Annotated in this window: 103 protein-coding genes and 3 tRNA genes (1 of these 106 running past the window's edge); 47 read left to right on the forward strand and 59 right to left on the reverse strand. The window is 36.0% G+C overall.

What is annotated here, in order from left to right; genetic code table 11:
- Positions 1-51: 51 nt before the first annotated feature.
- Complete coding sequence (locus EK417_RS04865) at positions 52-663, reverse strand: methyltransferase family protein (protein ID WP_136521491.1); 612 nt, start codon at positions 661-663, stop codon at positions 52-54.
- A 249-nt stretch (positions 664-912) separates the two neighbouring features.
- Entirely contained in the window at positions 913-1485 is a 573-nt protein-coding gene (locus tag EK417_RS04870; protein ID WP_136521492.1) for a C40 family peptidase, read from the reverse strand.
- A 153-nt stretch (positions 1486-1638) separates the two neighbouring features.
- Between EK417_RS04870 and EK417_RS04875 the strand changes: the two genes are divergently transcribed.
- Positions 1639-2277 (forward strand): hypothetical protein, encoded by a 639-nt coding sequence (locus EK417_RS04875; RefSeq protein WP_076597321.1) that lies wholly within the window; start codon positions 1639-1641, stop codon positions 2275-2277.
- A 40-nt stretch (positions 2278-2317) separates the two neighbouring features.
- Here the strand turns inward: EK417_RS04875 and EK417_RS04880 are convergent, their stop codons facing one another.
- On the reverse strand, positions 2318-2686 hold the full coding sequence (locus EK417_RS04880; RefSeq protein WP_110366091.1) for a hypothetical protein: 369 nt from the start codon (positions 2684-2686) through the stop codon (positions 2318-2320).
- A gap of 381 nt (positions 2687-3067) precedes the next feature.
- Between EK417_RS04880 and EK417_RS04885 the strand changes: the two genes are divergently transcribed.
- The 3 genes from EK417_RS04885 (at position 3068) to EK417_RS04895 (ending at position 4677) form a co-directional block, all read left to right on the forward strand.
- Positions 3068-3751 (forward strand): hypothetical protein, encoded by a 684-nt coding sequence (locus tag EK417_RS04885; RefSeq protein WP_076597323.1) that lies wholly within the window; start codon positions 3068-3070, stop codon positions 3749-3751.
- A 547-nt stretch (positions 3752-4298) separates the two neighbouring features.
- Positions 4299-4372 (forward strand) — tRNA-Ala (locus EK417_RS04890).
- An 89-nt stretch (positions 4373-4461) separates the two neighbouring features.
- On the forward strand, positions 4462-4677 hold the full coding sequence (locus tag EK417_RS04895) for an NAD(+)--rifampin ADP-ribosyltransferase (RefSeq protein WP_083688907.1): 216 nt from the start codon (positions 4462-4464) through the stop codon (positions 4675-4677).
- A 16-nt stretch (positions 4678-4693) separates the two neighbouring features.
- Here the strand turns inward: EK417_RS04895 and EK417_RS04900 are convergent, their stop codons facing one another.
- The 3 genes from EK417_RS04900 to EK417_RS04910 form a co-directional block, all read right to left on the reverse strand.
- Positions 4694-5725: an acyl-CoA dehydrogenase family protein gene (locus EK417_RS04900; RefSeq protein ID WP_136521493.1), complete on the reverse strand. Its 1032-nt coding sequence runs from the start codon at positions 5723-5725 to the stop codon at positions 4694-4696.
- Positions 5715-6308 (reverse strand): nicotinamide riboside transporter PnuC, encoded by a 594-nt coding sequence (pnuC, locus tag EK417_RS04905; RefSeq protein ID WP_076597327.1) that lies wholly within the window; start codon positions 6306-6308, stop codon positions 5715-5717. The genes EK417_RS04900 and pnuC overlap by 11 nt, the downstream gene beginning before the upstream one ends.
- A gap of 224 nt (positions 6309-6532) precedes the next feature.
- On the reverse strand, positions 6533-7144 hold the full coding sequence (locus tag EK417_RS04910) for an alpha-ketoglutarate-dependent dioxygenase AlkB family protein (RefSeq protein WP_136521494.1): 612 nt from the start codon (positions 7142-7144) through the stop codon (positions 6533-6535).
- 646 nt (positions 7145-7790) lie between these two features.
- On the opposite strand from EK417_RS04910, the gene EK417_RS04915 reads away from it, so the two are divergent.
- Positions 7791-7864 (forward strand) — tRNA-Asp (locus tag EK417_RS04915).
- 25 nt (positions 7865-7889) lie between these two features.
- On the opposite strand, the gene EK417_RS04920 is transcribed toward EK417_RS04915, so the two are convergent.
- The 8 genes from EK417_RS04920 to EK417_RS04950 form a co-directional block, all read right to left on the reverse strand.
- A complete protein-coding gene (locus tag EK417_RS04920; RefSeq protein WP_136521495.1) occupies positions 7890-10091 on the reverse strand; it encodes a peptidase domain-containing ABC transporter in 2202 nt (733 codons plus the stop codon).
- The gene (locus EK417_RS04925; protein WP_136521496.1) at positions 10088-13213 is read right to left on the reverse strand and encodes a lantibiotic dehydratase; all 3126 of its coding nucleotides are present in this window, start codon (positions 13211-13213) and stop codon (positions 10088-10090) included. Before EK417_RS04925 ends, EK417_RS04920 begins: the two co-directional genes overlap by 4 nt.
- Complete coding sequence (locus tag EK417_RS04930; protein WP_136521497.1) at positions 13203-14120, reverse strand: LLM class flavin-dependent oxidoreductase; 918 nt, start codon at positions 14118-14120, stop codon at positions 13203-13205. The genes EK417_RS04925 and EK417_RS04930 overlap by 11 nt, the downstream gene beginning before the upstream one ends.
- An 11-nt stretch (positions 14121-14131) precedes the next feature.
- On the reverse strand, positions 14132-15286 hold the full coding sequence (locus tag EK417_RS04935) for a lanthionine synthetase LanC family protein (protein WP_136521498.1): 1155 nt from the start codon (positions 15284-15286) through the stop codon (positions 14132-14134).
- Between the two features lie 2 nt (positions 15287-15288).
- Positions 15289-16461, reverse strand: a complete 1173-nt coding sequence (locus EK417_RS04940) for a lanthionine synthetase LanC family protein (protein ID WP_136521499.1) — start codon at positions 16459-16461, stop codon at positions 15289-15291.
- A 95-nt stretch (positions 16462-16556) separates the two neighbouring features.
- A complete protein-coding gene (locus EK417_RS04945) occupies positions 16557-16739 on the reverse strand; it encodes a class I lanthipeptide (protein ID WP_136521500.1) in 183 nt (60 codons plus the stop codon).
- 34 nt (positions 16740-16773) lie between these two features.
- Positions 16774-16950, reverse strand: a complete 177-nt coding sequence (locus EK417_RS20975) for a class I lanthipeptide (protein ID WP_168801927.1) — start codon at positions 16948-16950, stop codon at positions 16774-16776.
- 93 nt (positions 16951-17043) lie between these two features.
- Positions 17044-19434 (reverse strand): outer membrane beta-barrel family protein, encoded by a 2391-nt coding sequence (locus tag EK417_RS04950; protein ID WP_136521501.1) that lies wholly within the window; start codon positions 19432-19434, stop codon positions 17044-17046.
- A gap of 683 nt (positions 19435-20117) precedes the next feature.
- On the opposite strand from EK417_RS04950, the gene EK417_RS04955 reads away from it, so the two are divergent.
- The 4 genes from EK417_RS04955 (at position 20118) to EK417_RS04970 (ending at position 22462) form a co-directional block, all read left to right on the forward strand.
- Complete coding sequence (locus EK417_RS04955) at positions 20118-20300, forward strand: hypothetical protein (RefSeq protein ID WP_136521502.1); 183 nt, start codon at positions 20118-20120, stop codon at positions 20298-20300.
- Positions 20301-20333: 33 nt separating this feature from the next.
- Positions 20334-20603, forward strand: coding sequence for a transposase (locus tag EK417_RS04960; RefSeq protein WP_136521503.1), 270 nt, complete (start codon positions 20334-20336; stop codon positions 20601-20603).
- A gap of 35 nt (positions 20604-20638) precedes the next feature.
- Complete coding sequence (locus EK417_RS04965; protein WP_262709812.1) at positions 20639-21493, forward strand: IS3 family transposase; 855 nt, start codon at positions 20639-20641, stop codon at positions 21491-21493.
- A 165-nt stretch (positions 21494-21658) separates the two neighbouring features.
- The gene (locus tag EK417_RS04970; protein WP_369073656.1) at positions 21659-22462 is read left to right on the forward strand and encodes a TonB-dependent receptor; all 804 of its coding nucleotides are present in this window, start codon (positions 21659-21661) and stop codon (positions 22460-22462) included.
- Between the two features lie 61 nt (positions 22463-22523).
- Here EK417_RS04970 and EK417_RS04975 read toward each other — a convergent pair whose 3' ends face one another.
- From EK417_RS04975 to amaB, 13 genes are all read right to left on the reverse strand, one after another.
- Complete coding sequence (locus EK417_RS04975; protein WP_136521505.1) at positions 22524-23408, reverse strand: hypothetical protein; 885 nt, start codon at positions 23406-23408, stop codon at positions 22524-22526.
- A complete protein-coding gene (locus EK417_RS04980) occupies positions 23405-23593 on the reverse strand; it encodes a hypothetical protein (protein ID WP_136521506.1) in 189 nt (62 codons plus the stop codon). Before EK417_RS04980 ends, EK417_RS04975 begins: the two co-directional genes overlap by 4 nt.
- A gap of 30 nt (positions 23594-23623) precedes the next feature.
- Positions 23624-24112, reverse strand: a complete 489-nt coding sequence (locus tag EK417_RS04985) for a hypothetical protein (RefSeq protein WP_110366084.1) — start codon at positions 24110-24112, stop codon at positions 23624-23626.
- Positions 24113-24131: 19 nt separating this feature from the next.
- The gene (locus tag EK417_RS04990; RefSeq protein ID WP_110366083.1) at positions 24132-25610 is read right to left on the reverse strand and encodes a polymorphic toxin-type HINT domain-containing protein; all 1479 of its coding nucleotides are present in this window, start codon (positions 25608-25610) and stop codon (positions 24132-24134) included.
- Between the two features lie 15 nt (positions 25611-25625).
- Positions 25626-27758 (reverse strand): type VI secretion system Vgr family protein, encoded by a 2133-nt coding sequence (locus tag EK417_RS04995; RefSeq protein WP_110366082.1) that lies wholly within the window; start codon positions 27756-27758, stop codon positions 25626-25628.
- Positions 27759-28467: 709 nt separating this feature from the next.
- A complete protein-coding gene (locus EK417_RS05000; RefSeq protein ID WP_110366081.1) occupies positions 28468-29883 on the reverse strand; it encodes an efflux transporter outer membrane subunit in 1416 nt (471 codons plus the stop codon).
- A gap of 91 nt (positions 29884-29974) precedes the next feature.
- Positions 29975-33121 (reverse strand): efflux RND transporter permease subunit, encoded by a 3147-nt coding sequence (locus EK417_RS05005; RefSeq protein WP_076597335.1) that lies wholly within the window; start codon positions 33119-33121, stop codon positions 29975-29977.
- Complete coding sequence (locus EK417_RS05010; RefSeq protein WP_136521507.1) at positions 33121-34308, reverse strand: efflux RND transporter periplasmic adaptor subunit; 1188 nt, start codon at positions 34306-34308, stop codon at positions 33121-33123. The genes EK417_RS05005 and EK417_RS05010 overlap by 1 nt, the downstream gene beginning before the upstream one ends.
- Before the next feature lies 1 nt (position 34309).
- On the reverse strand, positions 34310-34765 hold the full coding sequence (locus EK417_RS05015) for a transcriptional regulator (protein WP_076597337.1): 456 nt from the start codon (positions 34763-34765) through the stop codon (positions 34310-34312).
- 116 nt (positions 34766-34881) lie between these two features.
- Positions 34882-35394, reverse strand: a complete 513-nt coding sequence (locus EK417_RS05020; RefSeq protein ID WP_136521508.1) for a GNAT family N-acetyltransferase — start codon at positions 35392-35394, stop codon at positions 34882-34884.
- A gap of 172 nt (positions 35395-35566) precedes the next feature.
- Positions 35567-35797 (reverse strand): DUF2007 domain-containing protein, encoded by a 231-nt coding sequence (locus tag EK417_RS05025; RefSeq protein WP_076597339.1) that lies wholly within the window; start codon positions 35795-35797, stop codon positions 35567-35569.
- Positions 35798-35858: 61 nt separating this feature from the next.
- Entirely contained in the window at positions 35859-37184 is a 1326-nt protein-coding gene (lat, locus tag EK417_RS05030) for an L-lysine 6-transaminase (RefSeq protein ID WP_136521509.1), read from the reverse strand.
- Between the two features lie 112 nt (positions 37185-37296).
- On the reverse strand, positions 37297-38847 hold the full coding sequence (gene amaB, locus EK417_RS05035; RefSeq protein WP_136521510.1) for an L-piperidine-6-carboxylate dehydrogenase: 1551 nt from the start codon (positions 38845-38847) through the stop codon (positions 37297-37299).
- 135 nt (positions 38848-38982) lie between these two features.
- Between amaB and EK417_RS20980 the strand changes: the two genes are divergently transcribed.
- Positions 38983-39132 carry an FAM210 family protein gene (locus EK417_RS20980; RefSeq protein ID WP_002979804.1) on the forward strand — a complete coding sequence of 50 codons (150 nt, stop codon included), beginning with the start codon at positions 38983-38985 and terminating at the stop codon, positions 39130-39132.
- A gap of 190 nt (positions 39133-39322) precedes the next feature.
- On the opposite strand, the gene EK417_RS05040 is transcribed toward EK417_RS20980, so the two are convergent.
- The 5 genes from EK417_RS05040 to EK417_RS05060 all read right to left on the reverse strand — a co-directional run bounded on the left by EK417_RS05040 (position 39323) and on the right by EK417_RS05060 (position 45854).
- Positions 39323-39511, reverse strand: coding sequence for a type II toxin-antitoxin system antitoxin (locus EK417_RS05040; RefSeq protein ID WP_076597342.1), 189 nt, complete (start codon positions 39509-39511; stop codon positions 39323-39325).
- Positions 39512-39590: 79 nt separating this feature from the next.
- Positions 39591-40457 carry an SPFH domain-containing protein gene (locus EK417_RS05045; RefSeq protein ID WP_110366076.1) on the reverse strand — a complete coding sequence of 289 codons (867 nt, stop codon included), beginning with the start codon at positions 40455-40457 and terminating at the stop codon, positions 39591-39593.
- 390 nt (positions 40458-40847) lie between these two features.
- Positions 40848-44117: a cytochrome c biogenesis protein CcsA gene (locus EK417_RS05050; protein WP_136521511.1), complete on the reverse strand. Its 3270-nt coding sequence runs from the start codon at positions 44115-44117 to the stop codon at positions 40848-40850.
- 277 nt (positions 44118-44394) lie between these two features.
- Positions 44395-44973: a Crp/Fnr family transcriptional regulator gene (locus EK417_RS05055; protein ID WP_076597345.1), complete on the reverse strand. Its 579-nt coding sequence runs from the start codon at positions 44971-44973 to the stop codon at positions 44395-44397.
- Positions 44974-45218: 245 nt separating this feature from the next.
- A complete protein-coding gene (locus EK417_RS05060; protein WP_136521512.1) occupies positions 45219-45854 on the reverse strand; it encodes a cysteine hydrolase family protein in 636 nt (211 codons plus the stop codon).
- Between the two features lie 352 nt (positions 45855-46206).
- Here EK417_RS05060 and EK417_RS05065 point away from each other — a divergent pair, with 352 nt between their 5' ends.
- The 6 genes from EK417_RS05065 (at position 46207) to EK417_RS05090 (ending at position 53175) form a co-directional block, all read left to right on the forward strand.
- Positions 46207-48786, forward strand: a complete 2580-nt coding sequence (locus EK417_RS05065) for an FtsK/SpoIIIE family DNA translocase (protein ID WP_136521513.1) — start codon at positions 46207-46209, stop codon at positions 48784-48786.
- Between the two features lie 87 nt (positions 48787-48873).
- Positions 48874-49335, forward strand: coding sequence for a hypothetical protein (locus EK417_RS05070; protein WP_110366071.1), 462 nt, complete (start codon positions 48874-48876; stop codon positions 49333-49335).
- A 147-nt stretch (positions 49336-49482) separates the two neighbouring features.
- Positions 49483-50130, forward strand: a complete 648-nt coding sequence (gene lolA1 / locus EK417_RS05075) for an outer membrane lipoprotein periplasmic chaperone LolA1 (protein WP_076597348.1) — start codon at positions 49483-49485, stop codon at positions 50128-50130.
- A 110-nt stretch (positions 50131-50240) separates the two neighbouring features.
- Positions 50241-51698: an LptF/LptG family permease gene (locus EK417_RS05080; protein WP_136521514.1), complete on the forward strand. Its 1458-nt coding sequence runs from the start codon at positions 50241-50243 to the stop codon at positions 51696-51698.
- 131 nt (positions 51699-51829) lie between these two features.
- On the forward strand, positions 51830-52621 hold the full coding sequence (locus EK417_RS05085; protein WP_136521515.1) for a hypothetical protein: 792 nt from the start codon (positions 51830-51832) through the stop codon (positions 52619-52621).
- 83 nt (positions 52622-52704) lie between these two features.
- Entirely contained in the window at positions 52705-53175 is a 471-nt protein-coding gene (locus EK417_RS05090) for a hypothetical protein (protein ID WP_136521516.1), read from the forward strand.
- Positions 53176-53409: 234 nt separating this feature from the next.
- On the opposite strand, the gene EK417_RS05095 is transcribed toward EK417_RS05090, so the two are convergent.
- From EK417_RS05095 to pyrH, 3 genes are all read right to left on the reverse strand, one after another.
- Complete coding sequence (locus tag EK417_RS05095) at positions 53410-54471, reverse strand: 3-oxoacyl-ACP synthase III family protein (protein WP_076597352.1); 1062 nt, start codon at positions 54469-54471, stop codon at positions 53410-53412.
- A gap of 197 nt (positions 54472-54668) precedes the next feature.
- Positions 54669-55223 carry a ribosome recycling factor gene (frr, locus tag EK417_RS05100; protein WP_076597353.1) on the reverse strand — a complete coding sequence of 185 codons (555 nt, stop codon included), beginning with the start codon at positions 55221-55223 and terminating at the stop codon, positions 54669-54671.
- Positions 55224-55621: 398 nt separating this feature from the next.
- A complete protein-coding gene (gene pyrH, locus EK417_RS05105; protein WP_076355472.1) occupies positions 55622-56329 on the reverse strand; it encodes a UMP kinase in 708 nt (235 codons plus the stop codon).
- A 167-nt stretch (positions 56330-56496) separates the two neighbouring features.
- Here pyrH and porQ point away from each other — a divergent pair, with 167 nt between their 5' ends.
- From porQ to EK417_RS05130, 5 genes are all read left to right on the forward strand, one after another.
- Positions 56497-57489, forward strand: a complete 993-nt coding sequence (gene porQ, locus EK417_RS05110; protein WP_110366068.1) for a type IX secretion system protein PorQ — start codon at positions 56497-56499, stop codon at positions 57487-57489.
- A gap of 84 nt (positions 57490-57573) precedes the next feature.
- Positions 57574-58248 (forward strand): (d)CMP kinase, encoded by a 675-nt coding sequence (gene cmk, locus EK417_RS05115; RefSeq protein WP_136521517.1) that lies wholly within the window; start codon positions 57574-57576, stop codon positions 58246-58248.
- A 95-nt stretch (positions 58249-58343) separates the two neighbouring features.
- Positions 58344-58694, forward strand: a complete 351-nt coding sequence (locus EK417_RS05120) for a YtxH domain-containing protein (RefSeq protein WP_034694334.1) — start codon at positions 58344-58346, stop codon at positions 58692-58694.
- Positions 58695-58774: 80 nt separating this feature from the next.
- Positions 58775-59083: a phage holin family protein gene (locus tag EK417_RS05125; protein WP_076597356.1), complete on the forward strand. Its 309-nt coding sequence runs from the start codon at positions 58775-58777 to the stop codon at positions 59081-59083.
- A 3-nt stretch (positions 59084-59086) separates the two neighbouring features.
- Positions 59087-59587, forward strand: a complete 501-nt coding sequence (locus tag EK417_RS05130; RefSeq protein ID WP_136521518.1) for a phosphoribosyl-ATP pyrophosphatase — start codon at positions 59087-59089, stop codon at positions 59585-59587.
- A 79-nt stretch (positions 59588-59666) separates the two neighbouring features.
- On the opposite strand, the gene EK417_RS05135 is transcribed toward EK417_RS05130, so the two are convergent.
- A complete protein-coding gene (locus EK417_RS05135; protein WP_076597358.1) occupies positions 59667-60392 on the reverse strand; it encodes a TrmH family RNA methyltransferase in 726 nt (241 codons plus the stop codon).
- Between EK417_RS05135 and tamL the strand changes: the two genes are divergently transcribed.
- Positions 60378-62987, forward strand: coding sequence for a translocation and assembly module lipoprotein TamL (gene tamL / locus EK417_RS05140; protein ID WP_136521519.1), 2610 nt, complete (start codon positions 60378-60380; stop codon positions 62985-62987). The genes EK417_RS05135 and tamL overlap by 15 nt on opposite strands.
- On the opposite strand, the gene EK417_RS05145 is transcribed toward tamL, so the two are convergent.
- Both EK417_RS05145 and EK417_RS05150 read right to left on the reverse strand, forming a co-directional pair.
- Positions 62984-63541: a SanA/YdcF family protein gene (locus EK417_RS05145; protein WP_410493465.1), complete on the reverse strand. Its 558-nt coding sequence runs from the start codon at positions 63539-63541 to the stop codon at positions 62984-62986. The genes tamL and EK417_RS05145 overlap by 4 nt on opposite strands.
- Positions 63542-63597: 56 nt before the next feature.
- Positions 63598-64722: a ferredoxin--NADP reductase gene (locus tag EK417_RS05150; RefSeq protein WP_076597361.1), complete on the reverse strand. Its 1125-nt coding sequence runs from the start codon at positions 64720-64722 to the stop codon at positions 63598-63600.
- Positions 64723-64755: 33 nt separating this feature from the next.
- Here EK417_RS05150 and EK417_RS05155 point away from each other — a divergent pair, with 33 nt between their 5' ends.
- From EK417_RS05155 to EK417_RS05215, 13 genes are all read left to right on the forward strand, one after another.
- On the forward strand, positions 64756-65316 hold the full coding sequence (locus tag EK417_RS05155; RefSeq protein ID WP_136521520.1) for a TlpA family protein disulfide reductase: 561 nt from the start codon (positions 64756-64758) through the stop codon (positions 65314-65316).
- Between the two features lie 24 nt (positions 65317-65340).
- Complete coding sequence (locus EK417_RS05160) at positions 65341-66312, forward strand: FecCD family ABC transporter permease (RefSeq protein ID WP_181446067.1); 972 nt, start codon at positions 65341-65343, stop codon at positions 66310-66312.
- Positions 66313-66557: 245 nt separating this feature from the next.
- Positions 66558-67481, forward strand: coding sequence for an ABC transporter ATP-binding protein (locus EK417_RS05165; protein WP_136521522.1), 924 nt, complete (start codon positions 66558-66560; stop codon positions 67479-67481).
- 165 nt (positions 67482-67646) lie between these two features.
- The gene (locus EK417_RS05170) at positions 67647-68099 is read left to right on the forward strand and encodes a MarR family winged helix-turn-helix transcriptional regulator (protein ID WP_062671553.1); all 453 of its coding nucleotides are present in this window, start codon (positions 67647-67649) and stop codon (positions 68097-68099) included.
- Positions 68100-68152: 53 nt separating this feature from the next.
- Positions 68153-70546 carry a 3-hydroxyacyl-CoA dehydrogenase/enoyl-CoA hydratase family protein gene (locus tag EK417_RS05175; RefSeq protein ID WP_076597366.1) on the forward strand — a complete coding sequence of 798 codons (2394 nt, stop codon included), beginning with the start codon at positions 68153-68155 and terminating at the stop codon, positions 70544-70546.
- Between the two features lie 81 nt (positions 70547-70627).
- On the forward strand, positions 70628-71092 hold the full coding sequence (gene tnpA / locus EK417_RS05180; RefSeq protein WP_136521523.1) for an IS200/IS605 family transposase: 465 nt from the start codon (positions 70628-70630) through the stop codon (positions 71090-71092).
- Positions 71093-71196: 104 nt separating this feature from the next.
- Complete coding sequence (locus tag EK417_RS05185) at positions 71197-72375, forward strand: thiolase family protein (RefSeq protein WP_136521524.1); 1179 nt, start codon at positions 71197-71199, stop codon at positions 72373-72375.
- A gap of 36 nt (positions 72376-72411) precedes the next feature.
- The gene (locus EK417_RS05190) at positions 72412-72768 is read left to right on the forward strand and encodes a four helix bundle protein (protein WP_136521525.1); all 357 of its coding nucleotides are present in this window, start codon (positions 72412-72414) and stop codon (positions 72766-72768) included.
- A 50-nt stretch (positions 72769-72818) separates the two neighbouring features.
- Positions 72819-74597 carry an acyl-CoA dehydrogenase FadE gene (locus EK417_RS05195; protein WP_136521526.1) on the forward strand — a complete coding sequence of 593 codons (1779 nt, stop codon included), beginning with the start codon at positions 72819-72821 and terminating at the stop codon, positions 74595-74597.
- Between the two features lie 148 nt (positions 74598-74745).
- Positions 74746-75060, forward strand: coding sequence for a hypothetical protein (locus EK417_RS05200; protein ID WP_076597371.1), 315 nt, complete (start codon positions 74746-74748; stop codon positions 75058-75060).
- Positions 75061-75087: 27 nt separating this feature from the next.
- Positions 75088-75423, forward strand: coding sequence for a YegP family protein (locus EK417_RS05205; protein WP_136521527.1), 336 nt, complete (start codon positions 75088-75090; stop codon positions 75421-75423).
- A gap of 79 nt (positions 75424-75502) precedes the next feature.
- Complete coding sequence (locus tag EK417_RS05210) at positions 75503-75949, forward strand: phosphohydrolase (RefSeq protein ID WP_034694511.1); 447 nt, start codon at positions 75503-75505, stop codon at positions 75947-75949.
- A 26-nt stretch (positions 75950-75975) separates the two neighbouring features.
- Positions 75976-78024: a M48 family metallopeptidase gene (locus EK417_RS05215; protein WP_136521528.1), complete on the forward strand. Its 2049-nt coding sequence runs from the start codon at positions 75976-75978 to the stop codon at positions 78022-78024.
- Here EK417_RS05215 and EK417_RS05220 read toward each other — a convergent pair.
- Both EK417_RS05220 and EK417_RS05225 read right to left on the reverse strand, forming a co-directional pair.
- On the reverse strand, positions 78021-78737 hold the full coding sequence (locus tag EK417_RS05220) for a DUF2490 domain-containing protein (RefSeq protein WP_076597374.1): 717 nt from the start codon (positions 78735-78737) through the stop codon (positions 78021-78023). The genes EK417_RS05215 and EK417_RS05220 overlap by 4 nt on opposite strands.
- A gap of 71 nt (positions 78738-78808) precedes the next feature.
- Complete coding sequence (locus EK417_RS05225; protein WP_136521529.1) at positions 78809-80620, reverse strand: TonB-dependent receptor plug domain-containing protein; 1812 nt, start codon at positions 80618-80620, stop codon at positions 78809-78811.
- Between the two features lie 633 nt (positions 80621-81253).
- On the opposite strand from EK417_RS05225, the gene uvrA reads away from it, so the two are divergent.
- The 3 genes from uvrA to EK417_RS05240 all read left to right on the forward strand — a co-directional run bounded on the left by uvrA (position 81254) and on the right by EK417_RS05240 (position 85923).
- Positions 81254-84046: an excinuclease ABC subunit UvrA gene (gene uvrA / locus EK417_RS05230; RefSeq protein WP_136521530.1), complete on the forward strand. Its 2793-nt coding sequence runs from the start codon at positions 81254-81256 to the stop codon at positions 84044-84046.
- A gap of 92 nt (positions 84047-84138) precedes the next feature.
- Positions 84139-84906, forward strand: coding sequence for a methyltransferase domain-containing protein (locus tag EK417_RS05235; protein ID WP_136521531.1), 768 nt, complete (start codon positions 84139-84141; stop codon positions 84904-84906).
- 246 nt (positions 84907-85152) lie between these two features.
- On the forward strand, positions 85153-85923 hold the full coding sequence (locus EK417_RS05240; protein ID WP_136521532.1) for an alpha/beta hydrolase: 771 nt from the start codon (positions 85153-85155) through the stop codon (positions 85921-85923).
- 315 nt (positions 85924-86238) lie between these two features.
- Here the strand turns inward: EK417_RS05240 and EK417_RS05245 are convergent, their stop codons facing one another.
- The 17 genes from EK417_RS05245 to EK417_RS05325 all read right to left on the reverse strand — a co-directional run bounded on the left by EK417_RS05245 (position 86239) and on the right by EK417_RS05325 (position 102790).
- Entirely contained in the window at positions 86239-86940 is a 702-nt protein-coding gene (locus EK417_RS05245) for a MarR family winged helix-turn-helix transcriptional regulator (protein ID WP_228457888.1), read from the reverse strand.
- A gap of 419 nt (positions 86941-87359) precedes the next feature.
- Complete coding sequence (locus tag EK417_RS05250; protein ID WP_110366053.1) at positions 87360-87731, reverse strand: response regulator; 372 nt, start codon at positions 87729-87731, stop codon at positions 87360-87362.
- A 19-nt stretch (positions 87732-87750) separates the two neighbouring features.
- Positions 87751-88320, reverse strand: coding sequence for a chemotaxis protein CheB (locus EK417_RS05255; protein ID WP_136521533.1), 570 nt, complete (start codon positions 88318-88320; stop codon positions 87751-87753).
- 11 nt (positions 88321-88331) lie between these two features.
- Complete coding sequence (locus EK417_RS05260; RefSeq protein ID WP_076597381.1) at positions 88332-89162, reverse strand: CheR family methyltransferase; 831 nt, start codon at positions 89160-89162, stop codon at positions 88332-88334.
- Entirely contained in the window at positions 89163-89528 is a 366-nt protein-coding gene (locus EK417_RS05265; protein ID WP_181446068.1) for a response regulator, read from the reverse strand.
- A gap of 15 nt (positions 89529-89543) precedes the next feature.
- Positions 89544-93152: a response regulator gene (locus tag EK417_RS05270; protein WP_136521535.1), complete on the reverse strand. Its 3609-nt coding sequence runs from the start codon at positions 93150-93152 to the stop codon at positions 89544-89546.
- A 5-nt stretch (positions 93153-93157) separates the two neighbouring features.
- Positions 93158-94633, reverse strand: a complete 1476-nt coding sequence (locus EK417_RS05275; RefSeq protein WP_076597384.1) for a hybrid sensor histidine kinase/response regulator — start codon at positions 94631-94633, stop codon at positions 93158-93160.
- A 407-nt stretch (positions 94634-95040) separates the two neighbouring features.
- Entirely contained in the window at positions 95041-95340 is a 300-nt protein-coding gene (locus EK417_RS05280) for a hypothetical protein (RefSeq protein WP_076597689.1), read from the reverse strand.
- Between the two features lie 114 nt (positions 95341-95454).
- Positions 95455-96891 carry an SDR family oxidoreductase gene (locus tag EK417_RS05285; protein ID WP_136521536.1) on the reverse strand — a complete coding sequence of 479 codons (1437 nt, stop codon included), beginning with the start codon at positions 96889-96891 and terminating at the stop codon, positions 95455-95457.
- Between the two features lie 48 nt (positions 96892-96939).
- On the reverse strand, positions 96940-97530 hold the full coding sequence (ribA, locus tag EK417_RS05290) for a GTP cyclohydrolase II (protein ID WP_110366048.1): 591 nt from the start codon (positions 97528-97530) through the stop codon (positions 96940-96942).
- A 26-nt stretch (positions 97531-97556) separates the two neighbouring features.
- On the reverse strand, positions 97557-98105 hold the full coding sequence (locus tag EK417_RS05295) for a lipocalin family protein (protein ID WP_136521537.1): 549 nt from the start codon (positions 98103-98105) through the stop codon (positions 97557-97559).
- Complete coding sequence (locus EK417_RS05300) at positions 98095-98784, reverse strand: lycopene cyclase domain-containing protein (protein ID WP_110366046.1); 690 nt, start codon at positions 98782-98784, stop codon at positions 98095-98097. Before EK417_RS05300 ends, EK417_RS05295 begins: the two co-directional genes overlap by 11 nt.
- Positions 98781-99233 carry a sterol desaturase family protein gene (locus EK417_RS05305; RefSeq protein WP_076597694.1) on the reverse strand — a complete coding sequence of 151 codons (453 nt, stop codon included), beginning with the start codon at positions 99231-99233 and terminating at the stop codon, positions 98781-98783. Before EK417_RS05305 ends, EK417_RS05300 begins: the two co-directional genes overlap by 4 nt.
- A gap of 1 nt (position 99234) precedes the next feature.
- Complete coding sequence (locus EK417_RS05310) at positions 99235-99699, reverse strand: SRPBCC family protein (RefSeq protein WP_136521538.1); 465 nt, start codon at positions 99697-99699, stop codon at positions 99235-99237.
- 56 nt (positions 99700-99755) lie between these two features.
- Positions 99756-100592 carry a phytoene/squalene synthase family protein gene (locus EK417_RS05315; RefSeq protein WP_076597696.1) on the reverse strand — a complete coding sequence of 279 codons (837 nt, stop codon included), beginning with the start codon at positions 100590-100592 and terminating at the stop codon, positions 99756-99758.
- 1 nt (position 100593) lies between these two features.
- Complete coding sequence (gene crtID / locus EK417_RS05320) at positions 100594-102084, reverse strand: bifunctional phytoene desaturase/3,4-desaturase (protein ID WP_136521539.1); 1491 nt, start codon at positions 102082-102084, stop codon at positions 100594-100596.
- 46 nt (positions 102085-102130) lie between these two features.
- On the reverse strand, positions 102131-102790 hold the full coding sequence (locus EK417_RS05325; RefSeq protein WP_076597698.1) for a MarR family winged helix-turn-helix transcriptional regulator: 660 nt from the start codon (positions 102788-102790) through the stop codon (positions 102131-102133).
- Between the two features lie 532 nt (positions 102791-103322).
- Here EK417_RS05325 and EK417_RS05330 point away from each other — a divergent pair.
- The 6 genes from EK417_RS05330 (at position 103323) to EK417_RS05355 (ending at position 110050) form a co-directional block, all read left to right on the forward strand.
- A tRNA-Arg gene (locus tag EK417_RS05330) sits at positions 103323-103394 on the forward strand.
- Between the two features lie 376 nt (positions 103395-103770).
- Entirely contained in the window at positions 103771-104124 is a 354-nt protein-coding gene (locus EK417_RS05335; RefSeq protein ID WP_110366043.1) for a hypothetical protein, read from the forward strand.
- 188 nt (positions 104125-104312) lie between these two features.
- The gene (locus tag EK417_RS05340) at positions 104313-106565 is read left to right on the forward strand and encodes a TonB-dependent siderophore receptor (protein WP_228457889.1); all 2253 of its coding nucleotides are present in this window, start codon (positions 104313-104315) and stop codon (positions 106563-106565) included.
- Between the two features lie 3 nt (positions 106566-106568).
- Positions 106569-108014: an ABC transporter permease gene (locus EK417_RS05345; RefSeq protein WP_076597700.1), complete on the forward strand. Its 1446-nt coding sequence runs from the start codon at positions 106569-106571 to the stop codon at positions 108012-108014.
- Positions 108015-109361 carry a DUF3526 domain-containing protein gene (locus tag EK417_RS05350; RefSeq protein WP_110366041.1) on the forward strand — a complete coding sequence of 449 codons (1347 nt, stop codon included), beginning with the start codon at positions 108015-108017 and terminating at the stop codon, positions 109359-109361.
- The gene (locus tag EK417_RS05355) at positions 109355-110050 is read left to right on the forward strand and encodes an ABC transporter ATP-binding protein (protein WP_136521541.1); all 696 of its coding nucleotides are present in this window, start codon (positions 109355-109357) and stop codon (positions 110048-110050) included. Before EK417_RS05350 ends, EK417_RS05355 begins: the two co-directional genes overlap by 7 nt.
- An 85-nt stretch (positions 110051-110135) precedes the next feature.
- On the opposite strand, the gene EK417_RS05360 is transcribed toward EK417_RS05355, so the two are convergent.
- Positions 110136-111443 (reverse strand): cryptochrome/photolyase family protein, encoded by a 1308-nt coding sequence (locus EK417_RS05360; RefSeq protein WP_136521542.1) that lies wholly within the window; start codon positions 111441-111443, stop codon positions 110136-110138.
- 188 nt (positions 111444-111631) lie between these two features.
- Between EK417_RS05360 and EK417_RS05365 the strand changes: the two genes are divergently transcribed.
- Positions 111632-111874, forward strand: coding sequence for a hypothetical protein (locus EK417_RS05365; RefSeq protein ID WP_136521543.1), 243 nt, complete (start codon positions 111632-111634; stop codon positions 111872-111874).
- A 355-nt stretch (positions 111875-112229) separates the two neighbouring features.
- Here EK417_RS05365 and EK417_RS05370 read toward each other — a convergent pair whose 3' ends face one another.
- Positions 112230-113387 carry an MFS transporter gene (locus EK417_RS05370; RefSeq protein WP_136521544.1) on the reverse strand — a complete coding sequence of 386 codons (1158 nt, stop codon included), beginning with the start codon at positions 113385-113387 and terminating at the stop codon, positions 112230-112232.
- A 191-nt stretch (positions 113388-113578) separates the two neighbouring features.
- Between EK417_RS05370 and EK417_RS05375 the strand changes: the two genes are divergently transcribed.
- Positions 113579-114229 (forward strand): GNAT family N-acetyltransferase, encoded by a 651-nt coding sequence (locus EK417_RS05375; protein ID WP_136521545.1) that lies wholly within the window; start codon positions 113579-113581, stop codon positions 114227-114229.
- 258 nt (positions 114230-114487) lie between these two features.
- Positions 114488-115343, forward strand: the start of a protein-coding gene (locus EK417_RS05380; RefSeq protein ID WP_136521546.1) for a DEAD/DEAH box helicase. Its footprint extends 2486 nt past the window's final position; 856 of the gene's 3342 nt are visible here — the first part of the coding sequence; it begins with the start codon at positions 114488-114490; the stop codon falls past the right edge of the window.

The raw sequence follows: 115343 nt of genomic DNA on the forward strand, positions 1-115343 counted from the left end.
TCATAATATAAGTTGATTAAGTGTCAACTTATTTTAGGACGGGACAGTGTTTTAATAAAAGGTGAACATACGCTTCACGGTCTTTTTATAGGTCTTGTAAATTTCTCCGTGTTCCTTTAGAAGGAACTCTTCTTCAAGCCTGATCTGAATCTGCATTAAAATATTTCCCGTCAGAAGAAAAGCAAAAGCAATTACAGTAGGGAAAGCAAGGAAAAATCCAATAAGACTGATGGTCATTCCCAGGAATATGGGATTTCTTGAAAATCTGAATAATCCGTGAGTTACAAGTTCTGTTTTTGCTGAGTTATCAATTCCAATCCTCCATGAGTTTTTCATTTGTAACTGGGCTATGATCACCCAAGTCAATGCAAAAATCATTGATATAATTCCTGTGTACTGAAAAATATCATATTCCAGCACATTGATTTTAAAAGCAGAGAAAATTTCTTTCGGAAAAAATAAAAGTAGCATTGTATAGATAAACAAAGCAAATAAAATCAGCTTAAAATACAATCCCACAAGTCCGTATGCGGAATCATCTTTAGGAAGAACGTCAGGATTTTTTCCAATTTGTTTAGCCACTTTGTAGCTAATGCCAACAAATGAGACCAAAAAGAAAATGATGAAGTAAAAAGGGATAAAAAATCTGATGAAATCTGCCATATGATAATAGTTTTGGGCAAATTTGCTAAGTTTTGTTATGCAATGCTATTGCAATGATTGGGGATTTTATTGGGATTGATGAAATTTGCAATTGTAAGCTTAGAAATTCCTATCCTCCGGAAGTGATGAAAATTCAAAGAATTTTTGACGGGGTGTTTAAAGAAGATGATGATATAAGTTTTGGCTAAAGCCGGTTGATTTCTTTTTTTCGATTAAACGGGCTAAAGCCCATTTCTATTGATAGAATATTTACAACACTCTTTGAGCATGAAGATAGGCCTTATTCCAGTATTTTTCGTTCAGAGATGAGATGATCACACCTTTTGAGGTAGAAGCATGAATAAATTTCACTTCTCCGTCAGGACCAATATCATGAACAATTCCCACGTGAGATACTCTGCTTCCTCCGGCTGTTGCAAAAAACAACAGATCACCAGGTTTTACGTCTCTTATATCAATATTCTTTCCGGCTTCGGCCTGATCAGAAGATCTTCTGGGAAGATTAAAATCATTTTCTTCAAATACTTTTACCGTAAATCCCGAACAGTCGAATCCTGACGAAGTATTGCCTCCGAATTTATAAGGTGTCCCGATATACTTTTCTGCATCTTTCAGAATATCATTGATTGATCTGGAAACACTACCATTAAATTTGGAATCCAGCTTTCTGAGATTTTCGGTTTTTGCAATGGTTTTCGTATTTGATTTTTTACTTCCTGAAGCACTTTTCGAGGATCCGCAGGATACTATAAAGACTGAAGCTGCTAATACCGCAACAATCTGCTTTATGTTCATTTTTTGTTCAAATAATCCCGTTTCCATACTCTTCTGATTTATAATTAATTAACAAAACATACACAAATATACATTTTATATTTTAATTATAAAATAACTATACTACAACTATATGATAAACATAAGTTAAAATTTTGATTTTCATTATTTATTGGTATATTTGATTTCTATTTTCAAGATATGGCAACCTATGAAAGTGTAATCAAGATCACCGGAGCGGTGGGAGATCTGGTATTTTATACTCTGAATGGCAAAAATGTGGTTCGGAAGAAAAGCGGGTTCAATAAAGCTGCCTTTAAAAAAAATCCTTCGTATGAGAAAGTGAGACAGAACAGTTCTGAATTCGGCCACTGTTCCAGAATGGGGAAAATTATCAGGAAAAGCCTGGAAGTATATATTAAAGAAGCAGGTGATCCCCTCCTCTACCAGAAGTTTGCAAAGGTAATGACGATCATTAAAGATTTAGATACACTTTCTGAAAGAGGAAAAAGAACGGTTGAAAATGGTTTAAAGACTGAAGAAGGAAGAAAAATTCTGAGAGAATTTCAATGGGGTGCAATTAATAATCTTTCTGATGGTGTAACAATGAAAGATCATGTTCTGTATAAAAATGATCATTGTACATCAGACCATGGAGTGATTTTAACTTTAAAACTGGATTCTGAAAATTATAGTATCGAAAGTAGTAAGGAAATAATCCGCTGGAATCAGCAACAAGATAAGTCTTTTAAAAAATACTTTTCCGATAATGATCTTTTGCTCTATTTTGTAACATTAAAGAATGAAAATGACAAGGTTACCCATATAGGATTTGTTTAAATAAAAAAAGTCTGCAGTAGATTCTGCAGACTTTCTTGTTTTATTTCTTTTCTCCTTTCCAGCTTCCTGATATTGCAGGTGTTGGAAGTGAGTTGGACCAATTTCCGTTTCCTTTTTTTTCTTTCGTTAACGTTCCTTTGAAATCTCCTTGTGAAGGAAGCCCTACTCTGGCGTTAAGATCTCCTGTCTCACTTAAATTTCCGGTAATACTGTAGTTTTCATTATTCACATCGGAATGCATTGTCCCTACTACTTTGCCGCTCTCATCTACCACAAAATTCCAAACTCCTTTATCTGCTCCTTCATAAGAACCAGACCATGTTCCTACATAATCATAAATAGTATCATCATCAGAGCTGCACCCGATAAATAAAAACGCTGTTAATAAAAGTAAAAAAAGTTTCTTCATAGTTTCAGTAGTTTTATAACCTAAATCCTGTTATTCTCCTGCGCTTTCTTCCTAAAAATCCAGTTACAGAGAATGTTTCTTAATATTTATTATTTTTTTGTTCCGTGCAAATCTACTAATTTTTTTATTCAGATTATCTGAATTTTAATCAGCATCCAATATGTTTATTAAAAAACAACATATTTTGGCTAAAATACAAATATTTTTCAAACAAATACAAGGTCTATAAATTTGACTTATTCTAAAAATATGGTTAAAAAATAATAGTAATGAGCTCAATATTCGTTTATAATTATATTAATATTTGATTTAAAGCTATTTTTATTTCTATTTTAAAGATATTTCTTAACTTAGTGAAAAAATAAACTTTTAAAAATTTACATGAAAACAAAAACACTATTTTTAGCAGCATTTGTTATTTGTAGCAGCTCAAAAGCGCAAGTTGGGATTAATACATCTACTCCGAGCCATACTTTGGATGTAAATGGCCTGGTAAGAGTAAGAGGACTTTCAAATGCTGAAAAAAAAATTGTTGCAGCAGATGCACAGGGAGTTTTAACTCTTATTTCTCCAGAAGAAATTTTTGCGCCAAAGGCTATACTAAACACATCAACCTCTTCCAATGAACAAAGATCCACTGTATACGAAGGAAAATGCTTTCAACCTGGTGACAATGCTTCTTCCTGTACCGTTTCTGTAAACCATTACTCCTCTTGTGCTGGGTTCACCAGTCCTGTAGATACTCAAATTATTGTGGGACAAGGTATCAATACCGGCAACGGACAGTTTCTAGGCACCTGGACTGCCCGATATGTTGATAATAAAGGTTTTACCGGCACAGCTCCTGTTGCTAACCAAACGGCACCTGACTATCCCAGAATCTCATATCCAAGTACCAATACAGCCAACTACCTAGGAAACGGAAACTTTGCTGGTCAATGTAATACAGATCTGGTAACTACTATTAACCAGAGTACCGGAGATATAAAAGTAGAGTCTGTAAAGCGAAGCATGTACGCACACCTTGTATACCTTATTAATATTGCCCGCTCCAGATCTTTATAATAGTTGATATTTGATTTCAAAAAGACAGCCCCAATATTTTCATTGCGGCTGTTTTTATTTTTTTCAAATCCAGTTTATTCGGTTGGAATTCCTGGAGGAAGTAAAAAGAACTATAAAACTATAAAAGGTTAGCCCTAATTAAGGGGCTATTGTTTAATACTGCTTTTTCTTTTCAGAAAATTAAAATCATAGAAGAAAAAATAAATGCATCAAAAAGATCCAATAGAAAACGTTCAACCGAGAGACTAAAAAAAATTGATAATGTCTCCGTTACTATTTTCCGGGGTTTTATGAAATTTTGAAAATCTTCAGGCGCTGCTCTGTTCTGTAATAGTACTATCCCATAGAAGTAATCTTCCCGTATAGAGTTACATGATTGTAATATAATTTCACACAAGAATAGGATTAATTGAGAAGTTATTCAATTGAAAATGGTTGCTTTTACTGCGCTGAGCGTATTTCCCCTTTAATTCAATTCAATAAAAACTACAAAATATTTGTAAATATCAATTAAATACTTACTTTTGTACCACTTTAAAATAAAGACGGGGGATTGGCGCAGTTGGCTAGCGCGTTTGACTGGCAGTCAAAAGGTCACGGGTTCGAATCCCGTATTCTCCACAAAAGAGCTGTAACACATTGAATTACAGCTCTTTTTTTATGAAAGTTTGTTTTTTTAAATTCTACAATTCCAATAGTATAAAAAAAGCATAGAGTTTATCTCTTTTAATCCTGTGATCAAGCTTTGTCTGCAAGGGATGAACTTTGAAGAGAAAGAAATGTCTGTAAAGCTGCTTATTGCAGAACCAACAGAAAATTTCGAAAATCATCCCAATGTTACAGATAAAAAATTTCCTGGAAACCCAAGACAGTCTTATCGTTCTCAGGTGCCTTTGAAAATGACCAGAGAAATCACCCGACTTTAGCAGAAATATTCACTGCTCAGAAAGAAAAATCAAGAGCATCAGCAGAAGGTCTGAAATTGGAATGCATTGCCGCTGTAAAATAGTCACAGAACACCTGATAAACTGCAGAATAAGGATCTGTAGCACGGATTCCAAGCTGTGTATAAGCAGTAAGGATATGATGGGATAATTTGTGGACCAGCTCTACCCCATATTCATGAATCTCGTTTTGTTTATCCTCAGAAATTTCTTTCTGATCATCAAGTATATTTTCTACTTCTCTGGCAATATATAATACTTTATCCAAATTCTTTTCAACAGATTCTGCAAAATTTTTGAAATTGATCCCAGGACGAATACATTCTGCTTCTTCAATAAAATGAGAAGCCATTCCCAGATAATTGACCAATAGCGTCAGATCCGCAAAAACCCGAAACGGGATACTGTCCAGAATATCATTCGTGAAAAAAGTATCATAAACAAAACTGTAATCTTCGCTTACAATGACATTTTCAATGGTGAACGAATAGGTTCCGCTGGCTTTCATCCCCATAGACTTCCAGTTGGGGATAATCTGAGCCTGCTCCTTTGGAATAATGAATGAGTGAATAATCTCCTTACCGTCTTTATCCATTATAGGTTTCCCGTTTTCCGTAACCTTGGCATTTAATGTAAAATGGGTCAGATGAGGTGCTCCTGTTGCAAAATTCCATAAACCGTTTATCAAATAGTTGCCGTTATCTTGTTTTTCTGCAGTTCCGCCAATCATTCCGCTTCCGCCAAAGCAGGTTTCAGAATGGGTAAAGAGTAACTGAGCTACTTCTGGTTTGATATTTCTGGAAAAATAATTCGCTCCTGCACAAAGCGTCAGCATCCAGCCGAAACTTCCATCGGTTTCAGCCCAGCCAAATAATGCTTTAAGTCCTTCTTCAAAACGATAGCCGAGTCCTCCATATTTTTTGGGAACCCAGATTTTAAGTAATCCTTCCTTATGAATATATTGTATTACCTCATCAGAAATTAGAGAAGCTCCATGAAGTTCGTGTCTGATCTCTTTACTACTCAGCATTGGCTTTGGATTTAATAATTTTCTGCCATTCTATATATCCGGAAATTGCTACTAAAAATAAAAACGACGTTAAAACAGCATATAGATATAATTCTTTATGAATCATCAAAGGGATGGAAATGATATTACTGACATTCAGTATCACCCAGTTTTCAATTTTTCTTCTTGCCATGAGCCACATTCCTGCCCAGGCAAAAGCACTCACCAGAGAATCCCAAACAGGAACATCCGAATCGGTAAAATAAGTAAGAAAAGACCAGAATAAGATAAACGTTCCCAGAACAATTCCTCCTGTAATCCATTTTTCTGTGGTGGTGGTAATGGAGATTTCCATTTCGGATTTCTGTTTCCCGAATTTCCAGTACAGCCATCCGTACATACTCATAATCAGATAATAAAGATTTAAGGTAAATTCAGCATAAAGCTTTGAAGTAAGCATCACATACAGCGTAAGCAGAATGCCTGCAATTCCGAAAAGATAATTGTTGACATTGTTTTTACGGGCCAGTAAAACCTGAATGACTGAAAATAAGACTCCAAACCATTCCGGTAAGGTAATTTGTTTTAAAATGTCCTGCATCATATTAATTATTAGAAATCAAATGATGAGATGATAAATAATCAATCCCTACACCGGCATTATCCGGATCAGGTGTGGAAGTATATTCCTGGGTATCATCTCAGCCACTTTTATCTGTAGCACCCCATTGTTGGGGCAAAGGTGCAGTTTTTTTGTGGAAAAAGAAAGGACTTCAGTCTTTTTATTTTGAAATGGAATATCCTAACTCATCCACTACAATAAGTATTTTATTCTTTACAAACTAACCGGAATGTAAGATTAATACGCTCCTTCATAGAGATTACAGACTTAGCAATCCTATGTTCCCAGTTTTCCTGAAGATCTCCTTTCATAATCAATAATGAACCGTGAGGAAGCGGCAGGCTGTATTTACTCTGATGATGGTCTTTTTTCCTGAAATCAAAGTTTCTGGTCTGCCCTAAACTTACTGATGCAATCACAGGACGTTTTCCGTATCTGCTTTCTTTATCTCTGTGCCAGGCAACAGAATCATTATGATCTCTGTAAAGATTCAGCAATACAGAATTGAACTTATAACCGAATGTTTCTTCTATCTTTTCTTTTAAAGAAAAAAGGTCAGGGGTCCAGAGGTTATTGTCTACTTCACCATTTCCTGATGGATAATCCGTTTTAGGATCACCATACCAGGCTGTTAAGCGTGGTGTAAGAACTGTTTTATCATACATTTTCTGAGTACGCTGTTTCCAGGGTACTGTTTCAAGCAGATGGTTTTTAAGATCATCCGCTTCATCCTGATTCAGAAAATGCGCTTTGTATTCCAGAAGCTCTTTCGGAAATTCATATAAATCTTCTGAATGGAACAAACTGAGCTGAGTCATTTTTTATTTATTTAAATAAAAGAAAGGCTTATGTTATTTGAGTAAAAAATTTGATACAAATAATATCTGCAAATATATAAATAATGATACAAAATAAATCAAACCCTAAATGTCATTAGAAAAAAATACTTTCTGGTGGACTTTCAGATGAATTGCATCATTACTTTTATTCGTTAAAAACAATACTCTTTTTTGCATAATTCACTTTTATAACAAATTGTAAACTTTTGTTTGCCATAACTCGCTTTTTTGCGAAGTTATTCTTTAGACATGTTTTTGACTTTTGGGGTGTTCAATTTGACCAGGAATACCCTGGTCAGTTTGGTCAGGATTTGGGTCGTAATTTTGCAGGATTCTACAAGTGATAATCAGTTCTTTTTTATTATCAAGGTTAAAATTTGAAAATTAGCTTGATTTTTTTATTGTAGAATAGGAAAAACTCTATATATCTGCACCAGAGTTTTTCACTCAAACAGATATTTTAAAGATTATTTGCAAGAGTCCAAATATGGAAAATAAAAAATCAGATGTTTCGAGTCCTTTCGGGATAGTAAAATTTATCTAACATTCTGATTTACAACGACAATCGACTCGAGGTTATATCAGCCCAGATCGCAAGAGTTTTATCATTTTACTTTAAAAAAATGATCAGGTAGTTCAGCTGGTTAGAATGCCGTCTTGTCAAGGCGCAGGTCGCGGGTTCAAGTCCCGTCCAGATCTCAGGGAGACTTACAGTTTATCCATATTATTCTCCAAGTTCTAGTTGATTTTTCACTAATTTAAAATAAGTTGCTTTATTTTGAACCAATTGTTGATGGCTGCCTTGTTCTACTACTTCACCATTTTTTAATACAATAATCTGATCTGCATTTTTCACAGTAGATAGACGATGGGCAATAATGACAACAGTTTTTTCTTTAAAGAAATCTTGTAAATTGTCATGTATAGTTCTTTCATTTTCAGAATCCAATGCACTGGTTGCCTCATCAAAAAAAATATAATGAGGATTTTTATAGATTGCCCTTGCAATCAGGATTCTTTGCTTTTGCCCTCCAGAAATACCGTTGCCCGCTGTGCCAATTTTAGTATTTAAATGGAGAGGGAGTTTTTCTATGAAAGATTGGATATTAGAAATAAAAAGTGATTTTTCAAGCTTTTCATAATTAATATTTTCGTCACCAGTTGCAATATTTCTTTCAATGGTATCAGAGAATATAAAACCATCCTGCATTACAACGCCACAATTTTTCCGTAGATTCTCGGGAGAAATATCTTTAATATTCAAGTTATTAAATTCTATATCACCCTGGACGGGTTCATAAAATTTAAGCAACATTTTCATCAGAGTGGTTTTGCCACTACCACTTGCCCCAACAATAGCAGTGACTTTTCCCTCTGGGATAAATACATTGATATCCTTAAGTACAAATGGTGATTTGGGGCCTTCATACTGAAATGATACATTTTTCAAATAAATTCCTTTTTCAATTCCGTTCTGTGTTGTATATTTTTCACTGAGTAATGGAACATGATTTTCTTGTTCTTCTTCAGGATGAATTTGTACTTCATTTAATCGGGTTAAACTTAATTTTGCATCCTGTAATGACCTGAAAAAAGTGATTAGCTGGCTTACCGGAGTATTCATCTGCCCAATAATGTAAGATACGCTCAAAAGGGCTCCCAAAGTCATATTTCCATGTACCACAAATGATGAGGCAAGAAATGTAACCATGATATTTTTTATCTGATTGATAAATTCAAACCCGGAAAGCTGAATCTGATCCAGCTTTAGAATACGGATATTAATTTTAAAAAGTTTCTGTTGGATTTTATTCCACTCGTTTCGTTTAAAATCTTCGAATTGGTTGAGCTTCATTTCTGATACGCCATTGATCATTTCGTAAATTGATTCTTGGTTTTCACTTCTTCGCTGAAATTTAAAATAGTCCAGCATTTTGCGTTTTTTCATCCAATACAAAGACCAGACCACGGAGAACACAGTCAAAGTCATGTAAACCAGCAATATTCTATAATCGTAATACCATAGTACCCCAAAAAAAACAGAAAAAGTAATTATTGAAAATAAAGTGATTAAGCTTTGTGAAGTGAGAAAACTTTCAACTCTTTCATGATCCTGAATCCTTTGGTTAAAATCTCCCATTAGTTTCGTATCAAAGAACCGGATAGGAAGTTTCAATAGTTTTCTGAGGAAATCAGAAATAATTTGTATGTTGATCTTTGTACCTACAACCAGCATAATCCAGTTTCTGAAAATTCCAAAAATAATATTGCCTAAAAAAAATGTCAGTTGGGCTAATAAGATATAAGTAATAATAGACAGATCTTTTTTGGTCACACCGTCATCAATTAATTTCTGAGTCAGGAAGGGAAATATTAGGGTGGTAAGTGTTCCCAGCAGCAGCAACAGAAACATCCAGGATATCTGTTTTTTAAAAGGTTTAAGATAATTAAACATATAGGCTACCGAAAGTTTTTCTTCTTTAGGCGGAGTCTGCTGAAAAAATTCTTCTGTAGGTTCTAAGAATAAAGCAACACCTTCATCTCCTATAGAGATCCATGACTGCTTAAATTTTTCCTCAGATAAAGAAATATAACCATGCCCTGGATCGGCAATTTTGTATATTCTTTTGCCACTAAATATATTTTTTGAAACCTTGTAAAGGACTACAAAATGATTCTGATTCCAGTGAAGAATAAGAGGTAAAAAATTTTGATCAATCTTTTCAGGTTTTAATGTCCCTGCCATCGTTTTGAAGCCAATTTTATGGGCAGCATCACTTATTCCGAGCAAGGAGACTCCTTCCCGGGTAATATAGCTAATATTTCTCAAATACTGTACACTATATTCTTTTCCGTAATGGGCTGCCACCATAGCGAGACAGGCAGGGCCACAATCCATCTGATCATGTTGAGGTAAGAAAATCATACTTTTAAATTTAATTTTCCATTCATTGCTCTGTAATGTTTTTCAAGAACTCCGTAGATCAGGAGTTCATTTTTTCGGGGCTCCACTTTTGCAAATCTATTAATTGTCATATGTATAAAACTGGTAATTATATCTGTTCTTCCCATAAACTTTTTGATGTCCGGGGCAAACATGCTGATAGTATTTTCTATGAACTCATCGTATTCATTTCTATGATGAAGAAATTCTGAAAGATGTTCAAAATCTTGCCTGTAAATAGAATCAATATCTTTTCTAGTCTTTTTACTGGCTTGAAATTCTGTCTGAAATGCGTTGTATAAATTGCCAAATAAATTAATCCTTGTATCTAGGGACAGCTGTAAAAAATTGAGATAATGATTAATGTATTTTATTAAAATGAAATATTTTAATCTTTCATCTCCGGCAGCGTCTGCTTTAATTCTCCTTAGAAGCTCTATAATAATCTCACTATCCATGGTAAAGAAATTTTCAGCATTGATTATTAAATTATAGCCATATCTTTCTACTTCTCTTTCATAGGTTGAAATATCTATTTTTGAGATATAATGGGTATCTGAATAATATTTAAGCTTCTGATTGACAATAAACAGTATATTCGACAGTTTTGTTTTATTGTTGTCATACTGGAATCGAAGCCTGATATGAAAATTCGGGTCATAATATCTGATGAAAAACCATTTTTCTATCAAATTTTTCTTTTTTAACGTTTCAATAAGAGAAGGAATAGCGGTTACCAAGAGCTTATTTGCCGTTTCAATCCCTAAATATATTTTAAAGAATACCCATTCATTCGTAGGGATAAATTTCCTTTTTAAAGATTTTTTAGGAGATACAACTTTCAGACTGCTGTTGCTTTTTTCATTAATTATCGGAAAAATGTATTCGTTATCATGTATTTTTTTATCGTTAAGATTATAAAGAACTTCAATCAGTATCAAGCTTTCTTTTTCATTGATGGCATCATGTAATATCTCCAGTAAAATTTTGTTTTCGGTATCTATCAATAATTGATTATCTCCTGCTTCTTTAAGATAGACATATCGTGGAATATGATAATAGCTTTTTATCTTACTAAAATAAGAAAGGAGGTCTTCCTCATTTTTCTGAGGAAACAGGTACTTTAGCTCAGAGGTTGTAATTCTCCAGGTAGCAGGGGAAAGAATAAGGTTTTTCCAGCTGATTCTGGGAAAATGGTTATTGTATAAAAATATAAGCTGGTCAAAATTTATGTGAAGATATTCAGTAACATTCTGACATTGCAGATCACACAGAAAATGATAAATCGGCATAGAGTTGATATAAAAATTATGAGCATGCGAATTATATAATTTGATCATCGATTTATGCTTGTCACTCCATAATACTATTTTTCCAAATCTCAATCCTACGTAAATATCGTCTAAGTCTATATGAGACACTGTACTGTTCTTAGAAATATATCCTAAAGTATATTCCCGTTTTATATTCCTGACCAAAAGATTACTGCTTCTATTGTCTGGAATATAATCGAATTCTGCTGAAATAACATTCGCATTATTTTGGTTCTCGGCTTTACTGATTTCAGAAGCTAGAGCAGCAGCTTCAGGGTCGAAACATGTAAATCTGCCAATGAGATTTAAAGCACTAACTCCCCCTATCCCTTTAACAAATATTTTGTCATCAACAACAGATATCATGGCATGCAAACTGTCCGGTAAATTAATACTATCTTCTCTTTTTTCTGTCTGAATTAAATTACGGAATTCATCATGACTAAGATCAATTTCAGAGAGTTTGCTATACTTTGCCTTAGCAAGAATATTGTTCCATATTCTTTTTATTTTTGAGTTGTGTTCTATTTGTTGGTCTTCAGAGCCTTCCATATTTACCTGTATTTTCTTTACCAGGTCTGATTGGATGGCATTATTCGAATTGCTTGAGTATCCTATTCCTATTTCATTATCCAAAACAATATTTAAAGGCATCAGATTCTCTCCATACCTTTCAGTGAATTTTTCTTTAAATTCATCCAATTTTTTATGGGACTTTTGTTTTAAAGCGGTTAATAAGGATAATATTTCTATTGCTTCTCTTATATTTTTTTGTGTTTTCTCTGGTATTGCAGGTATGGTATCCGTATTTTTTAAGTTACAGTTGATCACAAATTTCTTATTGTATGTAATGTCTAACTCATCCAATATATGGAAGATTTCTTCATAATATTGAATGTTGTTCCCTATTTCTTTTTTTTCCATTAAGGATAAGCTGTTATTGATTTTTTTTGTTTTTTCGTACAGTACATTGATTTCTGGATCATACAGCAACGATTCTTTTTTTTCAAATAGATCAATTATCTGCTGTAAAGGCGGTTTTTCATGATTTAAATAAAGCTGAAATTCTCCAATGAGCAGTTGAGCATCAATCAACGAAGAAAGGTATTCTTCAGCCTGCTCTGTTTCTATAGCGTCAACACTATCAAGGAGTAATGATACTAAATCGGCAAAGGATTTCGGGATTTTCGTTTCATTGATAATTAAATCAAGGACCTCATTTCTTTCAAAAGAATTTAAAATATAGTCTCTGGAGTCTTCGTTAGAATGGGTTACTTCAACATATCTGTAGTCTTTTCCTATATTGTACAATGTATTATTAATAACATAATCCTGTTGTTTGATTATATCCTGATTGTTATTTATTTTTCTGAGTATTTTAAATACAATGTTGAGATCTATGCTATAGAAAGGAATAAAATTTCCACTACTATTGGTAGTGGGTACTTCTTTTTCCAAATCAATGATGGAATAACTTGAAAATAATCCGAAAGGGGTAGCTCTAGAGCAAATTCTTATATAATATTTTAAAATAGAAATAGCTAATTTTCTGAATTCTTTACTTTTGTCTGTATTAGCATTCGAAATATCCGCTTCGATTGCAGATTTCCATCTGTAAAATAATTCAGGAGAAGCTAAAAATACAGCGTCTTTAAAGATAGAATCATTATAAAGTTGATATATGAATGTATTGAGTTCATTTTTATGACGGGGCAGCTTCAATAAGTCGTTTAAAGTGTATAATGATTTTCTGCAAAAAACGGTATTTAATATTTTTAATTTATTTTTCATCAGAATAGAAAATGGTGTTTAGTTTTTTTAGATTTAATATTTTGGTCTCATTGGTGGCTGAGGTATCATACAGTACAAATTCATCTACTCCATATTCATCATGATATTCTTCAATGATATGCGACAGGTTTTCAATCGTTATGTTTAAAATATTGAAACTTTCACTGGGGTGCTGGTTGGGGTTTTGGTCTTGCAGAGCCTGACTATTGTCTGTGCAAAAGGCAATGGATAGAACAATTTTAACTTCTCTCCCATTTTTTTCAGAAAAAACAGTTTTAAAATCATTCAGCTTATCTTTGGTAGCTGAGAGTTTTTTCCCGGCTCCATGAAAGGTCGAAACACAATAGTTAAGATTTTTGGCAATAGCAAGATCCAGATACTTAAAGTCTGATGAAAGATACCAGATTTCTGGATTTACACCTCCGTAAGGTGGAATGACAAGCTTATTTTCTTTTAAATTATACTCGTCATTATTGAAAAGGCCAAGAATGGCATTAAGCTTCTCCTCAAAAATTTCATTTTGTGGGATAGTCAGCAGCTTATCATTGGTAAGCTCCATCACTTTTACGCTTTCCGGTGCGCCTTTGGCAAGTCCCAGTTCTATTCTTTTGTAGTAAATATTATTTAACAGTCTGAAATTTGTTGCAACAGTATAAGGAGAATGCATAGAGATTAGAGACCCTGCAGATCCTACTAAAATACTTTCAGTCATTCCGGCTACTAAGGAAATTATAATTTCGGGATTGGTATATGAAACATTAGGGATTGGTAAGTGATGCTCTCCAAGCCAAAATCTATTGAATCCAAATTCTTCTGCCTGTGAAGCATACGTAATAATTTGCTCTATGATTTCCAGACTGTTTAAATCGCCCCTTCTCCCAAAATCTAAAACTCCTAATTTTATCATATAGAATAGACTTAAATTAAAAATATTTTACTCCAATCGCTGATTCTCTTGTCTGCTGAATTTATGGTAAGAATCGCAGCCGGATAACCAAATATGAGGCTCATTTTATTTTCCTGAAGAACCAATGTGTCATTCTTCAGAAAGTCTACGGTCTGATCATGCCAATATTGATAAGCTTCTCTGAAATTATTGTTTCCTGTATATTCATATATGTTTTTATACATCATTGCCACTCCTGAAGTTCCGTGACAAAAATGAAAATCCTGTATACCCGTCGTATTAAAAGTTCTTCGTTTGGTAGTTTCGAAAGCTATTTTCTCTGCATCTATCTTCTCAAAATGAGTAACAGGACTAGATCTGTATAAGGTATTCACCACAGATAAATCACTGTTGCACCATCCTAATCTGTTGTTTTTATGGGTTATCATTTCATGATTTTCTAAAAACTTATTGTATGGAAAATATAATTTTGAATCTTCTATCATATACTCTTTACAGTGCTCAGATAAAATCTCTACACATTTACCCCGTATGATCCAAGCCTGTTCATTTTCAGAGTTTATCTTCAGATAGAGATCTATGATATGCAGGATAGCAGATATTCCATGTGCCAGCCCGAAGTTGAGACCTTTATTATACAGGTCATCTGTATTGTTGTAAAAAGCAAGTGTCTGACTATTTATATTATTATAAATTTCACTGATAATAATATCGCATTTTTTCAAATCATTAATTTGAATGAAATAATAAAGAATCCCCATACTTCCGCCTAAATAGTCGAATATGTTATTTTGGACATGAATGATCGCTTTATCCAGAAGATAGTCATTGATATCACTTATTTCATTATCTAGTTCATCTCCCAGCAGTTCGTGCTTTTTCAATTCATGAGCTGTTACCCCAAAACCTGATAGCCCGCTGAGAATGCACGGAGAAACTGAAATAAATTTTTTCTGACTTGAAATATTTTCTAAAACCAGATTAAGGATATCGTATAAGGTTGTGGTATTTTTTTCATCCTCATATATTTTATTGATATAGGTGAGATAATAAACAATTCCTAATTTACCTTCAAACAGGCCGTCATCCTCTAATTCATTATAATTATAATGATGTAAGTAATCGTTAAACTTTTTAGTCGTTTTTTCAATACTATTATTCTTCATATCTATATTAAAAAGTATTTTAAAAAGAAAAGATGTTCATTTTCCATTTGTAAATCAGCCGTCATTAAACTTATTCCAATTCCAACGATTCCCTGTGAAAAAGAGAGATGAAGCTCTTCAAGATCACTGTTAAAATGGGTAGAATAACCAGCCCATGGGGTTTCATTTTGGTTTGAATCTAAGATCTTTTTATACCAAAAATCAGCATTTTCCAAAAACTCAGTTTTTCCGGTGTATTGGTAAAATGTTCTCATTAATGAGCAGAGGCCTGAATAGCCGTACAACAGGCTTGCATCCATTAATTCACTTTCAATAATGGCCTTTTTCGTAATGAAATGGCTTATGATTTCATTAGACAAATCAAGGTAATCACCATTATTTAATATTTGAGAAGCATGAAACAGCACAAATGCAATTCCAAGATCGCCATAGCATATATTTGAATAATTAATATAATTCTGCTGAATCGAATCAAATGGGAATATATTGGTACTCTTATCATTCGTTGTTTTGTTGCTGATGAGATAATGAAGGGCTCCAGTGAGAAGCTCAAGACATTTTTCCTTTTCAAAATCTCTCTTATAGCAATACAGTAAGAACTGGCATGTACCTGCTATTCCATGCATAATACCGAGTTCATTGGATGGTCGTCCCCATAAAAAATTATAATTCCATGTGATGAATAAGCCGTCTTTTATTGCCAGACTGTCAATAGTGTTTATAATAGTTTTGATTTCTTCTTCAAAGTTTTTGTCTTCCATTCTTTGAAAAAGATAATACCCCATTCTAACACACCCATTAACACTATCTATATTTTTTTCTTCAATTTTAGTATGTAAAAACCTGAGAGCCCAATGATCATAACTTTCTAAGTAGTCATTAATATCATCATCAATTATTGCCTTTTTTTTATAATAATACAAGACATGCACGATTTCACACATATCTAATATTAAAGAATCTCCATCATAAGTCTCATTGATACGGGATAAACTAAGATTAAGATAATCTGCAGCCATTTCCAGAAACTCTTCCTTCTCTGTATATAAATGATAATAATAGTAAAATAGAGACGCTCCCAGAATTCCTTTATTTAATCCAACTTCCTTTAAAATGGAAATATTTTTTTCCAGTGCCTCGGCTATTTTTGAGAGCTCATGTTCATTAATTCTCATGGTTTAGATCGTTATAAAATTATTTGCAGTTAAAAAAGCGAGGCAAATAAAATCATTTAGTTACCTCGCTCAGGATACTTGTAAAGACTACATTTTTATGTAGCTTGAATGGTCGTAGTCTGCTTAGGGTTACAGGAATCATGACAGCAAGAGCAGTTATCTCCTCTTGAACTGGCACCAAGGATACCTCCTTTCAGCTGGCTGATCTGATCATCATTTAACTTTGTTACAGCTTCTTTATTGAACTGTAATCCTTTCATTTGAATTTTTGATTTCATAATAATTGGGTTAATGATTAATATTGAAGTTTTTTTACTCGATAGTACCTGAAATCTTGCTATTGCAAGAATCATGGCAGCAAGAGCAGTTATCTCCTTTCGAGCTGGCACCAAGGATACCTCCTTTCAGCTGGCTGATCTGATCGTCGTTTAACTTTGTTACAGCTTCTTTATTGAACTGTAATCCTTTCATTTGAATTTTTGATTTCATAATAATTTAATTTATGAGATTAGTATGAGTATCATATTTTTAAGAGATTAATACTTTTTTCTTTTTCGCTCTTCGGCTTGCAAGCTTTATTTTTTATTGAACACGTTCTTTTTGTTCACTGTTATTAGAATTGATTTGCTTTGTATTAAGTTTATTGTTTCCGAATTTATAAATGAGTGAAATTCGGAACCTTTGGTTATCGAAATATAATTTGTTTTTAAGTTCAATATTATTGGTATACCCCGTATAGGTTGGTCTGTTGCTTCCAAAAATATCTTCGCCCGTTACAGAGAGCTGAAGAATTTTTTTCATAAAAAACATTTTAAAAGCAAGATCCAATCCATTGGTGCTTGAAACTTTAAACAAACCATCTACGGTAGGAAAAGAATAGAAATAAGAAGCTTCTAAAAAAATAGTTGATGAAATCTTAAATGTGTTAGTGGTGTAAAGCTGAAGCGAATTACCATTTAAACTGGCATTTGTTTCCGGGATTGAAGATGTGGAATGAGAATAATTATAATCTAAAGTATTCACAGATTCCCACCATTTAAATTTGTCAAATGTATAAGAAATATTGACTCCATATTTATCTGAAGTGACATAATTGTATGGTTTTTCATAGCGAGAAGTAATGTCGTCTGGCTGAACAAGAGTAACATAATCAAATCCATTCTTTAAATGCGAATAATAAAACTGGGCAGCTACTTTATTTTTGAAATTATAATTCAATTCAATATTATCAGAGAAAGAAGGCTGTAAAAAAGAATTTCCTTCAGAATAAAAATATTGATTATTAAAGCTTCTGAATGGGTTAAACCAAAAGTATCGCGGTCTTGTTATTCTTCTGCCGTAATTTACATTGAATGAATGATTATCATTAGGAGTGTAAGAAAGATAGGCGGTAGGGTATAACTTTAAATAATTGTTGGTATGAATCTGGTCCAATGTCAGTGAATGCCCATTTGTATTCACACTCTCCAGCCGAAGTCCCAGTTTTCCTTCAATCTTTGAATTTATTTTATGAGTTATACTTGCATAAACACTACTGATATATTCTTTATAAATAAATGAATTGGTGTTATTTATATCTAATATAGGAGTTCCGCTTCCCAGGTTATAAAAATAATTATCACTGTCTGATTTTGATAGAGAAAGTTTAGCTCCATAGTTCAATGTAAAAGATTTGATGGGGTGGTCCATATCAAAGGTGAAATTATAATTATCAACATTAATTCCTCCCATGCTGTTGAAAATAAAATCGGAACCCGGAATAGGAGATGAATCTGGGAAAAAATTCTGTCCATAAATTAATTGATTAGACTTATTCTGATAAGAAAAATAATCAAAATCAAAAGATAGTTTCCTGCCTAAAGAATCAATCTCATAATTGAGGTGGTAATTGAATGACAGAAACTTGTATTTGTTCTTCAGCTCTTTGTTGGAATTAGCTAAAGAATCAATCTTATTAGTTGTCTTATCAGAAATTACAACCCTGTCTTTTTCGGTCGGGTTGGTGTCGGAGTAGCTGTAGTACAAACTTACTCCCGTCATCACTTTGGGCGTTAATTTGTAATCGAAGCCTAATTTAGTAGTAAAGGGGTAAAACAAACTCTTTTTTACCTTTGCTTCTTCCCATAAGGTAGCACGGTAATTGTTGACGAAGTTTTCATCTATTTTCCTTTTATTTCTATCATAGTTTACTGAAAAATTAAAATAGCTTTTATTCTTTTGATAATCAAAACTGGCGCCCATTCCACCAGAAGTATAATTTCCTTGTATATATCTTGAACTTATTAATGATTTCCAGCTGTTGGGAGCAATTTTTTTTCTCTTAATATTAACAATCCCACTATTTCCCTCAGCATCATATTTAGCAGGAGGATTGGTGATGACTTCAATACTTTTGATCTCATCAGACCTTATAGTTTTCAGAAAATTAATTAAATCATCCCCCGAAAGCTGAATAAGCCGGTCATCAATCATCACAGATATACCATTTTTGCCTACCATAGAGATCTTTTCGTTTTGAACCTTTAATCCCGGAGTTACTTTCAATGCATCCAAAGCATCTCCGCCGGTTGCTGATATTGAATTCTCAACATTGAAAATAAGCCGATCTATCTTTCTTTCAATTAACTTCTTTCTCCCTTCTAATACGATTTCTTTGATATTTTTAGCTTTTTCGATCTTTATTTTTCCTAAGTCAATATTGTTATGTAAGCTGATTGTTTTAGTATAGCCGATGTCATTGAAATATTTTATTTTGATAATATACTCGCCAGAATCTAATAGAATGGAAAATACACCCGTTTCATTACTCAGTTCACTTTTAATAGGGATAGAATCTGTTTTCAGAATTAAAACCTCACTATATTCCAGAGGAGCATCATTTTCATCAACAATTTTTCCCTGTAATTGGAATTGTTGTGAGAATAAGACACAGCAAAAAAATAGAAACTGGATAATATAAATTCTTCTTATCATCTGGAAATTAGTTTTTTATGATCGTTATCAAACATACAAAAAAACCAAAATCAAAATATTTTTGTAATGATTATTTCTATTAATTTAGAATTATTTTAAATCACCTAATTTTAATTTTCTGATGTTTTATTAATAATTAATTACTTTATTCTTTTTCTGATTTTTGACTGCTTTATAAACTTGTTTTTTTTATATTCTATAGTTTCTTTTTTCACTATAAAATAATAATTTTGGTGTTTTTTGATAAATATGATGTTTTTGGACATAGAATTTTCACCTATAAATGATCTTTATATGGCATGGAATTCAAAATGGTGTAATTTAAATGCTTGAATTTTTATTTTTTTTATTAAAGCCGTAAATAAAGGAAGGAAAAGATGCATAAATATTGTATAGTGTTTCTCGTTTACTTTGCAAATTCACACGATTGCCAAAAGTTTATCAAAAACATTATAATAGGATTGTATTTCTGTTTTTCCTTAAAGGGAAGTCAGATCATACGACATAGTACGCCCCTTCATGCCCACTCTGATTAAATTTCATTTTTCTATGTCCTTGTTCAGTTCTGCCTATTGTCGAATTCATTCCTTTTATTCTACTTCCATCCGTTTGAAATATTCCATAACCATTCTCTAGTTTTGTTCTTCCCTGTTGGATAGATTCCCATTGAGATAATTATCCGGATGACTGCAGCGCAGTATCAAAAACCTACTTCAGATGTTATCGATACAAAAGCATATAATGAAAGCGTAACATATGATCCTAACGGAAATATTCTCTCTCTTTTAAGATTTGGAGGAACTGATACTAATTTAGCCTTAAAGATTTGTAAGTCTCCCCAAAAACTGGACAAATTATACCCCTAAAATTAACGATAAAAAAACAATTAATTTTAGGATATGAGAACAAGCAAATTTACAGACAGCCAAATTTTGGCAATTTTAAAAGAGTATGAGTCTGGACAAACTGCAAAAGAATTGTCTCGGAAATATGGATTCCATTATCAGACTTTGCACGATTGGAAAAAGAAATTCAGCGGGATATCTTCAACAAAAGAACTACAGAAAATCAAGGAATTGGAATCTGAGAACAATCGTTTAAAGAAGATGTTTACCAATTTGAGTCTGGAACATGAAGCATTGAAAGATGTACTTTCAAAAAAGTGGTAAAGCCTGCTACCAAGCGAGAAGTTGTGAATTACCTTGTGTCAGAATATGCGATAAACATCCGGCAGGCGTGTAAATCTCTGAATTTGGAAAGAAGCAGTTACTATTATCATTCCCAAAGAAAGGAAGATACAGAACTAATTGTTTGTCTGAATGAACTTTCGGAGAAACATCCAAGCTATGGATTTAAGAAAATGTTTCATAGTCTGAGAAATCAAGGTTTCCCCTGGAATCATAAGAAGGTGTATCGTGTTTACAAGAAGCTTGGATTGAACATTTTAAGAAAACGCAGAAGAAGATTAGCTTCAAGAGAGAGGCAAAATCTGGAAGTTCCGAGCAACTACAACGAAGTTTGGAGTATGGATTTTATGAGTGATTCCTTATTCAATTCGAGAAGATTCCGAACATTTAATATCATTGATGATTACAACCGGGAAGCAATTTGGATAGAGATAGGACTTTCCATCGGAGCAATGCACATGACTGATTTATTGGAATGGATCGTGAAAGAAAGGGGAAAACCCAAAGCCATCAGAACAGATAATGGTCCTGAATTTACAAGTTCTGTATTTACCAATTGGTGTCACAAACACCGAATTGAAATTCGATATATTCAACCTGGAAAACCAACACAAAATGCTTTTATTGAGAGATTCAATCGTAGCTACCGTACCGAAGTTTTGGATGCAAGAATTTTCAATAACCTCATTGAAGTTCGAGAAATTACTGCAGAATGGATGGAACATTACAACAGCGGCAGACCTCACGAAAGTTTACAAAACATTTCTCCAATGCAGTATTTGTGGAAAAAGAAAAACTCACCAGCGCAGGATACCATAACCGAGTTTTCTCCTTTTCAACAAACCTTTCCAACAACGACAACACTGAAATGAAATATTTTATAATTTTACAAAAAGTGAGGGTTTAATTATGTCCAACGAATAGGGAGACTTACATTTTTCAATACAGGGGTAATTTCAAGACAGCCGTTATTCAATGCTTTATTCCCTTCAAACCAGAATATTTATAACGATGCAAAGAATGAAAGAATCTTCTCTGTGGAATTAGGATATGGTTTCAAATCGCGTTATATCGATGTGAATATCAACGCTTACAGAACACAGTGGGACGACCGGTTTATTTCCAGAACGTTCAATGCTACGGCAGCAGATGTTGCTAAATTCTCCCAGCTAAGTCTTGGAAATGCTTATTTCTACAATGCACTGAATGTAGGCCAGCTCCACCAGGGAATCGAGCTGGAAGCAAAGGCAAGACCTTTGGCTAACCTTAGACTGAGAGGAATGGTATCATTGGGTAACTGGAAGTATAAAGGAAATGCCAACTTCAACATCCTTGATGTTCAGAACAACCAGGAAATCACAGGAGCTACAGGAACAATCAATATCAAAGACCTGAAGGTTGGAGATGCAGCCCAGACAACAGCAAGCATCGGAGCGGATTACAATATCACCAAAGCTTTCAGCATTGATGCCAACTGGGAATATTATGACAAGCTTTATGCTCAGTTCAACCCGATCAACTTCCTTACTGAAGCCGCAAGAGAAAAAGGAATTGTAAAATTGCCAAGCTACCATTTATTTGATGTAGGAGCTTCTTACAAATTCACACTTGATGCTAAAAAATCTTTAACATTAAGAGCGAATGTATACAACTTATTCAACAAATATTATATTTCTGAATTGAGCTCCAATATTTTTGCAGGTGATAAAATTGCCAATGGTCCGGATGCTGGAAAAACTTACCAGGAAGCTGGCAGAGTATATCAGGGCGTTGCAGACGGCAATACAGGATTCCTTGGTTTTGGAAGAACCTGGTCTGTTGCAGCCACTTTGAGGTTCTAAGCAGCCTTATCTGAATAAAACAAAGAGTTGTAATTGTAATGATTACAACTCTTTTTTATTGTTAAACTTCAGCGGGTTTACTGCTCAACTCCATGTCTATCCGATAAGCCAGATGCTCATGCATTTTTTCTACAAAATGGAGTTCAGCGCTCAGGATCTTAGCTGTTGATTTTTCAAAATTGTATTTGATTTTGATGCTGAATTCAAACTGATCAATAGAAAAATATTTCTCCTTTTCATAAAGCTTTTTGATATGGTCTTTCATAAGTTCGTCCTGATTGTTCAGTACGGAATGAAACTCTACAAAAAGGTTGTTGTTTTCTTCTTCAAGCTTTACCAGTTTCAGCTGATAGTTATATTCTACCCCATCAATCAGCCTTGAGTGAATAGCTGACGGACTGAATAGAAAACTGTAATATTCATTAGGAGGAAATATAAGGTTATAAACTTCCGGCAGTAAAAGAATGTATTGCAGATTCTTCTTCAATTCGACATCAAAGTTTTTCAATCCCTTTTCATAATTTGTAATCAACTTATTCTTATCCTTTTCCTCCGGGAAAGTATTGGCCAGCTTACTCTCTTTCCATTCTTCCCAATTTTTCCAAAGATCAGCTTTATTTTCAACGGAAAGGATTTTGCCACTGGTATCCCTTTTCAGCTGAATAGTACGGGAAATATCTGCAAGGGCAATACTTTGCAGCAGAAAAGGTTTTATCACATGATCTTCAGTATCCCCTGTGATTTCCTGTAGTTTTATGGTCGTATTTATATCATGATCTCTTTTTTCCTGTTCAATAATAATATCTGATGAGGTTTTTAAAGAAATTGCAGGGTTTTCTTTACCCATCAGAAATGTATTCTCAACATTCAGAATATACTCCTGTGAAAATTTTTCAAGCCGAAGAAGAGGAATATTTTCCCCGAATAAAAAATTTGAAATACTCATTTCATTAAAATTGTGTCACTGAATGGTTTTTCATCGTTAAAGATCATAATATGATATTCTTTATTATGTTCAAAGGCATATTTTGCCCAACTTTCAACATCTTTTGCCGCCTCTTTTTCTTTTTTTGATGATTTTTTTTCTATTATTAAATCATTAATATTATTCTCTTCATCATAAGCCCACACCTGATCTCCAATTCTGATGTCTTCGATATTTTATTTATTTTTTTTACTTTCCGCTATCATCTGATCTAATAAATCATCAAACTCATTTCTTTCCGGATTGACATCCATATAATTGAGTGTAAAATTTTTTTTCAGATAATCAAGAAGTTCTTCACCAACTAATAGCGACTTTTCTGGTCCAATAATGATATCGTCAAAATCCTGCTTTCCAATAATCTTCATCCAGTAAAATTCAGGTAATGATTTATTCAATTGGTAGTTATCGTTGAAGTACTCATCTTTAGTTACGATCATTTCTGAAAACTCAAATCCTGTGAATTTTGTTGTCTGTAATCCGGTTTTGAGCTTTTCAGTAACAATATAACAAGGATGGCATTCCATTAGGTCATCACCTAACCAGTCTTCAAGTTGGATATGTAATTTTATGACTGTTAAAAATGGAGCTTCTTTCTCCAGAAATTCAGTTTTTTCGCCTAGCCCAACAATAACTTCTGGCTGGATTGTTTGATATGTTTTCATATAATTGATATTTCTTATTTTAAATTGGCGGATCAAAAAGGTGTCCGAATTTTTTGTCTATTGCATTTGCATAATTTAATACTTGTTCTTTTGTTGGTATTATACCTGCATCATCAAATTTTTTATAAAATTTATTCCATTCTTTTCTAATAGTACTTAAATGTAGTGTATTATTTACGCTTTTGGGAATACCTCGTAAATTGTCTAAGGAATGCATAAATTCCTTATCAAATAGTCCTGGCCATTTTTTTAACACTTGTTGCTCTACGGCATGGTGTACAACTACTTTTCCTTTTAATAATGGATTTGCCTTAAAGAAAGTCGTATGATAACAAGCATTTAGAACTAATAAGCCTTCTGTGCCAACAAAATAGCAATGATCATCCTCTACTTCAAAGTTATAAACTTTAGCAATATCAGGAATATAATTTAGTGAAATTACTTTGGCTATTGTTTGATTGTATGTAAATAATGTTTCGCCTGCTTCTATCTGTTCTGCGTCTTTAAATTGCCCATTTATAAAGAAAGGATGAGTACGTGTTGTTTTAATTATCTCCTTTTCGGTTTCAAGTTCAAGTGTTTCTGTAACATTTTCTTCATGTAAATGGATGACTCGTTTAATTGTTATTATTTTTTTTTGTAGATCATAGCTAAAAACCTCATCATTTATTTTAATGTCTTTTATTTGTCTTAAACCATTAGGAGTATGAATTAAAGTATCTCCTGTAAAACAAGCTTTTACAAAAAAACAACCTATTTTTCCAGCTAAATTTTGCATACTTTTTTCTAAAGCTTCTTTGCTCAGCTTTTTCAGTGCAGCTTTTCCCATCTGCTGTAAGGCTTCTTTAGAGATGGCTTTTGCCCCGGCTTTAATAGCGCCTTTCACTCCGGCTTTTGCACCCTGCATCGCTACCGTTCCGGTTCCAAAAGAGACTACTCCTACAGCAATAGAAGCTACATCCCAGATTAAAAATCCTGCATTCATAAGGCTGCCGCCTACATCTCCGGTTTGTATATCGTTGATAAGGTCACGGCCGCTTCCCCAGACCGGGATCATCCCTTCCACAAAACCAGCTTCGCCCACACTGTCTCCATGCCCGCTGTCATCAAGCTCGCGCTGTGCCTGATCCTGCATATCTTTTACTTCCTGTGCAGCATCGTCCGGAAGAGGGACCTGGCCGCTGGTCATAAATTCTATCTTCCCACCCACAGGGCATTGACAGGTACTTTTTCCTATCAAAGATCTGATTCCGTTAATTTTTACCTGCCAGGTATCCTGCCAGGTCATAGGAACGGTGGTGGGGGTACACGGACCACCACTGATTTTGCATACCTTAAAGGAAGGAATATTAATCAGAGGAGTGGCATCCTGATTGGTTGCTACCAGACAGCCATGAATTTTCACCTTCGTATTGAACGTAGGCTTAAAGAAATCCGGAGCGGCACCCTGGTCGCACATCATCAGGGCATTGAGGGTTATGTATTCTAACTCATCCATGATTCCTGTTTTGAATTACATAATATTGGTATCTCCTGAAGACATCACAGCACTTGGGCCTCCGGTAATGGTGAGTGGTGAGTCTGTACTGATATCCATTGGGCCTCCTTTGCTTGAAAGTCCTAAAGCTCCCGTAAGTGCGGTAATATCAATCATTCCTTTTCCTGCTGATGCCATAATACCTGCTTCGGATATGGTAATAGAATTATCACCTACCTGCAGGGTTATGCTTGTCTTTCCGTCAAGCGTAATATTTCCGCCGGCATCCATTTTTAACAGTGATTGCGGTGGAGCATCTTTTTTGCCGCCCACATTGATGACGTTGGTACTGCCTGCATTCACGGTATGATTGCTATTGGCGTTGGTGGTTGCATTCCCTGTTCCGTCAAAATTCATATTGGCCCCCCCTTGATCTTTAAGATTAACAGATCCGGCGCCGTTGTCATACTTGAGTTCTGCACCGCTCCGGCCGCTGAAACTCATGATATTATTTCCAGCGCCGCCACCGGCTCCGATTCCGCCATGATACATTCCTCCCATCACAAAAGGGCGGTCCGGGTGAAGGTGTACAAAATTGACAATTATCTGGTCTCCTACTTCGGGAACAGACATAAAGCCACGGTTTTTGCCTACTTTTTCACTGCTTCCGGCATCCGGAGACATCACGCGGATAAATTCTGTAGTATCCTGCCCGCTCTGCCAGTCGAGCTGAACCTGTACACGGCCCTGGTTTTCAGGGTCCGTATTGGAAACCACCTTTCCAAACTGGGGTTCTGCTGTGGGAACTGTAAATTCCGGTCTTGGTATAAATCCGGTATCAGAAGCTATTGCCCGGAAAGAGCCGTCGTAATATCCGCGGGCATCCACTTCATGGGTTACTTCTATAAGCATGAGCCTGGTAAAATAACCGGTATCATTGGTATCCGTTTTACGCATCTCTATATCTGCAATACATCCAGGATAAAGAAAGGGTACGGTTGTATTGCCGGAGGTTACAAAAACTTCTGAAGCCTTGCTTCCGGCTGCCCCTTTCTGTGAAGCATCAATATCCATAAAAGAGGATGCTTTAATGGGAGCTACTCTCAGAGACGGGGTCTGAAAAGTTTTCTCCGAAATTTCATAAGCTCTCTTCGCAATATCTGAGGTATGGGTTATTTTTGAACTTCCGCCCTTAAATTTTTCATTTTTGCTGCTGTTATATCCGTAAAATGATGGATTTACATGCTGGGCTTTCATTCTAATTTTAACATCGGTAAGATTACTGCCATAAGTCAATAATACTGGTTTTTCCTGTGGAGGCAGCTGTCCGAAATGTAAAACTTCCCCATCATAGAAAAATTGTTCTCCATACGCTTCGGCCATTCTGGCCAGATAATTATAATGGGTTTCTTCATACTGACAGCTGTAAGATACATTGCCATGACGCGCATCCACCCTGAAATCAAATTTCCCCTGTCCCAATCCCTGTTTAATCACTTCATTGGCAATACTGTTCAAACTTACCGGTTGCGCGCCTCCAAAACTTTGAATATGAGGGGCAGCATCCAGCAAGATTGTTGGACTGAAACCGGACAAAACAAGATTTCCCAGACTTCCTTTTTCCTGGCTGAACCCGACTTCAGTGATAACACCTATAAAATTCCGTTCAGCACCACCTTCCACATCTTTATATTTGAAAACAACGGTAATTCTTTTTCCGAGAAAATTCTGTGCTTTTTCAAGATTATGATTTTCTGTATCTCCTAAAGCATCATGGGCAAGAATGAGTTCAAATTCATGATGCTTGGTTGTACTTTGTGTCAGTTTAAAATGTTTGAAATATTGTACAGGTTTACCTTCCACATGAATATCAAGCTTTACTACCCGATTAATCCCTGCTATAGCGCTCTCCGGAATACTGTCGGCATTGAATATTCCGGAAGTAGGCTGTTTAGCCCAAAGTTTCTCTTTTATGATGGCTGGTTCATTGGGTAATAAGGGCTGGTTCAGAAACTGTTTCCCTGTATTTACCACCTGGGCTGCATTAGTAGCTTTTGAAGCCGCTTTCTTTACTTCTTTGATTTTTTTATTTTCTTTGATTTTTTTTACAAAATCTTTCTTTTCTGAACCTATTTCCGGTTTGGGAAAATTATTCTGTTCCTGAAACATGATATCATAATTTTTATCGGTTCTATTGATAAACGGAGATTTTCACCTAAAAGGCGGGACCATTCTGCTCGGAAAGACAATCAGTAATATGTGATGGTCTCAATACAAAATTACTGTCAGACTGTCTTGAGAATTATATCAGAAAGAGTATGAATAAAGATCAATACTCAAAAGCTAATTAAAAGCAGCCATTTTTCAGGCGCATGAATGTTCTTTTTCATAAGTTTTTTTATTGATTTGGTTCTGCCAATTTATCATCTTAAATATTCACTTCAAAATGAATTAGCTATTATTTTAAAAATTGTAGTAGTTCTACTACAGTGAATGAAAAAATTCCATGCTAAACCCTTATAAAGTAAAGGCGTAATATTTTTATGATTCTCGTCCATTTTCCAGACAAGCAACAATATAAGTTGTAAAGAATTATTCATATTATTTTAGAAAGAATCAATGGAATAAAATTGTTTAAAGAATGAGTTGCCAGACTTGTTCCAAACTCTATTCTTATTCTTAAATAATACAGGATAAATCCAAAAAAAATCTGAGGAGCGAATGTTACAAAAGAATACATAAGTAAATTAGTAGTTGTATTGTATTATCCTAACGAAACATTGGCTGCCCTCTGGTGTTTTATAAATTCTTTAAGCACACAAAAAACGTATGCCATTGCTGACATACGTTTTTTATGATATTATATTGAAGAATACGGTTATTTCCAGCCTCCGCCTAAAGCCTGATAAAGCTCTACGGCTGCTTTCATTTTACTGTATCTTGCATTGGAGATGTTAAGCTCTGCATTCAATGAATTCACACTGGCGTTCAACACTTCAAGATAGTTGGCCATCCCATAGTTTACCAATTCCTGAGAATAGTCTACCGATTTTTTGTAGGCATCCAGCTCTTTTTGTTTCAAATCAATAAATGAATCCTGAACCGAGAAAACCCTGATGGCATCTGAGACTTCTTTTCCGGCAGTCAGAACTGTTTTTCTGAAATTAAGATAAGCCGTTTCCTTATTGGCAAGACTTACGTCATAGTTGGTCTGTATCTGTCTCTTATTCAAAATCGGCTGAGCCAGTCCCGCGACTACATTTGCAAACAATGAATTTACACTGAATAAATGGTCAATATCCACAGACTGCAGTCCGCCGCTTCCTGTTAATTTTAAAGTTGGATAAAACTGAGCTTTGGCTGCGTTGGTTAACTCAAAAGCATTCATTAAATTAAATTCTGCTCTCATGACATCCGGGCGATTGGCCAGAAGTTGAGTGGGGTAGCCCAGTTTCAAATCGATTGGAAGCTTCTGCCCTTCTAATGTAGATCTTTCGATAGAATGGGAAGGTTCTCCCATCAAAAGACTCATGGTATTTTCAAGCAGCTGGATCTGTGTATCAATATCAATCAGTAATGATTTGGCATTGAAAACAAGTGCTTCACTTTGCTGTACTGCTACTTCAGTAACTGTTCCGGCAGTTTTTAAAGCCTTGGTAGCTTCAAGGTTTTTCTCTCTTACCGCAATGGTTTCCGTAATAATTCTCTTCTGTGCATCAAATGTCAGTAATTGATAATATGCAGAGGCAATGGAAGATACCAAACTGCTTTTAACAGCTTTATGAGCTGCAACAGTTCCCAAATAAGTCGCAAGCTGTGCTTTCTCCTGAGCTTTTAATTTACCCCAGATATCAGCTTCCCATCCGATGCTCGCTGTAATGTCAAACTGATTTACATATCGCCTTTCTCCAATGATCTGTCCAAACTGGGTATTGATAGACTGCGTCTGAAATGTATAGTTGGGTCCGATAGCAAGGGTTGGCTGATAGGCTGCTTTACTCTGTTTAAGATAAGCTTCCGCAGAATTAATACTTTCCAAAGCAATTCTGATATCAAGATTGTTTTCCAGTGCCTTAGAAATATGCCCCTGCAATATCGGATCAGTGAATATCTCTTTCCAGGAAATATCCGCAATATTGGTACTGTCCGAAGGAAGCATGTCTGTACGAAAAAGCTTTTCGTCCACAACGTTCTTCGGTCTTTCATATTCTTTTCTTGCCATACAGGATGAGATGGCTCCGAGTATGAAAACTGAAAAGGTGATTCCTTTTATGATGTTTAATAAACTCTTCATTATTTTTAATTAGAAGTTAGAAGTTAGAGTTTAGAAGTTAGTTTTTAGACTTATCTTTAATTTCTAATTTCTAACTTCTTAAATCTTAATTTTATTCTGCTAAATTGATATCTTCTTTTTTGATAGGTTTAATTTTTTCCTGCAGTGTTTCAAAAATCACATACAGAACCGGAATTACGAATAATCCCAAAACAGTTCCTATCAACAGTCCGATGGCCGCACCCGTAGCGATAGACCTGTTCCCTACTGCTCCGATTCCACTTGCCAGCACCAACGGCAATAAACCGAAAATAAAGGCGAATGAGGTCATTAGAATAGGTCTTACCCTGGCTTTCGCTGCATTGATGGCTGACATCACAATGGTTTCACCATGATGCCTTCTCTGAACAGCGAATTCAACAATAAGAATTGCATTTTTCGCCAATAGTCCCACGAGCATGATCAGAGCAATCTGGAAATAAATATTATTTTCCAGTCCCATAATCTTCTGGCCGAAGTAAGCTCCCATTACCCCAAGAGGAAGAGAAATAATAACGATCAGCGGAAGGATATAACTTTCATACTGTGCGGAAAGGATAAAGTAAACGAAGACCAAACTCAACCCGAAAATCAGAAGGGTCTGAGATCCTGAATTTAATTCTTCTCTCGTTAACCCTGTAAATTCTACGGCATAGTTTTGATTCAGGGTTTCATCCGCTACCTGCTGTACCGCAGCAATAGCATCCCCGGAACTGTATCCGTCAGAGTTTGCTCCTGTAACCTTCACGGAAGTAAACAGGTTATAACGGCTTACAGATTGTGGTCCGTAGGCTTTTTTCAAGGTTACAAACTGTGAGATCGGAGTCATGATACCTGATCCTGTTCTCACATAAAGCTGATTCAGGTTTTCAATATTCTTTCTGTTCTCAGGAAGCGCCTGAACCATAACCCTGAATTGCTTTCCATACTTGGTAAAGTCGGCTGTATAAATACCACCAATATACCCCTGCATGGTAGACAGGATGTCGTTTACAGAAACTCCAAGCTGTTTGCTAAGAGGAACATTAATTTCCATCTGATACTGAGGATATTTCGTATTGAATGAAGTCTGTGCAAACTGAATTTCCGGTCTCTGCATCAGTTTACCGATGAATTCATTGGTTTTAGCATCCAGATCAGCATATTCTCCACCTGATTTATCAAGCAACACCATTTCAAAACCAGCACTGCTACCAAATCCCGGTACACTTGGCGGCTGGAAGAATACCACTTTGGCATCAGGAACAGATCCTACAATTCCGAATAATTTTTTGGTGATGTCTTCAGAAGTCTGTCCGTCTTTTTTTCTTTCTTCGAATGGTTTCAGTTTCACAAAGGCAAGACCGTTGTTACTTCCGTTTCCGGATAAGAATCCTCTACCTGTTGAAATGGTTACGTTCTGTACGCCCGGAACTTTCAGTGCTTTTGCCTGAAGCGTTTTCAAAGTGTTGTAAGTTCTTTCCATAGAAGCTCCCGGAGGAAGCTGAACATCTGTAAAGATAATTCCCCTGTCTTCTGTAGGTACAAATCCCTTCTTCATACTGCTGCTTGCCCAGAATAAGATCCCTCCGGTAACAGCAAAAATAATCAGGGTTACCCATTTATGTCTTAACAGGAATACAAATCCTCTTCCGTAACGTTCAGTAGTTGTTTTAAAAGCAATATTAAACTTATAGAAAAACTTCTGTAGTAAGTTTAAGTTCTTATACTCTGCATGATGTGCTTCATGAGGTTTCAGGAATAATGAACATAAAACGGGACTCAGCGTTAATGCATTAATTGCAGAAATGATGATGGCTATAATCAGTGTAATACCAAACTGCTGGTAGAATACCCCTGTAGGCCCTGTAATGAAAGTTACCGGGATAAATACGGCTGCCATTACCAACGTAATAGAGATAATAGCCCCTGTAATCTCATCCATTGCTTCTACTGTTGCCTTTTTAGCATCTGAAATACCATGTTCCATCTTAGCATGAACGGCCTCGACGACGACGATGGCGTCATCCACTACAATACCAATTGCCAGTACCAATGCAAATAAGGTTAAGAGGTTTAATGAATACCCAAAAAGGTTCAGGAAGAAGAACGCTCCTACAATAGATACCGGAACCGCAATGGCCGGGATCAGCGTAGATCTGAAATCCTGAAGGAAAATATATACTACAATAAATACCAGAATAAAGGCCTCAATCAGGGTATGTACTACCTTTTCAATGGAAGCTTCCAGGAATTCGTTGGTATCAAAGTTAAAAGTATACTTTACGCCCTTTGGAAAAGTTCCCTCGGCTGATTTAAGATAGGCTTTGATATTTTTAATAATCTCCTGTGCATTGGATCCCGGGGTCTGGAAGATCCCCATACTGATGGAAGGATTGTTTCCGTTCTCCCCTATTCCTGTATAAGACTGTCCTGCCAGTTCTACTTTAGCAACGTCTTTCAGCATCAGGTTTTGTCCGTTTCCAAGAGATTTAATGATGATATTGTCGTATTGTTCTTTATCGTTGAATTTACCTACATATTTGATGATGTATTCAAAAGAACTTCCGCTGTTCTGTCCGATAGAACCCGCAGCTGCTTCTCTACTCTGCTCGTTGATGGCATTGGTAACATCAGTAGGCGTTACACTGTAGGCAGCCATTTTTGCAGGATCAAGCCAGATTCTCATTGAGTAGTTTTTACCACCAAAAACGTTGGCATCTCCAACACCATTTACCCTTTTCAGATTGGGAATAATATTGATATTCAAAAAGTTCTGAAGGTACACATCATCAAGATCCTTATTTTCAGAATAAAAAGACATATACATCAGGGCACTGGTCTGCTGCTTCTGGGTTACAACCCCTGAACGTGTTACTTCAGATGGTAAAAGAGGTGTTGCTCTGGCCACACGGTTCTGTACGTTTACCGCTGCGATATCCGGATCTATTCCCTGTTTGAAAAAAACCTGGATCTGAGCAGAACCGTCATTCCCGGCACTGGAAGTGATATAATCCATACCTTCCACCCCATTGATCTGTTCTTCCAAAGGTACTACTACACTTTTCATTACCGTCTCGGCATTGGCTCCCGTATAATTGGCAGAAACGCTTACCGTAGGCGGTGCAATATCCGGATACTGTGTAACCGGTAACGAGATCAGTCCCAGCACACCGAGAATCACAATCAAGATTGAGATTACGGTGGATAAAACCGGTCTGTTAATAAAGTTCTTTATCATTAGAATTTCGGTTTTATAGATTGAACAAGACTATCCATTTTGATTGGCTTCGGCTTCACTGCTGTTCCCGGTTTCAACCCTCCGATACCAGCTGCAATAATTTTTTCTCCTTTATTAACTCCTGATTTGATAAGAGCCATATTGTCGATTCTGTCAATAACATTCACAACGACGTTTCTGGCAGTATCTCCTTTTTCTACTTTGTATACGTAAACGATACCCTGTTGTTCGTAAGTAGCACTTTCAGGTACCACAAGAACATTATCGTAATGCTGAGGGAATCTGATGGTTCCGCTGTTACCATTACTTAATAATTTCTGAGCGTTCGAGAAAGCAACTCTGAACTGAATAGTCCCGGTTGTAGGATCAATCTGCCCTGTAATGGCTTCAATTCTCCCCTTTTCAGGATAAAGACTTCCATTGGCCAGCTGAAGCTCAACCATGGGTAAGTTTTTGATTTTCTCAGGCATAGAAGCTCCCGGAGATTTTTCAAGAAAATCAAAATATTCTTTTTCATTCATCGCGAAGTAAGCGTAGATCTCAGAAGTATCAGAAATCGTTGTCAGAGGCGTCTGATCAGACGGCCCTACCAAACTTCCTACTTTCAATGGCAGTCTTCCGATTACCCCTGAAATAGGTGCACGGATAATAGAATATTCGATATTGGCTTCTACGCCTTTGTAATTAGCTTCAGCCTGTTTTTTGGCTGCATTCGCCTGTTGCAGCTGAGCCTGAGCCTGAGCCAGCTGAGCCTGAGCGGTCTGTAACTGCACGTTACTGATGATATTTTTCTGAACCAGAGGTTTTAGTTTATTGACTTCTACCTGAGCTGCATTTACAGAAGCCTGAGCTGCGGCAACACTAGATGCTGCAGCACTGATTCCTGCTTTGGAAGCGGCTGCATTTTCGGTCAGAATATTGGTTTCCAGACGGAACAATGGCTGTCCTTTTGTTACATATTGTCCTTCATCTACCAATACCTGGGTAATATATCCCTGTATCTTTGCACGTACATCATTGTTTACCCTACCCTGGATGGTAGCCGGAAACGTCTGATAACCCACTATATTTTTTGACTCCACGGAAATGACAGGATACGGCTTGGCACCATCCTGTTTCGGAGCTTCTTTTTTGCAGGCCGTCAGTGAAAACGCTGCAATGGAAAGTATAACTAGCTTATTATTCATTTTATAGTTTATTAAGAGATTCCTGAATATTTTCTATATTTTTATTTAAGAGTGCTTTGTAAACTTCTATTCTTTCATTGTATCCATCGTCTTTACTTTTTTTAAAATTGTTTAAATCATCTAATAGTCTTAATTCGTCCTGCATTTTCTGGACAATTTTCTCGAATCGTATTTTTTTGTATTCATCATTGATGAAAAAATACCGTTTCCGCTCATCCATTTTGTTATGGTCTACGATAAGCTGAGCATTAAGCAGTAATGAAATACTGGTGGAAACAGAACTTTTGCTCGCGGAGAGCACTTCAACAAACTCGTCAAAAGTAATTCCTACTTTCTCATAGTCAAAAAGAAGGTAGGAATAAATTTTTGAGGCTAAAGGAGGTAAGCTAAACACAGTGCCATAGAATTTTACGGCATCCTGAAAAATTTTTTCATCAACTTCTATACTTTGGTGCATAATATAAAAATTTGAACAAAAGTAGAAATTAGTTCAGAACCAAACGAACAAACCTGATAGAGTTTATAAATACAGAGCGTTTTAAAAATTCAATGAAAGTTGATTTAACTTTTGGGCTAAATTATAATCTTCTCAAAAGCTTTCCTCAATCCGTCTTTCAAAAGAACCTCACCGCAATAAGAATAACCTTTGCCTTCAAGGATTTTCAACATAGCCATATTATCATGGTTGGTATCTACTTTAACACTCTGAATTCCATGGGATTTAGTAAACTCCTCAATCTGATCAAAAAGTTTTTTTACCATACCCTGCCCTGCAAATTTTTCATTTACAGCTACTCTGTGAACCACAACAAATTCACCGTCACTTAACCATGCTCCTTCAATGGTGCTGTAAGCCGGTTCATCATTCAAGATCAGGGCTGCATATACTGCAATCTCTCCATCTACAGTCAATACATGCCCGAATCCTTTCGCAATATCACTTTCCACTGTCCCGAGATCAGGGTATCCGTTCTGCCACTGGGTGCTTCCATCCTGTCTTCTTCTTTCGATGGATTGCTGAATGATTTCCCAAATAATGTTTCTGTCTTCAATTTCCGCTTGTCTTAGTTTAATCTCTGGATTCATGTTATAAAATTTGATTAAAAGATTGAATGATTTAAGAATTTAAAATCAGGTTTACTGCTTTTCGTTTAATCCTTGAAATACTTATTCTTTGATGATTTGCAATTAAAAAACCGAAAATTAATTTAAATTAATTTTCGGTTTGAAGTAGTAAAATTTAAAATTATGAAATTGTTTATTGATTTTCACTTTGTTGAAGATAAGCATCAATAATTTCAAATGCTCTTTTTTCTTCTTCCAGATCTACCATAAGCTTCAGCGAAGTTGCCGTTGGCGTAGTGGTAAACGTAAGATAGTTATTTTCAACGGTATTTGCAATTTGTGCGTCATCCAATTTAGACTTAACCAACTGAATTTCTGAAGGGTTATCACTTACATAAACTGATACTCTCGTACTTCTTTCCATATCCTAAATGTTTGAGTATCTAAATATACGATGTTTTTTTTAAAATTACAAATACCGGATTTTAAATTTTATTAATATTGTTTTCAATTTTGTCTAAAGCAAGCTGGATCTCTTCTTTAGTAACATTTAAATGAGGTCTGAAACGAAGAGACTGATCTCCACAAGGAAGAATGATTAAGCCGTCGTTGAAAAGCTCACTCATCAGGTGATTTCTCTGCTCTGCAGTGGGAAGATCAATAGCACACATTAAGCCTCTTCCTCTTGCGTTGGATATTTTTTCAGGATATTTTGCAGCAAGGGCTTTTAAGCTTTCCAGTAAGAAATCTCCCACTACTCTTGCGTTCTCAACAAGATTTTCTTTTTCGATCACTTCCATTACCAATTGGAAACGAAGCATATCAATAAAGTTTCCTCCAAAGGTAGAGTTGATTCTTGAACTTTCTCTGAAAACATTGTTCGGAACCTGGTCAAACTTTTCTCTATTGGCCAGTACGCCGCAAACCTGAGCTTTTTTACCGAAAGAAATAATATCAGGTTTTGCTGTAAAATGCTGGAATGCCCACATTTTTCCTGTAATGGCAATCCCTGTCTGAACTTCATCAAAAATAAGTAAGATTTCATTCTGATCACAGATTCTTCTTAATCCTAATAAGAATTCGTCTCTGAAATGATTGTCACCTCCTTCAGCCTGAATAGGCTCAATGATGATACAAGCCACTTTATCAGGATTCATCAAAATAGCTTCTTCAATCTGAACTAAAGCAAGGTTTTCGTTTTTAATGGTTTCTTCAAGGTTCTCTTCAGTAATCGGGAACTTTAATTTGGGGTTTAAAATTCTCGGCCAGTTGAACATCGGGAAATACTGGTACTTTCTTGGATCAGACGTATTGGTTAAGCTTAAAGTATAACCACTTCTTCCATGGAAAGCCTGTTTGAAATGAATACAGATTCCTGCTTCTGTGTTTAAGCCTTTTGCAAAGTTTTTGCGGGTTTTCCAGTCGAAGCATGCCTTCATTGCGTTTTCAACCCCCATTGTTCCTCCTTCAATAAAGAAAGCATATTGTAATTCTTCGGGAATAACTACTCTTTCAAAAACTTCAAGGAAGTGAGCGTATTCTTCTGAGTAAACGTCAGCTAAAGTAGGTTTGTTCACAGCCATTCTTCCTAACCATTCTGATCTTTCTACAAGATAAGGGTGATTGTACCCGATAGATGCTGACGCAAACATAGAGAACATATCCAGGTATTCTCTGTCTGTCAGTTTATCATAAAGCCATGAGCCGTGTGATCTTTCAATATCCATCACAAAATCGAAACCGTCTGCCAACACATGTCTTCCTACTGTTTCTTTTACTTTATTTGCTTTTATATCTAATGTGTGTTCCATAATAAATTTGTAGTGTGATTTAATAAGTGAGTGATGAAATAATCCAATGAATTGAGTATTTAATCATTCAGGTTATTAATTTTTTTGTTTTTAAGTACTTTAAGCAAAACTTTTATAAATCAAATTTAATACCTTGTGCTAAAGGAAGTTGCGCTGTATAATTTATAGTATTGGTTTGTCTTCTCATATAGTATTTCCAGGCGTCAGATCCTGACTCTCTTCCTCCTCCGGTTTCTTTTTCACCACCAAAAGCTCCCCCAATTTCAGCACCGGAAGTTCCGATATTGACGTTGGCAATACCACAGTCTGAACCGGCATGAGAAAGAAACAGCTCTGCTTCTCTTAAATTCTGGGTCATGATCGCAGAGGATAATCCCTGAGGAACATCATTCTGGATAGCGATAGCTTCCTCTAATGTTTTGTATTTGATTAAATATAGGATTGGTGCGAAAGTTTCGTGCTGAACAATTTCATAAGAGTTTTTCACTTCTGCAACGCAGGGCTTCACATAGCATCCGGATTCGTAGTCTTTTCCGGTTAGAACTCCGCCTTCAACAACGAATTTTCCACCTTCTTTTTTACATTTCTTGATAGCTTCTTCGTATTGATTTACAGCATCAGTATCAATAAGCGGTCCAACATGGTTTTTCTCATCCAATGGATTTCCGATTTTCAACTGTCCGTAAGCCTTTGCCAATCTTGTTTTCACTTCGTCGTATACACTTTCGTGGATAATCAGTCTTCTTGTTGAAGTACATCTCTGGCCAGCAGTTCCTACAGCTCCGAAAACAGCTCCGATGATCGACATGTCGATATCAGCTTCTTTTGTAATGATGATGGCATTGTTTCCACCTAATTCAAGGATAGACTTCCCGAATCTTTCTGCTACTTTAGAAGAAACCATTCTTCCTACTCTGGTAGATCCTGTGAAAGAAACAAGAGCAACTCTTTTATCGTCTACCAGTTTCTGCCCGATTTCATGGTCTGATACCAATACACTTGAAACGCCTTCAGGAAGGTTATTTTCCTTCAGAACTTCCATCATGATATTCTGGCATGCAATAGCGCAAAGCGGTGTTTTTTCAGATGGCTTCCAGATGGTAACGTTACCACAGATCCATGCTAAAGCTGTATTCCAGGACCATACTGCTACCGGAAAGTTGAATGCGGTGATAATCCCGACAACTCCCAGCGGATGGTACTGCTCATACATTCTGTGTCCAGGCCTTTCAGAGTGCATGGTGTACCCCTGAAGCTGTCTTGAAAGTCCTACTGCAAAGTCACAGATATCAATCATCTCCTGAACTTCTCCAAGACCTTCCTGTAAAGATTTACCCATTTCATAAGAAACAAGTTTACCCAGATCGTCTTTATATTCTCTTAATTTTAAGCCCAGCTGTCTTACCATCTCTCCTCTTTTAGGAGCCGGGATCAGCCTGAATTCCTGAAATGCTTTTTGAGCAGTTTCAATTACTTTGTCATAATCACTTTCTCCGGAAGTTTTTACTTTAGCGATCAACTTTCCGTCCACAGGAGAAATGCTCTCTATCACCTTTCCTGAAGCGAAATATTTTCCGCCCACTGAAGTCCCTTTGTTTTCTTCTTTAATCCCAAGATTTCTGAGTGTTTTTTCGATTCCGAAATCCTTTACTTTTTTTGACATAAAATCTTACTTTTCGTTCTCTCTAAAGATAAAAATATTATGCGAACCTCAAAACTTTAATTTTTAATACGTTTTTTATTTGGACTAATTATAAACATGTTTATCTTTGCAGGGTAATCTTTTTGATAATCACCAATGGAAAATTCACAAGAAAACAACTCAAAGCTTAAAAAGTGGTTCAAGCGTGTGGGATGGGCAGGATTAGCTTTCTTTACCATAAAAGGCTTGATTTGGCTCGTCATATTCTACGTTGGAGCAGACAGTCTCCAAAGCTGTATACAATAAAAAAGCAGAGAAAATTTCTCTGCTTTCTTTTTGGGTAGAAGATTAATTGAATTATTATTTCTTTATTGAAAAGCTAAAAAACAAGGTCTTTTTTATATTTTCTGCAATTAAAAAAAGGAAAAAAATAATTGATTTCTATACGATTAATCCCGAAAAAGATTATTTTACTTCTTCTATTTGTCTTTTTAAACTACTCGTTCTTTTTTCTCCCTGCGTTCACCAGGCTCTGATGCAGCAGATATTCTATCTGTCCGTTCACACTTCTGAATTCATCATTGGCCCATTTTTCAAGGAGTTTATAAGTAGACTCGTCTATTCTTATCACAAAGGATTTTTTCCCTTTGCTTTCTGAAGAGTTCTGAGCTTTTTCTGATTTCATTTTCTAAATTCTCTTACATTATTTCTGATTACTTTAGTGTAAAACTCTATACACTAAAATCCAACTGTTTTTTCACTTCTTAATTGTAAAGTGTTCCAGCATTTAATATAGGTGTTGCTGCTTTTTCACCGCAAAGAACTACCATTAAATTGCTTACCATTGCCGCTTTTCTTTCATCATCCAATTCAACAATATTATCTTCTGAAAGTTTTTTCAATGCAAGGTCTACCATTCCTACAGCCCCTTCCACAATCTTGGTTCTTGCTGCAACAATAGCTGTAGCCTGCTGTCTCTGAAGCATTGCTCCGGCAATTTCTGAAGCATAAGCCAGGTGTGAAATTCTTGCCTCCTGAATCACAATTCCAGCTTTTGAAAGGCGGTCTGTAAGCTCCTGTTCCAAAATAGAATTGATTTTATCTCCTCCTTCTCTTAAGGTAATCGGAGCATGATCATCTTCTAAATTATCATAAGGAAAGCTCATCGCCAAATGTCTTACGGCTGCCTCACTCTGCATTTTTACAAAGTCAGAATAACGCTCTACATCAAAGGCCGCTTTATAAGTATCTCCCACTTTCCATACAATTACAACTGCAATTTCAATAGGGTTACCCATTTTATCATTTACCTTCAAAGTCTGACCCTGCAGATTTTCGGAACGTAAAGAAATTTTTTGTGATGAATATAAAGGATTGATGAAGAATAATCCGTTCTCTTTTACACTTCCCACATATTTTCCAAAGAAGTTTAAAACTCTCGAATGGTTCGGCTGAATAATCATTAACCCTTTTAAGAAAAAGCACGAAAGAAGAAAGCACAGCATAGAGATAACCACATAGGCTATACTTTGATCTACTCCACTCACAAAGAAGTATACTGCTGCAACAAACAAGGCCAGACAAATGACCAATGTAAGATAACCCGACATAGGTTTTAATGTTTTTTCCATAATTGAATTTTATTTTGATATTATTTTGATATCATAAAGATAGTAATCAATTTTGAATTACAAATGATAAATTTTGTTTTTTTTTGAATGAGCTGCGGGTTTCGGGTTTCGAGATGTGGGTATTTTTAACTAACGCAAAGTTCGCGAGGTTAATGCATTAGGATGCATTATATTTTTATTCGCAAAGCCACTTCGCTTAGCGAAGACCAATACTCTCTTTGCTGAGTGAAATGGTTTTGTGAACAATATTTTATCATCAGTAAAATTATTGCGAACCTTAGCGTTTGGAAAAACACCAGCTACCTTATATTTTACAAAGCATCAGAAATAATATAGACAAAAAAATCCCGGAAAGTGAATTCCGGGATTTGAATTTGTATTTTGAGATATTTATTTCTTTGTTAAAGTTTTAAACTTCCAATAAGAAACAGCGGCTAAAATAATCATTGTTGAGATTCCGATGTATACCCAGGCTGGTACCGGTACCGGATCTCCTGCTGCGTATGAGTGAAGTCCGCTCAGGTAATAGTTTACTCCAAAATACGTCATTACCATTGAGCAGAATGCAAACATTGTTGCTACGTGGAATGCCCATCTGCTTCTCAATCCAGGTACTAATCTCATATGTAATACAAATGCGTATACCATGATAGAGATGAAAGCCCATGTTTCTTTCGGGTCCCAGCTCCAGTATCTTCCCCATGATTCATTGGCCCAGATTCCTCCTAAGAAGTTTCCTACTGTTAATGCAAACAATCCGATGGTTAATGACATTTCAGAAACGATAACCAATTCCTTCAATGTAGTATCATGGTGAATTTTATAGGTTTCTTTATTGGAAATGATATAAAATACCAGGGAAATTACCGCAATGATCATCGACAAGGCGAAAAATCCATAACTGGATGTAATAATAGCCACGTGAACAATTAACCAGTAAGATTTCAATACAGGAACAAGCGGTGTAATCTGCGGATCAAGTGCAGAACCTCCGTGCGCAAATCCCATCATGATTACAGCTACCATGAATCCTGCCGCAGGAATCAATGCGTTGGCATTTCTGTACAGGATTAAACCTGCCGTAATACCTACCCATGAGATAAAGATAATGGCTTCATATCCGTTACTCCAGGGAGCGTGTCCTGAGATGTACCATCTTGCCACAAGTCCTAAGAAATGACACAGATAACCAATTAAACCAATCGCAATGATTACTTTAATTATTTTGTTTAATTTTTGATTTGATTTGAATAACTCAACAAAACCTAATATAAGAAGAAGACCTCCGATAAGGGTGTAGAAGATTAACAATTTGAAGTTAATATCTACTTTATTCATGAATACTTCCAGATCCACTTTGGATTTAGCAGGAACAACTGCTTTTCCCCATTTCTGCTGATAGTCTGAAAGCTTTGCCAATTCAGCATCTGCTTTGCTCCAGTCACCGGTTTTTTGTGCGGTAAGCGCTTCTGCAAAGTAAGGTCCCATTACCTGCTGAGATTCCATATCCGGTTCGAATTTTTGGTCTAACCATGAATGCCATGTATGGTTGGCATCATTTTTCACAGGAACAATTCTCATGAACTGACCGCTGAAGAACTCATTAAAGATCTGTACTCTTTCGTTGACAGCAATTACTTCTTTATCATAATTCGTTTGTTCAGCAGGCTTCTTACGGAATGCAGTATTGTAATCATGTTCCAAGATATACGTAAGATTACCATTTGCATCTGCAGGGAAAAGGTTCATCAAAGAAGTATAGCCATCTTCATCTGCTTTTGTCTTATTCTTCAGCTCATCTCCTCCTTTAGTTCCCACTTTAATAATCGGAACCATTGTCCAGCTTGGAGTATCTGTATTGATAGAAAGGAACCATTGGTTGGCTGTAAGAGATTTTCCGTCTGTTCCTTTAAATTCGTCTTTCTTGTATAGTTTTCTTAAAATATCGATTGCCTCTGTATTGATAGGAACAATTCTTCCTTCAAAGTTCTGAACCAAAAGATATCCGAATTTATCCGCATGTTCTTTGCTGATTTTGTTTCTTGCAATGATTTCGTCCGGAGAAATAGATCTCATTTTCCCCATTGGAGTTGCCAGAGAGTTCTGCTTAGGAGCAGCACCATCAAGTGGCTGGGCAGACGGAACCGGAGCGTGAGAATGATTGTCTCCTTCTACATGAATGTGTTCTCTGCTTCCATCTGTTGTTCCGTGCGTTTCTATTTTCTGTGCATTTAAACCTAAACTTAAGAACAATAAAAGTATACCTGCTGCTTTCTTTTTATTAACGTCAGCCAGCATTTTATTCAATTTCCAGAAATGAGTTCCTTTCCAGAAGAAGATTACAAACATTCCCAGGAATAAAAGTCCGTATCCGATATAAGAAATCAAAGTTCCCCAGTAATCGTGGTTTACGGAAAGAACGGTTCCCATTCTGTCCGGATCAAAACTCGACTGGAAGAAACGGTATCCTTTATGGTTAAGAACGTGGTTCATATAGATTTTATAAGGAGTTTCTTTGCCTTCATCAATGATTTTTACGTGGCTTTCATAAGCACTCGGAGATGAACTTCCCGGATACGTTTCCATTACGAAGTCATCCAGTTTCAATGCAAAAGGTGTGTTATATACTTTAGGTCCGAAACCAACCATGATGTTCAATCCGTCCATAGTAACCTGCTTGTAAGCGTTTGGATTTCCTTTTTCAACAGAAAGATCTACAATTTGTTTTGTTTTTGGTCCCTGAAGCTCAATCTGAAGCATATCGGGTACGTTAGCATCTTTTTTTCTGTCACCTTCAATCGCCATCAGCCTTCCTTTTTTAAGACCTTCAGGTACTACCAGTTTCAGCTCATTGATGGTATATAAACTTCTTAATGCCAAAGGCTGGAACTGATCTTTCACTGTACTTCCTGTTGCCTGCGTAGCCATGGTCATATAGCTTGCATCTACAGGAGTTTTGATGAATAATTTTCCGCCTTCATTTTTAAATTCAACAGCTCCTTCAATGGCTCTGTTGAATGTCACCAAAGTACCGTTGATAGATTTTGTTTCTCCCGGTTTGATGTAAATATTTTGTCTTCCGGTGCTTCCGGTAGAAACCAAATGAAGATACTCTGCCCCGTTGGGTTCAGCTACAAGGCTGTCTTTTTTTCTCTGGATGTATTCCTTGGCAAACACTTTCACTTCTTTTCCGTGGAAGTCATAGGTTGCTTTGAAATCTTTGTGTAACGGAGACATCAGATAAGGAACATCCTGATAATTCAGTACATCACCCTTTTCTTCGATCTGAATTTTAAAGAAATTTTTATCGGTTACAATTTCGTTGGACGTTTCACCTTCTCTGATGTGCATTGTTCCTTCAAAACTAATGTATCTGGTGATAGCACCACCGATAAAAATAAAAACAAAGGCAAGGTGGAAAACAAGAACCGGCCACTTATCTTTCTTCCACAGTCTGTATCTTCCGATATTTCCTATAAAATTGAGAATAAGCAGGACCATGATCAGTTCGAACCATTTAGCCTCATAAATTAATGCTTTTGCTGTAGGAGTTCCGTAGTCGTTTTCTAAGAACGTTGCATAGGCCATTGCGAATGCGTACACCAGCAACAATACAGCCATTGTCCTGGTTGAGATAAGAATATCTTGGAGCTTCTTCATGATTTATTGTACTTGACATGCAAAAATAAGCATGATAAACCACAAAGAGCTTAAAAAAAGCTGTTTTTTATCACTTTGGCCTCGGTTTTGCTTATTTTGAAACATTCTTAATAAGCCCGGAAACATTAGGAAAAATTCAATTTTTAAAACCGAAAAAATATAGATTCATATTACCTATAACCATGATTGAGGACTTCTATTCCCATCCTCATTTATTTATTAAAAGAAACGTCTAAAATGGTTAGGAATCTGATAATTTCCAGGACTTTTTTCATCATTATTTTTCAAATATTTTCCTCCTGATTTTACTTAAAAATTCATGAGTAATTCCCAGGTAGAATGCTACCTGCTGCTGGGTAATTCTTTGCTCCAATCCCGGATACTTTTCAAGGAATTCAAGATAGCGTTTGTCGGCTGTTTTGCCTGTTAAGGAAAGAATTCTCCTCTGCAGTGCTACCGAAGATCTCTGGTTCATGATTCTGAAAAGCTTTTCTATCTGTGGCATGGTTTCATACAAATGTTCTTTATCTTTTTTGGAAATCATCAACACTTCGCTGTCTTCAAGGGCTTCAATATTGAGAATACTGGGAACATTATTGATAAGACTGTCAATATCTGTAATCCACCAGCCTTCAACTGCAAAATATAAGGTTTGTTCAAATCCGTTTTCATTGAGATAACAGATTTTAAAACATCCCTTTAGAACGAATCCTTCAAAGAGGCAGTAATCTCCTTCTTTGAGAACCAGCTCTTTCTTTTTAAAAGTTTTGAGCTCAAAAGGTTTTACAAACTGTTGAAAATCCTCTTCTGAAAGATTGATATACTGACTGATATTTCTAAAAAGTAAATCGGACATGGGATTATTTAAGCTAAATAAAGGTATCAAAATTATTGACACCTTTATAAAATTACGTTAAGTTAAGTTATTTTGTATTTAAACAATAGAACTCTGGTCTTTTGTTGGGCAAACGCAAAAGCGCTAATAATTTTTGAAATATCAGATGTTTTTAAGATCGCAAAGATTTTATCTCCGATAAAATTTAAAACATCTCAGTTTGCTGAAAACCTCCGCTACTACACCTTTCCATGTCCAAAATAGCCTTATTGTAAAAATTCATTGGTGTTTATTACACTTGCATAGAGATTTCCAAGAGCAGAAATCCCTGCCAAAAAGGACTTTTGCACGTCTGCTGCTTTTATAACTTCCCCATTCAGTTCACGATCTCTCGTTGCTGTAGCATCACCGATAACTGTATTGATAAACCCGAAATCAAAAGCGGCTCTGGTGGTAGACTCCACACAAACATCTGTCATCATTCCCGTAATAACCAGATTTTTAATGTTCTTTGACTGAAGATAGTTCAGAAGATCAGTATCCCTGAAACTGTTGGGAAAATGCTTAACAATAACTTTTTCATCCTCCATTGGTAAAACCAGATCGTTGATTTTAGCGCCATCTGTATCCGGAAGGAAAAACGTTGCACCATCATTGGTAGAAATATGCCGGATATGAATGACAGGAAAATTATTTTTCCTGAAATAATCTAAAATACTTCGGATATTTTCAGCAGCCTGTACAGCTTTTTCAAGTATCATCTTTCCTCCAGGGAAATAATCATTTTGTACATCGATAATGATTAATGCAGTGTGTTCCGTTTTTTGTTTTTGTGCGTTCATTGTAATCAGTGAAATTAATATCAGACCTAAGGTCAGAATAGTTTTGAATGTGTTTTTCATATATGAAATTTTATAGGTCAAAATTAAATAGGTTTCAGATCCTGACCTTTGAACTAGTTCAAAAAAAACACTATCGAGACACAATATTGTTATTTTTTTCAATTAAGACTGTTTAAATAGAAAATTTTATTATCTTTTTAAAGAAAAATAAATAATAATCAGTTAATATAACGTAACGGTATCAGATTTGGATAAGCAAAAAATAACCTTATTTTATTCTGTCATACAAGAAAATATTTTTAAAGTAAAAATTTTAAATAACCATTATAAAAGCGGGATTCCCAAAATGTTTTTTGGGTAAAAAAGATTCATTTAGTGTTGAATAAAACATTAAATTTGCGACATTGATATTATGGATAAAAAGACACAAAAAAAACCGACTGAATCGCCTGAAAAAGGCAGAATCTTATCTAAGCCACGTATTTTTTTCGGGCTTAATTTTATACTTTTATCGGCTGTTCTCGCATTCTCATTCGTCTCTTATCTGATGAACTGGAAAGCAGATCAAAGCCAGGCAGGAACCATGCTGGACAAAAGCATAAAATCTTCCAATATCTTTGGTAAGGTGGGTGACTGGCTTGGGAATATTTTCATTTTTGAAAGTATTGGTATTGCCTCCTTTATCATCGCATTTTTACTGCTTGTAGTAGGTACTCTGATTCTTAAGAAGAAAATCTTCAAACCCTGGAAAACTATTGGTCACTCTTTATTTTTTATCTGCTGGCTTCCTATTTTCATGGGGGCACTTACGAAAGGTCAGGGTGTTTTAGGAGGTGTTTATGGATATCAGATCATGGACTATCTTAACTCCATCATCGGAGCAGTAGGTCTGTGGACCGTATTAGCAGCAAGCATTCTTCTTTATTTTATTCTTGAATTCAATCTTCGTCCAAGTTCTATCAAAGCGAAACTGGATAAGATCAATGAAAATACAATTGGAAAAGTAAAATCTATGATGCCGGACTCCAATGATGATTTCGAAGCTGATGAGGAGTTGAGAGAAGAAGCAGAGGAAGCGAAAGAAGAAACTGCACCCAGAGTTACCGTAAGTGATGCTACCAATCATACTGTCAATAGTCTAATTAATATCAAGAAAGAACCAGAACCGGTAAGTGCACCGAAAGGATTCCCTGAAGTTCCGGTTTCCAACGAGATAGAGACCATTACCACGCCCAACCATACTTCTTTTGATGCAGAACCTAAAGAAGTTTCTCAACCTGTAAGTTTAAATCTTTCTACCAAACCAGTTGTTCCGGTTTCCAGCCCTGAGGAAGCATTTGACATCAGGCCTTCTACTCCGTCTCCGGCAGTAACCACTGCTCCGGCACAGGATAATATTAAATTCAATGTAGAAGTAGCTCCGGTAATTGATATTCTGGATGATTCTGATAAAAAGTCTCAGGAACTGGTAGAAAAGCACGGATTGTATGATCATAAGCTTGATCTGGCTAACTTCCAGATGCCGCCCGTAGAATTACTGAAAGATTATGGAAATGAAGAAATTTCTATCAATAAAGAAGAACTGGAAGAAAATAAAAATAAGATTGTTGGACTTCTGAAGAATTTCAATGTTGGTATCGCAGAGATTAAAGCTACAATCGGGCCTACCGTTACGTTATATGAAATTGTTCCTGAAGCAGGTATCAGAGTGGCAGCGATTAAAAAACTGCAGGATGATATTGCACTGAACCTTTCTGCATTAGGAATCAGAATTATTGCGCCAATGCCAGGGAAAGGAACTATTGGTATTGAAGTGCCAAGAAAGAATCCTACCATGGTTTCTATGCGTTCTGTCATTGCTTCTCAGAAATTCCAGAATACGGACATGGACCTTCCGGTAGTTTTCGGAAAGACTATTTCCAACGAAATCTTTATGGCCGATCTTTCAAAAATGCCTCACTTATTGATGGCGGGAGCAACAGGTCAGGGTAAATCTGTAGGGATCAATGCTATCCTTACTTCCCTTCTTTATAAAAAACACCCAAGCGAACTGAAGTTCGTCATGGTAGACCCTAAAAAAGTGGAACTTTCATTATATTCAAAAATTGAAAGACATTATCTGGCAAAATTACCGGATGCAGAAGAAGCTATCATTACAGACACCAATAAAGTAATCAATACCCTGAACTCTCTTTGTATTGAAATGGATACCCGATATGACCTTCTTAAAAATGCTTTTTGTAAAAACTTAAAAGAATATAATAAGAAGTTTACGGAAAGAAAATTAAATCCCGAAAACGGACACCGTTATTTACCTTATATTGTATTGGTAGTGGACGAGTTTGCGGATTTGATCATGACAGCAGGTAAAGAAGTTGAGTTACCGATTGCCAGACTTGCACAGCTTGCAAGAGCCGTAGGAATCCACCTTATAGTGGCTACACAGAGACCATCCGTAAACGTAATTACAGGGATGATCAAAGCCAACTTCCCTGCAAGAGCTGCCTTCAGAGTAATTTCCAGTGTAGACTCCAGAACCATCCTGGACTCTCCGGGCGCAGATCAGCTGATTGGTAAAGGAGATATGCTTTATTTCAATGGAAACGAAATTTTAAGACTTCAGTGTGCTTTCGTAGATACTCCGGAAGTAGAAAGACTGGCAGAGTTCATCGGAGAACAAAAAGGATATGCTTCAGCATTGCTGCTTCCTGAATATGTTTCTGAAGACTCAACAAGTTCAGTAGGTACTTTTGATCCGAACGAAAAAGATGCTTTATTTGAAGAAGCAGCAAGAATCATTGTTTCTACCCAGCAGGGATCTACTTCAATGCTTCAGAGACAATTGAAACTGGGATATAACAGAGCCGGCAGAATTATGGATCAGCTTGAAGCAAGCGGTATTGTAGGAGGATTCAATGGAGCTAAGGCAAGAGAAGTTCTGATCAGTGATCTTCATTCTCTGGAACAGTTCCTTGAAGATTTAAGAAACTAATTATTATAAAAATCATCAATACAAAAATTAATCCCGGATATTCCTGATCGGGAACCGGGATATAAAAAATTCAACAAAACTATTACTATGAAAATCACAACAAAACAAACTATTAGATGGGGACTTTTTGCATGTATACTTACCTTATCTTCATGTGCATTAAGAACTGTACCCAGTGATTATGCTTCTGTGAAACTGGATGTTATTGATTATAATACTCTGGGAAATGGCAAAGTCCTTATTTATAATGGTGCAGGAGTTCTCCATAAAATGGATAACACGGCAAGACTTAATATTGGCCTTGACGGTAAATCATTAGGGCAAATCAGACCCAAAGAATATGTTATTGTTGACTTAGAAAAGGGAAAGCATGAGTTCACAGCTCTTCATATAGATATGGTGAATATGAGAAGTAAGCATCCGGTTGAGATCAATGAAAATACCAAAGTGATTAAAATTGAACCCACCATTACTTCTAATAAATTAACAGTGACCAATATTCTCCCTGAAAAATTTGATCAGTACATTGAAAGACCGGAAACAAGGTAATTTGTAAAACAATATCTGGTATAAAGTATCCGGCGTTAAAAGGTGGATTTTTGGAACAGTTTTTGGAAGATCTGCGTAGTTAAAGGAAAAACAACAAGTTTTAACCTTAAGAATTAAAGAAAATCTAACGATTATTAAATTAAGAAAATGAAAAATATTATTTCAAAAGTTATATTAGGAAGTTTTGTTGTAGGTGCAGTAGGTATGGCCAACGCTCAAAAGATTGATGCGAAAGCTAAAAAGATATTGGATGATATTACAGCCAACTACAATTCTAAAAAGAATTCTTACTTCAAATTTTCTTTTGGAAGCGGTCTTAACGGACAGGTGACAAAAACAGAACCTGGTATTTATTATGTTGCCGGAGAGAAATACAAACTGAAGATCATGGATACGGAACAGATCTTCGATGGTAATAAAATTTACAACATCAATGCCGATGATATGGAAGTAACCATTGCCAAACCTAACGGAAGCAGCACCATGTTCTCCCCTATCAACTATCTTACGACGTATAGAAATGATTATAATGTAACCTACAACGGTAAGAAAATGATCAATGGTGTAAATGCGGACTTTATTAAACTGACTCCGGTGAAAGCAAACGGAATAAAATATGTATATCTTTTTGTAGATTCAGCAAAAAAGCAAATGGTAAAACTGGAACAGCACGGAAACAACAAAGATGTTGCTGTAATTGCCATTAAAGAATACAAAGAAAACCAGGAGCTGGATCCTAATATGTTTGTTTTTGACAAAAATAAGTTTAAAAACTACATCGTTACAGAACTTTAAAAAGCTGAAAGTGAATTCGCAACTAAGTAAATTGACTTTTAAAGTTAAAAAAATAACAAAATATAAAAAGCCACAAGTAAACTTTGTGGCTTTTTGATTAATTTTGGCGCATGTTAAAAATACTAGACCGATATATCATAAAAACCTTCTTTGGACCGTTTTTCTTTATATTCAGCGTATTGTTTTTCATTTTTATTGTAAACATTATCTGGGTACAGTTGGGGCAGTTTATGGGAAAAGGATTAAGCTACTGGCAGATCCTCAAACTTCTTTTTTACCTTGGGGTAAACGTAATCAGTATGGTTCTTCCCCTTACGATCCTTCTGGCGAGCATTATGTCATTCGGTGAATTTGGAGAACGTTACGAGCTTGCAGCCATGAAAGCAGCAGGAATTCCTTTGACCCGGGTAATGACTCCCCTTCTTGGAATTTCAACAATACTTGCAATTATGCTGTATTTTTTCTCAAGCAATATCATTCCTGATTTTCAGAAAAAGGCTAAAAACATGCTTTTCAACATTGCGCAAACTAAGCCTGCTCTTAATTTCACACCAGGACAGTTCATAGATCAGATTCCCGGCTATATGGTAAAATTTGATAAGATACATGGTGAAAGCGGAGAAAATATTGATGGCGTTTTTGTGCATAAAAAAGCCAATGCTTATGAAAACCAACAGTCTATTGTAGCTGAAAAAGGAAAGTTTGTTCCCGCAGCTAATAAAAATTTCCTAAAACTTGTATTATATAACGGATATGTATTCGAAGATGCTTTCGCAGGGAAAGGTGATAATGTAAGATTGAAACAACCTGACCAGGCTATTAAATTTGATACATTGGTATCTCACTTTGACATTAGTGAAATCATCAATAAAGCCATCGAAAAAGAGCAGATTACGGATGATTACCGTTTTGAGAGTTATCCTCAATTGAACAAAACTATTGTCAAAACCAAGAAAGACAACCAACAGTTCTTTGATAACATTGGCTCAGAGGTTCTTAATCAGGCCAATTCCGTTGTCACCTACATGGACAAGGGTAATAAGCATAAAGTAGCCCCAAAAACCCAGATAAAACTGGATACTGTAAAAGGGGAAAAAAAACTGGAAATTATTTACAACTCCTATAACAGATTAGACAACCTGAAATCTACTTTAGAGTCTAAAAAGAATGAATACAGTTCTAATGTAAAATATTTCAGCAAGGTTGTTATTTACCAACAGAGAATGGTAGCTTATTCGGTGACGTGTATCATCTTCTTCCTGATCGGAGCCAGTTTAGGATCTATCATCAGAAAAGGGGGAATGGGACTTCCTGTCATCATCGCTATTGTTATTTTCATTATCTTTTATGTAATGAATGTTGGGGTAGAAAACATGTCATGGAGCGGAAAAATGAATCCTTATCTTGCAGCATGGCTTCCCAATCTGATTCTTCTTCCTTTTGGAGTTTGGATGACCTATAAAGCACTTACAGATTCACAGCTGTTTGATGCGGAAAAATACAAAGTACTGTTCAAACCAATCACCAAAAGGTTTACGAAAAGTAAAGAACATCAGAGATATCAATAATTCTGATTTTAAAACAGAACTAAAGCTTCGGAGAAATTCCGGAGCTTTTTTATTGATTACTAATTAAAATATTTAGTGGATAACGATTTTAAATTTAAAAATTTATATTTGTGAGAATTTAAAACAAAACCATGAAGAAATTACTACTTATTGGCCTGTTCGGTCTTGCATCACTGAACGCCTCTGCTCAGGAGCAGAATGAAACCGGGACATACAACGGTGAAAAATACGGTTACATTATTGACAAATCCGGAAAGAAAACTGAAGGTGTTGTACAATTGCACGGCGGTTATTCAAGCCCGTGGCAAAATCAGTTAAAAGTAAAGTTTGCAGCCATTGCTGATATTGATAAAGTAAAGAACAGAATAAAATTTAAAACGTACGACACAGACGATATCAAAGAATATATGCTGTATGAAGGTGACACTCCGAGAGTTTTCAAATCGGTAAAATACTCAAACATGAGAGAGGCTTTAAATAGCTCAGAAAGTTCAACAGGATTATCGGCAGGCTTTAAGGCAATCAATAACCTTTCAAGAACGGAGCAGTTTGCAGAAGTAGTAACGGAGGGCAAAATTACAGTTTATAAGCTTTATGGCTACCCTACCGCTCTTTCTGCAAACAGCACACAGGCCATTACGCAGAGTGAAACAGACCGGTTAAAAGAGAATCCCAATTATATCTTTTCGAAGAAAGGAGGAAAAGCTGAAGAATTAACTCCCTCAAAAGCCAAAATCATACTGGCAGACTGTCCTTACGTAAAAGCAAAAATAGCAAAGGGTGAATATGGTTCCCTGAAAAATGAGGAGAAAAAAAGAACAGGTCTTGGAAAATTCATCCGGGATGAAATCAGCAATTCAACAGTGGATAAACTTTCAATCATCAATGAAGTGATCTACGATTATAATGAAAACTGCAAATAAAACAATATAAGGCTTTCTGTTGGAAGCTTTTTTTATGTCATTAAATCTTTTGTATTCTTATACACCACCAAACACTTAATTCTATGAAAATTCTAGTTCTGACAGCCGGCCTGCTTCTTTTTGTTTCCTGTAAAAATGAAAAAGATAAAACCAGTCCCAAAGAATCCGCTTCCATAGATAATTCTGTTGTAAAAAAGGATTCTGTAAAAGCAGACATAACAGAAAACCCCATTGATCAGATCAAAAAAGAATATGCTGTGCTTCAGGCTCAGCTGGAAGCTGAGAAGCTAAGTTCTTCAAAATTCAGTTATGACTGCAATGATGAACCTTCAGGAGAAGTTATTTTTCATTCTGACAAGGATGGGATTAAAGTAATAGAGCATTTTTATGCAGAACACAGTCATTTTTCGGCATCTGAAAAGTATTTTATCAAAGAGGGAAAGCCTTTCTTTATTTTCAGACAGGAAACCGTATGGAATTTTGATGGCGGCACTCCCGAAAAACCGGTTACCAAAGATGAAATTACAGAAACCCGTATGGTATCTTCAAAATAATCAGCTACTCAAATGTCTTGAAAAGAAATACAGTATAAAATCCCATCAGAAAGAAAAAACAGCTCCGGATACAATTCCTGGTAAAGAAATTATTTGTAACATGGAGGAAATCGTTAAGAGCTACCAATCTCTATTAAAACATAAAGACCAGAAAGGCTCCATACAATGTTTGTAAAAACAAAAGAGATTGCCCAAAAGTCAATCTCTTTTTTATATTTTGGGAGAGCCTGTATTTTAAAACTGATAAACAAAAGCATTAATATTCATTCCTGCGCCTACGGATGCAAATAAGACTACATCATTTTTTTTGATTTTATGATGTTCCAGTTCATCCTTTAAAATCATCGTCAGCAAAGAAGGAATAGTTGCAACGCTGCTGTTTCCTAATTTATGAATAACCATAGGCATAATATTTTCCGGAACTGGCTTTCCATACAATTGATAAAACCTGCTAACGATGGCTTCATCCATTTTTTCGTTTGCCTGATGAATGATAATTTTATCTAACTGATCAATGGAATACCCACTGTTGTCAAGACATTTTTTCATCGCATCCGGAACATTGATGAGGGCAAATTCATATATTTTTCTGCCATCCATCTTGATGTATCGGGTATCCGGACAGCTTTCGTTGTTGTAAGACTTTCCAAAATACAAATAGTCTTTTTCTTCAAGTGTATAAGAAGCTGATAAATGAGACCTGATCCCGGAATCATCATTTTCATTCACTTCCAGAACAGCCGCTCCTGCTCCATCTGCATAGATCATACTGTCTCTGTCGTGGATGTCCACTACACGGGAAAGTGTTTCTGCACCAATAACCAGGCATCGTTTGGCTATACCAGACTTGATCAATGCATGAGCCTGTATGACTCCTTCAATCCATCCCGGGCATCCAAAAAGAACATCATAGGCTACGCAGAAATTATTTCTGATTCCCAATAAATGTTTCACCCTTGCAGCAAGACTGGGCACGGTATCAGACTGAACCGTTCCAAAACGAACATCCCCAAAATTATGGGCAAATATAATATAATCTAATGTTTCAGGATCGATTCCTGCATTTTCTATGGCTGAACGCGCTGCAATAAGTCCCAGATCTGAAGTAACCTGTGTACTGTGCGCATATCTTCTTTCTTCAATACCTGTAATCTTCTTTAGCTTGTCCGTAATGGAAGCATTATTCTCTTTTAATAAAATCCCTTCTTCATTAAGAAAAACATGTTTATCAAAAAATAAATTGGTTATTGTTTCTGATGGGATATAATTTCCTACCCCGATTATTTTTGTCATCATTTTAGTATTTGGCTCCTGTTTTTTAATTAGACCTCAGGAATGATTTATTAAATATAATGAATGAACGTAAATACTTCTCAATATAGTATAGAACAAGAATGCATTGCATTATAAAAAATTAAATGTGATAGCAGAAAAATAATAAAAAAAGAGGTGTCCCATCGGAAACCTCTTCTTTATTTTCAACAGCTTTAGAATTATACTTTCATAATTTCAGCCTCTTTTGTCTTAAGATGCTCATCACAAAGCTTAACGTATTTATCAGTATAAGTCTGGATTTCTTCTTCCACTCCTTTTACTACATCTTCAGAAACTCCTTCCAGCTTTTTAAGTTCTTTTAAACCATCCTGTCTTGCGTTTCTTACCGTCACTTTAGTGTTCTCAGTTTCTGCTTTAGCCTGCTTTGCAAGTTCCTTTCTTCTTTCCTCAGTTAAAGGCGGAACATTCAGGATAATGTTTTCTCCGTTGTTAGAAGGGGCAAAACCTAAGTTTGAGTTGATGATTGCTTTTTCAATCGCGTTGATTGCTGTTCTGTCCCAAGGTTGAATAGAGATTGTCATTGCATCCGGAACAGAAACATTCGCAACCTGGTTGATAGGAGTCATTGCTCCGTAATATTCTACCATTACATCCTGAACCATTGATGTAGAAGCACGTCCTGCTCTAATTCTTTGAAATGCGTGATCCAGGTGCTTTACCGCTGCATCCATGTCTTGTTTTACAGATTCTAATATAAGATCTAATTCTTCCATTATTATATTAAAGTTTGATAAATTACACATCTATTAATCCATCTGAATATCAGTTAATTAAAACTAAAAAACGCTGTAAACATCAGTGTTTTCTTATTGTTTTAAATTATTTTTTTACTATTCAGTGCTGCAAAAATAGTGATTATTTCCATATTTTGGTAAGACTGCATTCTGTATTTTAAGAAAACTATAATATTTTAAAATGTGATTACTTTAACATATACATTTTGTGTGTTTAATGTTTTGGAAATAGTTGACGATTAGATTAATTAGTTTATTCTATAAATCCTTTTACAATAATAAAAGTTCGCTGTTTAGATCAGGCTTATTAAAATAAAAAAAAACACCTGTCACAGTACTGCAACAGGTGTTTTTATATTTTTTAGTAGTTAAATTAATTATAAATCAACCAAAGTCCCTACATTTTCTCCGTCTACGATTTTTTCTAAATTTCCATCTTTATTCATATCGAATACAATGATTGGCAATTTGTTTTCGTGGCTCAAAGTAAAGGCTGTCATATCCATTACTTTAAGGTTTTTCTCAAATACTTCATCAAAAGATAATGAATTGTATTTTACAGCATCTGCATTCTTTTCAGGATCACTGTCGTAGATTCCGTCTACTCTTGTTCCTTTTAAGATCACATCAGCACCGATTTCGATGGCTCTTAAGGTAGCCGCTGTATCAGTAGTAAAATAAGGGTTTCCTGTTCCCGCACCGAAGATCACTACTCTTCCTTTTTCAAGGTGTCTTACCGCTCTTCTTTTGATGAAAGGTTCAGCTACTTTATCCATTTCGATGGCAGACTGAAGTCTTGTTTTGATTCCTGCATCTTCCAATGCTCCCTGTAAAGCCATTCCATTGATTACAGTGGCCAGCATTCCCATATAATCTCCCTGCACTCTGTCCATTCCTTTGGCAGCTCCTGCTACACCACGGAAAATGTTTCCTCCTCCAATTACAATCGCAACTTCACAGCCTTTTTCAACTACTTTTTTGATCTCAGCTGCATATTCCTGCAGTCTTTCATTGTCAATACCGTATTGTCTGTTTCCCATTAAGGCCTCACCGCTTAGTTTCAGAAGGATTCTTTTATATTTCATCTTTTATTTTTAATAACTTTTTATTAGTATGGGTTTCCCCTGAATTTGATTTTGCAAATATAATCATTAAAGATATTGATGAAAGAAAAATATTTAAATAGAAATAATGTCAGAAATATTTTGAAAAGTACGAAAAAGGATTATTTTTGCATTAATTATAAATTGAGTTGAAGAAAATTATCATTTTTTCATTATTTCTATCAGGAATTGTTTCTTATGCACAAACAGGAACAAATGTTTATCCGTTCTTAAATGTACCTGTATCTGCAAGACAGGCTGCTTTGGGCGGAGATGCAATTTCAGTAAGAGATTATGATGTTTCCTTTGCTATTGCAAACCCTGCCCTGTTAAATAAAGATTCTGACAAACAGCTTTCTGTAAACGCAACGGCTTATCTTGCCGACTCGAAATACGGAACTATTGCTTATGCCAAAGACTTTGAAAATGGCCACATGGCTACCATCAATGCAAGGTATATGAGCTACGGAAGTATTCCAAGGACGGATGAAAGCGGTTTTGAAAACGGAGAATTCAAAGCTTCAGATGTCGCTATTGGTGCGGGCTATGCTTACCAGTTTGAAGAAGACTGGACGATTGGTGGAGGACTTAATTTTATTACCTCAAAAATCGACAACTATACTTCTTCCGCGATCTCAGGAACAGCGGGAATTACCTATCATAATAAAAAAAGTAAAGAAGTAGTTTCATTGGTCATGAGAAACTTTGGGTTTCAGCTGAAATCTTTTAACGGAACAAGAGAAAATCTTCCTTTCAGAATAGATCTGGGCTATACCAAGACCATCAAGAACTTCCCTCTTGCCATCACCATTACCGCACATGATCTTCAGAAGTTTGATATTTCTTCAGAAGAGAATCTGGATGGGCAGAAAGTGGGTGCCGGCAGAAAAATTGCCGATCACTTTTCGTTGGGGGCAGAATTGTTTCCGGAAAAGAATTTCAATATCAGGCTGGGCTATAATGTAAAAAGAGGAAATGAGCTGGCAGTTGCGGACCAAAGAAACTTCTCAGGACTTTCTGCAGGATTTGGAGTCAAAGTTTCCAGATTCCGTATTGATTATGCCCACGTGAGATACCACAACTCTTCGAACGTCAACCAGATAGGAATTTCTATGGACCTTTCCAGCCATAGAGGAGAATAATCTTCCTGACCGGAAATTTCTTAATTATTCCGAAAATTTCCTACTTATTCTTGATTTTCTAAAAAAAATCTTGAAATTTGCAGTATGAAAAAACCTGTAATTGCTATCGATGGGTACTCGTCTACCGGAAAAAGTTCTATCTCAAAAATCATTGCTGATCAGCTGGGACTTATTCATATGGATACAGGAGCGCTTTACAGAGGAGTTACCTGGTATGCTTTGCAGCATTGTCTGAATGAAAACGGTGAGATTGATCTGAATACGCTGTTCTCTTCTTTTAATCAGATCAGACTTGAATTTAAAAACAACGAAGGAACACTTATTTTATTCCTTAATGACGCCGATATATCTAAAGAAATCCGTACAAATACAGTATCGGACAATGTAAGCCTTGTTGCCAAACAGAAAGAAGTAAGAGACTTCCTGCTGCAGTCGCAGCGCAGTTTGGCAGAAAAAGGAGGCGTTATTATGGACGGACGTGACATTGGGACAGTAGTTCTGCCAAATGCGGACTATAAATTCTTCCTTACTGCCAGTATTGACGAAAGAACCAACAGAAGATTTCTGGAACTGAAAGGCCTGGGAATACAAGCAGATAAAGAACAGGTAAAACAAAATCTTATAGAACGTGACAAGATCGACAGCGAACGTGAAATAGCCCCATTGAAGCAGGCTGAAGATGCAATCGTTATTGATAATTCTGAACTTACAAAAGAGGAAACCATACAGCTTATTTTATCTCACATCAAAAAGATTTAACAATTTTTAATAGGCTTCAGGCCTCCTTTGGTATACAAATTGTAAGTTTTATTACTGTAAAAACTAATCTATTATTAATTATTAAAAAACTTAAAATGTCTAGAAAAGGAAATAATACAGCAGGTATATTGGCAGGACTTCTTGCAGGTGCTGCAGCAGGTGTAATCTTAGGAATGTTATACGCACCTGAAGAAGGTAAAGAAACAAGAAAAAAAATCAAAACTAAAGCAAACGATCTTAAAGATCAGGCTAAAAATAAATACGGAGAGGTTTCAGAAAAAGTAAAAGACCAATATGGTAATATTTCTTCTACTTTCAAAGAAACAGCAAGCAGCGTAGCACATACTGTGAAAGACGGATATGATAAATACAAAGATCAGATTGTTTCTAAAACTGCAGATTTGGCCAAAGATGTAGAAGCGGAACTGAATGATCTGAAAAAATAAGTAATTTATCTTTTTTAAGTAAATTACAGAAAGGAACTTTTGTGTGAAAGTTCCTTTTTTTGTAACTTTAAAAAAAAACAATGATAGAAACTATTAAAGAATACGCCTCCAAGAGAATAGATCTTCTGAAAATTGAAGCGACTGAAAAGTCTTCACTTTCTGCCGGGCTCATTACTTACTTTGTAGTACTGCTTGTTGCTTTTGCTTTTTTTATTATCCTTTTCAATTTTGGAATTGCTTTCCTTATCGGAAAAGCACTGGATAATTACTCATATGGATTCTTAATTGTTGCTGCATTTTATGCGCTGATAATGGCCTTTGTTGTAGCCTTCAAGAATAAGATTGTCAATACCGTTGCTGATCAGGTTATTAAATTTTTAAATCATTAAACTATGGGCATAAAATACGAGAGCATTGAAGAATTAAGAAGAAAGAAAAAACTGCTTAAGGGGGAAATAAATGATCTGGAAAATCTTCTGACCTTCAAAAATACAAAAGAAAGCCTAAGTGCATTTACCAATGGTTTAAGTGATCAGTATCTTCAGGAAAAAATTGATGAAGACGGTGATGAAAAAGTAGTTTTAAGAAAAGATGTCATTGCCAAACAGATTACTTCCGAGGTGAAAGATCTTCTGATCAGCAAAAATACCGCCGTAGGAATTGCAAATTCCGCATTCAAGGGAGGAAATATTACAGACGGTCTTGTTAAACTGGGTGTTACTGCCATCGTAGGAAACTACGCCAAAAAGAATATGAAAAGTTCAAACTGGAAGAAAAAACTGATTGGTGCCGCATTGATTTATCTTGCTCCTATAGCACTGAAATATGTCAGAAAAAAGATGGAGGTATATCAGAAAAACAAAAGTGTTTCAAGTTTGGAACAATTGATATAAAATCAGATATTGGAAACCAGATGCTGGATTATATTCAGTAATATTTTACAATAATTTCTAACCTCTGGTTTCTGATTTTCTATTTTGAGAATAACTGCCCTAAAATAATCCCGGCCGCCATTGATACATTCAGGCTTTCTGTAGACTGGGATTTTCCAAACCGCGGAATACTGATACTTTTTTGTAAAAGCTTTTCTGTTTCCGGTCTCATTCCGTTTCCTTCATTTCCTAAAATCAGATTTAGCTTTTCAGGTTTCTGAAAAGTATAGATATTTTCTCCTTCCATATCGGTTCCGATATTTACATTCTCTGTTGTAGAAAGATATTCCACCAGATCAGTATAAACAATATTGACTCTGGTAAAAGATCCCATCGTTGCCTGAATCACTTTCGGATTGTACACATCTACAGTATCTTCACTACAGATGATCTGTTCAATACCAAACCAGTCTGCCAGTCGTATAATAGTACCTAGATTTCCCGGATCCTGTATCCCATCCAACACCAATTGTATATTCTTATCCTCCCATTTTTCCTCCCCGGCAAGATAACATACCGCAACAGAATCTTTCGGAGTTTTAAGAAAACTTATTTTTTTTAATTCATTTTCAGAGATATGGGTAACAGGGATATCAGTACGGTCCAATTTTTGTGGATCGGTTGACAATATTTCTTTAACTTTAAAGTTAGAATTAGAAAGTTCACAAATGATTTTATTACCTTCAACCAAAAACAAATTGTATTTTTGTCTGAACTTCTTTTTATCTAAAGATTGTAAAACTTTTATTGTATGAGCTGTAAGCATTATAAGAATTCTCCTCAAAAATATTATAAAATTATCTCATTTGCAACATTTGTTGGTCTCCTTTATGCTTGTAGTACAACAAAAAAAGTTCCTGATGGCGAATATCTGCTCACCAAAAACAGTTTAGAGTTCGAGGATAAGAGAGAATTTTTCGACGAAGAGCTGAAAGATTACATCCAGCAGAAACCTAATAAAAAGCAGTTTCTTTTCATGCCATTGAGTTTACTGCTCTACAATATGGCAGATCCGAAATACGATACCATACTTAATGAATACATGACCTATCCCGGTGAAATGAGAAATCAGAAACTGAGAGACTCTTTATTCCTTAAATATAATATGAAAAGCAGCGTCGGAAAAAGTCTGCTTTTTGACCGTCTACTGCACAATTGGGGAACACCTCCGGTAATTCTTGATCAGACAAGAAGCGAAAAAAGCGCTGAATCTATCAAGAAAAGACTTACCTACAGAGGATATTGGGATGCTGATGTAAATTTTAAACACACATTGGATTCAGCTTCAAAAAAAGCATCTGTTAATTATTCTATCAAGCATAACGATCCTACCCGCATTAAAGATTATTATTATAATATTCCGGACCAGGGTATCAAAGGGTATTACAACTATAATCTGAACAGAAGTCTTGTGAGATCAGGACAGATTCTTGACCAAACCGTTCTTGAAAGAGAGGTTACCAGAATTACGGATCTGATGAGGGAGTTTGGTTTCTACAGGTTCAATGCTTCCAATGATGAAGTTTATTTCGTTGCGGATTCTCTTAAAAGCAGAAAACAGATTCCTTTAACCCTGGAAATTCATAAAGATTCTCTGGATACTCCCTATAAAATAGCCACTTTTGGAAATATTGACGTTGCCATTGTAGATGAACCCGGAGACTATCCTAAAAATACCAGGAAAGACAGCTTAAGGAGAATAAGATTTCATACGATGAATGATAAATACAAACTTTCATCTGTATGGAGAGCGATTATTCCGGACAGTAAAAAGGTTTTTGACCAAACGAAGCTGGATGTAACCAAGAGAAACATTTTATCGATGAATAACTTTAGCATCGTTAAAGCAAGAGACTCTCTGAGACAAGGCGGAATGACCTCTCCTAACGACAGTATTGTAGATGTTTTGTATGTACTGAAACCACTTCCGAAGTATGAACTTAAAGTGGGAACAGATATCAATTATTCTCAGGTTTTAAATCTGGGAATCTCCCCTTCTGTGGACCTTACCACCCGAAATGTTTTCAGAGGAGCAGAAAACCTTTCTACCAGTCTTTCAGGGACATTTGGTTCTATCAGAAGTACAAAAGATATCAGTAAAAGAGTTGCAGCCTACGAAATATCAGCTCAGGCATCCCTGAATTTCCCAAGGCTTTTATTGCCTTTTAATTATTATAAATTCATTCCTAAACGATATACCCCTACATCATCTATTTTGCTGGGGGCATCAATACAGAACAACATCGGTTTGGGTAGGTTAATTTTTAATACGGGATTAAACTATCAGGCAAGTGTGAATGATCAGGTTTATCATAAGCTTACATTATTCAATACTCAGGTCAGTCTGACGAAAAATAAAGATGCCTACTATGACTACTTTGTGAATGACGGAAGGGTAAAAGATGAGGTATTCGGGAATTATTTTATGTTTAACCCAGAAACTGCGCAAACCGGACAAGATTACAAAGATGGAAAACTTAGTGTGGATGAGGTTTCCAAAAAGATTATTGAGAATGATGCTTACCGTGGAAGTCTCAATCAGCAGGGAATAGATCTTTTAACGGCATTTACCGGAACACTGGTTAACAAAGACAGACAAACCCAGGATGTCCTTATTTCTTCAATGATCTACAATTTTGTTTATAGCGAAATTGGAAAAAAAGAATATCCAAATGCTTTTTATTTTAATGGAAAAGTAGAACTTGCGGGTAATATCTTAAGCTTATTTAATAAAAAAGATAATGGCGGAGGTATTGTTACCGGTCCACAAGGAACTATTTTTGGGCTGCCATACGCACAGTTTGTGAAGTTTGATATTGATACAAGAAAATATTTCAAATTTAATGGTAACCAGACATTGGTGCTGCGCCAGTTTATCGGAGTTGGAATTCCGTATGGAAATTCTGAAGATATGCCTATTATCAAATCTTACTTCAATGGAGGTTCTAACGATATCAGAGCATGGGTAGCCTTTGGAGGATTAGGTCCTGCTGATTCTCAGGTTGATGAGAGAGTTCGTACTTATATGACTGATAATTTAAAGCTTACTACCAATATTGAATATAGAATTCCTTTCAATAAAACCTATGAAGGAGCTTTATTTACGGATATCGGAAATACGTGGAGTCTTCGTAACTATAACGACGGATATGGAGATGAATTTAAATTCGGTAAGTTCTGGAAACAAGTAGGTATCGGAAGTGGATTCGGATTAAGATTAAATATTGCCTACGTAACAGCGAGAATTGACCTTGCGTATAAGATCTATGACCCAAATAAACCTGAAGGCGACCGATGGAGATTCAAATTCATCCAGCCTTTCAAACCTACAGTTAATATAGCGTTCGGGTATCCTTTCTAATCCGGAGAAACGCCTAGAATAAAATATACTACAGCAATCACACGGGCGAGGATTTCCCTCGTCTGGTTTCTGTAGAAACTTTCAGGTCTTGTGACATCCTGCGCATCAAATCCCAAAGCATTCATATCATTATTTCTTGCAAAAAACAATGCTCTCAGGTTGTGATATCCCTGAGATACGATAATGACATTTTTCTTCTTATAAACATCCTTACAGCGGAGAATGCTTTTATAGGTGTTAAAGCCCTTCGGATCTTCCACAATAATATCTTCAGGCACTCCTTCCTGATTGATCAGATAGTTTTTCATTGCACCCGGTTCATTATACCCCTTACTCTTCTCCCCGCTCACTATAATTTTCCTGATTTTTCCATGATGGTAAAGAAGTGCTGCAGCATCCATCCTTTTGGTGAAATAAGGATTGGATTTTCCGGATCTCATTTTCGGAGATGTTCCCAGAACTAATGCAATTTCCCTTGGCGGAATTTTTGAAATTTTGGTATACGTTCTCCCGTTGGTAAGTCCGAAAACCCACACATTACAGAAGCATATCATCAGAATTCCCAATTCCAGTGATATAAACCCAAGGTTAAATATGTTCCTAATAATTCTCAACTAAGATCAAAGTTAAGCTTTATTTTTTTACTTTTCACAATAGACATACAAGCTAAAATATGTCCCTGCTCTTCCTCTTTTTCCGTAAGATACTCATTTTCCAGCAATTCCACCTCTCCTTCTTCTAAAGAACATTCACAACTTCCACAGATTCCGGACTTGCAGGAATAAGGAACAGGGAATTTCTGCATCAGAAGCTGCTGAAGGATTTTATCCTTATTATCAGGGAGCTGAGTTGTATATTTTTTCCCCAGCATGGTAAATTCTACCTCAATATTTTCAATCAGAGGGAATTCTTTTTCTACAGGATAAATATCATCATTAAATTCTTCAAAAAGCTCAAAATGAATATTCTTTTTCGGAATTCCGTGGTGATAACATGCATTGGCCAATGTCTTGATCATTTCACCTTTACCGCATATCAATACTTCATCTACCGCATCCCAGATGGTAGATTCTTCATCTGTATCGTCTAAATGAAGGATCTGATTGATGATAAGATTCAGTTTCTTTTCATCCAGCCTGCCATAGAAAAACTGGTCTGCTGTTTTTTCCTGTGAGAAAAAGTAAAATATCTGAAGCCTGTCTCCACATGTTCTGGCAAGATTATCCAGCTGCTCGCGATAGACTAAATCTTCTGAACTTTTATTTCCAAAAAATAAAAACAGACGTGTTCTGGGTTCGTTGTAAAGAATATTTTTAAAATGACTCAAAATGGGGGTGATCCCAATACCCGCAGCAAAAGCAACAATAGTCCTGAATTCGCTGGGTTTGGATACGATTGTGAATCTCCCTGCAGGTTCACTCACCCATAGCTCATCACCAGCGTTATAATTTTGAAATAGCTGCGAAGTAGCTCCTTCATTGGAATTGATCTTTATTCCCAAAGATATTTTACCTTCATAAGGTGCTGAAGTCATTGAATAATCATTAATAACCTCTTTCCCATGTGAATGAAACCGTATACTGACGAACTGGCCTGCTTCAAATCTGAAATTTTCCTTTAAATTCTCAGGAATATCAAACTCCAGAGAAAAAGTATTTTTGGTCAGCTCTTCCTTTTTCGCTATTTTTAACGGATGAAACTGTATCAGTTTCCCTTTATAGATTTGTTGTTCCATAACTTCAATTCAAAAATAGATAAAAAATAATTTATGAAGAAGATAATTTTTTCCATGTTACTTCTTACTGCACTGTACAGCTGTAAAAAAGAAGGTCAGAAAACTGAAAACACTGCAGCTGCAGACTCCCTTTCGGCATCTCAAACTACAGAAAATGAAGAAAGTAGCGTTCTTCCCAAAGAACTTTCTCCAGAAAATGTAAGCCAGCATTTAGCAAAAAATAATGATACATTATATGTCACCAATTTTTTTGCAACATGGTGCGGCCCTTGCATGAGAGAGATTCCAAGTTTTAAAAATAAAATGGAGGAGCTGAAGGGAAAACCTGTAAAATTCACTTTTGTAAACCTTGACGAGAAGGCAGAATGGGCTGGTGCTGTTAAGAATTTTGCCACAGAAAATAAACTGGGAGGAAATATTATCTTACTGGACGGACAAAAACTGGATCAAAACTTTTTCCATAACAATTTCAAACAGTGGGACGGAGGTTCTATTCCTTTTACTTTCATGAGAAAAGGTGATAAAACCGATGAATATCTGGGAATGATGACGGAAGATGTATTGAATTCAAAAATTGATTCTTTCTTAAAATAAAATAGGCCGAACTCTTTCTGAATCATGTCAAAAAAGTTTAAAATCCTGTGTTTATTATTTGTGATTGCTATTATTATAAGTGCTGTCATTAATCTGAACACAGGATTTTTAAGTTTAAGCCTCCAGGATTTTTTTCAGGACTCTGCTCATAGTCAAATCGCCGAGATCCGTATCAACCGTGTTCTGGTGATGATGCTGGCTGGAATTTCAATTCCCACTTCTGGTTTCCTGATGCAGGAATATTTCCAAAACCCGCTGGCAGGCCCTGATATACTGGGAATAACGTCGGTTGCCAGTTTGTCAGTTGCCTTTTACATCTTCTTTTCTCATGATATTTTCCTTCCTGAATTTTTACAGAATAGTTTCCTCAGCTTAGCAGCTATTGGAGGAAGTTTACTGTTAATGTTGATACTGCTCTCCATGTCCAATAGGTTTCAGGATAAGTCCTATCTTATTATTTTCGGATTTCTGATATCTGCTTTTGCTGGTGCCATTGTATCACTGCTTCAGTTTTATGCAGAGAACCAAAGTCTGAAAAACTATATTTTATGGTCTTTCGGAGCTAATAATATGGTAACGAGAAACCAGATTTATGTCCTTTTTATTTTAGTTTCAATCGGTATGTTGATCTGTTTCAGAGCGATAAAGCCACTCATTGGTAATTCACTTGGTAATTCCTATGCACAAAGTTTGGGAGTAAATTTGAAACAGTTGAAACTTTTAATAATAGCAGCATCGTCTATCCTATCCGCTTCTGTTACGTCATTTTTAGGCCCCATTCTCTTTATCGGAATTATTGTTCCTCACTTCTGCAGACTCGTTTATAATCCATCAAAATTATGGCAGCAATGGGTTCTTAATATGTTTCTGGGAATGCTGATCATGCTATTCTTCTCAGTTATTGCAGAAAAAACGCAGATCCCTTTGAATGTGATAAGTTCTGTATTCGGTATTCCTGTCATTCTGATGATGCTGTTGAAGCAGAATAAAGTGTGATCGTGATATACACAAACCGGACAACCAGTTTCAAAATTAATACGGGGTCAGGAAAATAACCCATAGAATTTTGAGAATAATTTTATAACTTACTTCAGTGGATAAAAAAGGAAATCAATCATACTGTGTCATTCCGAAGGAATCTAAATTACTTTGTCGAGATGCTTTCAGCATGAAAAAACAAAACTGAAGCAGAGAGATAACAAATCATAAAATCCACAGAAATCAATAAAGAAGAATCAAACATGTATCTACAGATCAAACAATCAGATATCGGCTACAAAACAACTTTAATTTCCAATGCTAATGCAGATTTAAAGCTTGGTGATGTGTGCCTGCTGGTTGGTAATAACGGTGTAGGAAAAACAACATTAATCAAATCTATTCTGCATCAAATGCCTTTACTGAATGGAGAGATTGCTATTAATGGAAAAAATATAAAAAATCTTTCTGTAAAAGAAATTGCAGAGAATGTTGCTATTGTCTTTTCCAAATCTGTTATTCCACAGCATTATACAGTTGAGGATCTTATTTCTCTGGGAAAATACATCTACTACCCTTTCTATTTTGAACTGAAAAAAGAAGACCGCGAAGAGGTGGCTCATATTATTGAAGAACTGAATTTGAATCAGTACAGATATACTCTTTTGAAAAACCTCTCTGACGGAAATCTTCAAAAAGCATTTATCGGACGGGCTATCACCCAGAATTCCCCTATTATTATTCTGGATGAACCGACTACCCATCTGGATGAAAAAAATAAAATTATTATTCTTAAAACTTTAAGAAAGCTTGCTAAGGAACAGAACAAACTTATTCTGTTTTCTTCCCACGACTGGAGACTCGCCAAAGAATTCGCAGACAAAATATGGTATGTAAAAGAAAATCATCTGTATTCAGGGATTGTGGAGGACATTTTGCTGCAGCACGATGAACTTACTAATGCTTCGTTATTTCAAATCAATGAGACTTTTATTCCACCTTTAATCTCAGCACCGCAGTTTCACAAGGAAATGCTGTATTCTCTGCTTCAAAAAAACTTCCCAAAAGATCTGTCTGACCTCAATTTCGAATTTCAGCACCCATTTTGGGTAATTGCTAAGGATTCTATGACTTACCAATGTGAATCTTTTGAAGAAATTATCAATTTAGTCAAAAACATTCATTAATACTTGATTTTCTTTGATTTATCTACATACTATGCATGCATAGTATTATGCTAATCATACAATTTAATTCGCTTATTTACAGTCTATTAACAAAATTTAACGTTAATAAATATTATGCATGCATAATATTTATTAAATTTGGGTAAAACCATTGGCGCAAAAATGATGGATCATAATAAGGAAAAAATAGAAAACGTAGATTTAATTTTAAAGCAGACCTGGCTGGCTGTTTCTAAAATGTACACAGAATTAGCTCAGGAACATGATTCCACGGCGGTACAGGCACTCACTCTTCTTAAAATAGATCCCAAAGAAGGAACGCGAAGTACCAATCTTGGACCGAAGATGGCTATTGAACCCACTTCATTAACGAGAATCATTAAACTTCTTGAGGATAACGGATACATCTATAAGGAAAAGACCACCACTGATAAAAGAGAGGTTATCATCAAACTTACAGACAAAGGATTAAACTCCAGAAATATGTCTAAAGAGGTGGTGGTGAATTTCAACAAGAAGGTTATGGAAAAAATTTCTCCGGAAAAACTGGAGGCTTTCAAGGATGTAATGGGGGAAATCATGAAAATAGCCAACGAATTATTAAATAACAGAAAATAAATTTTGATGAAGCCTTCGGGTTCATATCATCTTATACAAATAAAAATTTACATATGAAAAGAAGAATCAAACATGTAACGGTTCTTGGTTCAGGAATTATGGGAAGCGGTATCGCTGCTCACTTCGCCAATATCGGCGTTGAAGTATCACTTTTGGATATTGTTCCTTTTGAACTTACTGAAGCTGAACAGAAAAAAGGTTTGACCAAAGATGACAAGGGAGTAAGAAACAGAATTGCTTCCGAAAACTTTGAAAAACTGAAAAAAGCAAGTCCTGCACTTCTTTATTCACCTAAGTTTGCAGACAGAATTACAATCGGAAACTTCGATGATGATTTGCCGAAAATAAAAAACACAGACTGGATCATTGAAGTAGTCGTGGAAAGACTTGATATCAAGAAGTCTGTATACGAAAAGATTGAACAGTTCAGAAAACCTGGAACATTAATTTCTTCCAATACATCCGGTATTCCTATTCATTTCCTTACAGAAGGAAGAAGCGAAGATTTCAAAAAATACTTTGCCGGAACGCACTTCTTCAACCCTGTAAGATACCTTCCTCTTTTAGAGATTATCCCAACTAATGATACAGATCCTGAGATCATTGATTTCTATATGAATTACGGAGCGAAATTCTTAGGCAAAACTACTGTTTTAGCTAAAGACACTCCAGCTTTCATCGCCAACAGAATCGGTGTATTCTCCATGATGGATCTTCTTCATAATGTACAAAAATTAGGACTTACCGTTTCTGATGTTGATAAATTAACAGGTCCTGTCATCGGACGTCCGAAATCGGCTACGTTCAGAACAGCGGATGTTGTGGGTCTTGATACTTTGGTAATGGTAGCCAACGGCGTTCGCCAGAGCGGTGCGGAAGCCAATGATTTCAATGATGTATTTGCCCTTCCTCCTTATATCCAGAAAATGATGGATAATAAATGGTTAGGTTCAAAAACAGAACAAGGTTTCTATAAAAAAGTGAAAAATGCAGAAGGAAAATCTGAAATTCATGGATTAAACCTTGACACTTTAGAGTATGAACTTCAAGGAAAATCGTCATTCCCGACATTAGAATTAACCAAATCCATTGATAAGCCAATCGACAGATTCAAAGTATTAATCGGAGGTAAAGACAAAGCAGGTGAATTGTACAGAAAGTCTTTAGGAGCATTATTCGCTTACGTTTCACACAAAGTCCCTGAAATCTCTGACGAAGTTTATAAAATTGACGATGCCATGAGAGCCGGTTTCGGATGGGAAAACGGTCCATTTGAAATCTGGGATGCTGTAGGTGTTCAGAAAGGTATTGAACTGGCAAAAGATGCAGGATACGAAGTTTCTGAATGGGTGAAAAATGTAGAAACTTTCTATAAAGTGAATGACGAAGGACAAAGCATTTACGTTGATAAAAATTCAGGAGAATACAACAAAATTCCTGGTCAGGATGCATTTATCATCTTAGATAATATCAGAAAAAATAAAACACTTTGGAGCAATTCAGGTGCTGCAATTGAAGATTTGGGAGATGGTATCATCAACTTTGAGATCCGTTCAAAAATGAACTCTCTTGGAGGCGAAGTTCTTGACGGATTAAACAGAGCCATTGATTTAGCTGAAAAAGAATATGACGGATTGGTTGTAGGAAACCAGGGAACTAATTTCTCTGTAGGTGCAAACCTTGCTATGATCCTTATGATGGCTATCGAGCAGGATTGGGATGATCTGAATATGGCGATCGCTTACTTCCAGAAATCAATGATGAGAGTACGCTACTCTTCTATTCCTGTAGTAGTTGCTCCTCACGGAATGACTTTAGGTGGAGGATGCGAAATGACAATGCATGCAGACCGGGTGGTTGCAGCCGCAGAAACGTATATCGGACTTGTAGAAACCGGAGTGGGAGTAATTCCTGGTGGTGGTGGTACTAAAGAATTGACTTTGAGAACTTCCAGAGAATTCCACAACGATGACGTGAAGAATAACAGACTTCGTGATGCCTTCATGAACATCGCCATGGGTAAAGTAGCTACTTCCGCTTATGAAGCTTACGATATGGGAATCCTTGAAAAAGGGAAAGACATCGTTTCTGTAAGCAAAAACAGACAGATTGCTGAAGCTAAAAAAGTAGCAAAATTATTAGCTGAGCAAGGTTATACCCAACCTATAGAGCAAAAAGTAAAAGTTCTTGGTAAAGATGCATTAGGAATGTTCTACGTAGGAACAGACCAGATGCTAACCGGAAACTTCATCTCTGCACACGATAAGAAAATTGCGGATAAACTGGCCAACGTAATGGTAGGCGGAAACCTTTCCGAGCCAACTGTGGTAACAGAACAATATCTGTTGAACCTTGAAAGAGAAACTTTCCTTCAGCTTTGTGGGGAAAGAAAAACTTTAGAGAGAATTCAGTATATGTTGCAAAATGGGAAACCTTTGAGAAACTAACGGGAAGCTCCGTAGGAGCGAACTGTTAATAGCATGAATAATTTAAAATTGGAAAGCCTCGTAGAGGCGACCTGTTAATGTATGGCAAACACCTACACTCAGATTTATATTCAAATTGTTTTCGCTGTAAAAGGAAGACAAAATCTGATTTCAAAAGAAAACAGAGAAGAATTACATCAGTTTATTACAGGTATTATTTCCAATAGAAATCAAAAATTATTCGCAGTTTTTGCAATGCCTGACCATGTCCATATTCTTGTAAGTATGAATCCGACATTTTCAGTTTCAGATTTAGTAAGAGATATTAAAGCGGGTTCTTCAAAATTCATCAATGAAAAAGGATGGATGAATGAAAAATTCAATTGGCAGGAAGGGTACGGAGCTTTTTCTTATTCTAAAAGCAGTGTTGATTCTGTTGTAAAATATATTTTAGATCAGGAAGAACATCATAAAAAGAAAACTTTTAGAGAAGAATATCTGGATTTTATGTCAAAATTTGAGATAGAATATGATCCAAAATATTTATTCGAATGGATTAATGATTAACAGGTCGCTCCTACGGAGCTCCGCAAAAAGCAAAAACAAAAATCTATGAACAGTTTACCTCTACGAGGCAAAAAAGTCTTAAAACAATTTAATTAAACAAAAAAATGAAAACAGCATACATAGTAAAAGGTTTCAGAACTGCCGTTGGAAAGGCTCCAAAAGGAAGTTTAAGATTTACAAGACCTGATGTCATGGCGGCTACCGTTATTGAAAAATTAATGGCTGAGCTTCCACAATTGGATAAAAACAGAATTGACGACCTTATCGTAGGAAATGCAATGCCGGAAGCTGAACAAGGGCTGAACGTTGCACGTCTGATCTCTTTGATGGGATTAAATACAGATAAAGTTCCGGGAGTAACCGTGAACAGATACTGTGCATCAGGAAGTGAGGCAATTGCCATTGCTTCTGCAAAAATTCAGGCTGGTATGGCAGACTGTATCATCGCAGGTGGTACAGAATCAATGTCATATATTCCGATGGGAGGTTATAAGCCGGTTCCGGAAACGGATATTGCAAAAACAAACCCGGATTATTACTGGGGAATGGGTTACACAGCCGAAGAAGTGGCAAAACAATATAATATTACAAGAGAAGAACAGGATCAGTTTGCTTTTGAATCTCATATGAAGGCTTTAAAAGCCAATCAGGAAGGAAAATTTGCCAACCAGATTGTTCCGGTTCCTGTAGAATATAATTTCCTTGACGAAAATCAGAAACTGCAGACTAAAAAATTCGATTTTTCTGTAGATGAAGGTCCGAGAGCTGATACTTCTTTAGCTGGTTTAGCAAAACTAAGACCTGTATTTGCCAACGGAGGAAGCGTAACTGCCGGAAACTCTTCACAGATGAGTGATGGAGCTGCTTTTGTGATGGTAATGAGTGAAGAAATGGTAAAAGAATTAGGTCTTGAACCGGAAGCAAGATTAGTAGCCTATGCTGCTGCAGGATTAGAACCAAGAATTATGGGAATGGGACCTGTTTATGCTATTCCAAAAGCATTGAAACAGGCAGGTCTGGAATTAAAAGATATCGATTTGATCGAGCTTAACGAAGCATTCGCTTCTCAATCGGTTGCAATCAAAAAAGAATTAGGTTTAAATCCAGACATTCTAAACGTAAACGGAGGGGCAATTGCTCTTGGACACCCGCTTGGATGTACAGGAACAAAGCTAACCGTTCAGCTTATTGATGAAATGAGAAGACGCGGTAACAAGTACGGAATGGTTTCTATGTGCGTTGGAACAGGACAGGGAGCGGCCTCTATTTTTGAACTACTTTAATTAATTATAGATTTTAAATTATAAATTTTAGATGCAATGGGTTTCAAAGAAGATAATTTGATCCAAATAAAAACTTTTGATTTCGCTTTAAGAATAATTCAATTTTATACTGAATGTAAATCTCAAAACGAGTTTATTTTATCAAAACAGATTCTTCGTTCAGGAACCTCAATTGGAGCAAATGTAGAAGAAGCTATAGCCGCTCAATCTAAAAAGGATTTTATTTCAAAGCTTTCAATTGCAAATAAAGAGGCAAGAGAAACAAGATATTGGTTAAAACTTTATCATTCTTCAAATCTTGTTCAAATTGAGATCAATTCATATTTAAAAGACATTGAAATGATCATTAATATTTTGACTAAAATCATTAAAACATCATCTGAAAATTTATAACAACAAAATCTAATTTAAAATTTATAATCTAAAATTTAAAATAATAACAAATGAGCAATATACTTAAAGGCGGGGAATTCCTGATCAAACAAATTCCTGCAAACGAAATTTTCAGTATTGAAGAACTGAATGAAGAACAAAAGATGCTTCGTGATTCTGCGAAGGAATTTATCGATAGAGAAGTTGTTCCTCAAAGAGAGCGTTTTGAGAAGAAAGATTATGCATTTACAGAAGAAACAATGCGTAAACTGGGCGAAATGGGAATGTTGGGAATCGCTGTTCCCGAAGAATACGGAGGTCTTGGAATGGGCTTTGTCACTACAATGCTTGCCTGCGACTATCTTTCCGGAACTACAGGTTCATTGGCTACAGCGTATGGAGCACACACAGGAATCGGAACGTTACCAATTGTTCTTTACGGAACTGAAGAGCAAAAGAAAAAATACCTTCCGGATTTAGCAACAGGAACAAAATTCGGGGCTTACTGTCTGACAGAGCCGGATGCCGGTTCTGATGCGAATTCAGGGAAAACAAAAGCAAAACTTTCCGAAGACGGAAAACATTATATCATCAACGGCCAGAAAATGTGGATCTCTAATGCAGGATTTGCTGATACATTCACATTATTCGCTAAAATTGATGATGATAAAAATATCACAGGATTTGTCATCAACAGATCTGAACTTGAAAATCCTGAAAGCTTAACTTTCGGAGAGGAAGAGCACAAATTAGGTATCCGCGCATCTTCTACCCGTCAGGTTTTCTTCAATGATATGAAAATCCCTGTGGAAAATCTTTTAGGAGAAAGAAACAACGGTTTCAAAATCGCTTTAAATGCACTGAACGTAGGCCGTATCAAACTGGCAGCAGCTTGTCTTGATGCACAGAGAAGAATCTTAAACCACTCTATCCAGTACTCTAATGAAAGAAAGCAGTTTGGTGTTTCCATTGCTACTTTCGGAGCCATCAGAAAAAAACTGGCAGAAATGGCAACCGGAGTTTTCGTAAGTGAAGCAGGTTCTTACAGAGCTGCTAAAAACGTTCAGGATAAAATTGATGAGCTTGTTGAAGCAGGATTAAGCCATCAGGAAGCAGAATTAAAAGGTGTTGAGGAATTCGCGGTAGAATGTTCAATCCTTAAAGTATTTGTTTCTGACCTTGCCCAGCATACAGCAGATGAAGGAATTCAGGTGTACGGAGGTATGGGATTCTCTGAAGACACTCCTATGGAAGCTGCCTGGAGAGATTCAAGAATCTCGAGAATCTATGAAGGTACCAACGAAATCAACAGATTATTAGCTGTAGGAATGCTTATCAAGAGAGCCATGAAAGGTGAACTTGATCTTTTATCTCCTGCAATGGCCATCAGCAAAGAATTGATGGGTATCCCTTCATTTGAAGTTCCTGATTATTCAGAATTCATGAGTGAAGAAAAAGCAATTATCGCTAACCTTAAGAAAGTATTCTTAATGGTTTCCGGAGCAGCTCTTCAGAAATACATGATGGATATTGAAAAACAACAGCACTTATTATTAAATGCTTCTGAAATCCTTAACCAGATCTACATGGCAGAATCTGCAGTATTAAGAGCAGAGAAACATTTCTCTCCAGAATCTGTAGAAGCAGCTATGGCTCAGCTGAACCTTTACAAAGCTGTAGAGAAAATCATCACGGCAGCTAAAGAAGGAATTGTTTCTTTCGCTGAAGGAGATGAGCAGAGAATGATGCTTTCAGGATTAAGAAGATTTACTAAATATACCAACCATCCGAATGTAGTAGCACTTACTGAAAAAGTGGCAGCTCACTATATTGAGAAAGGAGCTTATTAGTCTTTAATACCATAAATTTGATTCAGCGTCCCAATTTTGGGGCGCTTTTATTTTTAGCCCACATTTCTTATGGTTATCATTGGATTTATTGGCAGCCAATAAGTATATTCAAAAAAAATCATTATTTTTATTCTAAATTAAATAACACATGAAGAAATTATTATTTCCCCTAGTCTTCATTTCGGCCATGTTTACGGCACAAAAAAAAGAAAATGTAATCCCTGTTCCCAAGGTTGATACAACAAAAATAGTTTCTAAAGGAAAATTCCCGGGATATTTTGCTCTGAAACCTGAGCATGCTCAGAAAGAACTTTACAAAATACTGACAGTTAAGCCTAAAGATACTGCCCTATATCTTGCTTTAAAAGAACCATCAAAGGATGAGTCACAATATAAAATTTTAAATTCAATTACTTCTGATAAGCTTCAGCCAAGCAGGAAAAAGATAATACCATCCAAATAAACACAATACAAAATAAAAATTATTACCATGGGAAAGTTTATTATCTCTCAAAGAACAAACGGAGACTTCCAGTTTAATCTTAAAGCAGGAAACGGACAGATCATTTTAACCAGTCAGGGATACAGTACCAAACCATCCTGTGAAAACGGAATCGGATCCGTAAAAATCAATGCACAGGAAGATGCAAAATTTGAAAGAAATACAGTGAATGACGGCAGGTGTTACTTTAATTTAAAAGCAGGAAACGGACAGATCATTGGAACCAGCCAGATGTATGAATCTGACAATGGTATGGAAAACGGGATAGAATCTGTAAAAAACAATGCTCCGCATGCTCCTGTAGAGGACGAAACAAACTTGTAAAATCATCTGAAATATTCTTCATAAAAAGGCCTTAGTTTTTAAGGCATTTTTTATTTTTGTAATCTATTTTTCGTAAAAAATGACAAAAGAAGAATTACTGAATAAAGCAATCAAAATTGCCGATAAGGCTCATAAAGGACAAACCGATAAATACCATGCTCCCTACATTGCCCACGTAATGCGTGTAATGAATTATGGTAAAACACTGGATGAAAAGATTGTTGGCGTTCTGCACGATGTGGTAGAGGATCACCCACTGGAATTCAGCCTGGATTATTTAAGATCGGAAGGGTTTCCTGAATATATTATTTTTGCCATCAGCTGTCTTACAAAGCTTGATCCTGAAGAAGATTATGATGAATTCATCAAAAGAACAGAACGATCTCTCCTTTCCGTTGCTGTAAAACTGAATGACCTTCGTGACAATATGGATCTCAGAAGAGTAAACAGAGAGCTTACTCCTAAAGACATCAAAAGATTCAACAAATATCTGAAAGCTTATCGTTACCTGATAGAGAAATATTAATCAAGAAAAATTTAATAAAAACACACATGACTAATAACCTACCTAAAATTTCATCGGCTTATCAATCTAAGCTGGTTTCTGCTATTGTATCCATCTCAGTTTTTTTTCTGATCTATCTGATACTTATTCTCGCGTCTCTGCTCATGATATTCTTATTAGGATATGGTGCCATAAAAATGCTGAGTGTTTCTCTCAATTACTTTACCGTTTTTGGTGCGGCAGGATTATTAAGTGTAGGGATTTTTGTTTTTATTTTCCTTGTCAAATTTATTTTCAGAAAAAACCATTACAGTACACGTCACCTGCTGGAAATTAACAGATCTCACCAGCCTCAGCTTTTTGCAATTATTGATGAAATTGTGGCTGAAACAGGAGTGAAAGCCCCTCAAAAAGTTTTTCTTTCTCCGGATGTAAATGCCAGTGTAAGCTATAACTCTGTTTTCTGGAGCATGTTTTTGCCGGTGAAGAAAAATCTGACGATTGGCGTTGGGTTGATCAACACTACAAGTGTAGGAGAATTGCGCACAATTCTGGCTCACGAATTTGGACATTTCTCTCAAAAAAGCATGAAAATAGGCGGCTATGTAAGCCAGGCAGAAAAGATTATTTTTGAAACCGTTTACAATAATAAAGACTATGAAAACTTTATCATGGAGTTTTCTGGAGGGAATGCTATTTTTAAAATTTTCGGTCTGATTTCAGTTAGTTTCATTAATGCATTTCAATCTGTTCTTAAAAGTATGTCCAGCTTTCTTTTCAAAAATCATGCTTCCCTGCAAAGAGAAATGGAATACCATGCAGATGCTATTTCAACCTATATAACCAATCCTGATGAGCAGACTTCATCTTTATTAAGACTGGAATTGAGTGATGTTGCTTTTAATACTTCCTTTAATTTTTACATTGAAAGTAATCAGAAATATCTTCCAAAAGACCTGTACAAGAATCAGGTCTCTTTAATGAAAATTCTATCTGAAAGGAATAACCATCCTTATATCAACGGATTTCCAAAAATTGATGCTGAAGATCTTACCCACTATAACAAATCCAGAATAGAAATTGAAGACCAGTGGACTTCACATCCTGATATTTTAAAAAGAATTGAAAGAATTAGAACAAACGAAACCAGAAGTACAGCCGCAGACCACAGATTTGCAAAAGAAATTATCAGCGGGTTTGATAAGATTTGTGAAATTATGACGTCAAAATACCTCACTTTACACATGGCGAAAAACGTGGGTGAAGTGATAGAGGATGAAACTTTCATCAAGCTTTATCTGGATCATAATATCTATCAGTCTTTCAGTTCCAATTTTAACGGATATTACGAAAGGCACAATCCTGTTATAGAAAACATTGAATCATGTATTCCTGATGCTGCGGCTCATGATGATGGAGATCTTTTCAGTGACAAAAAGGTATCTTTAGTCTATGAAAAATCAGGAATAGAGGGTGATATACAGATCCTGCAATACCTGGCTTCCCATCCGAAAGAAATAAAAACATTCAGATTTGACGGCACTTTATACAAAGCAAAAGATGCAGCAGGCCTTATCCCTCAACTGGAAAATGAACTGAAAAGAGTAAAAGACGAACTTTTGGAAAATGACAAGGCTGTTTTTCAATACTACTATCATATTTCCGATGAAGATATTAAAAAAGACCTTCTTAAAAAGTACAAAAATTTTGCAGTAATCGATAAAGAATTTGATGATTTTCAGAAAAGTCTTAATGATTTTACACCATACCTCCAGTTTATGGCTGCCACTTTACCTTTTGAAGAAATCCGTAAACACAGGGCTAAACTATTGAAAGCAGAAGAACCTTTTAAACTGAAGACGCAACAACTGATTGAAAACTCGGCTTACAAAGAAGCTTTAAAGCCTGATGATAAAAATATTTTACAGGAATTTGTAAAATCTGAATACATCTACTTCAATAAAGACAAATACCTTGAACATGAAGTAAGTGCCATATCGTTAGTGATTGAAAAATATCAGACATTACTGAATGATCATTATCTTAATTCTAAACTGGAGCTTTTAAACTTTCAGGCCGGTTTGAATAATAATTAATCCGCCCCCGGGAAATCGTAAGTCTTCGTGTGATGATCTGTTCCGTCGATATTGATGTTTAGCGCAAGGTAAACGAAATGTAAATTTTTGTTTCCTTTTGCTTCAAATTCACGCTGCCACAGATATCCGCTCACGATGCCAAAATAATCATCAATCTGATAGCCGAAACCGCCATAGACTCTGTTTCTGGCAAAAGTAGGCTTCATCGGAGAGACAAAGAATACTTCGTCATAAGCATTGGCAAAAACAGTTCCTTTCTTAATGGTTTTGGCGTTTAAAGGGACACTTACGTTCAGACGATATCTGTAACGCATTCTCTGTGAAGTCTGATCTGTTTTCGGCTCATAGAACCAGCTCTTTTCAGCACGGAAACGATTTTCAAACTTTACGATACCTTTCTTGATATCTATAATGTCCTGAAGCCAAACTCTGAACTCCTCTCTGCTCAGACTGTGTTCTTTATAGTTAACATATCTTCCAAGTCCTACAAAAGGTTTGTGGTTTTTGGTAAGATTATACCCTAATCCTCCTTTTATTTCATAATAATCGGGATAAGTATAATCTTCGTTACCACGCAGCTGACCTTCTGCATAAAGGAAAAATTTCGGATGAAACTTATAGGTCAGAGTTACTGCATTGAAGCTGGAAATGTGTTCCTGTGCTTTAAAAAAAGAAATTCCAAGTAGTAAACCTAGGCCTATAAGACGTTTCATAAAAAATTTTTGCAAATGTATATTTTTTAACAATTTGTTAATATTAACTTTCATTAATATTAAATTAACAGCTACTTAATATTAATAGTATAAGAAAACCCAATGTGGAACCATCTTTGCGGCATTCCTACTCCAAATGCTTCCGTATATTTTGTATTCGTTACGTTGTTAATCAATACATAAACCGAATAATCTTTCTTAGCAAAGCTCAACTTCTCATCTACAAGATTATAGGTTCCCAGATTGACTCTTTCATTGTAACGGTAAACAAGCTCATTGGTAAAGTTTTTCAGGAATTTTACTTCTAATTTGGAAACAAACTGATGTTTCAGATTATCCAGAATATATCGAGAAACCAGACCCGCTTTTTCTTCATATCTGCTGTCAATATAAGTATATCCAACGGTATATTTTAACCAGTCTGCAGGTCTATGGCTCCACTCTGCTTCTATTCCTTTCGTTTTAATATTTCCCACATTCTGAGCAAACCATACTTTATCACTCAGGTCTTTTTTAACCCAGTCAATAGAATTGCTGGAATTTCTTAAAAACCCGCTTACTTTGGCTAAAATTTTATTATCCTGATATTGGTAGCCAACCTCGGATGAAACTGCATTTTCAGGAAGCAAATCAGGATTTCCATGTTCCGTGGGACTTAAATAATACAGTTCGGTAAATGTTGGTATACGGTGTACTTTTGCAATATTTCCGTAGATTTTATTATTAGAATTAAAGTTATACCCTACATCAAGCCCCGGATAGAAAAAATTTCCTTCTTTAGAATAATTAGCCCAAGAAATTCCCGGACTGATATTCAGTTTTTTATCCAGCAATGAAAAATGATGTTCAAAGAAAACCTGAGAAACAAAACGATTTCTGTCTCCCAAATTACTACTTACCAAAACCTCTTTTCTAAGCTCAACTCCAATTCCGGTTGTTCCCAATCCCCACTGGTAACTGGAATTCACTTCTCCACCCACATTATTTCCAATATGCATATTTCGGTAAAAAATAGGATTCCATCGGTCATAAAGGTAAATATCCTGTCCTCTTCTCCAGTATACATTAGAATTAAGTTTCAGTTTTCCAAAAGTCTGCTGATGAGCCACACTTACGATAGAAGCTTGTGTTTCCTCATATTGTTTTGTAGCAGCACTGGAAGCATAAAAACCATTGGCTCCGAATTTCTTTTCCGAAAAGCCAGCCTGTACTCTTACATCTCCGTTTTTGATGTTCAGTTTTCCCTGATAAAATACATTTCTGATTTCATAATCTGTATTGAACATATAGCCTTCTGAAGAGGCAGAATTTGCCTGAAGAGAGTTCGTGAACTTCTCATTTCCAATCTGCGCATTAAATCCAAGACCATACGTGCTGTAATCTCCACCCTCTGCACTGATTTTCACTTTCTTGCCTGGTGTAGTTCTGGTAATAATATTAATAACACCGGCATAAGCATTCTGTCCGAAACGTCTTGCTGCCGGGCCTTTTATGATCTCTATCTTTTCTACGTCATCAAGATCTACCGGAATATTCATACTATTATGTCCGGTCTGGGAATCATTCATCCTGATTCCGTTCAACAACAGCAGAACCTGCTCAAAAGAACTTCCACGAAAACCGATATCACTCTGCACTCCATTAGCTCCTCTCCTTCTGATATCCATCCCTGGCACCTGCTGAAGAATTTCATCGATACTTTTAGCCGGAGAATTTACAATGTCTTCTCTGGTGATAACGCTGATGTTCTGATTAGCGCTTTTATAAGGTGTAGAGATAAATTTTCCCTGAAATTCAATGCTTTCAATATCTGTTGTCTTTTCCTGTGCATTTACCCAAAGTAAAGTTCCCAGAAAAAAAGCACTTCCTATCTTTTTGATCATAACCGTTTTCGTAGTTTTTTTAACAGAGTCCAAAAGTAAGGGAGTTCACCAAGACAGGCAAATGATAGTTGTCATAAAAAAAGATGCAGCGTAATGCTGCATCTGTGTGAGGGAGTAATTCTATCTTTTTTTCATTAAATGTGTAACTAGATCTCTGAATAATTTTCTCATTTCTATATTACATATTTACAATTACAATTTTAAATAATTTTACAACATAAAACAATAGTTACATAAAAAAACACAACACATTTTAAAAATATACATAAAACACTGTAAAACAAATAATAAAACAAAATTAAGTCCACAAAAAACATTTATTTCTATCATTTATCTACAGGTCTTTTTCTTTTTTTGAATTCTTATTTCATGTTGATAATAACAATTTTTAACAATAAGATAAGCGTAAATTTTTCGCTAAAATTTCGTAATTTTGTGGGTCTTAATTTTACGATGAAAGTATTCTGTTTCAACAGTAATTTTTGTCCGCATTTATAAAAATGCAGCAACAGGTTTCGGATGAATTCAGAATAGAGGTAAAAGTTCAATTGATACCGGCTGCAGAATATTTGTAGCCAAACACCATTACTGACAGCCTTAATGCTGTACAGTCTTTTTATGAATAAACAAAATATGGCTAACACAACAGAAATAGATATAAAAAAACAGATTTTCGTTAAGAATGCCCATCTTAACAATCTGAAACATATAGACGTCCTGATTCCGAAGAATAAGCTTATTGTTATCACAGGAGTTTCAGGAAGCGGAAAATCCTCTTTAGCCTTTGATACTATTTATGCGGAAGGACAGAGAAGATATGTTGAAAGCTTAAGTTCTTATGCCCGTCAGTTTTTGGGAAAATTAGAAAAACCAAAAGTAGATGATATCAAAGGACTTGCCCCTTCCATTGCCATTCAGCAGAAAGTAATTTCTTCCAATCCTCGTTCTACAGTGGGAACTTCTACAGAGATCTACGATTATATGAAACTCCTGTTTGCAAGGATTGGGAAAACCTTTTCACCGGTTTCGGGAGAAGAAGTGAAAAAAGATTCGGTTTCTGATGTAATTGACTTCATCAAGGCTTCAAAAAAAGATACTTCATTTCTATTGACCGCTCCTTTGGAATATGACATTAATAATTTTAAAGAAACATTAAATGTTTTAAAACTGGCCGGTTTCACGAGACTTGAAATCAATGGAAATGTAGCCGGAATTGAAGATCTGGAAAGTTTTGGTTTTGCTCCGGAAAAAGGAATGACGATCAACCTTGTAATAGACCGTTTCTCGTACGAAGAAGACGAAAGCTTTTTACAAAGACTTGCAGACTCTATTCAAATGGCATTCTATGAAGGACGCGGATATTGTTCATTAAAAAACACCGATACCGAAAAAGTAAAAGAATTCTCTAATAAATTCGAACTGGACGGTATGGAATTCCTTGAACCCAACGTTCATTTTTTCAGCTTCAATAACCCATACGGAGCATGCCCGGCATGTGAAGGATACGGAAAAGTAATCGGGATTGATGAAGATCTTGTAGTTCCCAATAAAACGCTTTCTATCTATGAAGATGCTGTTGTCTGCTGGAGAGGAGAAACGATGAGTGAATGGAAAAAAGATTTCATCAAAAAAGCAGGTGACTTCCCTATCCACAAACCTTATCATCAATTAACAAAAGAACAGAAAAACTTCCTTTGGAAAGGTGACGGAAAGAGTAACTTCCCATGCATCAATAATTTCTTCAAAATGCTTGAAGAAAACCTTTATAAAATCCAGTACAGAGTAATGCTTTCCCGCTACAGAGGAAAAACACTTTGCCCTACATGTGAAGGATTGAGACTTCGTGAAGAAACAAGCTGGGTAAAAGTAGACGGACATAATATTCAGTCGATGATCGAACTGCCTTTGGATGAACTCGCTCCGGTAATTAACGGATTAAAGCTTTCCGATCACGACAAAGAAGTGGCCAAAAGACTGATCTATGAAATCACTACCCGTCTGGAATTTTTATTAAAAGTAGGATTAGGATATTTAACATTAAACAGAACATCGAATACCCTGTCGGGAGGAGAAAGTCAGAGAATTAATCTGGCAACCAGTTTAGGAAGTTCTTTGGTAGGGTCTATTTACATCCTGGATGAGCCTTCTATCGGGTTGCACTCTAAAGATACGGAAAACCTCATCGAAGTATTGAAAAATCTTCGTGACCTTGGAAACACCGTCATTGTAGTGGAACACGATGAGGATGTGATGAGAGCGGCAGACTATATTATTGATATTGGCCCGGAAGCGGGTTATCTTGGCGGCGAACTGGTATTTGCCGGAGATTATAAGGATCTGAAAAAAGCAAACACGCTTACTTCAGAATATCTTACCGGAAGACTTGAAATAGAAGTTCCGAAGAAAAGAAGAAAAGGAAAAGAATGGATTCACATTAAAGGAGCCCGTCAGAATAACCTTAAAAATATAGATGTAGACGTTCCTTTGGAAAGTCTGGTAGTCATTTCCGGAGTTTCAGGAAGTGGAAAATCTACTTTGATGAAAGAAATCCTTACCAATGACATCCAGATCCAGCTTGGAATGGGCGGTAAAAAAGGAGATTATGACTCTGTAGAATTCCCGAAGAAACTGATCAAAAATATTGAACTGATTGATCAGAACCCGATTGGAAAATCTTCCCGTTCAAACCCTGTAACTTACTTAAAAGCTTACGATGACATCCGTGATCTTTTTGCCAAGCAGAAAGTCGCTAAAATGATGGGTTACAAGCCTAAACATTTCTCTTTCAACGTAGATGGCGGAAGATGTGATGAATGTAAAGGAGAAGGTGTAATCAACGTTTCCATGCAGTTTATGGCAGACATTGAACTTGAATGTGAAGTTTGTAAAGGCACACGATTCAAAAATGAGATCCTTGAAGTAAGATTTGATGAGAAAAACATCTCTGATATTCTTCATATGACCGTAGATGAAGCGTTGGAGTTCTTTAAAGAGAATAATGAAGAGAAAATCGTAACGAAGTTGAGACCTTTACAGGAAGTAGGTTTAGGCTACTTACAACTGGGACAAAGCTCTTCTACCCTTTCCGGTGGTGAGGCGCAGCGTGTGAAGCTGGCTTCATTCCTTGTAAAGGGGGTTACAACAGATAAAACGTTATTCATCTTTGATGAGCCTTCCACAGGGCTTCACTTCCATGATATTCAGAAATTACTGAAATCATTACAGGCATTGATTGATCTTGGACATTCGGTGATTGTTATTGAACATCAGCCAGATATCATCAAATGTGCAGATTATATTATCGATATTGGCCCGGAAGCTGGAAAACACGGTGGAGAAGTTGTATTTGCAGGAACACCTGAAGATCTGACTAAAAACAAAAAGTCCTATACGGCAAAATACATCAAAGAAAAACTGGAACAATAAATACATACAATCGGCTGTTTTGAAACAGCCGATTTTTTATTGAGATTTTCTATATTTATTCAACGTATTAAACCATTACAAAATTATTCTTTATGCCCTGGAATCCCGAATTATACGATCAGTACAAAGATGTACGCTACAAGCCTTTTTATGATCTAGCAGCATTGATTAAGCCCGGAAACAATATAAAAGCTATTGACTTAGGCTGTGGAACCGGAGAACAAACCTCTATCCTTACGGAAAAACTGACAGGTTCCACATTCTTAGGAGTTGATTCATCAGCAGAAATGCTTGAAAAATCGAAGAAGTATGAAAATAAAAACCTTCATTTTAAGCTTCAGTCTATTGAAGAAACAGCACAGTCTGACCAGAAATGGGATCTTGTGTTCAGTAATGCCGCTTTACAATGGGCTGATGATCACCAAGCCTTATTTCCTAAAATTATTGGATTGCTTTCACAAAAAGGACAATTAGCCATACAAATGCCTGTTCAGAAAGAAAATATTCTCAATCAGATTCTTACAGAAATGGCAGATGAAGCCCCCTACGTATCCCAGTTAAATCATTTCAACCGTGATTCTCCGGTGCTTTCAATGGATGATTATGCCCAGATATTATTTGATAACGGAATTCAGGATATTGAAATATTTCAGAAGGTATACCCTATTATTGCAGATGATTCTGAGGCATTATACACCTTTATTTCCGGAACAGCATTGTTACCCTATTTAGAACATCTGGAAGGAGAACATAAAGAAAATTTCATTTCAGAATTTAAATCACGCATCGCAAAAAGATTTACAAAATATCCGGCCATCTATGCATTTAAGCGCATCCTGATGTATGGCTGTAAGAAATAAGTTTTTCATCTGAGAAACCAGAAACGCTGCCGGATCCGCAGCACAGACATCTTCACCTTTGCAGTCTGTAAGACTTATTTCTGTTGGAAAAAGTTTCCCTGTAAGATGAATCAGCGGTAATAATTTTGATGGCAGCCTTAAACAGAACCTGTATTAAAAAGCTAAATAAAGGAAGATGATTTTCCTCACCGGAACTACCTCCTATATTGGCAGATGAACTAAATTCCGGATTATAAAAAACAAATCATGAAATACTCTCAAGTCATTATTTTCGCCATTCCTCTCTTCATATTCAACTGTTCCGTACAAAAGAAAAATACTGGAAATAATGATTATGAAGTAAAGCTGGATACATTAACCTTATTTGACCAGAGCAGAAACCGAAAGATTCCTGTTGCTTTTTACCATCCTAAAACTGTTAAAAAAATCCTACATCAGCCAGTCGTTATCTTTAGTCATGGATATGGAGCCAACAAAGGTGGAGATTATTTTGTATATTCTTATTTAACGAAAAAACTGGCTTCAAAAGGCTATTTTACAGTAAGCATTCAACATGAACTTACGACAGACAGTCTTTTACCAACCGAAGGAAATTTGCAGATTGTAAGAAGACCTTTCTGGCAAAGTGGTTCTGATAATATTCTGTTTGTACTGAATGAACTCAAAAAGACTCACCCGGAGCTGGATTATCCGCATCTGACTCTTATAGGCCATTCTAATGGAGGGGATATGGCAGCATTATTCACCAATCAGCATCCTAACCTGGTATATAAACTGATTACAATGGATAACCGCAGAATGTTCCTGCCGAGAACTTCCCTTCCCAGGATTTACACATTACGCTCCAATGATTACCCTGCTGATGAAGGCGTTCTGCCTGATGAAGAGAACCGGAATAAGTACCATATCACCGTACAGCCTACGCAGATCAATCATGGACATATGGACGATAAAGGAACTGATGAAGAGAAAAAAACCTTGAATGATTTTGTTTTACAATACCTTTCTGAACCATGATTTCAGAAAACCCAATAAGTTATCCACATTTTTTTGTGGATAACTTGTGAATTTTAACATTAAATTCATATTCCGTATTAAAATTATTACTACATTTACTATGTAATAAACATCGAAGTGGAAACTTTATTTGCTTTTCTTACTACTCTTGAAATTGCAATTAAATTTGAAATAAAAATTTAAGCACAGCATTGTCGGCTGTGCTTTTTATTGTTGTCTAATTAAAAAAATGAGATGTATTATCTACTGGATCTGCCCCTAAAGGGCAGATTCTTTTATTTAGGTAGTTTTGCAAATAGTACTTGTAAGAATTTACTATGAATTTTCAAATGCATATTCGTCATAAACAGTGTTAATAAGCTGATCTGAGTTGATGTTTCGCGAAAAAATAGGATAATGAAAACGATCCAGTTTATTGAGAATACGAATCAGATCCATCTTCTCTTTATGGTTAAGATTTCCTGCCACAATGTTGGTAGCCTGCCGGATCTTCTCCATTTGTTTTTCAAGGGTCAACAACCCTCTTTCAGAAATACGGATTAATTTGCTTCGCTTATCCAGATCAGAATCTGTTTGCTCAACAAGCCCCTGACGCAATAGTCTTGTAATGATAAGCATGCCTACCGGTTTATCATGAATATTCTTTTTGATAAGGGCCATTTTGGTCATTTCACCAAATGCCTTCAAATTGATTAAATAAATAAAATCTTCCTGGGTAGAAAATTCAGAATCTGATATCGCAGATTTTGAGTAAGTTTTTGCATATCGGTTAAGATGAACAAGTAATGTATTGATTGCACTTTCCGGTGTTCTTCCATTTTCTTTACCTTCCCAATAAGGCTCATCAAAAGTATCAGCCTGTTGGGTAGTCTCCTGATCAGAAATCCAGGTCTTAAAGCCTTCTATTGTAGCAGGATAGACATCGGGATATATATTAGCTTCTGATTCAAATTGCTCGAGGAGCGTCATAAAATCTTTAATAAGGGCAAAATTCATGTTGATTAAAATAGTATACAAATATACCTTATTTTATTATAATGTTAAGTATTTTCCCCTTATACGGTATAAGATTTGTACTTTAAAGTATAATTATCAATAGTATGGATGAAACAAAAATAGAATTATTGGATCTGATTAATGATAAGCATTTAATAGATGAATATTTTAATTTCAAAATAAAGAGGGAATTGAATATCGACATTGATCTTAGTTCTGAATATATTACTGCACATAATATAGTTTCAAAAAAATTAATTCTTGTGCAGACATTCTCAAATACGATAATGGACAACCCGCAGTTATATCTTTTATTACGCTCTTTAATTAATAATATCAACAGCTATTATCTGACAAAAAATGAAATAATTTCTACTCTGAAAAATCAATAATCCCTCAAAATTTGAGAGATTATTGATGCCTGGAAAAGTATATGGTATTTATACCTGTTCTTTTAGATGTTTTGCCACCATTTCTTCAAGGTCATCCAGATTGAAAGGTTTTGATACATAATCATCTGCCTGTGCTTCGGAAGCTAAAGCCGCGATATCATTATTTGCAGTAACATAGATGACAGGAATATGATTAAATTCTTCACTGCTTTTAAGAAGTTTTGTAGCTTCTACTCCTCCTATTTTCGGAATCCAGTTATCCATCAGAATAACATCAGGATGATATTCTGCTACTTTCTCCAGAATGTCATGTGAAGTTTCTGAAATCTTAACTTCGTAGCCATTCTCTTCAAATATGATGGTAATTACTTCCAAAATAGCAGCATCATCATCAAAAATTAAAATTTTCTTTTTGTTCATATTATTTAGGTTATTCTTATTACAATTGATTGATATAATCTGCCAAATTATCCGGTCTGATAATGAGATCATAATTAATTTCTTCTACGGCATGTTTGGGCATATATTCTACTTCTGCCGTGGCCGGATCCTGAATCCACACCTGTCCGTTATTTTTTTTTATGTAGCACAAACCTTCTACTCCATCAGCATTGGCACCTGATAAAAGCATTCCAATCATATGCTCTCCAAAAATTTCCGCTGCAGATCTGAAGGTAACGTCTATTGAAGGGCGGGAATAATTCATTTTTTCTGAGCTGTCCAATGACATATTTTTCTTATTCTCAAACAGTAAATGATAATCAGCAGGAACAATATATATGGCGTTATCATTTAATTCAGTTTTATCTTCTGCTTCTATCACCGGTATTTTAGTAAACTGCTGTAGTAAAGTCCGCAAAATATCTCCGGATTGGGCTTTACGGTGAAGCACAACAACTATTGGGATTTTCAAAGTATCATCAAGATTTTTGATCATTTCAATAATGACCTGCAGACTTCCTGCCGATCCTCCTATAACAATCAGTTCAATGTTCGTCTGTGATTTCATAGCAGTATTTATTAATGGTGATCAAGCTTTTTCCAGATTTTCTGGTCTTCCACCTGGTGATAATTCTTTTCAATGGTAGAAAACCTAAGTGTTTCTTTAGCTCCAAGAGCCAGAAAGCCTAAATTTTCCAGACTGTTGTCAAAAAGGCTGAATACCCTTTCCTGCAAGTCTCTATCGAAATAAATCAAAACATTTCTGCATATAATCAGCTGAAAACTATTGAAAGAACTGTCTGACACCAGATTGTGAGTAGACAAAATAAGTTTTTCCTGTAAGCTTTTATCAAACTTTACACTGTCATAATTGGCCGTATAATAATCAGAAAAATCACTTTTCCCACCTGAAAGCATATAATTTTCGGAGTACAATTTCATCTGCTGCAGCGGAAAAACTCCGGCTCTGGCCGTCTCAAGAACTGCAGGGTTTAAATCAGTACCATAGATAAGGGATTTATGATAAAGACCTGCTTCTTTCAGCAAAATAGCAATAGAGTATGCTTCTTCCCCCGTGGAGCATCCTGCAATCCAGATCCTGATCAAAGGATAGGTTCCTAATTGAGGCAAAATTTTCTCCCTTAATGCTTTAAAAAAAGAAGGATCGCGAAACATTTCTGTGACATTTACTGTAACTTCCTCTACAAAACGTTTTAAATATTCGGCATCATTCATGATGGTATATCTCAGTTCCGCGAAGCTGGTAAACCGGTCTAAAAGGCATATCCGATTCACCCTTCTTTTAAACGAAGCCCTGCTATAACCGGAAAAGTCATAGCCATACATCTCATAAACATCGTTGATCAGATATTCTACTTCTTTATCTTTTATGATACTTGGTTCCAGCATCTATGAAAGTTTTTCTATTGCCATTATTAAAAGGTCTACATCAATGGGTTTCGAAACATAATCATCAGCTCCTACCTCAATACATTTCTGACGGTCTTCAGGCATTGCCTGTGCAGTAACGGCAACAATGGGAATATCTTTAATTTCAGGGGTGTTTCTTATAATCCTTACCGCCTCATAGCCATCTATTCCAGGCATCATCATATCCATCAGTACCACTGAAAACTGAGCATCAGCCTTTAGCATATCTAAGGCTTCCTGAGCCATAGTACAGGTTTCAACCGCATATCCACGAGCCTTAAGGGTTAGCTTCAATGCGAATATATTGCGTGGATCATCATCCACAATTAAAATTTTCTTATTCATCAGAATTTTATCTGTTTAACTTTCATATAACCAAACGCGAAGAAGCGACAATAGCTGATCAATATCCACGGGTTTTGAGATATAATCCGAAGCTCCGGCTGTAATACACTTCTCGCGATCTCCAATCATTGATTTTGCAGTTACGGCTATGATAGGAAGCTTTTTAAATGCCGGCATTTTTCTTATCTGCTTTATGGTTTCATAGCCATCCATTTCCGGCATCATCATATCCATTAAGATCACATCTATATCAGGATTGTGGTGAATTTGCTCAAGGGCATGCTTTCCATCCATGGCTACAATCACTTCCACCTTATATTTTTCCAGGGCTTTGGTTAAAGAAAAAATATTACGGACATCATCATCCGTAATGAGTACTTTTTTACCACTCAACACTTCGGTGAGAGATCCCAACATTCTGCCTGTGGTATTTTCTGAGGAATTATTTTTTTCTTCCACCAAATGCAGGAACAACCCTACTTCATCTAAAATTCTCTGGTATGAATGTGCTGTTTTTACAACAATTGAATCTGCATACTGTTTTATTTTAAGCTCTTCTTCTTTAGATAAATGGTGTTCTGTAAAAATGATAATAGGAAGATTTTCCAGCCCTTCATGACTTTTGATTGATTCTATTACATGATAATCATTTCCTTTTGCGCTTCCGATATCCAGAATAACGCAGTCAACAAGATCCGAAGTCAGAGCTTTTACACTATCTTCCACCGTATGTTCTACTGATAAAGAGATATTGAAATTGCTCAGGAAATAAGACAATGCACTGGCATGCTTGGCGTTTTCTTCTACAATCAGCACTTTTTGAGATCCTTTTTTTAAGGCTTCTTCGATTTTTCTGAATACATCAGTCATTTTATCCAGCGCTACCGGCTTGTTAATAAAGTCTACAGCACCTTTCATCAGGCTTTCCTTTTTAAGATGAAGGACAGACATCATATGAACCGGAATATGTTTGATATAAGGATCAGATTTCAGTTCGTCCATTACCTCCCAACCGTCTTTTACAGGAAGCTGAACATCCAGTAAAATGGCATGTGGGTGGTACTTCTGAGCTGCTGAAAGACCATAATCTCCTCTCACTACAACAACTCCTTTATAGTTTTGCAAATGAGCATATTTCAATAAGGCTTTAGCAAAATTGATATCATCTTCAATAATTAAAATAACTTTATCCCCTTCCTGAATATTTTCTCTGTCATCCGCCACATCATCAGGAATCTCAAGGGTATTTAACAGAGTGTTTTTTTCTTCTCCATCATCAAGTATATTTTGGATTTCTTCCACATCTTCACGTATCACTTCTACAAGATTCTGATCCGTCTCAGAATGAGCAATTTCCGTTACGGCATGTACAGGAATGATAAAACTGAATTCACTTCCTTTGTCTACCTCACTTTTCAGAGCCAGCTCTCCTCCCAGAAGCCTGGCAATTTCACGGCTGATTGATAAACCAAGGCCTGTCCCTCCAAATTTTCGTTTGGTAGAACCATCTGCCTGCTGGAATGCTTCAAAGATGATCTTTTGCTTATCTTCTGCGATACCAACACCTGTATCTTTAACTGAAAATATTATGAAATCAGGTTTTTCAGAATGTTTTTTGATGTGTAAATCGATGCTCCCTTTTGTGGTAAATTTTAAAGCATTGGACAATAGATTTCTTAAGACCTGATCAATTCTAAGGCGGTCACTTTCGATAACGTTCTGAACGTCTGCTTCAATTTCAATGTTAAACGGAAGGGCTTTCTCCTGAAAGACAGGGTTAAAAAGACTCTTTAGATCTTTTACCACTTCTTCGATAATCACCTCCTGATATTCAAGAGTCATTTTACCGGATTCTATTTTTGCAAGATCCAGGATTTCATCAATAAGGGTTAATAAACTGGTTCCGGAACTATGAATTACTTTTGCAGATTCTACTTGATCTTCATTGAGGTTTTCATCCGGATTTTCCGTCATTAGTCGTGATAAAAGAAGGATTGAATTCAGCGGAGTTCTCAATTCATGAGACATATTGGCTAAAAACTCAGATTTGTATTTGGTACTTAATGCCAGCTCCTCTACCTTCTTCTGAATCTCATTATTACGTTCAGCAATCAAATGATTTTTCTCTTCCAGCAATCTGGAACGCTCTTCCAGTTCTGCATTGGCCTGCATCAGTTCTTCCTGCTGTACTTTGAGCTCTTCTTCCGAAGCCTGAAGTTTCTGTGTTTGTGCTTCAAGTTCAGTATTCAGATTTTCAAGTTCAGAGTGCTGAACCTGCAGTTCTTCAGACTGTGCCTGGGTTTCTTCCAGTAACTGTTGTTCTTTTTCCCGGCCTTTTGCAGCACTCAGGGCAATTCCTATATTAACGCAACATTCTTCAAAATAACTTATTCTGTCTTCATCAAAGTTAGAAGTGGAGCCAAGTTCCAGAACTCCGATTATATGACCGTCTGCAAAGAGTGGAAGCAGTATAATTCCATAAATTTTAATCGTACTGCTGGCAAAAGTCACTACAAAATCATCTTCATGAAGATTATTATAAACCTGTGTTTTAGTTTTAACAAAAGCCTGCCCCACCATTCCTTCTCCAGGTTCAAAAGATTTTTTCATATTGGATTCCAGTCCGTAAGCTTTATTAAGCTTTAAGAGGCCTTCATCATATAAATACAGTGAACCGTTGATACAGTTTCCATATTCAATCAATTGCATTAAAGCTTTATCAGAAACTTCCTGCACCGATTTATTTCCTACCAGTGATTCATTCAGCAAAGCAAGACCTTTCTGACGCCAGTCACTTCTATTAATTTTATCAAAGGAGGTTTTGAGAGACTCTGTCATATTATTCAGAGATTCAACAAGGTCTCCGAGATCATCCTGAGCGTTATCCACTACTTTTTCACTGTAATCACCGTTGGCTACTCTGTTGGCAATTTTTTGAATAGCACTTACACGACGCGTTGTTTCTTCATCCTTCTCCTTAAGCATTTTTTCCAGTTTATCTCTTCGGATAAGATCTGCGCGCATTTTTATATAGAAAAATGCAGTTACAACAACTGCAGCAATTGCGGAAAAAATGATAAACAGAACCGTTGTCTGGGATGAACGGTTAAGATCCTTATTTTTAATTTGCAGCTGCCTTTCTTCGTATTGTACAAAATCATTAACAATTTTCCGGGATTGATCCATATAGGCCTTGCCTTCAATAATCTGCTGTTGAGTCATTATAATACCTCTTCGTCTGCTCTCAACCAAATGCTTCAGATTATCCATTACCCGATCCACTGCAGCTTTCAGACCGGCAAGTCTTTGTAATTGATTCTGATCATTGATACCCAAAGATTCAGCGCGTATCAAAGCTTCAGGATATTCTTTCAATCCCCTTTTATAGGGTTCAAGAAAGTCTTCTCTTCCGGTAAGCTGATAACCTCTGTTTCCGGTTTCTGCATCCAGTAAAGCAACCAGCACATCTTTCACTGCTGTTACAGAACGTCTGCTTTTAGAAAGATTCTCCCGATGATTCATCTGGTTCCGGATACTCCAATAGGAAGCCAGTGAACTTGCGATTAAAATCAAAAGCGAAAGACCTACTCCAAACTGAAGATTTCGTATTATTTTTTTGGGCATTAAAATTAATTTAGTGGTAATGTAAAATAAAAAGTAGAGCCTTCATCTAGAATGCTGGAAACGCCAACACTTCCATGGTGCTGCTTGATGATTTCAGAACAAATGAACAATCCGATCCCCATACCCTGAAACTGCAATGAAGATTCTTCTACACGATAGAATTTCTTAAATACAGCATCCTGTTTAAAATCAGGAATTCCAATCCCAAAGTCGGTTACATTCACTCGTACTTCTTCCGCTTCCTTGTCTACAAAAGTGGTAACTATAACCTGATTGTTATCTGGTGAATATTTAATGGCATTTGTGAGAAAATTAATGAGAACCTGCTCTATACGGATCTCATCTAAAGGAATTAAAATATCAGGTTTTGTTCCATGACGCTCAATTTTCACTTCGCGCTGATCATGGGTTTGCAATATTGTTTCAATAGCATTATTGATCAAATTTTCGAGGTTAACCGGTTTTTTATTAATTTTAAGTTTACCATTTTCTATTTTGGAAACATCCAGCAGATCTGTAATAAGGGTATTCAGCTTTTCAATCTGTCCCTGAACTTTCATAACAAATCCTGCTTCTGAGCTTTCTTTATCAAGTTTCAACTTTCTTTCTAATAACTGCACATATGCTTTAATACTCGTTAGAGGTGTCTTCAGCTCATGGCTTGCAATACTTAAAAATTCGTCCTTTTCTTTTTCGATTTTCTTCTGGTCATCAATATCAGTAAAAGTTCCAACCCAGTTTTTAATACGACCTTCATCATAAACCGGAGTTACTCTTAGCAAATGATAGCGGTAATTACCTGAAATGACATTTTTAATTCTAATCTCCAGCTCAAGAGCTTTTCCTTTTTTCCTGCATCTTGCAAACTCGTCTGTGATATCAGGATCATCCGGATGTATTTCAGGGAAATTCTGTTCGGTTTTTGAATATTCGTACCACTTACCATTCACAAAATCAACGGCTCCTGCTTCATTCAGCGTAAATGCAATTTGTGGAAGCGATTCCAGCATTAAGTGAAAATGGTCTATCTGAGACTTCATCGTCACTTGTGATGCACGTCTTCCTTTAACCTCCAGTTCAAGATTCTGCTGGGTCTTTTTCATGGCTATATTCTGCTCCTGAAGATTGTAGAAGGTTTTCACCTTAAGCAAAAGGATCTCAGGATCCACAGGTTTGGTTACATAGTCTTTAGCACCGGAAGCATAGCCTTGCGTTATGAATTTTTTGTCTGTGCTGACAGCCGATAAAAATATAATGGGAACTTCTTTTGTTTTGCTATAATCTGCCAGTGTTTCCGCCACTTCAAAGCCGTCCATATCAGGCATTTGAACATCCAGAATAATGAGGGCATAGTCGTTTTTGAGGGCTTTGCCCAGAGCCTCTTCACCGGAATTGGCTGTTTCCACCTGAAAATCCTTGGATTCAAGTAATTTTTGCAGTGAATAAAGATTACTTTGATTGTCATCAACAATTAAAATCATAGAAGTTAAAATCAATAATTAGTTACAGATATTTAAACCTCAAAAATACTCACAATATTTCAAAACATAGCAATTTTTAAAGGATTATGAGTAAGTATTTCATACCACATTTTTTCCCCGGAAACTATGCATTCGCATTATCATTTTTCAGATTATAATTGGCAGGATAAAGAGAAGAAGTTTATGAAAACAAAAGAATATGTATTCAAAATATTTGGGGTAAAATCAAATTTTGGGGAATCCGCTTATTTTTATTGATAAACTCTATGAAGAGTGTGAAATTTTATATCAGGTTAGCATAACAATGCTGGAAAGATAAAACACATCAGAATATAGAATACAAATAAACTATATAAAATAATAAATGACCAGAACTTTAAGAGTTCTGGTCATTCATCAAACTAACCTTAATTTGTTTTCTTTCTCCATTCGGCTTTTACATCTTCTGCAGCATCTTTTGTTTTTTCCCAAGCCTCGTCCGCTTTATCTTTAATATCATCCCAAGTGTCGGAAATATTGGATTTTACTCTTTCCAGCCAATCTTCCTGTGTTGCTTCTTCATCACTATTTCTTTTTTCATTGATATAATCTCTGGCTTTATCTGCTAAGTCATTCACTTTCCACTTTGCATCATTTGCTGCATTTTTTAAAGTGTTTTCTGTTTCGTTTACCGCTTTTTCCGCTTTGTTGTAATCTGAATTATTCATAATATAATATTTAAGTATTTGGTATATAAATAAACAACCTTCATACCTAAAAAATACATACTATGTTAAAATATTCCCAAAATTGAAATTTGTAGAATTTTTTAAGTGAGAATTTTATTTTTGCTTTCCACTGAGTCTTCTAATCATTCCTTTGAAGATAAATCCATGGAATGGCAGTACCATCAGCCAATACAACCTTCCCCAAACACCTTTTGGCCGAAAGACAGCTTTTTGCCAGATTTTATTTCTGTAAATTTTAAACATCAGCCATGCTTCTCCCGGAAGTTTCATCTCCGCCAATAAGATGAGTTTTCCTTCTTTACGGTTGGCATACAGTACTCTCCAGAAGTCCAGTGCATCACCTTCTATAAGATCTGTAGGATGCCTGCGCCCCCTTCTCAATCCCGGGCCGCCAACCATTTTATCAAATAATCCTCTTATTTTCCAAAGACTCTGCCCATACCATCCATGAGTTCCTCCTAACTCAAAAACACGATCCATACAAGCTTCCCTATCATCATATTCTTCACTTCTGAGGTCTGTAAAACAACCATATTTCGGTACGTCCTGATATTGTTTTAATGTTGAATCATTACGGCTGCTGATAAAACTGTCTTTCCAGCTGGATATAATTTCATTGGCCTGAATTTTTGCAAGAGTCCGTTTCAGTGCTGTATCATACGAAAACGGCTGAATGCCGGTAATTAATTTAATTTCAGTAAGACTTTCAGGACGGCAGACCACTTCTATTTTCATGCTTCCAACCAATGCTTTTGCCAGATTATAAGAAGTTGAAGTAATAAAATAGAGCCAGTAGGAAGATAATCTGGGGGTCATTACGGGCAGTGTAAAAATAGTTCTTTTAAGACCTCTTACTTTTGCAAACTGTAACAACATCTCTTTATAGGTTAGCACATCATCACATCCAATGTCAAAGTTTTTCTGATAAGCATTTTCTTTAAAGAGTACAAAAATCAGAAAATCCAGAACGTTGGCAATACCTATCGGCTGACATCTGGTATACAGCCACTTAGGAGCTACCATGACGGGCAGCTTTTCAACAAGATCTCTGATGATCTCAAACGAAGCACTTCCTGATCCAATGATAATTCCTGCACGCAGAACGGTTGCGGGAACCCTGCACTCCATAAGGATTTTTTCAACTTCATACCTGGAGTTCAGATGCTTTGAAAGTTCTTTTTCATTCACCAGCCCTGAAAGATACACAATATGTTTACATTGTGTTTTTTCTATATAACCAGAAAAATTAGAGGCACATTTTTTTTCTGAATCTTCATAATCAGCAGAATTGCTCATAGAATGCATCAGATAATAAGCACCCGCAATATCTTCAGGAATATTTTTAAGTGTTTCCGGCTTGAGAAAATCAACTTCAATGACTTCAATAAGCTGTTCATCGATATCCATGTTTCTGGTAAAACGACTAACGTCTCTACAGCAACAGACTACTTTATATCCCTGTGCAGCAATTACACTGATCATTCTTTTACCAATATAGCCGGTAGCTCCTGTAAGCAGTATTTTTTCCATAATTATTGGATTTCACAGGTTTATATCATTGTGTCTGCCTAATGGTTATTATATTTTTTCCAAGAGATGACCAAAATAGTCCTTTTTTTTAACAAGATAACCTTCATTAACTTCATTGGGATCTATTTCTAGGGGAATTCTGCTATTGAGTATCATTTCACTGTTCTCTATTGATTTAATCTTATCAGGATTATTCGTTAAGAGATTAATTTTTCTGATGCTCAGCAGATTCAGCATTTCCACGGCCACATCAAAGTTCCTTGCATCAGCGGGAAGACCCAGCCTGAGATTAGCCTCAACGGTATCCAGCCCCTGCTCCTGAAGGGCATACGCTTTGAGCTTATTAATAATTCCGATATTTCTACCTTCCTGGCGGAGATAGATAATGACGCCTCCGTTTTCAGACATATATTTCATTGCGGCATCAAGCTGCTGCCCGCATTCACATTTTTTAGAATGGAAAACCTCTCCGGTAATGCATTCTGAATGAAAACGTACATTAACTGTCTTATCAAAATCTGTATGTTCTGCTACCAGAACCAAATTTGGACTCCAGTCTTCTTCATGTTCTGAAAATGCATATACTGTGAATAATCCATAATCAGTAGGTATTTTTGATTGAGCTTGTATTTTGAGCATAAGGTTTAGAGTTTAAAATTAAAGCTTTATTTGTCAAAAGGATTTTTTTTATCCTGTTTCACCCAGATGAGCTTAGAGGTATCATAGCCAATTTCCTGAGCTTTGGAAATAAAATTCTTTTTTATATTTTCCGGGATGTTTTTTTCACGGGAAAGAATCCAGAGATAGTCTAAATTTTTCCCTGCAACCAGGGCATACTTGTATTCTTCCAGGGCAACTACATTATAACCGGCATAAAAAGGCCCGAAAAAACTGACCTTCAAAGCAGCCACATTTTTTTCTCCTCTGAATTTAGCAGTACCATTGGCAGAAACCCATTTGTTCTTTTTAAAATTATATCCGCTGTTGACCACGTTTACATTTCCGTCTGCATTAAGGCTGTACTGAGCGATTGCATTATCAAGGTCTTTTTCAAAGCGATAATCGAATCTGGCAATTTCATACCATGTTCCTAAATATCTGTTGACATCAAACTGGCTCACAGGCTGTGCTTTTTCAGGCATGGAAGAACAGGATGAAAAAATGTTTAGAAGCCCAAAGCTTAATAGTAATGTAAGAATGATTTTATTTTTCATTTTTAGTTATTTTTTTAAAGAAATAAATATTTAATAAAAACTGACTGTAACCATAAACAGCATCTTCAACAGGAATGGTTCCCATTCTGATGCCTAAAAAGTCATCAGGATTGTAGTTTACAACTGGAGACGGAATAAAAGATCCTGTCAGGATTCCATTCACTGCAAAAAATCCGGGCATTAATAGCAGGTATACAAAGCTGGCCTTTCCTATCCATTCTTTTTTAACAATAAAATGCAGATAGCAAAGCGTGAATAGGGTTACAATTACTGTAAGTAAAGTATAAATTCTGTCATAATAAAGAAACCCTGTTACACTGAGAACAATGACGGAGGTAAATACAATGAGATTATTAAAAGCATTAGCCCCATTCATATTAAAAAATTTCTCCAGGCAGTAATAGGTAAAAACACAAGAAAAAGGAATACAATAAAAGAACAGCCATTCTTCAAGGGGAAGCCCTGATATCTTAATTCCTAATGTATAATTAAGATTAAACCACCATACTCCTTTTGCGGTGAACCATATATCCCAGATAATAAAGGGAACTGCAACGATTGTAGATGACAACAGAAACTTTCCAAAAAGCTTGTTAAATTGTATCCTCCTGTCAAAAGAGGCTAAAAAGCAGATGATGACAGTGAAAAAATTAATCAGTATGTAAGTATAAGGCATCATTTTTTATTGAAATACATTTTAAAATATTTAACAGGAATCCACAGAAATCCGAAGCACTCTCCCTCTTCTTTACCCAAATGTTTGTGATGCTGCTTATGAGCCCGTCTTATGGCAAGGAAATAGGGATTTTTGGTTTTTGTAAACATTTTTACTCTTTGATGGATAAATATATCATGCACAAAGAAGTAAGCCATTCCGTAAAGACTAATTCCGAGACCAATAAAAAACCAGTAACTGAATTCCTGCTTTACGCCTAAATACAATAAGGCAATAGCGGGACTTGCAAAAATGAAAAAAAACAGATCATTCCTTTCAAGTTTTCCGTTATGGCTGTGATCATGATGATCACGATGCAGACTCCAAAGAAAACCATGCATAATATATTTATGAATAAGCCACGTAGCCCCTTCCATAGAAATAAAAACAAGCAAAACAACCAGAAAATTCATGTCAATTGTGTTTGTGGTTAAAAAGTTCATTCAATACTTTGTATCTGAAATCGAAAATACCTCTGAGCTTTTCTTTAACAAATAAACTATGAGCTATCCTTCCAAAAATCCCTAATGGAAGTTGATAATATACAGTATCTTTCATTAATACACCATTCTCATCTGGAATGAACTCATGTAAATGATTCCAGTATTTATAAGGTCCTTCTTTCTGAAAGTCTGTAAAATTTCTGCCTTCTTTTACCTGACTGATAATCGTTTTCCATTTCATTGGAATTCCCAATACAGGAGATACGGTATAATCTATTTCCATGCCTTCAAAAATAGATCCGTCCTGTATATCTGAAAGAACCACAAAATTCATGCTTTTAGGTGTTATTTCGGATAAATTATGAGGAGAGGAAAAGAATTTCCATGCTGTCTCAATATCACAGTTCAAATGCTGTTCTCTGTATAATCTGTACATCGTTATTTTTTATTGATTTATAAATTCTAAAAACATTCTTCTAAACAAAGGAGCTATCAGAAATAAGCAGATTTGTATCTTATATAGCTTTTGAATGCTACCAATAATTTCTGTGAATTGGCAATCCTGATTCTTTGCTGCAGAATATTCTGCGAACTTGTTTTCTTTATTTTTTCAAATAATGACAGATAGTACCTGTATGCGAGATATACTCCAAAAACGGAAGACCCGGGCAGCTTCTTAATTCCCTGCAGGGCTTCTTTGAATTCTTCTTCAATTTCTTTTTCAATCTGAGCTTTAACGGTATTATCAAACACAGACATATTCAATGATGGAAAATACGTTCTGCCCAAAATCTGGTAATCATCTTTCAGATCACGTAAAAAATTCACCTTTTGAAAAGCTGACCCCAGCTTCATGGCGAATGGTTTAAGCTTTTCAAATTGCTGTTTATCACCTCCTGTAAATATCTGCAGACACATAAGACCTACCACTTCGGCAGAGCCGTAGATATATTCATTATAGAGATCAGAATTGTAATCTATTTTCTGCAGATCCATTTCCATGCTGTGTAAAAACTGATTGATAAGCTGGATATCAATATCATATTGGCGAACTGTTTCCTGGAATGAGTTCAGGATAGGATTGATTGAAATGCCGTCTTCCAATGCATCATAGGTTTCAGCTTTTAACCTTTTCAACAGCTTTTCTTTATCATAGCCATGAAAACTGTCAACAATTTCATCTGCAAGACGTACATAACCATAAATGGCGTAAATAGCAGATCTGATGGATGGTTTTAATGCTAATATTCCTAATGAAAAACTGGTACTGTATTTCCGTGTAGTATACTTGCTTACCTCACAAGACAACTCATCAAACAATTTTTTCATATTAATTTAGTTTTAGTTTATTAACTTCAGATGCTACAATTTTTCCCGAAATAACTGATGGTGGTACTCCGGGACCCGGGACAGTTAACTGCCCAGTATAAAAGAGATTACTGATATTTCTGTTCCTTATTTTAGGTTTTAACACCGCTGTTTGGGATAAAATATTGGATAAGCCATAGGCATTTCCCTGATAAGCGTTATAATCTGCAATAAAATCACTTACACAGTAGCTCTTTTTATATTCAATCCTTGATACCAGATCGCTTTCTCCGGTATGCTTTTCAATTCTTTCAAGCATATTCATCAAATATTTTTCCCTGAGAGATTCTTCATCATGTATTCCCGGCGCCAGAGGCAGAAGCAAGAAAAGGTTTTCACAATCTTCAGGAGCTACTCCCGGATCTGTTTTTGAAGGACAGCATATATAAAAAAGCGGTTTTGAAGGCCATTTTTTATTTTTATAAATACAATTTATATGATCGTCCAGTTCATTTTCAAAGAAAAGAGTATGGTGTTTCAAATGGGGAATTTTTCCTTTGATTCCCAGATAATAAATTAAGCATGAAGGAGCAAAGGTTTTTGATTCCCAATAGGCATTATTATAGTTCCTGAGGGATTTAGGAATTAATGTTTCCGTATGATGATAATCTGATGAAGCGATGACTGCATCAAATTCATAATCTTTACCATTTACTTTTATTGAGGAAATCTTTCCGTTTTGAGTATAAAGTTTCTGAACCTCATGATTAAAATGAAAAGTTACCCCCTGTTTTTCTGCTACTTTTTTCATGGCCAAAACAAGCTGATAAAAGCCTCCCATCGGGTATTTCGTTCCTAAAACATAGCCTCCGTAATTCATAAGACTGTAAAGAGCAGGAATATTTTGCGGGGAAGCTCCCAGAAAAATAACAGGAAACTCCATCAGAGACCTTAATTTTTCATCAGAAAAATACCCTGATACATATTTTCGGAAGTTACTCAGAAGATCAAGCCTGAGGGCACTGCCGGCAATTTTTAAAGAAGCAAACTCCAGCCAGCTGTAACAAGGTTTGTTAACAAATTCCTTCATTCCCACTTCATATTTAAATTTTGCTGATTGCATAAATTTATCATACTTAACAGCTGCTCCCGGCTCTATCTTTTCGAACAGCTCGCGGATTTCATCATTTTTCTCAGGAACTGAAATTTTCTCTTTTGAAAAAACCATCTCAAACTGAGGGTCTAAAGAAACCAGTTGAAAAAAATCAGAAACTTTATAATTGAAATCAGCGAAAAAACTTTCAATAATATCAGGCATCCAATACCAGCTGGGTCCCATATCAAAGATATATCCTTCATTTGTTTCAAATTGTCTCGCCCGGCCACCGGGCTGATTATGCTTTTCAAATACATGTACTTCATTTCCTGATTTTGCAGCATATGCAGCCGCCGAAAGTCCGGAAAATCCAGAACCTATAACCGCGATCTTTTTCTTTGAATTTCCAGTATCCATTGTTATTTAATTAATAGTTTTACAGAGCTTTTAAGACTGACTGAGCTTAGTTAAGTTTTTTACAGGCAATATCAATCAGATCCTTTGTTTCCAGATTCATTCTGTACACAGAATAGTGAAATTCATCCAGTTTAGACAGGATAGAAATGAGCAGCATTCTCTCTGATTGATTTAAATTTCCTGTTACTAACCGAGAAGCTTTTCGAATTTCATCCATGTGATTATTCAATATTATCAATCCTTGTTCGGTGATCTGAATTTGCTTTATTCTTTTATCTTTTTGAGAGGCAACCTGCTCCACCCAGCCATTACTTATTAAGCGATTAATAACAAGGATCCCTGAAGATTTTTCATGTACATTATACCTTATCAATTCCATCTTTGACATTGGTCCCATTGTTTTCAGGCTTATGAGGTATATAAAATCATCCTGGCTTGAGAAAACTGAATTATTCATTGCAGAACGGGAGTAGGATTTTGCATACCTGCTCATTCTTATTAATAATGTATTGATGACACTATCAGAACTTCTTCCCAGTTCTCTTCCTATCCAATCCGGATCTTGTATCTCAGAATTCGTTTTTTGAGAAGCCTTGATCCATTCTGTAAAACCATGAAGATCATTGCTATAGATAGCTTTTTCTTCATTTTCTTCTACAAATTGCTGAACAATTTCTACAACTGATTTTATTAGATCAAAATTCATAGCAAACAAATTAGTATACAAATATACTTAAAAAATGAAACAAAGTACATTAATATACTTTTTTTAATCAAGCAAAAGTATAAAATACTGTTTTTCAATATATTAATTTAAAAATAAACAAAAAATGAGTAAATATTAAAGTGTATAAATATACTTTAATATAAAAATGGAAAGATTATTAAACTATTTATGGTTGAAAATATATCTTAAAAATCATTCTTGTCTGATTAAATTAAAGCATTATTAACAGATCGCTCCTCCGGAGCTTTATTTTTTACGGGACTTCGTTTTTTCTACTAACATCAAATCCTGATGGGATCAAATCAAGTTCTTATGAGAACTGACTGTTAATAGAAAGTATTTGTTCTAAAATTACAGCTTCGGGAGAGCGGCCTGTTAATTCATACCATAAATATTGATATTTTAAATGTATTTATACTTTTTATCGGACAGTAATTCTTAAAAATATATAAAACACTCAGTAGTTTAAACTATTCCGGTGAATAATTTGTAATTTTATGATTTAAGCTAAGGCCCTATAGTTCAATGGATAGAATAGAAGTTTCCTAAACTTTAGATCCAGGTTCGATTCCTGGTGGGGCTACAAATCAAAAGCCTGAGCCATTAAAACTAAAAAACCTCCCGATTCATCGGAAGGTTATACTGTAATTTGTCAGAAATATGAAATTTTCAATGCCCAAATATAATCAAGTGTCTACATCATCGAATATGATCTCAGTCATATCGTAAAAACTATTTCTAATTTAATAAATTGCAGGTAAACAATACCTGAATTTCATCCCTTATTTTATGAAAATGTTTGATTTATAGCAAAGCAAGTTAGAGAATATAATTGCTTAAGTAGAGTGATGTCAGACTTTTTTATTTACCTTTACACAAAGTGAAAACTAAAAACATCCGTTACTTTTCCTTCACGATTCAATTTTTATCAAATTTAATTGTACATTTGTTTTCCAATTATGCAAAAATTTCTCAGAGTCTTTTTTGTCTTTTCTTTACTCCTGATATTTATTTCAAATGTCAGTGGTGTTACCACATGTCTTGATCACCACAGGCACGCCAAAAGTAAAGTAATTTATAAAAAGGATTCAAAAGAAGAGAAAATTCCTACCTTTTCACAGGACGACGAATGTCAGTGTGCACTTCATATGCATATGACCAATATTCTTCTCCCTGAACCTTTGAATTTAGATTTTACCATTAACGCGAGCAATGATGATGAAATGCCACAACCAAAAGCCATTTCATATCGTTGTCTTCTGGACTTTTTCAGCTCCAGAGCTCCCCCAGCCGTATTCTCTGTGGCAGCATAATCTATGCTGTCTTAATATTTTGTTTACAGATTTTATAGTCTGTACTGTAATTCCGTGGATACCTAAGTCTTAATATTCTTAAGGATATCCTTTTATTAATGGGCACATTCACTGCCCGTACATCCCTGTTCATGATTACCAGTAATTTTAATTATTTGGGAATATTTCATTGCATTTCCCTAAATCCTGTGAAACTTTTCAGTGTAAGTTTCATCATATCAGCATCATTTCTGCATGCTCAATCCAGTTCTGAAGATTCATTATCTACAGTAGTTCAAACCGTTGAAGTTATCGGAAGAAAATCCAAAGATTATACTTCCGACTATTCTTTTGCCGCCACTAAAATTGCGATGAAAAACAAAGAACTACCATTAACACTTAATACCGTTACCAAAGAACTGATCACCGACCGTCAGGCTTTTCAGCTTGGAGAGGTCATGAAAAATGTAAACGGAGTTTCTCGTTCCAGCTACTATAATCAATACAACATCCGCGGGATCAGCCAGAATGAGGAAGGCCAGATCATCAATGGAATGCGGACAAGACAATATTATTTTTTACAGCCTATGACTTCCAATATAGAACGTGTGGAGGTTTTTAAAGGTCCGGCAAGTATTACCATGTCCAGCGTAGATCCCGGAGGAACGATCAATATGGTTACCAAAAAGCCATTGTCAAACCCTCGTCACGAAATTAGTTTATCGGGAGGTAGTTTTGAAACTTATCGTATCACTACAGATCTTACAGGTCCTTTAAATAAGAACAAAACCTTATTATATCGTTTCAACGGAGCGTATCAGAATGCTCATTCATTCAGAGATCATGTCAAGAACAGCGGTATTCTGATCTCACCTTCTATCACTTTTGTTCCAAATGAAAAAACATCCGTGAATGTGGAAATGATTTTCAATGATCTTCATGGAAATCTGGATCGTGGACAGCCTATTTTCGGGGCTGTCGCAGGAAAAACAGATTTGTACAGCACTCCGAGGTCTTTGAATCTGGGGGCTCCGGATGATTTTTTTAAAACCAGAGAGCTCATAATAATGGGAACTGTTGCCCATCATTTTAACCAATCCATCAGTTTTAATGCTTCTTATATGAAGCAATACTGGAGAGAAAACCTGCAAGAACACAGAACAACTAACTCTTTTGTGCCTGATATGGATAATAAACCGGTTTCCAGTCTTGCTATGATGCAGTTTGTGCAGAGAAAACAAAACTGGGCAACAGATAACATTAATGCTTATTTTAATTTTAAATTCAAAACCGGTTCTGTTCTGCATCAGGCCTTGATAGGCTATGATAACCAGATCTGGGAAAAACGTAAAGGCGGACAACAAAATGCTGCAAGAGGTTTTCTTTTGAAAAACGGTTCTATTGCTTCTTCTTATAATCCTTTAAAAGCTTCAGAATATCAAACCGTAAATTATAATGGAACAATCATTCCTAAGCCTAATGTTACGCCATTTGATCTGAATCCGGGTGCTGCCAACTATCAGGGTGCTGATTTTAATACGCTTAATATAATCACACCTTTAACTTCCGCTCTTACGACTACCCATGCAGCTTATTTCCAGCATCTTTTTACCTGGAAAAAGTTTACAATATTATCGGGAATCCGTCAGGAATGGTTTCAGGATATCACCAATTTCAAAGAAACCAATGAGACCTCTTTTAATAATAACAAACTTCTTTACAGATTCGGGATCACCTATCGTTTAACCGATAATATCAATGTCTACGGAACGTATCTTACAGGCTATCAGCCCCAGTCCAATACGGTAACATTGATGCCTAATACTTCAAGTCTTACAGGATCTGCAGCAAGATTTAAACCTTTAACTTCTGATCTTAAAGAACTGGGAATCAAAGCACAGCTTTTTGGCAGGATTTCATTGAATCTTGCAGTGTATGAAATCTACCAGAGAAATATTTTAATCAATGCCAATAATCCTTCAGAACCTGATGAGCTTGTACAGCGCGGGGCAGACCGAAGCCGCGGATTTGAAGCAGAATTTTCCGGTCATATTCTTCCTCAGTGGCATATTTACGGAGGCTACAGCTATATTGATGCTAAAATACTGGATGATACAAACAGTGATCTCGTGGGAAAAAGGAAAGAAAACACTTCTAAAAATTCTGTGAATATCTGGACTCGTTACAATTTTTCAACTATAGAATTCCTGAAAGACTTTGGAATCGGTGCCGGAATGCTTTATCAGAGTTCTAAAGTTCCATGGTTCACAAGAAGTTTTGAACTTCCTGCCTATACTACAATAGATGCTGCTTTATATTATACTCCCAAAAAAACAGTCCAGCTCTCTTTTAATCTGAATAATATCACGAACAAAGTATACTGGATTGGGGCTCAGAACTACTTAAGATTATTTCCGGGAACTCCAAGGAATTATTTACTAACTGCTACTTATAAATTTTAAATTATGGCTATTTCAAACTTACAACTGATGGTGAGAAAAACCTGGCAGGATTTGTTTAAAGGAAAACAGAATCTGCTCACCACTATTGCTGTAATCCTGTTCTGTATGCTGAGTATTGGCATAGGATATACAAAATACACGGACTCTTTTTCAAAAATAAAAGAATACAGGAAAGCAGTCAGGGAAAGCTGGGAACACAGACCGGATAAGCATCCGCACCGTATGGCTCATTATGGTTATCTGGTTTTCAGAATCGGGCATCCTTTGAATATTTTTGATAACGGACTGGATGATTATCTGGGAAATGTCATATTTCTGGAAGCCCATAAACAGAATACTGCCAACCTTTCGGAAGCGGGAAGTTCTGGTACTTTGGTCAGATTCGGGGCATTTAGCAGTGCATTTATTTTGCAGAGCATTGTTCCACTGATTATACTTTTTTTAGGATTTGGATTAATTGTACAGGAACGTGAGAATGCCACTTTAAAGATCATCAGTGTGCAGGGAGCTTCCGGAAGGGATATTATCTGGGGGAAAATTCTTGGACTCTGGCTGTTTTCTCTTTGTTTTCTGATTCCGGTTATTCCTGTTGTTTTCATGGCTGCATTAATGTCAGAAACTACAAATTCTACGGATATTCTATTACGCTTATCATTTATCCTGCCTGCTTATATGATCTATTATTTTTTTATCTGTACGTTGACCGTTGTGGTTTCCGCGAACAGTAAAAATACCTCATCAGCGTTGATCAGCCTTATTGGTTTCTGGCTTCTTTTCATAATCGTTTTGCCTAAAGGAATTCAGTTTGCAGCACAGAATATATATCCGGCTCCTTCCCGTATTGCTTTTGAAACCACTCTGGAAAAGGATATTCTAAAATCGGGAGACAGTCATAATCCGGATGATCCGCATTTCAAAAAGATCAAAGATTCTTTACTGGCAAGGTATCAAGTGAAAACAACCAATGAACTTCCTTTCAATTACGGAGGATTCGTCATGAAGGAAGGAGAAAAAATAAGTTCACAGATTTATATAAGACATCAAAAGGAATTGCAGACCATTTACAACAAACAGCAAAGTCTGACAGATTTTTCAGGACTGATTAATCCTGCGATTGCTATTAAAAACTTCTCCATGATTGCTACAGGTACAGATTTCTTTTCTTATAACCAGTTTCAGGAACAGGCAGAAGAGTATCGTTATCAGATGGCCCAGCATCTAAATGATTTACAAATTGAGCAGATCAGCAATATTAAACCGGAAAACGGCGGACCGCCTGCTGTCATCGACAAACATAACTGGGAAAAGTTTCCGGACTTTCAATACCGGTATACTTCTGTTTTGAACAGTATGAAACAACAGCCAGTACCCGCAGCGGCATTAGTTTTATGGATGGCTGTCTGCATTATTGCAATTGAACTCAGTGGAAGAAAATTAAAATTAATCTAAATGAACCGTTATTTATATACCCAATTTTACCGTAACAAAGCCTATATCATTGCACTGCTGTTTTTATTGATAGCCGGACTGATGGCTATTTATACCGGAAAAAAATTTCTGGACAGAAACGAAGATATCATCTCCAAAAGCGGAACATTTCAGAAAGAAAGTATAGAAAGAAACACAAAATTTCATAAAGATGATCTGGGACTGGTGCTTTATTATATTAAATTCAATCTGGTGAATGAAACGCCCAAACTGGCAGCTTTAAATATCGGAATGCGTGATTTAAATCCCTCTATTCAAGGGGTTACCATCAGGAATCTTGAAGAACAGCGTTATAATGCGGATTTTTATAATCCCGCCAATGCAGCAGTTGGAAATTTTGACTTTAGTTTCGTTGTTGTTTTCCTTTTTCCACTGGTAATTGTGGCATTCTGCTATAACCTGATTTCTGAGGAAGAAGAAAAAGGAACCTGGAAGCTGCTTTCGGTTCAGAGCAATAATTTACAAAAGCTTCTGGATCATAAGATGTTCATACGTCTTTTGGCTGTGACAGTTGTTTATCTTGCATTAATTATCATCGCTTCGGTATGGATTAAAATACCTTTAGATTTCTATTATATCGCTTTTATCATCAGCGGCTGGCTTTATATTTTATTCTGGTTTACCCTTTGCAGATGGATTATTTCCTTTCGGAAATCATCAGCTCAGAATGCATTAATTCTCCTGACTGTATGGGTAGGAATCAATTTCATTATCCCGATGAGCAGTAATATCCTGATACAGAAGCTCTATCCCGTTCATGAATCCCTTAAAGCAGTGATGGAACAGAGAGAAGGCTATCATAATAAATGGGATGAGGCTAAGCAGCCAACCATGGAAAAATTCTACAAAGCCTATCCCCAATACAGAAATTTCACCGTGGAAGAAAATGCTGCATTCACCTGGACCTGGTATTATGCCATGCAGCATATGGGAGATCTTGAATCTGCGAAATCATCGGAACAATACACAGAAAAAATGCAAAAGCGGAATCAGGCGGCAACTTATTTGGGTTATCTTCTTCCGAATCTTCATACCCAGCTTACAGAAAGTCATCTGGCGAAATCTGATATGCAGAATCATTTACAATATGCTGCATCACTCAAGAGATTTCATGAGCAAAAACGGCTGTTTTTCTACCCTCTTATCTTCTCCGGAAAGAATGCAGAGTCCATTAACTGGTCACAACAGACCATACAGGTATTCAGATTTTCTTCATCTGTTAAATGGATACAGATCATTCTTCCCTATCTCATCTTTATTGCTTTATTTATCATCCTTTCACAATACAAATTCAGAAAACTATGTTAAAAACGGTCAACCTACATAAAAAATACAACGATTTTACAGCGCTCCATTCTCTTAATCTGGAAGTAAAGAGAGGAGAAATTTTTGCGTTACTCGGACAAAACGGAGCGGGTAAAAGCACAACGATCAATATTCTTCTCGGGCTCATCAAAGCTACTTCCGGGGATGCTTTCATCAATGATATTTCGGTAAAAGAAGAACCTCAGCAAATAAAAAAACATCTCGCTTATATTCCTGAAACCGTTCTTTTATATCCTAACCTTACCGGAATAGAAAACCTTGATTTTTTCTCCAAAATTGCAGGATTCGACTATCAAAAGGATGAATTATCTGCATTACTTAAACGCACTGGTTTGCAGGAAACCGCCCATCAAAAAGCATTAGGAGGATATTCCAAAGGAATGCGGCAAAAAGTAGGTATTGCCATAGCTCTTGCAAAAGATGCAAAAGTGCTTCTCCTGGATGAGCCTACCAGCGGACTGGATCCTATAGCAACAGCAGAGTTTACAGAAATTGTCCGTCAGCTGGGCAAAGAAGGCAGAACTGTTTTAATGGCAACCCATGACATCTTCAATGCTGTAAGTGTTGCTACCAACATCGGCATTATGAAACAGGGAGAACTCGTACAGAATTTACCTTCGAAGGAATTTACAGCAAAGGAATTACAGGAGCTGTACCTGAAAACTATCTGATGATTCCGTTACTTCGGTGAGTAACTTTTCATATTAAATATCAATTGGTTGATGCCCGGTGACAATTTGTTACCGGGCATTTTGTTTATCCTGATATTGATGTCAGTGCTTTCTTATACTCTGATAACACTCTTTCGCGGGCAAAAGCATGTTCTACTATTGGCTTAGGATATGCAGAGGTACCCCACTCCGGAATCCATTTTTTGATATACAGTAAATCTTTGTCAAATTTTTCCATCTGGGCGGTAGGATTAAAAACCCTGAAATAAGGTGCGGCATCACAGCCGGAGCCTGCGGCCCACTGCCAGTTTCCATTGTTTGCAGACAGATCGTAGTCGTTCAGTTTTAAGGCAAAATAAGCTTCCCCCCAACGCCAGTCGATCAGCAGATGTTTGCATAAAAAACTCGCAACAATCATTCGTACCCGGTTATGCATATAGCCCGTCTGATTCAGTTCTCTCATTCCGGCATCTACGATCGGATATCCTGTAGTTCCTTCGCACCAGTGTTTAAACTCATCTTCATTATTCCGCCATTGGATATTATCATACTGCTTTTTAAATGATTGATGAACCACCTGTGGAAAATGATATAAAATCTGCATAAAAAACTCACGCCAGATCAGTTCCGAAAGCCATACCGCATTATGCTTCAGGGCAAAATCCACGCATTTCCTGATGCTGATGGTTCCAAAGCGTAAAGCAATTCCGAGTTGTGTGGTGTGCTGCAGCGCCGGATAATCACGAAATTGGTCATAATTATCTATAATGGAGGCATCCAGAAACGGCTTTTTACAATCAAAATCCGTTTTTTTGAAACCAATCTCTGTTAAAGTAAGAATCTCAGAATATTCCTGTGTAAAGAAATTTTTAAAATCCAATTCAACAGATTGATAATGTTCAGGAGTTAAGGCTTCCCGCCATTTCTTTGCAAAAGGGGTGTAAACCGTGTAGGGTGAACCATCTTTTTTAATAATCTGGTCTTTATCAAAAATCACCTGATCTTTATAAGCTTTAAAAGGAATATTCTTTTCTTTAAAAAAATAATAGATTTCTTTATCACGTTCAATCGCCTGAGGTTCATAATCACGGTTGCAAAAAACACCTTCAATAGTATATTCTTCGGATAATTTTCTGAATAGGTCTATCGGCTTACCATAATACGTATTGACTTTTGAGTGGTATTTTTTCAATGTAATATTGATGTTCTCCAAAGCCTGATGGATATAATCTACCCTTCGGTCTTCTTTATCCTGCAGCTTTTCAAGAATATCAGTATCAAATATAAATATGGGTATTACCGGTGCATCAGACTGCAGAGCGTGGTGAAGTCCTATATTGTCTTCCAATCTCAGATCACGCCTGAACCAGAAAATGGTGATTGTATCTTTCATAATAGCTTAATTCAAATTCATCGATCATTCCTGCTTTGGAATGACTCCATAACGAAGGATAAATATACAGATTTTAGCACATTAATATTTTTAACAATTTACATTATTCGACTTTATCATTACAGTTTACATGATGATATGAATTAAAATTTTCCGACATTTGCCCCAATTATAATTGAAGCTTAAGCATGGAAGAATTTGAAGTACCGGTAACCTACAAGGGTAAAGACATGATTTTCAATGGAAAGCTTGCTACATTTTCTTACGGATATAAGCTTTACGTAGATGTAGATGGAATTGAAGTTGTTATTGAGCGTGATGATCACGGTGACTTAAGGGCTCTTCTGCCGGATGCCGCTTCAGAAAAAGATATAGACAAGGGGCTTATTGAAGCTATTATTGAAGTGTTTAAAGAGCTTCAGGTTTTATAATTCGTGCTGACCCCAATGAGATTCCGATAAATTTGGCTTCTCTTCCTTTGGCTCTGATCATGATTTTCGTTTCCATTGCCAAAATCATACTGTTGAAAAAAGAAACGCAGTGATAAGAATCAATGCTTTCATAACGGGTCTGATTTTATTGACTATCCCTTTAATTAATACTCGATATTAATGATTAACAAAGGTTTTCTTATTGATAGCCCTTCGACAAGCTCAGGGTGACAAACCGGATACCAATCGAAATTTTTAAGTGTTGTCAGGCTGGATCTGTCGAAGCTATTATTGCTAAAAGGGACAGGTCAAAAAATATGATAGATTTAACAATAAACAATGCAGAAAAGATTCATTATGACTTCCTGAATACTTTCATCTGCCCCGCCATTAGGGCCAGTAAAATTCCAAAACAGGCAAAAAGACCGTAGGAATATCTAAGATCAAAGCTTTCTGCAATATACCCGATAAGAGGCGGCCCCATCAGAAATCCTAAAAACGAAATACTGGAGACAAATGACAAAGCAATGCTTGGAGCTACCGTGCTCACTTTTCCTACGGTACTGTAAACGGACGGCACGCTTAATGAACTTCCAAGGCCAATAATCATGAAAGCAATAATGCAGATCCACAGTTCCGGAAAGAAAACACTTAGAAAAAGACCTCCGCTCATCAATAAGCCACAACATTGCAGAACAATCTTTTTTCCATATTTCTCAATGATTTTATTTCCAATAAATCTGCCTAAAGTCATCATTAAGATAAAACTTGTATATCCCAGTATGACAAGATTTTCAGGTGCTTTAACTATTGTTTGAAAATACACCCCGCTCCAGTCGAACATTGCTCCTTCAATCGCCATACTCAGAAATCCTATAATTCCCAAACCAAACAGTGTTGGATTCACAGCTTTGAATAGGGACCGGGTCTGCGGCTCCGCTTTATGGATGATATTGGTAAGGTTTCTTTTACTGTAGAACCAAAGGATTCCCACCAAAATGAAAATAACAGCAAAATGGTAAAAAGTTCCCACTTGAAAATTAATCATCAGTAAACCGATTACTGCACCTGTAAGACCTGCAAAACACCAGGCTCCATGATACGAAGAGAGAAGCGTTCTTTTCGAGATAGATTCTATTTCAATAGCCTGCGTATTGATAGCAATATTGCACATGTTACCGGAAACTCCAAAGAAGAACAGAAAAATGCCTAACGTCCAGTAAGAAGGGGACAGACCAATTAATAAAAGAAAAAAAGGATAGAGTAAAAAACATCTTTTAATAATCCCGCTGCTTCCGTAAATACTAATCAGTTTTCCGGCCAAAACCATTGTGGAAAGCTGTCCTATCGGCATAAGAAGCAAGAGTGTTCCCAGCTGTGCTTCGTTGATGGAAAGAGCCGTTTTAATGATAGGAATCCGGCTCGCCCAGGAAGAAAAAACAAGCCCATGGGCAAAGAAAAGTAAAAAACAGGCTGTCGGCATTTTTGCATTAAAAGGTGCGCTCTCATTCATTATATCAGGGTAATAAAAATTCCTTTTGCAAATTTAAACACGTTACGTCATTAAAATGTAGTTCATTTTTGTCATTTTTATGTTCCATTTTAACCAATAACATTAATACAGACTTTATCTGGTAGAAAATCACCTGATTTTTTGAACACCGATATTCATTTTTTGTTAATTTCGAGGGATAAAAATAAATCATGAAAGAAAAATGGATTCCCTATCCTACCATTTTGGAAGGAAAAACAGTTGAATTAATTCCTCTTGAAAAACAGCATTTTGAAGAATTATACGCTGCTGCATCAGATAAACAACTCTGGAAACTGATTCCTACAGACTGTTCAGAAGAGACAATGTTCTATAAAACCTATGAATTTGCCTTATCAGAAAGAGAAACCGGGAATCAGTACCCGTTTGTAATACGTCATAAAGAAACCGGAAAACTGATTGGCTCCACCCGATTTTTTGAAATATTTCCTGCTGACAGAAAACTGGAAATCGGATGGACATGGATCACTAAAGAATTCTGGGGAACCGCTATCAACCTTGAATGCAAATTACTACTGCTCAGCTTCTGCTTTGATGTATTGAAAACAAACAGAGTACAGTTGAAAACGAAAGACGATAATTTCAGATCGCGAAAAGCAATTGAAAAGATCGGCGGTGTATTTGAAGGTATTTTACGTAAAGACAAAGTTCTCAGCAATGGAAGTACAAGAAATGCAGCATATTACAGTATTTTGGATGATGAATGGACAACTGCAAAATGCAAGATTGAATCTTTGATCAAAGAAAAACAAAAGCAGGACAAAAACAATAAACAGACAAAAAATAAAACACCAGATATTTGAACCGGATGTTTTGTATTAATTGAAAGATTGCGTGTAACTCAGAAGTGTTTTATCTGTTTTGAAATAATTGGGCTGCTGCTTTTCCTAATCCTGTAGAAGCACCTCTTATAAAAATTGTTTTCATTTTTCTTGGTTTAAAATTACAGGATAAAGTTCAGCATCAGGACTCACACGGGAGTCGCCAAAATGGGGCAAGCTGTAGCCAAAACGGATGCTGAAATACATTTGTTTTTTGTAAGTTTGTCTCCATCTATTTTTATGGCAGAATATATTCTTGATAAGATCAATATCAGTACACTTTCCGTATATGACCTGCTGAAACATACCTCAGACAGCGCGTTTATCGGATTAACGGATTTCCGTGAAATCTATCCGGCTGCTATTGAAAACAATACAGGAATATTTACCAAACAGTCTTCATTACAGGATTTCCCGGCAGTTACCATCAGTAAAATAAACAGCACCCTGATTTGTTCCTGTACCTGCGACAATGAAAAGAACATGCTTTGTTCTCATCAGACAGAGGTCATTCACAGCATTATTGAGAATAAAAATTTCCGGTTGTTTTTTGATGAAGCACTCCGCAAAAAGACCTTTCTTACTAAAGCCAAAGGATATGGCCTGGAAAATGAACCGGATCTGGATCAGTATTTTGAACTGGTATACAAGGATGATAAAATTGAAATACTGCCTAAGATCAAGGAAATGCTTCCTGTAGACGATCTAATGCAGACTAGGGAACTTCTTCCTCAATCTTCTTCCCAACTTGATCAGCTGGCCATGCTGGAAACAGGTAAAAAGATGATATTGGTTATCGGAAAGCACCGTTATTACAACCATATGACGTTTTCGCTGATGAAGGCAGAAATTACACAGACAGGAAAAATAAAAAATCCGGTTAGTCCCACAGATGCCCTTCAGCTGATATGGAAAGCGGAAAAGCCTGCAGACATTAAATTTTATACTGCCATTGCCTCCTTTCAGAATAATTATAATGAAGATTACAATCCGTCAGAACTGGAAGCTTTAAAACTTATTGTACAAAATCCTCTGAAACTGGAAGTCTATTATCACGACCGGGAAATGGCAGAAACAGTTTCTTCAAAATCACTTT

The organism is Chryseobacterium candidae (assembly GCF_004916905.1).
Classification (GTDB): Bacteria; Bacteroidota; Bacteroidia; order Flavobacteriales; family Weeksellaceae; genus Chryseobacterium; species Chryseobacterium candidae.

Coding starts and splice junctions, on each gene's coding strand:
- EK417_RS05095 (WP_076597352.1), bottom strand. CDS start 54,471: ATGATGACAAAAATAATCGGGGTAGGAAATTATATCCCATCAGAAACA.
- EK417_RS05190 (WP_136521525.1), top strand. CDS start 72,412: ATGGGTTTCAAAGAAGATAATTTGATCCAAATAAAAACTTTTGATTTC.
- EK417_RS04925 (WP_136521496.1), bottom strand. CDS start 13,213: ATGAAAAATAAATTAAAAATATTAAATACCGTTTTTTGCAGAAAATCA.
- EK417_RS04875 (WP_076597321.1), top strand. CDS start 1,639: ATGGCAACCTATGAAAGTGTAATCAAGATCACCGGAGCGGTGGGAGAT.
- EK417_RS05235 (WP_136521531.1), top strand. CDS start 84,139: ATGCCCTGGAATCCCGAATTATACGATCAGTACAAAGATGTACGCTAC.
- EK417_RS05085 (WP_136521515.1), top strand. CDS start 51,830: ATGAAGAAATTACTACTTATTGGCCTGTTCGGTCTTGCATCACTGAAC.
- crtID (WP_136521539.1), bottom strand. CDS start 102,084: ATGGATACTGGAAATTCAAAGAAAAAGATCGCGGTTATAGGTTCTGGA.
- EK417_RS05005 (WP_076597335.1), bottom strand. CDS start 33,121: ATGATAAAGAACTTTATTAACAGACCGGTTTTATCCACCGTAATCTCA.
- EK417_RS05265 (WP_181446068.1), bottom strand. CDS start 89,528: ATGAATAAGAAAATTTTAATTGTGGATGATGATCCACGCAATATATTC.
- EK417_RS05175 (WP_076597366.1), top strand. CDS start 68,153: ATGAAAAGAAGAATCAAACATGTAACGGTTCTTGGTTCAGGAATTATG.
- EK417_RS05225 (WP_136521529.1), bottom strand. CDS start 80,620: ATGATCAAAAAGATAGGAAGTGCTTTTTTTCTGGGAACTTTACTTTGG.
- EK417_RS05355 (WP_136521541.1), top strand. CDS start 109,355: ATGTTAAAAACGGTCAACCTACATAAAAAATACAACGATTTTACAGCG.
- EK417_RS20980 (WP_002979804.1), top strand. CDS start 38,983: ATGGAAAATTCACAAGAAAACAACTCAAAGCTTAAAAAGTGGTTCAAG.
- pnuC (WP_076597327.1), bottom strand. CDS start 6,308: ATGATGCAGGACATTTTAAAACAAATTACCTTACCGGAATGGTTTGGA.
- EK417_RS05055 (WP_076597345.1), bottom strand. CDS start 44,973: ATGTCCGATTTACTTTTTAGAAATATCAGTCAGTATATCAATCTTTCA.
- EK417_RS05350 (WP_110366041.1), top strand. CDS start 108,015: ATGAACCGTTATTTATATACCCAATTTTACCGTAACAAAGCCTATATC.
- EK417_RS05255 (WP_136521533.1), bottom strand. CDS start 88,320: ATGAAATCACAGACGAACATTGAACTGATTGTTATAGGAGGATCGGCA.
- EK417_RS05020 (WP_136521508.1), bottom strand. CDS start 35,394: ATGAATCCAGAGATTAAACTAAGACAAGCGGAAATTGAAGACAGAAAC.
- EK417_RS05275 (WP_076597384.1), bottom strand. CDS start 94,633: ATGATTTTAATTGTTGATGACAATCAAAGTAATCTTTATTCACTGCAA.
- EK417_RS05250 (WP_110366053.1), bottom strand. CDS start 87,731: ATGAACAAAAAGAAAATTTTAATTTTTGATGATGATGCTGCTATTTTG.
- EK417_RS04910 (WP_136521494.1), bottom strand. CDS start 7,144: ATGACTCAGCTCAGTTTGTTCCATTCAGAAGATTTATATGAATTTCCG.
- EK417_RS05090 (WP_136521516.1), top strand. CDS start 52,705: ATGAAAATTCTAGTTCTGACAGCCGGCCTGCTTCTTTTTGTTTCCTGT.
- EK417_RS05000 (WP_110366081.1), bottom strand. CDS start 29,883: ATGAAGAGTTTATTAAACATCATAAAAGGAATCACCTTTTCAGTTTTC.
- EK417_RS05240 (WP_136521532.1), top strand. CDS start 85,153: ATGAAATACTCTCAAGTCATTATTTTCGCCATTCCTCTCTTCATATTC.
- EK417_RS04880 (WP_110366091.1), bottom strand. CDS start 2,686: ATGAAGAAACTTTTTTTACTTTTATTAACAGCGTTTTTATTTATCGGG.
- EK417_RS05015 (WP_076597337.1), bottom strand. CDS start 34,765: ATGCACCAAAGTATAGAAGTTGATGAAAAAATTTTTCAGGATGCCGTA.
- uvrA (WP_136521530.1), top strand. CDS start 81,254: ATGGCTAACACAACAGAAATAGATATAAAAAAACAGATTTTCGTTAAG.
- EK417_RS04950 (WP_136521501.1), bottom strand. CDS start 19,434: ATGATAAGAAGAATTTATATTATCCAGTTTCTATTTTTTTGCTGTGTC.
- EK417_RS05370 (WP_136521544.1), bottom strand. CDS start 113,387: ATGAATGAGAGCGCACCTTTTAATGCAAAAATGCCGACAGCCTGTTTT.
- EK417_RS05325 (WP_076597698.1), bottom strand. CDS start 102,790: ATGAATTTTGATCTAATAAAATCAGTTGTAGAAATTGTTCAGCAATTT.
- EK417_RS04960 (WP_136521503.1), top strand. CDS start 20,334: ATGAGAACAAGCAAATTTACAGACAGCCAAATTTTGGCAATTTTAAAA.
- EK417_RS05200 (WP_076597371.1), top strand. CDS start 74,746: ATGAAGAAATTATTATTTCCCCTAGTCTTCATTTCGGCCATGTTTACG.
- EK417_RS05145 (WP_410493465.1), bottom strand. CDS start 63,541: ATGATATGCTTCTGTAATGTGTGGGTTTTCGGACTTACCAACGGGAGA.
- EK417_RS05040 (WP_076597342.1), bottom strand. CDS start 39,511: ATGAAATCAGAAAAAGCTCAGAACTCTTCAGAAAGCAAAGGGAAAAAA.
- EK417_RS04920 (WP_136521495.1), bottom strand. CDS start 10,091: ATGATTTTCTTACCTCAACATGATCAGATGGATTGTGGCCCTGCCTGT.
- EK417_RS04900 (WP_136521493.1), bottom strand. CDS start 5,725: ATGCTGAGTAGTAAAGAGATCAGACACGAACTTCATGGAGCTTCTCTA.
- cmk (WP_136521517.1), top strand. CDS start 57,574: ATGAAAAAACCTGTAATTGCTATCGATGGGTACTCGTCTACCGGAAAA.
- EK417_RS05150 (WP_076597361.1), bottom strand. CDS start 64,722: ATGGAACAACAAATCTATAAAGGGAAACTGATACAGTTTCATCCGTTA.
- EK417_RS04930 (WP_136521497.1), bottom strand. CDS start 14,120: ATGATAAAATTAGGAGTTTTAGATTTTGGGAGAAGGGGCGATTTAAAC.
- EK417_RS05070 (WP_110366071.1), top strand. CDS start 48,874: ATGAAAATCACAACAAAACAAACTATTAGATGGGGACTTTTTGCATGT.
- EK417_RS05220 (WP_076597374.1), bottom strand. CDS start 78,737: ATGAAACGTCTTATAGGCCTAGGTTTACTACTTGGAATTTCTTTTTTT.
- EK417_RS05295 (WP_136521537.1), bottom strand. CDS start 98,105: ATGAAAAATAAAATCATTCTTACATTACTATTAAGCTTTGGGCTTCTA.
- EK417_RS05360 (WP_136521542.1), bottom strand. CDS start 111,443: ATGAAAGATACAATCACCATTTTCTGGTTCAGGCGTGATCTGAGATTG.
- EK417_RS05215 (WP_136521528.1), top strand. CDS start 75,976: ATGACTAATAACCTACCTAAAATTTCATCGGCTTATCAATCTAAGCTG.
- EK417_RS04955 (WP_136521502.1), top strand. CDS start 20,118: ATGACTGCAGCGCAGTATCAAAAACCTACTTCAGATGTTATCGATACA.
- EK417_RS05300 (WP_110366046.1), bottom strand. CDS start 98,784: ATGATGCCTTATACTTACATACTGATTAATTTTTTCACTGTCATCATC.
- EK417_RS05025 (WP_076597339.1), bottom strand. CDS start 35,797: ATGGAAAGAAGTACGAGAGTATCAGTTTATGTAAGTGATAACCCTTCA.
- EK417_RS20975 (WP_168801927.1), bottom strand. CDS start 16,950: ATGAAATCAAAAATTCAAATGAAAGGATTACAGTTCAATAAAGAAGCT.
- EK417_RS04870 (WP_136521492.1), bottom strand. CDS start 1,485: ATGGAAACGGGATTATTTGAACAAAAAATGAACATAAAGCAGATTGTT.
- EK417_RS05345 (WP_076597700.1), top strand. CDS start 106,569: ATGGCTATTTCAAACTTACAACTGATGGTGAGAAAAACCTGGCAGGAT.
- EK417_RS05270 (WP_136521535.1), bottom strand. CDS start 93,152: ATGCCCAAAAAAATAATACGAAATCTTCAGTTTGGAGTAGGTCTTTCG.
- EK417_RS05365 (WP_136521543.1), top strand. CDS start 111,632: ATGGAAGAATTTGAAGTACCGGTAACCTACAAGGGTAAAGACATGATT.
- EK417_RS05155 (WP_136521520.1), top strand. CDS start 64,756: ATGAAGAAGATAATTTTTTCCATGTTACTTCTTACTGCACTGTACAGC.
- EK417_RS05050 (WP_136521511.1), bottom strand. CDS start 44,117: ATGAAGAAGCTCCAAGATATTCTTATCTCAACCAGGACAATGGCTGTA.
- lolA1 (WP_076597348.1), top strand. CDS start 49,483: ATGAAAAATATTATTTCAAAAGTTATATTAGGAAGTTTTGTTGTAGGT.
- tamL (WP_136521519.1), top strand. CDS start 60,378: ATGAGCTGTAAGCATTATAAGAATTCTCCTCAAAAATATTATAAAATT.
- EK417_RS05205 (WP_136521527.1), top strand. CDS start 75,088: ATGGGAAAGTTTATTATCTCTCAAAGAACAAACGGAGACTTCCAGTTT.
- EK417_RS04885 (WP_076597323.1), top strand. CDS start 3,068: ATGAAAACAAAAACACTATTTTTAGCAGCATTTGTTATTTGTAGCAGC.
- EK417_RS05165 (WP_136521522.1), top strand. CDS start 66,558: ATGTATCTACAGATCAAACAATCAGATATCGGCTACAAAACAACTTTA.
- EK417_RS05135 (WP_076597358.1), bottom strand. CDS start 60,392: ATGCTTACAGCTCATACAATAAAAGTTTTACAATCTTTAGATAAAAAG.
- frr (WP_076597353.1), bottom strand. CDS start 55,223: ATGGAAGAATTAGATCTTATATTAGAATCTGTAAAACAAGACATGGAT.
- EK417_RS04995 (WP_110366082.1), bottom strand. CDS start 27,758: ATGTTTCAGGAACAGAATAATTTTCCCAAACCGGAAATAGGTTCAGAA.
- EK417_RS05125 (WP_076597356.1), top strand. CDS start 58,775: ATGATAGAAACTATTAAAGAATACGCCTCCAAGAGAATAGATCTTCTG.
- EK417_RS04990 (WP_110366083.1), bottom strand. CDS start 25,610: ATGGATGAGTTAGAATACATAACCCTCAATGCCCTGATGATGTGCGAC.
- EK417_RS05285 (WP_136521536.1), bottom strand. CDS start 96,891: ATGGAAAAAATACTGCTTACAGGAGCTACCGGCTATATTGGTAAAAGA.
- EK417_RS05375 (WP_136521545.1), top strand. CDS start 113,579: ATGAAAGAAAAATGGATTCCCTATCCTACCATTTTGGAAGGAAAAACA.
- EK417_RS05065 (WP_136521513.1), top strand. CDS start 46,207: ATGGATAAAAAGACACAAAAAAAACCGACTGAATCGCCTGAAAAAGGC.
- EK417_RS05160 (WP_181446067.1), top strand. CDS start 65,341: ATGTCAAAAAAGTTTAAAATCCTGTGTTTATTATTTGTGATTGCTATT.
- EK417_RS05305 (WP_076597694.1), bottom strand. CDS start 99,233: ATGAATTTTCTGGTTGTTTTGCTTGTTTTTATTTCTATGGAAGGGGCT.
- EK417_RS05315 (WP_076597696.1), bottom strand. CDS start 100,592: ATGAAAAAATTGTTTGATGAGTTGTCTTGTGAGGTAAGCAAGTATACT.
- EK417_RS04935 (WP_136521498.1), bottom strand. CDS start 15,286: ATGAAGAATAATAGTATTGAAAAAACGACTAAAAAGTTTAACGATTAC.
- EK417_RS05130 (WP_136521518.1), top strand. CDS start 59,087: ATGGGCATAAAATACGAGAGCATTGAAGAATTAAGAAGAAAGAAAAAA.
- EK417_RS04865 (WP_136521491.1), bottom strand. CDS start 663: ATGGCAGATTTCATCAGATTTTTTATCCCTTTTTACTTCATCATTTTC.
- amaB (WP_136521510.1), bottom strand. CDS start 38,847: ATGTCAAAAAAAGTAAAGGATTTCGGAATCGAAAAAACACTCAGAAAT.
- EK417_RS04945 (WP_136521500.1), bottom strand. CDS start 16,739: ATGAAATCAAAAATTCAAATGAAAGGATTACAGTTCAATAAAGAAGCT.
- EK417_RS05280 (WP_076597689.1), bottom strand. CDS start 95,340: ATGAATAATTCAGATTACAACAAAGCGGAAAAAGCGGTAAACGAAACA.
- EK417_RS05060 (WP_136521512.1), bottom strand. CDS start 45,854: ATGAAAAACACATTCAAAACTATTCTGACCTTAGGTCTGATATTAATT.
- pyrH (WP_076355472.1), bottom strand. CDS start 56,329: ATGAAATATAAAAGAATCCTTCTGAAACTAAGCGGTGAGGCCTTAATG.
- EK417_RS05185 (WP_136521524.1), top strand. CDS start 71,197: ATGAAAACAGCATACATAGTAAAAGGTTTCAGAACTGCCGTTGGAAAG.
- EK417_RS05045 (WP_110366076.1), bottom strand. CDS start 40,457: ATGGAAAAAACATTAAAACCTATGTCGGGTTATCTTACATTGGTCATT.
- tnpA (WP_136521523.1), top strand. CDS start 70,628: ATGGCAAACACCTACACTCAGATTTATATTCAAATTGTTTTCGCTGTA.
- EK417_RS05195 (WP_136521526.1), top strand. CDS start 72,819: ATGAGCAATATACTTAAAGGCGGGGAATTCCTGATCAAACAAATTCCT.
- ribA (WP_110366048.1), bottom strand. CDS start 97,530: ATGCTCAAAATACAAGCTCAATCAAAAATACCTACTGATTATGGATTA.
- EK417_RS04940 (WP_136521499.1), bottom strand. CDS start 16,461: ATGAGAATTAATGAACATGAGCTCTCAAAAATAGCCGAGGCACTGGAA.
- EK417_RS05260 (WP_076597381.1), bottom strand. CDS start 89,162: ATGCTGGAACCAAGTATCATAAAAGATAAAGAAGTAGAATATCTGATC.
- EK417_RS04985 (WP_110366084.1), bottom strand. CDS start 24,112: ATGAAAACATATCAAACAATCCAGCCAGAAGTTATTGTTGGGCTAGGC.
- EK417_RS05080 (WP_136521514.1), top strand. CDS start 50,241: ATGTTAAAAATACTAGACCGATATATCATAAAAACCTTCTTTGGACCG.
- EK417_RS05335 (WP_110366043.1), top strand. CDS start 103,771: ATGCAAAAATTTCTCAGAGTCTTTTTTGTCTTTTCTTTACTCCTGATA.
- EK417_RS05010 (WP_136521507.1), bottom strand. CDS start 34,308: ATGAATAATAAGCTAGTTATACTTTCCATTGCAGCGTTTTCACTGACG.
- lat (WP_136521509.1), bottom strand. CDS start 37,184: ATGGAACACACATTAGATATAAAAGCAAATAAAGTAAAAGAAACAGTA.
- EK417_RS05310 (WP_136521538.1), bottom strand. CDS start 99,699: ATGTACAGATTATACAGAGAACAGCATTTGAACTGTGATATTGAGACA.
- EK417_RS05170 (WP_062671553.1), top strand. CDS start 67,647: ATGGATCATAATAAGGAAAAAATAGAAAACGTAGATTTAATTTTAAAG.
- EK417_RS05210 (WP_034694511.1), top strand. CDS start 75,503: ATGACAAAAGAAGAATTACTGAATAAAGCAATCAAAATTGCCGATAAG.
- EK417_RS05120 (WP_034694334.1), top strand. CDS start 58,344: ATGTCTAGAAAAGGAAATAATACAGCAGGTATATTGGCAGGACTTCTT.
- EK417_RS04975 (WP_136521505.1), bottom strand. CDS start 23,408: ATGAGTATTTCAAATTTTTTATTCGGGGAAAATATTCCTCTTCTTCGG.